Source organism: Thermosynechococcus vestitus BP-1 (assembly GCF_000011345.1).
Lineage (GTDB): Bacteria > Cyanobacteriota > Cyanobacteriia > Thermosynechococcales > Thermosynechococcaceae > Thermosynechococcus > Thermosynechococcus vestitus.
The window spans coordinates 1,368,885-1,484,227 of the sequence record NC_004113.1; the positions used below are offsets into that span (position 1 = coordinate 1,368,885).

Annotated in this window: 99 protein-coding genes, 1 tRNA gene, 3 pseudogenes and 1 riboswitch (2 of these 104 cut by a window edge); of the genes and pseudogenes, 49 read left to right on the plus strand and 54 right to left on the minus strand. The window is 53.9% G+C overall.

All coding sequences use genetic code 11. The annotated features are described in order from the left end of the window. Positions 1 to 232 carry the final stretch of a DNA primase gene (gene dnaG, locus TLL_RS06680; RefSeq protein WP_011057157.1) on the plus strand. The gene continues 1,853 nt to the left of window position 1, outside the view, so the window shows 232 of its 2,085 coding nt (coding positions 1,854-2,085); its start codon lies beyond the left edge, outside the window; the stop codon is at positions 230 to 232. A gap of 590 nt (positions 233 to 822) precedes the next feature. On the opposite strand, the gene TLL_RS06685 is transcribed toward dnaG, so the two are convergent. Together TLL_RS06685 and TLL_RS06690 are read right to left on the minus strand one after the other, a co-directional pair. Beyond that, positions 823 to 1,566, minus strand: a complete 744-nt coding sequence (locus tag TLL_RS06685; protein WP_011057158.1) for an ABC transporter ATP-binding protein — start codon at positions 1,564 to 1,566, stop codon at positions 823 to 825. A gap of 58 nt (positions 1,567 to 1,624) precedes the next feature. Further along, the gene (locus TLL_RS06690; protein WP_011057159.1) at positions 1,625 to 2,875 is read right to left on the minus strand and encodes a branched-chain amino acid ABC transporter permease; all 1,251 of its coding nucleotides are present in this window, start codon (positions 2,873 to 2,875) and stop codon (positions 1,625 to 1,627) included. A 174-nt stretch (positions 2,876 to 3,049) separates the two neighbouring features. On the opposite strand from TLL_RS06690, the gene TLL_RS06695 reads away from it, so the two are divergent. The 3 genes from TLL_RS06695 to TLL_RS06705 all read left to right on the plus strand — a co-directional run bounded on the left by TLL_RS06695 (position 3,050) and on the right by TLL_RS06705 (position 5,721). Next, positions 3,050 to 3,196, plus strand: a complete 147-nt coding sequence (locus tag TLL_RS06695) for a hypothetical protein (RefSeq protein WP_164920850.1) — start codon at positions 3,050 to 3,052, stop codon at positions 3,194 to 3,196. Between the two features lie 271 nt (positions 3,197 to 3,467). Beyond that, positions 3,468 to 3,746: a PhoU domain-containing protein gene (locus TLL_RS06700; RefSeq protein WP_164920851.1), complete on the plus strand. Its 279-nt coding sequence runs from the start codon at positions 3,468 to 3,470 to the stop codon at positions 3,744 to 3,746. Between the two features lie 97 nt (positions 3,747 to 3,843). Beyond that, positions 3,844 to 5,721, plus strand: a complete 1,878-nt coding sequence (locus tag TLL_RS06705; protein ID WP_011057163.1) for a caspase family protein — start codon at positions 3,844 to 3,846, stop codon at positions 5,719 to 5,721. Here TLL_RS06705 and TLL_RS06710 read toward each other — a convergent pair. Both TLL_RS06710 and yqeK read right to left on the minus strand, forming a co-directional pair. Then, a complete protein-coding gene (locus tag TLL_RS06710) occupies positions 5,718 to 6,563 on the minus strand; it encodes an ABC transporter permease (protein WP_011057164.1) in 846 nt (281 codons plus the stop codon). The genes TLL_RS06705 and TLL_RS06710 overlap by 4 nt on opposite strands. A 58-nt stretch (positions 6,564 to 6,621) precedes the next feature. Then, a complete protein-coding gene (yqeK, locus tag TLL_RS06715; protein WP_011057165.1) occupies positions 6,622 to 7,272 on the minus strand; it encodes a bis(5'-nucleosyl)-tetraphosphatase (symmetrical) YqeK in 651 nt (216 codons plus the stop codon). Between the two features lie 295 nt (positions 7,273 to 7,567). Here yqeK and TLL_RS06720 point away from each other — a divergent pair, with 295 nt between their 5' ends. Further along, positions 7,568 to 9,142 carry a serine/threonine-protein kinase gene (locus TLL_RS06720; protein ID WP_011057166.1) on the plus strand — a complete coding sequence of 525 codons (1,575 nt, stop codon included), beginning with the start codon at positions 7,568 to 7,570 and terminating at the stop codon, positions 9,140 to 9,142. Positions 9,143 to 9,166: 24 nt separating this feature from the next. Here the strand turns inward: TLL_RS06720 and nrdJ are convergent, their stop codons facing one another. Beyond that, a complete protein-coding gene (gene nrdJ / locus TLL_RS06725; protein WP_011057167.1) occupies positions 9,167 to 11,440 on the minus strand; it encodes a ribonucleoside-triphosphate reductase, adenosylcobalamin-dependent in 2,274 nt (757 codons plus the stop codon). Between the two features lie 156 nt (positions 11,441 to 11,596). On the opposite strand from nrdJ, the gene TLL_RS06730 reads away from it, so the two are divergent. Beyond that, positions 11,597 to 12,835: an aspartate aminotransferase family protein gene (locus TLL_RS06730; protein WP_011057168.1), complete on the plus strand. Its 1,239-nt coding sequence runs from the start codon at positions 11,597 to 11,599 to the stop codon at positions 12,833 to 12,835. Between the two features lie 233 nt (positions 12,836 to 13,068). On the opposite strand, the gene TLL_RS06735 is transcribed toward TLL_RS06730, so the two are convergent. Then, complete coding sequence (locus tag TLL_RS06735; RefSeq protein WP_164920852.1) at positions 13,069 to 16,050, minus strand: ABC transporter ATP-binding protein/permease; 2,982 nt, start codon at positions 16,048 to 16,050, stop codon at positions 13,069 to 13,071. A 249-nt stretch (positions 16,051 to 16,299) separates the two neighbouring features. On the opposite strand from TLL_RS06735, the gene TLL_RS06740 reads away from it, so the two are divergent. The 4 genes from TLL_RS06740 to TLL_RS06755 all read left to right on the plus strand — a co-directional run bounded on the left by TLL_RS06740 (position 16,300) and on the right by TLL_RS06755 (position 19,007). Then, positions 16,300 to 17,046, plus strand: a complete 747-nt coding sequence (locus tag TLL_RS06740; protein ID WP_011057170.1) for a response regulator transcription factor — start codon at positions 16,300 to 16,302, stop codon at positions 17,044 to 17,046. A 48-nt stretch (positions 17,047 to 17,094) separates the two neighbouring features. After that, positions 17,095 to 18,270 carry an 8-amino-7-oxononanoate synthase gene (gene bioF, locus TLL_RS06745; RefSeq protein WP_011057171.1) on the plus strand — a complete coding sequence of 392 codons (1,176 nt, stop codon included), beginning with the start codon at positions 17,095 to 17,097 and terminating at the stop codon, positions 18,268 to 18,270. 84 nt (positions 18,271 to 18,354) lie between these two features. Next, the gene (locus tag TLL_RS06750; RefSeq protein WP_164921159.1) at positions 18,355 to 18,561 is read left to right on the plus strand and encodes a glycogen debranching protein; all 207 of its coding nucleotides are present in this window, start codon (positions 18,355 to 18,357) and stop codon (positions 18,559 to 18,561) included. 131 nt (positions 18,562 to 18,692) lie between these two features. After that, entirely contained in the window at positions 18,693 to 19,007 is a 315-nt protein-coding gene (locus TLL_RS06755; protein ID WP_164920853.1) for a DUF5132 domain-containing protein, read from the plus strand. 57 nt (positions 19,008 to 19,064) lie between these two features. Here the strand turns inward: TLL_RS06755 and TLL_RS06760 are convergent, their stop codons facing one another. Next, on the minus strand, positions 19,065 to 19,946 hold the full coding sequence (locus TLL_RS06760) for a universal stress protein (protein ID WP_011057174.1): 882 nt from the start codon (positions 19,944 to 19,946) through the stop codon (positions 19,065 to 19,067). A gap of 525 nt (positions 19,947 to 20,471) precedes the next feature. On the opposite strand from TLL_RS06760, the gene TLL_RS06765 reads away from it, so the two are divergent. Together TLL_RS06765 and TLL_RS06770 are read left to right on the plus strand one after the other, a co-directional pair. After that, complete coding sequence (locus TLL_RS06765; RefSeq protein WP_011057175.1) at positions 20,472 to 20,759, plus strand: Mo-dependent nitrogenase C-terminal domain-containing protein; 288 nt, start codon at positions 20,472 to 20,474, stop codon at positions 20,757 to 20,759. An 18-nt stretch (positions 20,760 to 20,777) separates the two neighbouring features. After that, positions 20,778 to 21,491, plus strand: a complete 714-nt coding sequence (locus tag TLL_RS06770) for a ComF family protein (RefSeq protein ID WP_011057176.1) — start codon at positions 20,778 to 20,780, stop codon at positions 21,489 to 21,491. Here the strand turns inward: TLL_RS06770 and cobS are convergent. The 4 genes from cobS to TLL_RS06790 all read right to left on the minus strand — a co-directional run bounded on the left by cobS (position 21,422) and on the right by TLL_RS06790 (position 29,688). After that, positions 21,422 to 22,153, minus strand: a complete 732-nt coding sequence (cobS, locus tag TLL_RS06775; RefSeq protein ID WP_011057177.1) for an adenosylcobinamide-GDP ribazoletransferase — start codon at positions 22,151 to 22,153, stop codon at positions 21,422 to 21,424. The two genes, TLL_RS06770 and cobS, sit on opposite strands and share 70 nt — an antisense overlap. Further along, positions 22,150 to 23,661, minus strand: a complete 1,512-nt coding sequence (locus TLL_RS06780; RefSeq protein ID WP_164920854.1) for a M16 family metallopeptidase — start codon at positions 23,659 to 23,661, stop codon at positions 22,150 to 22,152. The genes cobS and TLL_RS06780 overlap by 4 nt, the downstream gene beginning before the upstream one ends. 8 nt (positions 23,662 to 23,669) lie before the next feature. Further along, positions 23,670 to 26,507 carry a DNA polymerase I gene (gene polA / locus TLL_RS06785; RefSeq protein ID WP_011057179.1) on the minus strand — a complete coding sequence of 946 codons (2,838 nt, stop codon included), beginning with the start codon at positions 26,505 to 26,507 and terminating at the stop codon, positions 23,670 to 23,672. Positions 26,508 to 26,598: 91 nt separating this feature from the next. Continuing rightward, the gene (locus TLL_RS06790) at positions 26,599 to 29,688 is read right to left on the minus strand and encodes an FHA domain-containing protein (RefSeq protein WP_011057180.1); all 3,090 of its coding nucleotides are present in this window, start codon (positions 29,686 to 29,688) and stop codon (positions 26,599 to 26,601) included. Between the two features lie 368 nt (positions 29,689 to 30,056). On the opposite strand from TLL_RS06790, the gene cysC reads away from it, so the two are divergent. The 19 genes and pseudogenes from cysC to TLL_RS06885 all read left to right on the plus strand — a co-directional run bounded on the left by cysC (position 30,057) and on the right by TLL_RS06885 (position 47,854). After that, positions 30,057 to 30,692, plus strand: a complete 636-nt coding sequence (gene cysC, locus TLL_RS06795; RefSeq protein WP_011057181.1) for an adenylyl-sulfate kinase — start codon at positions 30,057 to 30,059, stop codon at positions 30,690 to 30,692. A 59-nt stretch (positions 30,693 to 30,751) separates the two neighbouring features. Beyond that, a pseudogene (locus TLL_RS13530) lies at positions 30,752 to 31,247 on the plus strand (acyltransferase); the annotation flags it as partial. 31 nt (positions 31,248 to 31,278) lie between these two features. Beyond that, a complete protein-coding gene (locus TLL_RS06805) occupies positions 31,279 to 31,791 on the plus strand; it encodes a GNAT family N-acetyltransferase (RefSeq protein ID WP_172598043.1) in 513 nt (170 codons plus the stop codon). A 17-nt stretch (positions 31,792 to 31,808) separates the two neighbouring features. Then, a pseudogene (locus TLL_RS13535) lies at positions 31,809 to 31,919 on the plus strand (GNAT family N-acetyltransferase); the annotation flags it as partial. Beyond that, positions 31,916 to 32,329 (plus strand): sugar 3,4-ketoisomerase, encoded by a 414-nt coding sequence (locus TLL_RS06815; protein WP_011057183.1) that lies wholly within the window; start codon positions 31,916 to 31,918, stop codon positions 32,327 to 32,329. The pseudogene TLL_RS13535 and the gene TLL_RS06815, both read left to right, overlap by 4 nt. Next, entirely contained in the window at positions 32,326 to 33,423 is a 1,098-nt protein-coding gene (locus TLL_RS06820; RefSeq protein ID WP_011057184.1) for a DegT/DnrJ/EryC1/StrS family aminotransferase, read from the plus strand. The genes TLL_RS06815 and TLL_RS06820 overlap by 4 nt, the downstream gene beginning before the upstream one ends. Before the next feature lie 339 nt (positions 33,424 to 33,762). Then, positions 33,763 to 34,011 carry a DapH/DapD/GlmU-related protein gene (locus tag TLL_RS13540; protein WP_126986198.1) on the plus strand — a complete coding sequence of 83 codons (249 nt, stop codon included), beginning with the start codon at positions 33,763 to 33,765 and terminating at the stop codon, positions 34,009 to 34,011. Between the two features lie 6 nt (positions 34,012 to 34,017). Further along, a complete protein-coding gene (locus TLL_RS06830) occupies positions 34,018 to 35,058 on the plus strand; it encodes an oligosaccharide flippase family protein (protein ID WP_011057185.1) in 1,041 nt (346 codons plus the stop codon). Continuing rightward, positions 35,052 to 35,282, plus strand: coding sequence for a hypothetical protein (locus TLL_RS06835; RefSeq protein WP_164920856.1), 231 nt, complete (start codon positions 35,052 to 35,054; stop codon positions 35,280 to 35,282). The genes TLL_RS06830 and TLL_RS06835 overlap by 7 nt, the downstream gene beginning before the upstream one ends. Before the next feature lie 224 nt (positions 35,283 to 35,506). Beyond that, positions 35,507 to 36,508 carry a glycosyltransferase family A protein gene (locus tag TLL_RS06840; protein WP_164920857.1) on the plus strand — a complete coding sequence of 334 codons (1,002 nt, stop codon included), beginning with the start codon at positions 35,507 to 35,509 and terminating at the stop codon, positions 36,506 to 36,508. Between the two features lie 69 nt (positions 36,509 to 36,577). Continuing rightward, positions 36,578 to 37,170, plus strand: a pseudogene (locus TLL_RS06845) (integrase core domain-containing protein). A gap of 139 nt (positions 37,171 to 37,309) precedes the next feature. After that, positions 37,310 to 38,869, plus strand: coding sequence for a ferredoxin--nitrite reductase (locus tag TLL_RS06850; RefSeq protein ID WP_011057189.1), 1,560 nt, complete (start codon positions 37,310 to 37,312; stop codon positions 38,867 to 38,869). Positions 38,870 to 38,946: 77 nt separating this feature from the next. Then, positions 38,947 to 40,266, plus strand: coding sequence for a CmpA/NrtA family ABC transporter substrate-binding protein (locus TLL_RS06855; protein ID WP_011057190.1), 1,320 nt, complete (start codon positions 38,947 to 38,949; stop codon positions 40,264 to 40,266). Positions 40,267 to 40,277: 11 nt separating this feature from the next. Beyond that, entirely contained in the window at positions 40,278 to 41,123 is an 846-nt protein-coding gene (gene ntrB / locus TLL_RS06860) for a nitrate ABC transporter permease (RefSeq protein ID WP_011057191.1), read from the plus strand. Between the two features lie 47 nt (positions 41,124 to 41,170). Next, complete coding sequence (locus tag TLL_RS06865; RefSeq protein WP_011057192.1) at positions 41,171 to 43,135, plus strand: nitrate ABC transporter ATP-binding protein; 1,965 nt, start codon at positions 41,171 to 41,173, stop codon at positions 43,133 to 43,135. Positions 43,136 to 43,207: 72 nt separating this feature from the next. Beyond that, positions 43,208 to 44,272: an IS481-like element ISTel1 family transposase gene (locus TLL_RS06870; protein WP_407635179.1), complete on the plus strand. Its 1,065-nt coding sequence runs from the start codon at positions 43,208 to 43,210 to the stop codon at positions 44,270 to 44,272. A 19-nt stretch (positions 44,273 to 44,291) separates the two neighbouring features. After that, positions 44,292 to 45,107, plus strand: a complete 816-nt coding sequence (locus TLL_RS06875; protein ID WP_011057194.1) for an ABC transporter ATP-binding protein — start codon at positions 44,292 to 44,294, stop codon at positions 45,105 to 45,107. Between the two features lie 81 nt (positions 45,108 to 45,188). Then, the gene (locus tag TLL_RS06880) at positions 45,189 to 47,321 is read left to right on the plus strand and encodes a molybdopterin oxidoreductase family protein (protein WP_164921160.1); all 2,133 of its coding nucleotides are present in this window, start codon (positions 45,189 to 45,191) and stop codon (positions 47,319 to 47,321) included. A gap of 77 nt (positions 47,322 to 47,398) precedes the next feature. After that, positions 47,399 to 47,854, plus strand: coding sequence for a nitrate reductase associated protein (locus TLL_RS06885; protein WP_011057196.1), 456 nt, complete (start codon positions 47,399 to 47,401; stop codon positions 47,852 to 47,854). 4 nt (positions 47,855 to 47,858) lie between these two features. Here the strand turns inward: TLL_RS06885 and TLL_RS06890 are convergent, their stop codons facing one another. From TLL_RS06890 to TLL_RS06945, 12 genes are all read right to left on the minus strand, one after another. Next, positions 47,859 to 48,998 (minus strand): putative sulfate/molybdate transporter, encoded by a 1,140-nt coding sequence (locus TLL_RS06890; protein WP_011057197.1) that lies wholly within the window; start codon positions 48,996 to 48,998, stop codon positions 47,859 to 47,861. Then, positions 48,999 to 50,051, minus strand: a complete 1,053-nt coding sequence (locus TLL_RS06895) for an anthranilate phosphoribosyltransferase family protein (protein ID WP_011057198.1) — start codon at positions 50,049 to 50,051, stop codon at positions 48,999 to 49,001. It abuts the gene before it with no gap. Next, positions 50,032 to 50,940 (minus strand): LysR family transcriptional regulator, encoded by a 909-nt coding sequence (locus tag TLL_RS06900; RefSeq protein ID WP_011057199.1) that lies wholly within the window; start codon positions 50,938 to 50,940, stop codon positions 50,032 to 50,034. The genes TLL_RS06895 and TLL_RS06900 overlap by 20 nt, the downstream gene beginning before the upstream one ends. 529 nt (positions 50,941 to 51,469) lie before the next feature. Beyond that, a complete protein-coding gene (locus TLL_RS06905; protein ID WP_011057200.1) occupies positions 51,470 to 51,916 on the minus strand; it encodes a molybdenum cofactor biosynthesis protein MoaE in 447 nt (148 codons plus the stop codon). Positions 51,917 to 51,923: 7 nt separating this feature from the next. Beyond that, entirely contained in the window at positions 51,924 to 52,187 is a 264-nt protein-coding gene (locus tag TLL_RS06910; protein WP_011057201.1) for a MoaD/ThiS family protein, read from the minus strand. Beyond that, positions 52,171 to 53,229 carry a cyclic pyranopterin monophosphate synthase MoaC gene (gene moaC, locus TLL_RS06915; RefSeq protein WP_164920858.1) on the minus strand — a complete coding sequence of 353 codons (1,059 nt, stop codon included), beginning with the start codon at positions 53,227 to 53,229 and terminating at the stop codon, positions 52,171 to 52,173. Before moaC ends, TLL_RS06910 begins: the two co-directional genes overlap by 17 nt. Before the next feature lie 4 nt (positions 53,230 to 53,233). Beyond that, a complete protein-coding gene (gene moaA / locus TLL_RS06920; RefSeq protein ID WP_164920859.1) occupies positions 53,234 to 54,199 on the minus strand; it encodes a GTP 3',8-cyclase MoaA in 966 nt (321 codons plus the stop codon). Positions 54,200 to 54,204: 5 nt separating this feature from the next. Further along, positions 54,205 to 55,380, minus strand: coding sequence for a molybdopterin molybdotransferase MoeA (locus TLL_RS06925; protein ID WP_011057204.1), 1,176 nt, complete (start codon positions 55,378 to 55,380; stop codon positions 54,205 to 54,207). 4 nt (positions 55,381 to 55,384) lie between these two features. Further along, positions 55,385 to 56,062: an urease accessory protein UreF gene (locus TLL_RS06930; RefSeq protein ID WP_011057205.1), complete on the minus strand. Its 678-nt coding sequence runs from the start codon at positions 56,060 to 56,062 to the stop codon at positions 55,385 to 55,387. Then, positions 56,052 to 56,486: an urease accessory protein UreE gene (ureE, locus tag TLL_RS06935; RefSeq protein WP_011057206.1), complete on the minus strand. Its 435-nt coding sequence runs from the start codon at positions 56,484 to 56,486 to the stop codon at positions 56,052 to 56,054. Before ureE ends, TLL_RS06930 begins: the two co-directional genes overlap by 11 nt. Next, positions 56,486 to 59,668 carry an ATP-binding protein gene (locus TLL_RS06940; protein ID WP_011057207.1) on the minus strand — a complete coding sequence of 1,061 codons (3,183 nt, stop codon included), beginning with the start codon at positions 59,666 to 59,668 and terminating at the stop codon, positions 56,486 to 56,488. Before TLL_RS06940 ends, ureE begins: the two co-directional genes overlap by 1 nt. 54 nt (positions 59,669 to 59,722) lie before the next feature. After that, a complete protein-coding gene (locus tag TLL_RS06945) occupies positions 59,723 to 64,348 on the minus strand; it encodes a glutamate synthase-related protein (RefSeq protein WP_011057208.1) in 4,626 nt (1,541 codons plus the stop codon). 672 nt (positions 64,349 to 65,020) lie between these two features. Here TLL_RS06945 and gyrA point away from each other — a divergent pair. The 4 genes from gyrA (at position 65,021) to TLL_RS06965 (ending at position 70,271) form a co-directional block, all read left to right on the plus strand. After that, the gene (gene gyrA, locus TLL_RS06950) at positions 65,021 to 67,582 is read left to right on the plus strand and encodes a DNA gyrase subunit A (protein ID WP_011057209.1); all 2,562 of its coding nucleotides are present in this window, start codon (positions 65,021 to 65,023) and stop codon (positions 67,580 to 67,582) included. Continuing rightward, positions 67,579 to 68,568, plus strand: coding sequence for a hopanoid-associated sugar epimerase (hpnA, locus tag TLL_RS06955; protein WP_164920860.1), 990 nt, complete (start codon positions 67,579 to 67,581; stop codon positions 68,566 to 68,568). Before gyrA ends, hpnA begins: the two co-directional genes overlap by 4 nt. Before the next feature lie 49 nt (positions 68,569 to 68,617). After that, a complete protein-coding gene (locus TLL_RS06960) occupies positions 68,618 to 69,700 on the plus strand; it encodes a class I SAM-dependent methyltransferase (protein ID WP_011057211.1) in 1,083 nt (360 codons plus the stop codon). Positions 69,701 to 69,821: 121 nt separating this feature from the next. After that, entirely contained in the window at positions 69,822 to 70,271 is a 450-nt protein-coding gene (locus TLL_RS06965; RefSeq protein ID WP_011057212.1) for a hemerythrin family protein, read from the plus strand. Between the two features lie 9 nt (positions 70,272 to 70,280). Here TLL_RS06965 and TLL_RS06970 read toward each other — a convergent pair whose 3' ends face one another. From TLL_RS06970 to TLL_RS06985, 4 genes are all read right to left on the minus strand, one after another. Next, complete coding sequence (locus TLL_RS06970; RefSeq protein ID WP_011057213.1) at positions 70,281 to 72,017, minus strand: diflavin flavoprotein; 1,737 nt, start codon at positions 72,015 to 72,017, stop codon at positions 70,281 to 70,283. A 126-nt stretch (positions 72,018 to 72,143) separates the two neighbouring features. Next, a complete protein-coding gene (locus TLL_RS06975) occupies positions 72,144 to 73,316 on the minus strand; it encodes an RNA-guided endonuclease InsQ/TnpB family protein (RefSeq protein WP_011057214.1) in 1,173 nt (390 codons plus the stop codon). Positions 73,317 to 73,447: 131 nt separating this feature from the next. Beyond that, on the minus strand, positions 73,448 to 74,845 hold the full coding sequence (dacB, locus tag TLL_RS06980; protein ID WP_011057215.1) for a D-alanyl-D-alanine carboxypeptidase/D-alanyl-D-alanine endopeptidase: 1,398 nt from the start codon (positions 74,843 to 74,845) through the stop codon (positions 73,448 to 73,450). Continuing rightward, positions 74,811 to 75,338 (minus strand): GNAT family N-acetyltransferase, encoded by a 528-nt coding sequence (locus TLL_RS06985; RefSeq protein WP_164920861.1) that lies wholly within the window; start codon positions 75,336 to 75,338, stop codon positions 74,811 to 74,813. The genes dacB and TLL_RS06985 overlap by 35 nt, the downstream gene beginning before the upstream one ends. A gap of 267 nt (positions 75,339 to 75,605) precedes the next feature. Between TLL_RS06985 and TLL_RS06990 the strand changes: the two genes are divergently transcribed. Beyond that, complete coding sequence (locus TLL_RS06990; protein ID WP_164921162.1) at positions 75,606 to 77,333, plus strand: succinate dehydrogenase/fumarate reductase flavoprotein subunit; 1,728 nt, start codon at positions 75,606 to 75,608, stop codon at positions 77,331 to 77,333. A 3-nt stretch (positions 77,334 to 77,336) separates the two neighbouring features. Beyond that, a complete protein-coding gene (locus tag TLL_RS06995; protein WP_011057218.1) occupies positions 77,337 to 78,386 on the plus strand; it encodes a potassium channel family protein in 1,050 nt (349 codons plus the stop codon). A gap of 30 nt (positions 78,387 to 78,416) precedes the next feature. On the opposite strand, the gene tnpA is transcribed toward TLL_RS06995, so the two are convergent. Next, positions 78,417 to 78,815, minus strand: coding sequence for an IS200/IS605 family transposase (gene tnpA / locus TLL_RS07000; protein ID WP_011057219.1), 399 nt, complete (start codon positions 78,813 to 78,815; stop codon positions 78,417 to 78,419). A 51-nt stretch (positions 78,816 to 78,866) separates the two neighbouring features. Between tnpA and TLL_RS07005 the strand changes: the two genes are divergently transcribed. Continuing rightward, on the plus strand, positions 78,867 to 80,045 hold the full coding sequence (locus tag TLL_RS07005) for an RNA-guided endonuclease InsQ/TnpB family protein (protein ID WP_011057220.1): 1,179 nt from the start codon (positions 78,867 to 78,869) through the stop codon (positions 80,043 to 80,045). Positions 80,046 to 80,102: 57 nt separating this feature from the next. Further along, positions 80,103 to 80,825: a potassium channel family protein gene (locus TLL_RS07010; protein ID WP_269441377.1), complete on the plus strand. Its 723-nt coding sequence runs from the start codon at positions 80,103 to 80,105 to the stop codon at positions 80,823 to 80,825. On the opposite strand, the gene TLL_RS07015 is transcribed toward TLL_RS07010, so the two are convergent. The 5 genes from TLL_RS07015 to psbH all read right to left on the minus strand — a co-directional run bounded on the left by TLL_RS07015 (position 80,822) and on the right by psbH (position 84,122). Then, complete coding sequence (locus TLL_RS07015) at positions 80,822 to 81,640, minus strand: carbohydrate ABC transporter permease (RefSeq protein WP_011057222.1); 819 nt, start codon at positions 81,638 to 81,640, stop codon at positions 80,822 to 80,824. The two genes, TLL_RS07010 and TLL_RS07015, sit on opposite strands and share 4 nt — an antisense overlap. Before the next feature lie 130 nt (positions 81,641 to 81,770). After that, positions 81,771 to 82,988 (minus strand): ABC transporter permease, encoded by a 1,218-nt coding sequence (locus TLL_RS07020; protein ID WP_011057223.1) that lies wholly within the window; start codon positions 82,986 to 82,988, stop codon positions 81,771 to 81,773. A gap of 73 nt (positions 82,989 to 83,061) precedes the next feature. Beyond that, entirely contained in the window at positions 83,062 to 83,679 is a 618-nt protein-coding gene (pth, locus tag TLL_RS07025; RefSeq protein WP_011057224.1) for an aminoacyl-tRNA hydrolase, read from the minus strand. A gap of 5 nt (positions 83,680 to 83,684) precedes the next feature. Beyond that, the gene (locus TLL_RS07030; protein ID WP_011057225.1) at positions 83,685 to 83,918 is read right to left on the minus strand and encodes a TatA/E family twin arginine-targeting protein translocase; all 234 of its coding nucleotides are present in this window, start codon (positions 83,916 to 83,918) and stop codon (positions 83,685 to 83,687) included. Between the two features lie 3 nt (positions 83,919 to 83,921). Further along, positions 83,922 to 84,122, minus strand: coding sequence for a photosystem II reaction center phosphoprotein PsbH (psbH, locus tag TLL_RS07035; RefSeq protein ID WP_011057226.1), 201 nt, complete (start codon positions 84,120 to 84,122; stop codon positions 83,922 to 83,924). 86 nt (positions 84,123 to 84,208) lie between these two features. Here psbH and psbN point away from each other — a divergent pair, with 86 nt between their 5' ends. Next, positions 84,209 to 84,340 (plus strand): photosystem II reaction center protein PsbN, encoded by a 132-nt coding sequence (gene psbN / locus TLL_RS07040; RefSeq protein ID WP_011057227.1) that lies wholly within the window; start codon positions 84,209 to 84,211, stop codon positions 84,338 to 84,340. Between the two features lie 2 nt (positions 84,341 to 84,342). Here psbN and TLL_RS07045 read toward each other — a convergent pair whose 3' ends face one another. Then, positions 84,343 to 84,921, minus strand: coding sequence for a photosystem I assembly protein Ycf4 (locus TLL_RS07045; protein ID WP_011057228.1), 579 nt, complete (start codon positions 84,919 to 84,921; stop codon positions 84,343 to 84,345). A gap of 226 nt (positions 84,922 to 85,147) precedes the next feature. Between TLL_RS07045 and clpB the strand changes: the two genes are divergently transcribed. The 5 genes from clpB to TLL_RS07070 all read left to right on the plus strand — a co-directional run bounded on the left by clpB (position 85,148) and on the right by TLL_RS07070 (position 91,412). Further along, positions 85,148 to 87,763 (plus strand): ATP-dependent chaperone ClpB, encoded by a 2,616-nt coding sequence (gene clpB / locus TLL_RS07050; protein WP_011057229.1) that lies wholly within the window; start codon positions 85,148 to 85,150, stop codon positions 87,761 to 87,763. 642 nt (positions 87,764 to 88,405) lie between these two features. Further along, on the plus strand, positions 88,406 to 89,656 hold the full coding sequence (locus tag TLL_RS07055) for an MFS transporter (RefSeq protein WP_011057231.1): 1,251 nt from the start codon (positions 88,406 to 88,408) through the stop codon (positions 89,654 to 89,656). Positions 89,657 to 89,665: 9 nt separating this feature from the next. Further along, positions 89,666 to 90,415 carry a creatininase family protein gene (locus tag TLL_RS07060; protein ID WP_011057232.1) on the plus strand — a complete coding sequence of 250 codons (750 nt, stop codon included), beginning with the start codon at positions 89,666 to 89,668 and terminating at the stop codon, positions 90,413 to 90,415. After that, on the plus strand, positions 90,416 to 91,300 hold the full coding sequence (locus tag TLL_RS07065) for an alpha/beta fold hydrolase (RefSeq protein WP_011057233.1): 885 nt from the start codon (positions 90,416 to 90,418) through the stop codon (positions 91,298 to 91,300). 38 nt (positions 91,301 to 91,338) lie between these two features. After that, positions 91,339 to 91,412 (plus strand) — tRNA-Pro (locus TLL_RS07070). Between the two features lie 230 nt (positions 91,413 to 91,642). Here TLL_RS07070 and TLL_RS07075 read toward each other — a convergent pair. The 8 genes from TLL_RS07075 to egtC form a co-directional block, all read right to left on the minus strand. Beyond that, on the minus strand, positions 91,643 to 92,305 hold the full coding sequence (locus tag TLL_RS07075) for a hypothetical protein (RefSeq protein ID WP_164920862.1): 663 nt from the start codon (positions 92,303 to 92,305) through the stop codon (positions 91,643 to 91,645). Between the two features lie 118 nt (positions 92,306 to 92,423). Then, positions 92,424 to 93,743 (minus strand): ParA family protein, encoded by a 1,320-nt coding sequence (locus TLL_RS07080; RefSeq protein ID WP_164920863.1) that lies wholly within the window; start codon positions 93,741 to 93,743, stop codon positions 92,424 to 92,426. Positions 93,744 to 93,809: 66 nt separating this feature from the next. Beyond that, entirely contained in the window at positions 93,810 to 94,304 is a 495-nt protein-coding gene (locus TLL_RS07085; RefSeq protein WP_011057236.1) for a hypothetical protein, read from the minus strand. 3 nt (positions 94,305 to 94,307) lie between these two features. Next, a complete protein-coding gene (locus TLL_RS07090) occupies positions 94,308 to 95,915 on the minus strand; it encodes a 2-isopropylmalate synthase (protein ID WP_011057237.1) in 1,608 nt (535 codons plus the stop codon). A 127-nt stretch (positions 95,916 to 96,042) separates the two neighbouring features. Further along, positions 96,043 to 97,065: a sirohydrochlorin chelatase gene (locus TLL_RS07095; RefSeq protein ID WP_011057238.1), complete on the minus strand. Its 1,023-nt coding sequence runs from the start codon at positions 97,063 to 97,065 to the stop codon at positions 96,043 to 96,045. Between the two features lie 45 nt (positions 97,066 to 97,110). Continuing rightward, a riboswitch (adenosylcobalamin-variant (AdoCbl-variant) riboswitch) is annotated at positions 97,111 to 97,200 on the minus strand. A gap of 74 nt (positions 97,201 to 97,274) precedes the next feature. Beyond that, entirely contained in the window at positions 97,275 to 98,801 is a 1,527-nt protein-coding gene (locus tag TLL_RS07100) for a peptide ligase PGM1-related protein (protein ID WP_011057239.1), read from the minus strand. An 83-nt stretch (positions 98,802 to 98,884) separates the two neighbouring features. Further along, complete coding sequence (locus tag TLL_RS07105; RefSeq protein WP_011057240.1) at positions 98,885 to 100,009, minus strand: SUMF1/EgtB/PvdO family nonheme iron enzyme; 1,125 nt, start codon at positions 100,007 to 100,009, stop codon at positions 98,885 to 98,887. Further along, positions 99,984 to 100,766 carry an ergothioneine biosynthesis protein EgtC gene (egtC, locus tag TLL_RS07110; RefSeq protein WP_011057241.1) on the minus strand — a complete coding sequence of 261 codons (783 nt, stop codon included), beginning with the start codon at positions 100,764 to 100,766 and terminating at the stop codon, positions 99,984 to 99,986. The genes TLL_RS07105 and egtC overlap by 26 nt, the downstream gene beginning before the upstream one ends. A 138-nt stretch (positions 100,767 to 100,904) precedes the next feature. Between egtC and TLL_RS07115 the strand changes: the two genes are divergently transcribed. Then, the gene (locus tag TLL_RS07115) at positions 100,905 to 101,615 is read left to right on the plus strand and encodes a DUF2232 domain-containing protein (RefSeq protein ID WP_011057242.1); all 711 of its coding nucleotides are present in this window, start codon (positions 100,905 to 100,907) and stop codon (positions 101,613 to 101,615) included. Here TLL_RS07115 and fni read toward each other — a convergent pair. From fni to TLL_RS07160, 9 genes are all read right to left on the minus strand, one after another. After that, positions 101,612 to 102,640, minus strand: a complete 1,029-nt coding sequence (fni, locus tag TLL_RS07120) for a type 2 isopentenyl-diphosphate Delta-isomerase (protein WP_322785176.1) — start codon at positions 102,638 to 102,640, stop codon at positions 101,612 to 101,614. The genes TLL_RS07115 and fni overlap by 4 nt on opposite strands. A 91-nt stretch (positions 102,641 to 102,731) precedes the next feature. After that, positions 102,732 to 103,868 (minus strand): geranylgeranyl reductase family protein, encoded by a 1,137-nt coding sequence (locus tag TLL_RS07125; RefSeq protein ID WP_011057244.1) that lies wholly within the window; start codon positions 103,866 to 103,868, stop codon positions 102,732 to 102,734. 57 nt (positions 103,869 to 103,925) lie between these two features. Continuing rightward, entirely contained in the window at positions 103,926 to 104,822 is an 897-nt protein-coding gene (locus tag TLL_RS07130) for a cation diffusion facilitator family transporter (RefSeq protein WP_164920864.1), read from the minus strand. 16 nt (positions 104,823 to 104,838) lie between these two features. Then, complete coding sequence (ctpC, locus tag TLL_RS07135) at positions 104,839 to 106,140, minus strand: carboxyl-terminal processing protease CtpC (RefSeq protein WP_011057246.1); 1,302 nt, start codon at positions 106,138 to 106,140, stop codon at positions 104,839 to 104,841. A gap of 119 nt (positions 106,141 to 106,259) precedes the next feature. Then, positions 106,260 to 106,640, minus strand: a complete 381-nt coding sequence (locus TLL_RS07140; protein ID WP_011057247.1) for a hypothetical protein — start codon at positions 106,638 to 106,640, stop codon at positions 106,260 to 106,262. A gap of 41 nt (positions 106,641 to 106,681) precedes the next feature. Then, complete coding sequence (gene argB / locus TLL_RS07145; RefSeq protein ID WP_011057248.1) at positions 106,682 to 107,569, minus strand: acetylglutamate kinase; 888 nt, start codon at positions 107,567 to 107,569, stop codon at positions 106,682 to 106,684. Between the two features lie 17 nt (positions 107,570 to 107,586). After that, positions 107,587 to 108,057, minus strand: a complete 471-nt coding sequence (locus tag TLL_RS07150; protein ID WP_164920865.1) for an SRPBCC family protein — start codon at positions 108,055 to 108,057, stop codon at positions 107,587 to 107,589. A gap of 179 nt (positions 108,058 to 108,236) precedes the next feature. Beyond that, the gene (locus tag TLL_RS07155; protein ID WP_164920866.1) at positions 108,237 to 108,482 is read right to left on the minus strand and encodes a chlororespiratory reduction protein 7; all 246 of its coding nucleotides are present in this window, start codon (positions 108,480 to 108,482) and stop codon (positions 108,237 to 108,239) included. A gap of 217 nt (positions 108,483 to 108,699) precedes the next feature. Continuing rightward, on the minus strand, positions 108,700 to 109,299 hold the full coding sequence (locus TLL_RS07160) for a CAP domain-containing protein (RefSeq protein ID WP_011057251.1): 600 nt from the start codon (positions 109,297 to 109,299) through the stop codon (positions 108,700 to 108,702). Between the two features lie 179 nt (positions 109,300 to 109,478). On the opposite strand from TLL_RS07160, the gene groL reads away from it, so the two are divergent. Continuing rightward, a complete protein-coding gene (gene groL / locus TLL_RS07165; RefSeq protein WP_011057252.1) occupies positions 109,479 to 111,110 on the plus strand; it encodes a chaperonin GroEL in 1,632 nt (543 codons plus the stop codon). Between the two features lie 67 nt (positions 111,111 to 111,177). On the opposite strand, the gene bchD is transcribed toward groL, so the two are convergent. Next, positions 111,178 to 113,184 carry a magnesium chelatase ATPase subunit D gene (gene bchD / locus TLL_RS07170; RefSeq protein ID WP_011057253.1) on the minus strand — a complete coding sequence of 669 codons (2,007 nt, stop codon included), beginning with the start codon at positions 113,182 to 113,184 and terminating at the stop codon, positions 111,178 to 111,180. Between the two features lie 120 nt (positions 113,185 to 113,304). Here bchD and TLL_RS07175 point away from each other — a divergent pair, with 120 nt between their 5' ends. Together TLL_RS07175 and petM are read left to right on the plus strand one after the other, a co-directional pair. Continuing rightward, entirely contained in the window at positions 113,305 to 113,667 is a 363-nt protein-coding gene (locus tag TLL_RS07175) for a hypothetical protein (RefSeq protein WP_011057255.1), read from the plus strand. An 86-nt stretch (positions 113,668 to 113,753) separates the two neighbouring features. Then, the gene (gene petM, locus TLL_RS07180; protein ID WP_011057256.1) at positions 113,754 to 113,855 is read left to right on the plus strand and encodes a cytochrome b6-f complex subunit PetM; all 102 of its coding nucleotides are present in this window, start codon (positions 113,754 to 113,756) and stop codon (positions 113,853 to 113,855) included. Positions 113,856 to 113,866: 11 nt separating this feature from the next. Here petM and TLL_RS07185 read toward each other — a convergent pair whose 3' ends face one another. Beyond that, on the minus strand, positions 113,867 to 114,796 hold the full coding sequence (locus TLL_RS07185) for an AEC family transporter (protein ID WP_011057257.1): 930 nt from the start codon (positions 114,794 to 114,796) through the stop codon (positions 113,867 to 113,869). Next, a protein-coding gene (cbiM, locus tag TLL_RS07190) for a cobalt transporter CbiM (protein WP_164920867.1) crosses the window boundary here: on the minus strand, positions 114,759 to 115,343 show its 3' portion. 102 nt of this gene lie beyond the right edge of the window; the window shows 585 of its 687 coding nt (coding positions 103-687); its start codon lies off the right edge, out of view — the gene reads right to left on this strand; its stop codon occupies positions 114,759 to 114,761. Before cbiM ends, TLL_RS07185 begins: the two co-directional genes overlap by 38 nt.

A 115,343-nucleotide genomic window follows, 5' to 3' on the forward strand; every position in this document is an offset into this window, starting at 1 on the left:
GCAGGAAATTGTTGCCTTGATTTTAAGTGAATCTCCGGCCACTGAAGACCTGCGCCGCTATCTGCCACTCATCAATAGCAACACTGAGATTGACGATATTGCCGATGTCATACCAGAGCGGCTGCAAGTTCTTGCACGACTGCGCCGTAAGTACTACCAGAATCGCCAATATCTTCAGCAATTGGATCAGCAGCGCTGTCCTTCCTTGGCGCTGATCCGTGACTATTCCTGATTGGCCTTCAGGGTGTTGAGTGTGTGCCATTCCTGCAAAAAGGGCTGTCCCTAAAAGCGAAAAAAATGAGTTTCAAGTAACAATAGAGGCGAGAATCACGTATCAGGCACTTAGTAAGGTGGGTGTCATAAACAGTGTTGTCAAAAATTTTGCCCGTCGGGGACGGTTAGGACAGTAAAAAAGGCGATCGCCCCACCGCCTATCACTAAATTGATGGGAAATTGATCAGGAGCTGAAACAGCTTATATGGCTATTTCGAAAGATAGTGAAATATTCCAGAGAGAAATAGATAACCCTTGAAGAGTCCTGAATATCCTGAAAGAACACGAGCTATAGCCTCGATTTACAAGAGCGCCTTGTCTCCTATGTCAAGTAGGGTAGCAAATGATGAGGTGATTGGCAATTAATGATTGTGCCGCCTAATGTTTCATTCTTTGTTGGAGTTGCTATAAATACAGGTTGTTGAAAAGGTGATGGTATTGTCAATTCCAGAACATAGATCAGCGTGATGAACAATGAAAAAACAAAAAGAGCAAAAGTGCCTCCTAAGCCTGAAGACTTTTGCAGATGATTAATCTACCAAAAAAGAGTTATTGTCCGAGGTAAGCCCTCAAGACCTCAGGATTGGTTTGAATCTCACTTGGGGGACCGTCAACAAGATTTTTCCCCTCCGCTAGGACCCAAATATGCTGACACAGGGACATGACCACGTCCATATTATGTTCAATAATGAGAAATGTCACGCCCTCTTGATTCCAGCGCACAATATGCCCACAAATTTGGTTGATCAAGGTCGGATTAACGCCGGCGGCTGGCTCATCGAGGAGTACCATGCGGGGACGGTGCATCATGACTCGCGCCATTTCAAGGAGTTTTCGCTGCCCCCCCGATAATGCACCCGCATAGTCATTGGCTTTGGCTGCTAGCCCCACAGACTCTAAAATTGCCCACGCCCGTTGCCGCAGTTCCTGTTCCTCTTGGCGGACACGCCGGGGTTGAAGCCAGGTATTCCACAACTTCTCCCCAGTTTGCAGAGGGGCTGCCAAGAGCATATTTTCGAGAACTGATAGGCGTGAGAGTACCCGCGGCACTTGGAAGGTGCGCAGGAGTCCCTGAAGGGCAACTTGGTAGGTTGGCAGATGGCTAATGGGGACACCATCAAAAATCACACGGCCTTGGTCGGGTGTAAGGAAGTTGCACAAGAGGTTGAATAGGGTGGTTTTGCCGGCACCGTTGGGACCAATGAGACCGGTAATGCTGCCACGGCTAACCCGAATTTCCACATGGTCTACGGCCCGAATGCCATCAAAACTTTTGCATAGTCCTGTGGCCACGAGGAGGTCTGAGGGTAAGACTGGACTGACACCGCTAGAGATGGGCGCGAGAGAAGGTTCATCGACCAAGGCTGAGTTCCTCCTTTTTGCCCAAAATACCTTGGGGTCGCCACATCATCAAGAGAATGAGGACAAGGCCAATGAGCATCATCCGCAGGGCCTCTAAGCGACCGCCATCCAGGGGAATAAAGCGGGTCAGTGCAGTGTAGGCCCAAAAGAGGGCAGCACCGAGGAGAGGTCCCATGTTGTTGCCTGCCCCCCCCAAAACCACAATTGTCCACGCCTGAAATGTAATCAGAGAGACAAAGCCATCGGGGTTAATGAATGTGAGCTGCCAGGCATAAAACGACCCTGCCACTGCCGCGATCGCTCCCCCCAACAGCAGCGATTGCATTTTGTAGGCAAAGACATTCTTGCCGAGCGCTTTGGCCACCTCCTCATCTTCGCGGATTGCTTTGAGTACCCGTCCCCAGGGGGAATGAATCCAACGCTCTAACTGCCACACCACCAAGGCTAAAACCAAGACCAACAGCCACAATAGCCCAGCCCGGTAACTGAACTCCCACAGACCAAGGGTAAGGGCTTTGACCACAAGACCAACCAAGGCAGCAGCCAAGGTATTCAGGGCAATGGGAAACACCGCTCGTCTTTCTGGAGGGCAATAGTTGCTCAGGAGAGCGATCGCCCCACCCAGGGTCACCAGTGTCAACACAAGAGGCAAAATGGCAATTCCCCCTCCCAAGCTCAAAGGCAGTAACGTTGCCCAAAGGCTAAGGCTACCGGCAATCAACAAAGTTGCATAGCTAGGGAGTAACCAGCGGGGGTGCGATCGCCCATACTGCCGCTGTAACCATTGCCACCACTGCCATCCAGCCCCCGCCACCACCGCCCAAAAGAGAGCAATCATCCCCAGCTTGGTCGGTATATTGGGATTAAACTGAGCAAGGGGCAGTGGAAACCCATACACCCCCCGACCCCCTCGGGTTAGCCAATCCTCATTGAGGGCAATCAAGCGGACAATTTCCGCCATGCCGATGGTCACAATTGCCAGGTAATCTTCCCGCAGTCGTAGCGTAGCCATCCCCATTAAAAAGCCCAGTCCCATGGCCAGCACCACCCCAGCAAGGACGGCAAAGAACATCGGCACGCCAGCAATCCCCAACAAAATCGTGGTGTAGGAACCAATGGCCAAAAAGCCGACATGGCCAAAGTTAATTAGCCCCGTATAACCCCAGTGCAAATTCAGCCCCAAGCTAAAGAGGGCAAAGGTGGCAGTGAAAATACCAAGGGAAATGAGATAGCCAACCATTGAGATCGTGGAAGTTAAGGGCAATACAGCTGCGCGGTGCTGTTGCGATCGCGCCAGTGGATGCAAGAATCAAAATGCCTATATTTTATACATCATTGATTACCGCTTCGCCCAAGGCACAACTCACTCCATTTTTTGGCACACTAGGGAGCACAATTATTTGAGCAAGGGTGGATGCCTGAAACTGTGGCCACCCATTTTCAAGGGCAACTACAACGTTTGCGCAGTGACTTGCGGCGATTAGGGGCACGGGTGGAAAGTCTCTATCAACTGGCCTATGGTGGCCTGATGGAGCGAAATCTCCTCGTGTTGAGCAGTTGATCCAAAGGGAACAAGACATTAACCGCGGTGCTCAAGAACTCAATCGCCCGGCGATCGCCCTGCTGACGTTGTAAATCCCCGTGGCGGAGGATCTGCGATTCTTGATCATGCTTTCCCACTTCTGTTGCGATCTAGAGCTCATCGGCGATGATGCCCTTGAAATTGGCTGTGCTGCTCAAACGCTGCTACGGTACCCCCGCACCATACCTTGAGGACATCCGCTTGATGTTCGAGAGAGTACCACTGTTGCTATCGGCAGCCCGCTCCGCCATTGCCGATTTTGATTGCCAATTTTGATCCTGAGGCGGGACTAACCTTAGCCAACGGTGATGATGCCGTCGATGCTGACTACCCACGTCTTTATGGGCGACTTTGCGCCCCTTTGAATCCCCAAGAGCCGGTGAAACTGCGCTTGATCCTACTGCCGCTGATTCGCAATTTGGAGCCCATGGCTGATCATGGGACAACGATTAGCCAGCGCGTCTGCTTCATTGTGGGGGGGGGAAGACCCTTAGGAAAAATTGATGTTTTATGCTCGCTGTGGGCCTAATTGAGTCCACAACCTTTGAGAATAGAACTAGTCCTAATTCATCAGTGTTGTCGTGCCTGTGCTCTAACCTGAGGATGGGCCTGTTGGGAGGTAAGGCATGAGGTTAAGCCGTCGTTCTTTTTTGTATGGTGCTGCGGCACTGACACTGATGCCGTGGGTTTGGCAAACGGCAGGCGGCTCCTTAGCAGACTCTCCTCGTCCGTGGCGAGTACTCCTGATTGGCATTAACCACTATCCCCAGTTGGCGGGTGTGCCCCCCTTAGCGGGTTGTCTGACGGATGTTCAGCTAGTGAAAAACCTGTTGTTAGACGGATGGGGGCTGGCGGACAGTGACATTACACTACTGACAGAACAGGCGGCAACCCTGGATGCTGTCCAAGAAACCCTAGGGGTGCTGGAGCACTCTGGTCAGCCCCTTTTGGTTTACTTTAGTGGCTATGGCACCGTCTGGCAGCAACAACCAGCGCTGGTTTTCGCCGATGCCACAAGATCCGGTGAGGGCATCTTACCTCTTGCTGAATTACTGCGTACCAAAGGGGCACAGGTATGGCTTGACACCCGCTTTAGCCCGCCCCCCATTGAAGGGGAGATGTTGCGTTGGCGATTTGTCCCGTTGCCCTCTGGAGAGACCCGTGGTGCAGGCCAAGTTCCCAAAGATCATCTCCTCTGGGCTGATTTGGGGGTAGAAACCCACCTGAATGGTGTCCCTATGGGACTCTTTACGGCTAGTTTTAGCCATTATTTAGCGGCTTTGGGGGGCGATCGCCCCTTGGCAACGAGCCTGATGTACACCGCCGATGAGCTGCGCTGGCAAACGGGGGCAGAAATGCGTCTGGTGAGTGACGGGTTAGCGGCGCACTTCACCCTCTCCCCTGGATTTGATGGTGTAGTGCAAGGAACAGGGCGCGATCGCTCCCTGCAAATCTGGTGTGGCGGCCTCAGTCCTTGGCTGTTGGCCTACTGTCATCCCCACAGTCGCTGGAGCACGGCCGATGGGGGCACCGTGGTTGACATAGCGAGTTTTAATGGCCTGATGGCCCAAGGAGTCAGCAGTCAGCCTCTGCAAGTGGGCGATCGCCTCTACGAACAACAGCGGCGTTTAGGGAAAAATCTCCATCTGCAGGTGGCCCTCGACACCAACCTCAGCAAAATTGAGCGCGTGGATGCCATCAATGCCCTGGCCAATGAAGAAAAAGTTGCCGTCCTCAACAGCAGTGACTCCCTGCCGGATGTGGTTCTCACCAAGAGCGAGACAGCGGGCAGTTATGGGCTGGAGTGGCCAGTAGGGACGTTGTTGGAACATAGTTGCAGTGGTAGCAATGAAGCCGCCAAAGCCGGTATCCGTCGCTTGAACCCCCTACTGAATGCCCTCCTGGCGCAAAAATGGCTGACACTAACGCTCAATCCCACCTCCAGTCAGGTGGCTGTGTGTACAACTCTTGAACAACTATCGCCAACAGCAAAACTCTTGAGCCGCCAATCTCCCCCCCGCAGTCCCAAGCCCCTTGCAGATGTCCTGAGCACCAAGCTGCCCGCCATGAATTTACACAGCCCCCTCACCTTGGCCAAGGGAGATACTTGCCGCTGGAGCCTCTACAACTATGGCGATCGCCCCCTCAACATTGTCGCCTTTGCCTGGGATAGCAGTCAGGGGATTCTCCTGCTTCCGCTACAAGCGCAGTCGTGGCAGCTGACGGTTGCCCCCGGCTTGAATATTCCCCTCTATACTTGGACGCTGAATCGCCCTTGCCAATGGCTGAAGGTCTTTATCATCAGCAGCCCCCGTCCTCTGAACCGTTTTAGTCAACTGAGTGGCCATCCCAGCCATTCAGAGCCCCTCCGAATTTCTGGTGAGGAGAGTCTTGCCTTGGTTCTTGGTCTGTTAGGGGATCTCAGCGGTGAACCGGAAGGGAATGAATTTTGCTTGGATGTGCGGGAGTGGTGTACCCAAGGCTTCACATTGCGGGTAGTCTAGGCCAAGCGGCGCCGTAATAGCGGTTGGATCAGTAGACTCATTCCGAGGGCGACAGCCAAAAGGATGAGCAGTGCCGCTCCCAAGCTCAGGGACCCCCAAGGAGCCACCATCACCACATCGCTCAACCGCCAATCGGGATGCAGATAGACATAGCGAATGGGTTCAATGGCCAAACTGAGGGGGTTGAGGCTGGCAATCCACTGCAACCAGCGGGGCATAAACGACAGGGGCACCAAGGCAGTACTGGCAAAGAGTAACGGTAGGTTGATGACAAAAATAACGGCCAACAATTCGATGTGTCCCGGCAAGGCAAAGGTCAGACCGAGGCTCAGAGCCGTTACACCAAAAACCAAAATCAGCACCGTCGCCAAGACAACCCCAATACCTGCTAAATTCGGCAGCCCCGTTCCTAGGAGTACCCCTAAGCTGGCGATCGCCCCCACCTGAATCAGACTGAGGGTGGTAATAAATAACGCCGAAGCAAGAACAATTGAAAACCGCGAGGCCAAGGGTGCCACCAACAGCCGATTCAAAAACCCAAATTCACGGTCAAACATCACCGGCAACCCCGCATTAAGGGCACCACTAAAGGCGGTAAAGACAATAATGCCGGCGCAGAGAAACTGACCATAATTCGTACTCTCGCCAAAGAGACCCTGCGGCACATTCTGGAAGAGGGCACCAAAGAGGACTAGCCAAATCAAGGGCTGTACTACCCCCGCCACCAGTGTTGAAGGGCGCCGTTGCAGTTGGATAAACAGGCGACGGGTTAAAGCAAGTGTTTCCTGAACAAATTCAGCTGAGAGAATACCAGGAACAGCCGTTGCTGCAGCGGTGCTCATAGGGCAACTCCAAGATCAAACCTACTTTCTAGGTTAGCAATCTAAGTTAGCAATGCCTCTAAACCTTGGTGGTACCTTTCTTTTCGCTCTTTTTCGGCTTCGCTGGTGCCACCTGCATTGCCCAATTGCGGGTGAGGATCATCCGTGGATGAATGAGGCGATGCTGATCAATCAGCCACAACAGCGTGCGATCGCACACTCGCCAAACCGCCTCCTGTAAATTTTGGTGAGCCACCTTGCGCAATTCCTCAAGCTCCACTGTCTGACCCCGCCCCGGCTCCAAGCTATCCGCGAGAAACACGACACAACTCAAGGCATCCATTCCGGCTTGACCCAAGGTGTGATTGGCGATGGCTGCTAAGACCTGCTCATCAGTCACACCAAATTGTTGCCGTGCCACCAAAGCACTGACATCAGCATGGAGCAAGTGGGGATCGGCTGCATCCACCTCTGTAATGGGTAGCCCCGCCTCCCGGGCCATACTTAACAACCGCTCTGGGGGAAAGTACTTTGCCAAATCATGCAGTAACCCAGCCCAAGCCGCGCGATCCACATCTAAGCCGTGGTGTAGGGCGAGCTCCGCTGCCATCGTTTCTACCCGCAGGATATGTTGTAGTCGGGGTGCTGGCACATTCTCCGTCAGCCATGCCAAAACCTGCTGGCGATCGCACAGGGAGTCCTTAGGACGAGTTGTCACAAGCGGGGTCATAGTCAAAGCCACACCAGGGAGGATAAAGTGCTACTCTTGTATCATCATAACAAGTGCTCTTTTCACAAGGTTGGGAGATCCTCAGGACAGTTAAACTCTGCTTGTCAAACTTCCGTAATTTCACCGATACGGTGAGGCAAAAAAAAACAGTATCTTAAAACTAGGGAGTCATCCTGTGGAAACTACTGAGTCATGCTAGCGGTGAGGGCACATTCCTGTAAGCTTTCACTTGAAACAGATTACCTTATCTCCGTTCCCTCCTTATTGAACGTGCCGTTCATCCCCTTGCCTGCTTATGAGTTACTGCCTAAATCCGAACTGTCCCAAGCCAGATAATCCAGACGGTTTAGATATTTGCCAAGCCTGTGGCAGCAAACTTTTGCTGAATGATCAATACAGGGCAATCAAAGTGCTAGGGCGAGGAGGGTTTGGTACCACCTTTTTAGCTGTTGATACAAAACTCCCCGGCAATCCCACTTGTGTGATTAAACAGTTGCGACCCGCCGCCACCGCTCCCCATATCTTGACCATGGCACGGGAACTCTTTTTGCGGGAAGCCACAACCTTGGGTAAAGTTGGCAATCACCCACAATTGCCTCGGCTGCTCGGCTACCTTGAAAATGAAAATGAATTTTACCTGATCCAAGAATACGTGGGTGGCCTTACCCTGCAACAGGAGGTCAAGCGCTTTGGCCCCAAAAGCGAAGAAGAGGTAAAGCAGGTTTTGCAGGAAGTGCTGCCTATCCTTGATTACCTACACAAAAATGGTGTCATTCACCGCGACATTAAGCCCGCCAACTTGATCCGTCGTGATATTGACAAGAAGCTGGTGCTCATTGACTTTGGTGCAGTCAAAGACAAAGTTACCCAAGCAATGGTGGAAAACGCACCGGAACTCTCTACATTCACGAGCTTTGCAGTGGGAACGCCAATGTATGCGCCACCAGAACAAATGGCCATGCGTCCCATCTATGCCAGCGATATTTACGCCCTTGGTGTCACCTGTGTTTATCTCCTCACGGGCAAATCCCCTAAGGAGATTGAACGAGATCCACGCACGGGCGAATGGCATTGGCAGCGGCACGTCAAAAATATTTCCCCTCAGTTTGCTGCTCTCCTCAACAAAATGCTCCAGGATGCGGTTAAGGATCGCTACCAAACCGCCATGGATGTCCTTGCGGATCTGCAACTACTTGAGTCCAATCAAGGAGCTGCTGTGGCTGTCCCTACGACTTCGACAGAGGATGATGACCTCAGCAGTGCCCTTTCAACTCCGCCGAGCCAAGGCCGCCCCCGGGTTCCCGGAGCACCTAAGCGCTCCAGTTATGCCTCATCGGTGAGCCAAAATGCCCAAGCGGCGCGAGTGCGTCAATCACGGATGACAGGGACCCAATTGGGAGGCCCACCAGTTGTCGGAACTGGCCCCGGTCAACACCTCCGCCCTAAAGTCACACCACGGATGACAGCGGCACAACTTCTCACAGCCTATAAACGGGGAGAGCGAGATTTTATCGATGTCGATCTCTCCAACGTTGTCCTGCGCAATGCGGATCTGTCGGGGGCTAACTTTGCCAATGCTAATTTTACCAATGCAGATTTGAAAGGCTGCATTCTCGCCAATGCTGTATTGCGGGAAGCCAATTTTCAGGGAGCAAACCTGCATGATGCCAATCTCTGCGGTGCCTATCTGGTGCAAGCCAACTTTGAGAGGGCAAATTTGAAGGGGGCAAAACTACACGATGCCTCGATCTCAGGCGCAAACTTTACTAGTGCCGACATTTCTGGGGCAGACTTTAGTATGGTCTCGGGGTTTGTTCAAGGTCAACTCGATCGCGCCAAGAAGAACTGGTTTACAAAGTTGCCTAAATAGAGGGGCGAGGTTGCCCCCATTCCCCTAGGACATCAGACACTGATCGGAGTCACAGCCGGCTGGCCCTGCCTCCCACAGGGGTTGCCTATAGCGGGAGAGGGCTTCATGGAAATCATTGACCCGCTTGCGCCGAGCAACGGCAGCAATTTCCTGCTCATAGCGTTCTTTGCTAATGGGTTCAAAGGGCAGACGGGGAAAGGTTTCATGGGCATCAAAGCGTGCCAAGAGTGCTGCAGAAATATACCCTTGATCCTGCTGAATCGCTGTGTAAATTGCTGTGGCAAGGGGTTCCACTTCAGCTTCCCGTAGCTCAATGGTGGCACTGGTGTTGTGAGTGGTGTAGTGTTGCTGCACCTGCATATAGAAGTCAAACTGCGCCAGGGCAGAAAACTGGCTAACATCAATTGTGTCTGCCCCCGCCAGATCTGCCCAAGAGACAGCAACGGGAATTTCCACCAGCCACTCGGTACAGCGCGGATCAAAGGGATCATCCAGAAGCTTACCCGTCTCATCCTTGTCGGACTGGGAGGGGATGACATTGTAGCCATAGTCATAGCAAGCCATCGCCACTGGGTCGCCTTTGCGGAAGGTAATCCGCCGAATAAAGCGTTGGGCCTTTGGGGGATGCCAACCGGGGGAGGCACCCGTTAGCAGGGATTTGGTACCGGAGGGTTGGACAGTGGTACAGCGATTGGGGCGCTTGAGGCCATGGCGATCGCAATACTGCCAAACGGTCTCATGAACAATCTGCCGCCAGCGTTGGAGGAAGGCTGCTTCCTGGTTTTTGAATTGACGCCCTTGGGGTGTATCGGGGCGTCCTGCGGCCCACCATTCCAGCCAGGGCACACCAAAGGCATGGACAAAGAAATCGAAGAGTCCCGTAAAGCTGACGCCAACAATGGGATCAATGGCACGGGAGTATTGATAGCGCTCAACAACAAACCGATGGTTTAACAGGGCAGCAACGGAGAGAGCACCGGCTTTGAAGGCTTTTTCTTGGGTGGCTGTATCCGCCGGATCAATCTGGTTAAGGTGAATTTCCGCAAGGTTACAGTGAAAATCTGCACCAATAATTTCTCCACAGGGATTAAGGCCATAGCGCCCCAGGCGATGGGCAAGCTCCCGCTGATCCATGGCAGGCAACAGTTGCCGCAAAAAGGCCTCCCCCTGTTGATTTTCATAGGCACGGAGAAAGGCCTGCTTCAGATGGGGTGTGGTTAGAAGATCGGCGTTGGCGCGGGCGATCGCCTCCCCTGCCCATTGAATAGCGCCTTCTCCAGAATAGAACTGACTGCGCACCGCATTGATACATTCTTCCAGACTAGGCTTCCTGTGGAAGACGCGGGTATGGTTGGCCATTCGCAGAGCATCCCGCTTGGGATCAATGCGCCAATTGCCCTGCGCATCCTGCTGCCAGAGGTTTTGCTTGGCCTGGGCAAAGGCTTCATCCTCACTAGCGCCCTGACGCATGCCCGCCGATCGCCTCACATTACCCGCAACGACGACAACGGCTGCCTCATCAATCAGCAGACAGCACTCCACAGAGGTCAACTGCCGACCCACTGCGGCATTTAACAGGGCAGCACAGCGATGGTAGAGGTGTGGCAGCTTTACTGGATTGGCCACTCCCCCAAACCCCTTGAGTCGCTCACCCGTCGGACGCACATCACGGATGTCAATCGTGACCTGAACTAAACCACCGAGGTGCGGGTTGCTGGCTAGTTCAAGAAGGGTTTGGTAAGACTTTACCCAGCCTTGGCGGCTATCCCCCACTTTGATCTGGCAGGTCTGGCCTGTGAGTGTGACGGTGGTGTGCTCTTGACGCGCTTCCCTGGGGGTTTGGCCAATTTCGCCGACAACGGTGACCTCTAGGCGATTGCAAATGGCGGGTAACTGGGAGATGTATTTGGGCTCCAGAATCGCTCCCGTGCCGCAGCCCTGCATGGCCAAGTCCATCATTAGGCCAAAGGAATCCCAATCCACGACATTGGTGCTGGTGCAGTTGTAGGCACCGGAAAAGTTCTCCGGCTGGCGTACCCAATCAGTGCCGCCGACCCACAGCCAACGGCCAGAGGGCAGTGCCTTCAGCGCCTCCTGCATTTCTCTGAGGAGTGCCACCTCTGCTTCGGTGAGGTGTCCCACTTCCTGTAGGCCTTTGAGGGTGCGATCGCACACCTGTTGCCAGCTCTCCCGCTCGCCTGCTTCATTTTGGCGGCTGTAGGTACGGTAAAACACGGGGTAGGCTGTGGGGGCTGTGGTGGGGAAACTGCTTTGAGGACGGGGAGGATTTTGCACCATAGGGCCAGGACTCAATGGCTGAATACTAGGTGTAGTGTACCGAACCCATCCTTAAGGGTCAATAAGCACTAATCCTAGGGAGAGCCCCAATTGCCCTGACCCAGTGAGGGGGAGATGCTAAGATAGCAGAAAGTTTTTGCGTTGGGTCCAGAGTCAATGCTTGCTGCTCCCCTGCCATCCTTCAGTACCGATGCCTTTGACCAAGTGGTGATGAGCACCTATGGCCGCTTTCCAATTACTCTGGTGCGCGGTGAAGGCTGTCGGGTTTGGGATGATCAAGGCCGCAGCTATCTGGACTTTGTGGCGGGAATTGCCACCTGTACCCTCGGTCATGCCCATCCAGCCTTAGTGGAGACGGTCAGCCGGCAAATGCAAACGCTGCACCATGTCTCGAATCTGTATTACATTCCCCAACAGGGGGCATTGGCCCAGTGGTTGGTGGCTCACTCCTGTGGCGATCGCGTCTTTTTCTGCAATTCTGGTGCTGAAGCCAATGAAGCTGCCATTAAACTGGCCCGTAAATATGCCCATACCGTTCGCCACATTGCTAACCCAATCATCATTACGGCACAGGCCAGCTTCCACGGACGCACCCTGGCCACGATTACTGCTACGGGGCAACCGAAATACCAGAAATACTTTGACCCCTTGGTGCCCGGCTTTGCCTATGTGCCCTACAACGACTTAGGTGCCCTAGAAGCCCTCGTGGCCTCCTTGGATCAACCACAACCCCAGGTGGCAGCCATTCTTTTGGAGCCTTTGCAGGGGGAAGGGGGAGTCCGGCCCGGCGATCGCGCCTACTTTGAGCAGGTACGCCAACTCTGCACAGAAAAAGGGATTCTCCTAATTTTTGATGAAGTGCAAGTGGGCATGGGTCGCACGGGGTCACTGTGGGGCTATGAAACCCTCGGTGTCGAACCGGATATTTTTACCTCCGCCAAAGGCCTTGCCGGGGGCGTTCCCATTGGTGCCATGATTGCCAAGGAGTTTTGTGCCGTCTTTCAGCCGGGGGATCATGCCAGTACCTTTGGCGGTAACCCCTTAGCCACAGCAGCCGCCCTCACCGTTTGTGAAACCCTTGAAAAAGAGAATCTTCTCGAAAATGTGCGCGATCGCGGGCAGCAACTGCGCACAGGACTACAGGAGCTGGCAGCGGCCTATCCCCAAGTCATTGCCGAGGTGCGCGGCTGGGGGCTGATCAACGGTCTTGAACTCCAACCCGACACCCCTCTCACCGCTGCTGAAGTCGTCAAAGCTGCCCTTGCGGAGGGACTATTGCTGGTGCCGGCGGGCCCGAAGGTGGTGCGCTTTGTCCCTCCTCTCATTGTCAGTGCTACCGAGATTGATATGGCCTTAGGGGCAATGAGCCGAGCCCTTGCCCACTTAGCAGCCTAATACTTGAGCCTCAGGAGATGAGGAGCCAGAAGGCGGCCAAACTGTTTAGCACAGTCAGCGGGTTGTTTGGTAAGTGCTATTTTTTGTGCCCTGTTGGGGCCTTTGCGGTTGGCTTTGCCCTCGGTATCAGCTCTGCCTTGCCTCAGGGATGCTCAGGGTTGGAAAAATGGTTCAAAGAGCCGTGCTGGCCTCGGGACCCATCCGCTGCTGAAACGGTAACCCTATTGTCGAGACTAAAGCACATCCTTACGCTTTTGAAAGACCCCCACTAGTCCCAGCATCAGGGCAATAATGCCCCCTAAGCGCAGCTGATTGGCAGTAACATTGGCGTTGAAGGTCTGCCCCTGAAGACTCCAAAAGCGATCAATGAGGGCTTCACCGCTAGCGATCGCCCGCCCCCGCTGCTCTTTCCAGAGGGCAAATTGGTCTTGCCAGCGATCCATGGCTCTCTGATAGTCTTTGACCTGTTGATTGTACGCCTCGACGCGATCGCGATAGGCCTGATTAAACTCTAAAACGGACTTGGGTAGTGCTGGGGGATCACCCGGTTCCGCAGGTTGGGGGGGTTCTGGTTCATCCACAGCGGGGTGGTACTCCTTGCGCACCCCCGGAAAGCGGCAACGCCGGAAGAGGTTCTCGCCAAAGCAGGGACACTGGGCCAACGCTTCAGGACTGAGCTTCTCCCGTAGTGACTTTGGTTGCTGCCAGCAGGGATCTTGGGCCACATCCTGACCAAAGCCCAAGAGGGAAACGACATTGGCATAGCTCCAGCGGGTCAAGGTGACATCGCTGATCCAATTGCCCACTGGCCCTAGATCCTTGAGGGGAATAATGGCACCGGCAAAGGTAATCTGCGGCACCAAAAAAAGAATTGTCAGTAGAGGAGCCACCGTCTGAGTGGGGGAGAGGGCAGAAACCAGCAACCCCATGACCATGCCACCAAAGGTCACGAGAAATAGTGTCAAGTAAAGGCCAGCGATCGCCCCAATACCGAGGCTAAGATGGATTGCCAAAAACTTCATCCCCAAAAAAATGGCGGCTTGGTATAGTGCCAGAACCACTGCTGGGCCAAGCTTTGAAAAAATATAGGGCCACAGCCCCAACCCCACCATCCGCTCACGGCGATAGATCTCCAGTTCCTTAACAATTTCGCGCATCGTGGCTAGGCTGCCCACCATCACGGCGATGAGCACCGTGACAAAGGCCATCGTAAATGCCTGCCCGGCATCCCCCTGATCTGGATCAAGAATCGTTGGCTTCCAGAGGACAAAATCCAAGGCTGCCAAAATCGGCGCCAAAGAGAGCATGAGAATGAGGGCCGCCCGATCCTGGCGCAAAATGGCCAAGTTTCGCTGGATGAGAATCCACCACTGCCGCCATGGTGCCACTCGGGGAATCGTTGCTTTTTGACGTTGGGGTTGGACCTGTCGCGTGGCCTCTGTATCCACATTGAGGGGACGCTGTCGCTCCACCACATAGGTTTGATACAGATGAGACTGGCAATAGCGTTGCTGCCATAGGGCTGGATTCGGTTCGCTCTCAATCTTGAGGTAAATTTCATCAAAATCTTGAACATCAAAATAGCTGAGGGCTTGATCCGGCGGCCCAAAATAGGCAAGGTGGCCGCCCCGCGCCAAAAACACGACCAAATCGCAGAGCATCACATTCTTAGTGGCATGGGTAATGAGTAAAATCGTTCGCCCCTGATCCGCCAACTGGCGCAACAGCCGCATCATTTGGGTTTCCGTGCCCGGATCCAAGCCAGACGTGGCCTCATCCAAGAAAAACAAACTGGGGCGGGTGAGCAATTCCACACCAATCGACACCCGCTTGCGCTGACCACCACTCAGTTCCTTGACAAGGACATGCCGCTGCGCTGTCAACTCCAACTCCGCCAGCACCTGGTTCACCTGTTCCTGTCGCTCTTGATCAGTAAAATCAGCGGGTAGGCGCAGTCGTGCTGCATAATCTAGGGCTTGAGCCACCGTTAACTCTCGGTGGATAATGTCATCCTGAGGCACATAGCCAATCTGGGTGCGGTATGTTCCAAAGGAGCGGTACAGATCGTAGCCATTGACCAGTACCGTGCCCCTCGTGGCAGGACGGAAACCACTGAGGGCATCGAGCAGCGTTGATTTACCGGCACCACTGCCACCAACAATTGCCACAAACTCGCGGGGCAAAATTGACAGAGAAATATCTTGAAGGAGCTTCGCCCCCTTAGCAGTGGTTTTGCTGAGGTGGATAGCATCGAGGCGCAGGTTACCACTGTCATTGTGGGGAACAATGGTTTCGTCGGGGGTAAAAACAGAACTGTAGGGACCAATGCGCACCAGGGCGCCCGTTGGCAAGACTACAGGTTTGCGGGGTTCAAGGCGCCGATTGTTGACAAAGGTGCCATTGGCGGACTCAAGATCGACGAGGTACCACTGTCCTTCTTGCAGATAGAGGCGAGCGTGGAACCGTGAGACAACGGGATGATCCAGCACCATATCATTGCTGGGATCGCGGCCAATCCGAACCTGCTGGCGATCGCGCAGTTGGAGGGGGCGAGTTTGCTCAACAACCTGGGTGGCCGGCATCAACAGATATGTGAGGCGCAGAGATTCCCCCACATGAATGACATCTCCCGGTGCCAAGATATGTTCGCTAATCGTTGTGCCGCGCCAGTGAAGGCCATTCTTGCTGCCCAAGTCAATGATTTTGTAGTGATCTCCCGATCGCACCAGCTTGGCATGGTGAAAGGACACAAAGGGATGGTCAAGGATAATGTCCGCCTTCGGATCCCGACCGAGAATCAGTTCCTCCTTGAGCAGCGGAAACTCCTGCAACCAGTGAGGCGTCGCCACCTGTAAAATTGGCGTACTTGCAGCCCCCATCACCACTGTACCCGGCAGTGCCGTTGTTGCCCTGCCATCTGGATCGAAAATGGCTTCAAAGTCACCAATTTTTAGGCGATCGCCCGCCTTGAGAACCACAGGGGTACGTGGCTGCAGCTTCGTGCCATTCAAAAAAGTGCCGCTGGCGCTCCCGAGATCCACCACTTGGTAGCCCGTTTCGGTGGCAAGAATCAAGGCATGGTGGCGGGAAATCCCCTCGCCGACGAGAATCACTTGGCTTTGGGGGTCAGTACCAATGATCAGGCGATCGCGCCCCAGTTGAATTTGCTGTCGTGAACCATCAGCCCCTAGGAGGCTGAGAATGGGCACAGCCATATCCCTTGTTGAGAAACCCCACTTCCATTTTGTCACTAGAATTGTCACTAGAATTTTGTCACCAGAGGAGGGGTAAGAATTTTCTATGGCGGGAACAAGAAAAAACCCTAAAGTATTATTCGTTACGAAATGATAGGTATTAGATTTGCTAGATTAGCATCCAATTGATTCAGATACTGCCATTCTGTTCCACCTTCTGCCAAACTCTCCCAAAAATGTAGAACGACATCCCGTTGTGCGGATCTATTCATGTTGATGCACATTGAAATTATTGAAAGTAACCCCCACCTGCGTTCCCTCCTTGGTTGGCACCTGCAACAAGTGGGGCACATTGTTCATCTTGCCAGTGGCTGTCAACAGGGACAGGAGGTGTTTCAACTGCGGCATCCCGATTTGGTCGTTCTCGATCTAGACTCAAATGAGGGGAATGGCTTGGAATTATGCCGCTGGCTCCACCATCAAAGCCCCGTTCTGATCTTAGTCCTTTCCGCCCGTGAGGATGAAGCGGATGTGGTGACGGCGCTGCGGGCAGGGGCCGATGATTATTTGGCCAAGCCCTTTGGAATGCAGGAGTTTCTTGCCCGCGTCGAGGCCTTGGCACGGCGAGCACGCGCCTGTTTACCCAGTATCTTGAACCTAGGTGAGTTACAAATAGATTTGGTGCAGCGGCGAGTGGTAGTACGCAATGTCCCAGTGGACTTAACACCGCAGGAATTTAGCTTGCTCTATGTCCTCACCCAAATGGGGGGCACCCCTTTGAGTCGTCAGGAGTTGCTGCGACGGGCTTGGCCAGAGAACATTGATAACCCGCGCACCGTCGATACACATATTTTATCTTTGCGTAAGAAAATCGAAGTGGATCCGCAGCAGCCGCGTTTGATTCAAACCGTGCGCAACGTTGGTTATCGGCTGCACCTTGAGCCATTGAATGGACGCTACCAACAGAATGGTAATAAACTCCGTCCCCCGCGATCGCCCCGCCACGTATTGGTTTAGACCACCGCTTGGTTTAGACTTTGTCAACTCTCCCTCAAATATTCTCGAATGCGTGATCCCTTTGACTGGCTAGACCCTGCCCTAGATGCCCTGCACCGTGCCCATTGGTATCGCCAGCCCCTTCTCAGTGGCACACCGGCGGCAGTAGTGAGTGTGGGAGAGCCGCCCCGTCCATTGATTAACTTTTGCAGCAATGACTATCTAGGTCTGGCCAACCACCCGCAGGTGAAAGCCGCCGCCATTGCAGCCATTCAACAGTGGGGAACCGGAGCCACAGGCTCTCGCCTGCTCAGTGGTCAGCGTCACCTCCATGCACAACTCGAGCGGGCGATCGCCCAGTGGAAAGGTACAGAAGCTGCCTTGGTCTTCAGTTCCGGTACGGCGGCCAATCTTGGCACCATTGCTGCCCTTGTGGATCAACGGGACTTGGTGCTTGGGGATGCCTACAACCATGCCTGTCTCAAAAAAGGCGCCCGCCTCAGTCACGCTACCTTCTATGAATACCCCCATAACAATGTCGCCGCCCTTGCTCAACTCCTAGAGACCCATCGCTCCCAATACCGCCGTTGTCTCATCCTCACCGATGGTGTCTTCAGTATGGATGGGGATGTTGCCCCCCTAGCGAAGATACTAGCGCTAGCCGAGGCCTATACAGCAATGGTGCTAGTGGACGATGCCCACGGCACAGGGGTGTTGGGAACCAATGGTGCTGGTACCTTAGCCGCCTTGGGGCAATCTAGCCCGACCATCATTCAAATGGGTACCCTCAGCAAAGCCCTTGGCAGTTTAGGGGGATACATTGCCGGCTGCCAAGCCCTGATCACCTATCTGCAACACCGTGCCAGCACATGGATCTATAGCACTGGCCTTTCACCGGCGGACGCTGCTGCTGCCCTTGCTGCCCTTGAGCAACTCCAAACAGATCCTTCCCTGCGCCAAGCCCTAGGGGACCGCATTCAACAACTAGAAAAAGGACTGCAAGCATTGGGCTGCCCGGTTTTGCCCCGTCCCCTACCGACCCCCATCTTTTGCCTCCCTGCTCCCGATCCAGCCACCGTCCTCCAATGGGGTCAGGAATTACAAGAGGCGGGATGTTGGGTGGCGGCGGTACGGCCACCGACTGTGCCCTTTAGTCGCCTGCGCATCACCCTAAGAGCCGATCACACCCCTGGGCACATTGAGCAACTACTGGCAGCATTGGCAGCTTTATTAAAGTGCTGTTAAGAAAGGCTGACGATCTCGCTGTATTTCGCCTAGGCTGTAGATAGTTCTGTGAAATCGGCAAAGTGCACCAAGGAGTGAGCGATGATGACGATTTGGGTGAGCGAGCAAATTGATCCTTCTGGCTTGCTTTATGCCTGTATTGCCTGTTGTAATGAAGCACAGGCGAAAGAGTGTGTGCAGTCCTTTGAGAAAAACTTGACAACAGAACAAAAAGCTGCCGGTTGGCAAGTGCGCTTGCGTACGGTGGCCTCTTGGGACGATGTTCCCAGTACTGCCCTCAAGCTCTCCTAATCTTTTGGCTCAGCCCTGCATAGGATTTTTAGTGGAGCGATTAAGCGAGTAGGAACATGGCCCTGCCTGCACCTTTGCTATCATAGGTGCGATGTACTCATCATTGCTTTTCCTTTGGAGGATGCCGCAGAATGGAGTTTGAAGCCCTGTTACTTGGTTTAGAACCCCTCGCCGTGCTTGCCCTTGGGGTTGGTGCTGTTGCTGTTGCTCCTGTTGTGGGTGCTGTGGACTCAATGACGGGTCACAACTTGGCAGAGCAAGCTCGCAATGCGGCAAAATCAGGTTTGATGTGGGCGTTTGAAGCCTATGAAAAAGCCCAGACGGCGATCGCCGAAGCCAGTGAGTCTTTCCAGGACTTGGTTGCCGAAGCCCGCTCAGAAATGATGGAGCAAAAAGCAGCAAAGGCTGCCGCTCCTGAGGAACCCCGTGAAGTGACAATTAGCTAGGTCTTGGCTCCCGATTCAACCCCTTGGGGTAGTTTTGCTGCCCCATTCTTTAATCAGTTAGCGACCAGCGGGGGGAAAGTAGATCACAGGAAAGACGCAACGGCGAATGATTTCCCCGGCAAAGCTGGGGATTGATAATTCCCAAATCTTACCAACGGAACTAGAGGAAACCGCAATTCCATAGATGTCGCGATAGTTAGCTGCCAACTGGGCTTCCACAACCGGATTGCCAAAGCGAATCTCTGTTTCAACCCTCAGGCCGTAGCCAGTGAATTCCTGCTTCAGCTGGGCCAGGATTTTTTCCGCTTTGGGGCGTTCCTCAGCAATCCCCAGCTCCCTTTGACCCGCATCACTAATAATCCAGCAAAACGTTAGGGAAGCAATGCTCGTTTGATCTGGCTGTTGGGCACCCTGCCGCAGTTGTTGGACGAGGTGCTGAGCTGAGGGGCTGTGGTCGTAGGGAACAAGGAGATGACGAAACAGATTTTGACAGCGCAGATTCAGTTCTGCAGTGGTCATCACCCACAACAGGTGCGGGCGCATAATCATGACCGGGACTTTAATCCGTTGCAATACTTCAATGGTGGTACTGCCAAAGAGTTTCTCATCCAATAGATTGCGGAGGGGACGGCTAGCCAGTACCAAGTCAATTTGATGTTTTTCAACGGTGTCCAGAATGGCATCGGCAGGGCGGCGGTTTTCAATGATCACCTCTGCTTTAAGATCCGCTGGCACAGTGGTCGGGTCAATTTTGAGTCGCTCCCGCGCCTGTTGCAGCTTTTCCTCCCGCAGTCGAGGCTTATCCCCATCCTCGTTGATGGGGCGGGCATGCAGAAAGATTAATTTGCGGGCACCTGCGGTTCGCAGTGCCTCAAGGTAGTGGGTGAGTTTGGGGAGGCCATCATGGAGATCCGTTGGAATCAATATGTTCTTAAACATACCAGTGCTCCCCAATGCCAGACTCTAATTGCAGATTAGCTTAGGAGGGGGGACCTGTGCTACTGAGCTTTGATTATTCTCCAAGAAAACATTCATCGGCGTTGGGATCATGCCCCCTCCTTCCTTGGATGCCAAGGGTGTATTTCTGAAGTGACCGCTAAGGACTTCAGTAGCTGTAGGAGCAACTTTTCGGGAAACCCCATCGTCGACTTTACTAGGAATCACTAAAATAGGGATGGATACAGGCTCATCATTAAAGTCAACAATGTATCCACGACTACTAAATCTCTCTGAAGGAAGGAGATTATCTATCGTGATGCCATTTTCATTGAGATTTTTCTAGGATGTCGCGCCTCGCTAAGGGCGATCCTAAGGGAATCAGAATAACCTTTGTGCGATAGAATGCGGCGATAAATTTACCCTTCGGAAGACAGGGTTTTAAGTGATTGCCATTGCCTTCTTAGGAGGGTAAGGAAGGGGATGTTTCGCTGCTAACTTCAATGATTGAGTTGAGGTGTTCAGTTGATGATGATTTTTAGGTTGGGGCAACGTCTGCTCCGCAGCATCCTGTGGCCGGTACGGCAGTGGCTAGAGCATCTGGAAGTGCGCGATCGCCAGCTTGCCCATCGTCTGTGCCGCTTGATCCCGGCCCAGTGTCCCTTTGAACGCGATATTGTGGTTGCCCAATGGCACATTCACATCCCACCCTTGTGCCACCTCAATCCCCTCTATGAGGAACTAATGCTCTTGCGCTACCGTGCCCTTTGCTACTTGGCGGATGAGTGCCATGAGGATATTAGTGCTTACTGTTAGTCCCTAGGGGGTGCGCTGGTGTGGCGATCCCTCAGCCGCTTTCTGTTTCAGCAGCCCTGTCCCTGCTGTGGTCGCCTCAGTTCTCAAGTCCTTTGTCAGGGGTGTCAGCAGCGCCTGAGGGCGTGGGAAGTGCGCCAACGGCAACGCTACTGGCGGGGCAGTCTTCCCCTCTTTCCTTGGGGTTACTATCAGCAAGACCTAAAGCGGGCGATCGCCACCATGAAATACAACAACCAGCCGGAACTGGGGGACTTCTTTGGCCAATGGTTGGCCCTAAGCTGGTTTGAGGCCAAGGTAGCTGAACATCTGCCCTTGCAGATTGTACCCATTCCCCTCCATCGCGATAAATTGAAAAGCCGCGGCTTTAACCAAGCAGCGCTCATTGCCAAGGGCTTTTGCCGTACCCTAGAACTCCCCCTGGCGGCGGCGGGGCTCATCCGCCAACGGCCAACGGAGGCCCTGTTTCAGCTATCCCTTAAAGAACGTCAGGCCAATCTAGCCAATGCCTTTTGCCTTGGGCACGGTCTGGAGCGACAACGCTGGCTACTGCTGTGCGATGACATCTATACAACGGGGACAACGGCCCGCAGTGCCGCCACCGTCTTACGCAATGCGGGATACAAGGTTTTGGGCATCATCACCGTAGCTGTGGCACTCCCCGATCAACTGGCTGATCCAACCGTAAAGGCAACCAGCAGCAAAGCCTCTGTCCACTCCACAACTGCACCGTAGCTATCCCCCGTGTGACCCCCCAACTGCGACTGAAACCATGCAGGGATCAAGAGAATTAAAAGCAGGCCAAAAAGCAATTGCCCAAGGGGGAGCGGCAGCAGGAAGCTGAGTAGGAGCACCAGTAAACCACTCGGCCAAAAATCGCGGGGAAAGACACCACTGGTTTTATGGATCTGACCCGTGCCCTGGGGTTTCAAATAGGGATAGCGGGCGATCGCCCACACTTGAGCGAGGCGCCCCAGCACCAATACCCAAACCAAAACGCTGCCCTTTTCCAGACTGCTTAAGCTTGTGACTTTTAAAAGCAGGATCACCATTGCGGCCATGACGCCAAAGGCCCCTGCTCGACTATCTGCCATCACCTCAAGACGCCGTTGTTGATCCCTGACAGCTAGACCATCGGCAGTGTCCATTGCACCATCCAAGTGCAATCCGCCCGTCAGTGCCAACCAAAGGGCAACCAGCACCGCACTCGCCACTGGGGAGGGAACCTGCAAAAAATCCAGTAGCCACTGCACTCCCCAGAGCATTCCCCCCAGCACCAGCCCCACCCAAGGACACCACTTAGCTGCCCCCGCCAATTGAATTGGCCAGCGAGGGGAGATGGGCAAACAGGTGTAGAAGGCGATCGCCCCCAGCCATTCCTGCCAAAGGGATTTCATGGGCGGGTTTGAATCTGCGCCACAGTTCGCTGCTCGGGTTTCAGGGATTGAGCCAGCCGCTGAATATCGGCGGGGGTAATGTCATTAATCGCCTCTAGGCGAGCAAAGAGTTGTTGCCAGCCGCCCCCCTTTACGGCATACTCCGCCAAGAGTTTGGCCATGCCCTCATTGGACATCAGGTTTTGCAGCAGCTCCATCCGCAGTTGGGTTTTCACCCGCTCCAATTCTGCTGGGGTCACTGGAGTCGTTTGCAGTGCCTTGAGTTCCTGGGCAATGCCTGCGGCAAGGGCAGCGGTTGTTTGCCCCGGAGCTGGTGCCCCATAGATGAGAAAGCGATTGGGGTATTTATTACCCGGAAACCCCACGTAGGCTTGCACATTGAGGGCAAGTTTTTGCTCAAGAACCAGGGAACGGTAGAGACGGGAGGTACGACCGCCAGTGAGGAGGCGAGCCAAAATTTCATAGGTCAGATAGGCAGGTTCCCGCAGGGGCGGACAGGGATAGGCTTCGATGTAGAGGGGCTGGCTTGCCAATTCGAGGGTGATTTGGCGAGGGGCGGTTGGCGGGGGTTCGGGGGGGATGGTTGTGGTCTTGCCCCTGCCCCTGGGATAGCGACCAAAATAAACCGTGGCTAATTCCTTAACCTGTTGAGGATCTACGTCTCCCACCAGCACCATTGTCATTTTCTCGGGCGTGTAGTACTGGCGAAAGAACTCCTCCACATCGGCGCGGCGCAGGTTCTGAATGTCCTCACGGTAGCCAATGACGGGTCGGCGGTAGGGATGCTCGCGAAAGGTCGTGGCCAAAAAAGCCTCAAAAAGTTGCCCTGAGGGGGAATTTTCTGTGCGCAGTCGCCGCTCCTCAAGGATGACTGCTTTTTCCTGATAGAAGTCGCGAAAGACGGGCTCCAAAAAGCGTTCTGACTCTAGGGACATCCACAGTTCTAATTTGTTGGCGGGAAAACTGTAAAAGTAACGGGTGGCATCGGCGGAGGTGGTGGCATTGAGACCGACTCCCCCAGCCTGTTGAACAATTTGGCCATATTGATTGCGAATGACATAGCGATCGGCCGCCTGCTGCACAGCCGCAAATTCTGTGATCAATGCCTGACGTTGCCCCTCATCGGTTGCCGCTTGCAGTTGCTCAAAGAGGCGATCCAGTTGGGCAAGTTTCTCTTTTTCGGCAGCATAATCCGTTGTGCCGATCCGGCGGGTCCCCTTAAAGGCCAAGTGTTCGAGATAGTGGGCGACACCCGTTTGGCCTTCGGGTTCATCGACGCCCCCCACATCCACATAGGTGAGAAATGACACAATCGGGGCTTGGTGCTGCTCCATGACAATGAAGTGCATTCCATTGTCAAGATAGAATTCACTCATTTGATCCATGGCACGGTCAATGTAGGGGCGAAGGGTTTGGGCATCGGCAGGCCAACAGAGGGCGATCGCCCCCACAAGAAGCCAGAGAAGAATTGGCCAACAGGACACTTGCCAGGAGTGTTGCTGCCGCATCAACAAACCTAATTGGCCTCCAGCCAGTTGGCCGCCGCGTAAATATCCACCGCAAGGGGCACACTCAGGGGCACCGCTGTACTCATCACTTCGGGAATGGTGGTTTGCAGGTGTTCCCACGCCTCAGGGGTCATCTCCAACACCAATTCATCGTGAACTTGCAGCAGCAGGCGAGCCTTTTCTGGCGGCAACAGGGGTGCCAGCTTCACCATTGCACACTTGATAATATCGGCACTGGAACCTTGAATCGGGGCATTGGCTGCCGCCCGCAGGAGTCCCCGCTCGTAATTGCTCATCTTTAGTTTACTGGGATCGACATCGGCTAAGACGTCCAGGGGCTTACCCCGCAGGGATTGTAATTCGCGACTCTCAAATGCAAAGTAGCGCCGCCGTCCCAAAATAGTTTCCACATAGCCTTGGCTGAGGGCAAGCCGTTCCATTTGCCGCAGGTAGTCAAAGACCCGTGGATAGCGATTGTAAAACCGCTGAATAAACACCTTAGCCTCAGCTACACTCACGCCCGCCTCGCGGGCAAACCGCTGGGGGCCCATCCCGTAAATGACGCCAAAGTTAATCATTTTGCCCAGGCGACGCTCACTGGAACTAATATCGGTTTTTTCTAAGAGAAACTGCGCCGTGAGGCGATGGACGTCCGCCCCCTCTTGGTAGGCCGCCAGCAGGGCAGGCTCTTGACTCAGGTGGGCGAGGATACGCAACTCAATTTGGGAATAGTCCGCTGCCACCAGCAGCCAGCCCGCCTCTGGAATAAAGGCGCGCCGAATTTGCCGACTAAACTCGGTGCGAATGGGGATATTTTGCAGATTGGGGCTCGAGGACGAGAGGCGACCGGTGGCAGTCACCGCTTGGTTAAATTCAGTATGAACGCGGCCTGTGTCTGGACGCACCAGGGTGGGCAACACGTCAACATAGGTGGATTTGAGCTTCGCGAGGGTGCGATGGCTCAAAATGAGGTCAATCACGGGATGATCTCCCCGCAGTTTTTCAAGGGTTGCGGCATCGGTGGAATAGCCCAATTTCGTTTTATGGGTCTTTTTCGTATCCAGCCCCAAGGTGCCAAAGAGCAGTTCACTCAGTTGCTTGGGGGAGGCCAAGTTAAAGGGTTGTCCCACGGCATCCCAAGCCTGTTGTTGCAGGGCCGCCAGTTGCTGTTCGAGTTCTTGGGAGAGTTGCCGCAAATAGTCACTGTCAATGCGAATGCCCGTAGCTTCCATTTCCGCCAGAATGGGTTCGAGGGGTAATTCCACCTCTAGGAGCAGTTGCCGCAAGCGGGGGGTCAGGTCTGCCTCTAGTTTCTCCTTGAGAAGATAGGTGGTATGAACATCGAGGCCACAGTACTGGGCCACCGTGGCCGGTGACAGATCCGCAAGGGTTTGGTCTTTGCCGACAAGAGTGCGGTAGCTTTGGGCTTGCAGGGGCAGATAGCGTTGACACAGATCCTTAAGGTTGTGGCTGGCTTCCGGGTTAATCACATAGCTAGCCAGCATTGTGTCAAATACTACCCCCCGTAATTGAATCCCCTGAAAGCGCAACACCAAGCGGTCAAATTTGGCATTTTGCAAGACTTTGGGGTAGCGATCGCCCTCAAGAATTGGTCGCAAAGCAGCGAGGGTCTCCTCCAGGGGGAGGTTCTGGCCCTCTTTGTGTCCCAAGGGCAGATAGGCCACCTGATCAGGAGCGGCTCCCCAACAGCAACCCAGGCCCACCAAAGCAGCATCGCGGGGGTTCAAGGCCGTTGTTTCCGTGTCCCAAGCCACGGGATGGTTTGCATCTGTACAGGTTTCTAGCTGGCTCATCAGCCATTGCAGTTGCTCTGGCGTTTCAATGAGTTGCACATTCAAGGGAGGGGGGGTATCCGTGGGGGCAAAAAACCACGTTTCCTCTGAGTCAGTCTCTAGATCGGGGAGGATGCCCCCTAAGCGGAGGTGCCAGTCCTGAAGTTGCAGCCGCAGGGCACGAAACTCCAACTGATCTAATAGGTGATCCAGCGTTGGCCAGTCAAAGGGACTGAGATGTAGTTCCTCTAGGGGGAGTTCCAAGGGGACATCGTGGACAATTTGGGCCAACGTACGGGAATGGCGGGCATCGGCCTCCCCATTGATCAGCTTGGTTCTCAGGCTTGGCGGCCTGATCTCATGGATGTGGGCGTAAATGTCCTCCAGGGTAGGGTATTGACTCAGTAATTGCACAGCGGTTTTTGGGCCAATCCCCTTAATACCGGGAATGCGATCGCTGGCATCGCCACAGAGGGCTTTGTAGTCCACAATTTGCTCTGGCCAAACCCCCATTGTTTCCTTAACCTTGAGGGCATCAAAGGCCTCCAGACCCTGTTTGCGCTGGCCAAGGGTACTCCCTAGATACAAAACCTGGACTTGACCCTCGCGATCAATTAATTGAAAGAGGTCGCGATCGCCACTGACAATGGACACCGGCCACCCCTGGGATCGCCAGCAGTGCGCCACCGTACCAATCACATCATCCGCTTCATAGCCCGGCTGACTCAATAGGGGCAAACGCAGGGCCCGCAGCAGCGCTTGCAAATTGGCAATATCGGTAATAAAGTCCTGCGGAGTTTCAGCCCGACCTGCTTTGTAGTTTTCATCGGCGGCGTGGCGAAATGTCGGTTCTCCCAAGTCAAAGGCAATGGCTACATGGTCGGATTGCTGCTGCTCCAGAATCTCTAGGAGGCTCTTGAGAAAGCCAAAGCACACACTGGTCGGAATCCCCGTAGAGGTGCGCAAGCCCCCGTCTCGCCCCTTGCTAAAGGCGTAGTAGGCACGAAAGGCCAAGGAATGACCATCAATCAGCAGCAGATGGGGGGCAGACATAGGATTGTCAAGACACAACGGCGGCGGGTGACTTTATCCATTATTGATTAAAAAATCACTAAAAAAATTTGGCCTAAAAGCTCGCAGGATCTCAGCGGCCAAAGTCGCGGCGTTTTTGACAGAAGGGTAAAGCCACTAGCATTGCCAAGATGAGAAGGCTTTGATTGCGCCAATGGCGTTGCACATCCACGGTAAACATATACCCTTGATCCCGCTGGAAGCGACTGATAGTGCCCTGCGCTTCATTGATGGCACGACTGCGCTGGCGATTCCACTCGGAGTATTTTACTTCCCACTGGTCCATTGCCGCCTGATAGGCTTGCAGCCGTCGCAGGTAGTCCTGGAGCGCCGCCGGATCAGTGGGGGGATCCCCGGGAGGCTCTGGCTGCGGCGGTGCGGGTTCATCCACTGCGGGTACGTATTTGGAGCGAATTCCGGGGAAGTTGCAGGTTTGAAAGAGGCCCGGGCCATAGCAAAGACAAAAGTCCCGCTGCATTTGTTCGGTCATGTTTTGCCGCTCTTCCTCTGGCTCCCGCCAACAGGGGTCATTGGCAATGTCATCCCCCATACCCGTGAGCTTTACCATCGCCTCAAAGGGCCATTTAATCACCGTCAGATGGCTCATCATCTGCCCCGGCAACCCAAAGGAAGAAACGGGCTGAATACCGCCACTAAAGATAATTTGTGGCACTAAAAACATCAGCACCAGCAGGGGCACGATGTTCTGGCTAGGGGCAAGGGCAGAGACCAAAAGGCCCATCGCCATACCGCCAAAAATGGCAAGGGCGAGGGTGATGTACATGGCAAAGGTGACCCCCCAATCTCCCGGTAAATCCACCGCTAGTTTTGTTACCGCCAGGTAGGTGGCCGCTTGATAAAGGGCAAGACCAAGGGCGATCGCCCCCTTGGAACCAAGGTAGGGCAACAGCCGCAGGCCAATCATCCGTTCCCGCTGATAAACCTCCACTTCCTTGACCAATTCTCGCATTGTCGTCATCGCACCAATCATCACTGCAATTAGACTGGTGACAAAAATCATCGTCAGGGCTTGACCCCCATTCCCCGTTTCGGGATTAAAGACATCCCGCCGCCAAGAGACAAAACTCAGACTACCGAGCAAAGGAGCAATTAAGAGGGTCAGCAGCAGGTGGATGCGATCTTGACTGAGGAGGGTGAGGTTGCGCTGAGTGAGAATGAGAAATTGTTGCCAAGGGGAGATTTTAGATTTCGGTTCACTGCTGCGACGGGACTTGCCCTTGGTGCCCTGTTGACTTTCATCGGGCAGGTGAACGAGCATCTGCTGTCGGCCAACGACGTATTCCTGATAGAGGCGCGATCGCCGGTAGGCCTGCTCTAGCTCTTCTGAGGTGGGGGCATGGGGGTTTTTCTCCTTGTCTAAGGCACGGTAGATGCCAGAGAAATCCTCGAGCTTGATGCCACTCAGGCGATCGCCAAAGGTAGCGCGGAAATAGGGCAGCAGTTGATTAGGGGGGCCAAAGTAGGCGAGCCGTCCGCCCTCCGCCAAATAGATCACCAGATCACACTCCCGGATGTTTTGGGTGGCATGGGTAATGATGAGGATCGTTCGCCCCTGATCCGCCAACTGCCGCAGCAAAAACATCAGGTCCGCCTCAGTGCCCGGATCCAAACCAGAGGTCGCCTCATCGAGGAAGAACAGACTGGGCTGCGTGAGCAGTTCTGCACCAATACACACCCGCCGCTGCTGACCGCCACTCAGACGCGCAATGGGCACATCGCGACGGTGGTTCAGTCCCAATTCCGTTAACACCTCTGTTACCCGCTGTTGGCGTTCCGCTGCAGTGGTATCGGGGGGCATCCGTAGCTTTGCTGCATATTCCAAGGCTTGGGCGATCGTCAGTTCCTCGTGAATGATATTTTTCTGCGGTACATAGCCCAATTGTGCTTGAAAGGCCTGATAGTTGCGGTAGAAATTTGTGCCATTGACCAGTACGGTCCCCGTTGTTGCTGGCCGCAGTCCATTGAGGGCATCCAGGAGCGTTGACTTACCACTACCACTAGGCCCCAAGATGGCCACAAACTCCTTAGGCATGATGGATAGGGAAATATCGTGGAGAATTTGCGTTCCCTTGCCCACCAGCTTCCTGAGGTTGATGGCATCGAGGCGCATGTGACCCGATTCGGCATATTGGGTCAGGGTTTCATCGACATTGAGAACGAGGCGATCGCTACCAATGCGAATACTGTCCCCCACCCGCAGCAGTGTCGGTTCCTCGACCTCACGGCCATTGACAAACGTGCCATTGCTAGACCCCAAATCCGTGAGTAGGAAATCTCCATTGCGGCGCTCAATTTTGGCATGGTGACGGGACACCGTTGGATGCCCAATCACCAGATCATTGTTTGGATCGCGGCCAATCGTGAACGTGTTGTATCCCACCAGCGAAATCGTCTTCACAGGGACACTGGGTGGGGCATCTGCCTCAGGAACGGCGAGTACCGTTGCCGTGCCGGTCAAACCCAACTCCGTCGCTGGGCTAAAAACAAGGGCATGGCGCTCCTTGTCAATGCGATCAGGCAACTGCTGCCCCACATAGGTCAGCCTGACAAATTCCGTCAGGGCATAACTCTCCCCTATCCCCAAATGCACATTCATTGCTGGTTGCGGGTCACTGAGATCCACCACCTGCAAATGCTGCTCCGCAAACCGTAATTTCAAGTGGCAGGGTAACAGTTCAGGAGTATCCACCACCACATCGCAGGCGGGGTGAGTTCCCAAAAGTGCTGTTTGCTCCTGTAGCCCCCAACGTTGTCGCCATGTTTTGGTGCACACTTCAATCACAGGGACTGCAGCATCTTTGCTGACCTCGGTAGCACCGGGTTGATAGTTGTGGTACTGCCAGATGAGGCGAAAGCGCACGGCAGAGTTGCCCAGCGTAATCAAGTCACCATCCTCGAGGGGAATGGGGGTATTGGGCACAACTGCTTGGCCATTGAGATGGGTACCCGCCTTACTGCCGAGATCGACTAGGTGCACTTGCCCTTCCCGCCACTCAAAGAAAGCGTGGTGGCGAGACACGGAAATATCATTGAGGACAATATCATTATCGGGGGCACGGCCAACTTTCAGTCCGCTGACGGGCAACCGGACGCCTTGCTCACTCACTGATTTGACCAGTTCTAACCACGCTGCTTGAGTCATGACCTTGGTACAAAAGGAGCTTGATGCCAGTCAGTGTACTGGATTCTAAATGCATTGACCAAAAGATGAGAACTTTGGCCAACTTCTCTGGCTTGCAGGCGATTCCCTTGAGTCCTGCAACTTGTCCCTTACTCCTCTGGTAGACATTAGCACCAGCCCCGACTTGTCATCCGGGAACTTGCTGAATTGATAAGCCAGGGGATATGATAAAAAACTGAGATCTTGGTTGAGTCCACAAAACCAGATGCATCCCCAGGGAAGGTAGTCGATATTTCGTGCCTTGCGGCAGGGGGCGAGCAAGCAAGTGAGAATTTGGGAGCCGCTCTTGTTAAGGCTCATAGGCATCCCTAGTCATCGAAGCCCGTTCCATGAGCGCCAACTTTTTGATCCAGACCGTGAGCAACACCCCTGAAAACATCCTCTGGCACCAGTCCACAGTGACCCGCGCCCGCCGCGAACAGCTGAACGGGCACAAATCCTATGTGCTCTGGTTTACCGGTTTGTCTGGCGCGGGCAAATCGAGGCTCGCCCACACGGTCGAGGAACGATTACATCGGCTCGGCTGCCGCACCTTCGTTCTGGATGGAGACAACGTCCGACACGGCCTCTGCTCCGACCTGGATTTCAGCGAAGTTGGCCGAAAGGAAAATATCCGCCGTATCGGTGAAGTCGCCAAGTTAATGATGGAAGTGGGGTTGATTGTCATGACTGCCTTCATCAGCCCCTTCCGGGCCGATCGCGAGGCTGTCCGCAACCGGATGCCGTACGGTGATTTTCTGGAAATCTATTGCCAGGTCAGCTTGGAAGCTTGCGAAGCGCGTGATGTCAAAGGCCTCTACAAAAAGGCCCGAGCTGGACAAATCAAGAACTACACCGGCATCGACTCGGCCTATGAAGCGCCGCTGAAACCCGAGCTGGTGGTCAATACAGAATGTCTGACGCTAGAAGAGTCTGTAAGTGCTGTTCTACGCATGCTTCACGAGCGAGGGATGGTGGTGCAATGACCAGCGAATTGCACATGAGTCTTGGCAGCGCATACTAGTCAATCTATCAGCTAGAGCCTATGAGTCCGAGAATTCATCCCACCGCAGAGGTCCTGTCAACACAGATTGGTGAAAGTACCACAATCTGGCAATTCGTTGTGGTCTTGGCGAAAGCTAGGATTGGGTGCGACTGTAATATTTGCTCCCATGTTTTTATTGAGGATGATGTGGTTATTGGTGACCGCGTCACCATCAAAAACGGTGTTCAGCTTTGGAACGGCCTGCGCGTGGAGGATGATGTGTTCATTGGTCCAAACGTGACGTTTACCAATGACAAATTTCCTCGCTCCAAAGTGTATCCAAGTGCCTTTCTCCAAACGATTATTCAAGAGGGAGCTTCAATCGGGGGGGGCGGTGATTTTGCCGGGTGTTACCATTGGCAGGAAGGCGATGGTAGGGGCAGGATCTGTGGTCACCCGATCCGTTCCTGCAGGGGCCATCGTTGTAGGCAACCCGGCACAGATTGTTGGCTATGTGGAGCAGGAGTATGAAACCCGCTCCAGCACCGACGATCCGAAAGGCGAGTCAGATTCTCGGGAAGACTCTCATGTTCCGTGATGTCTCCCTAAATGATGCGGGTTTCATTTTGGGCTTGCGTACGGATGAACAAAAGTCGCGCTATCTATCAGTGACAACGCCCGATTTGAAGCAGCAGCAAGAATGGATCCAACGATATTTGATCTCTCAGGATCAAGCTTATTTTATAATTGCCACAAAAGATGGCGAACCGCTCGGTACGGTACGCTTGTACGATGCACAAGGAGACAGTTTTTGCTGGGGAAGTTGGATTATCAAGTCAGGGGCGCCGGTACACGCTGCAATCGAATCTGCGCTCATGGTCTACGCGTATGCACTCGATTTTCTGGAGTTTTCCCGTGCGCATTTTGATGTGCGCAAAGCTAATGAACATGTTTGGCGTTTTCATGAACGCTTTGGTGCCACTCGCGTCGGAGAAAGCGCCCTTGATTACTATTACCGAATAGAACCTGATGCAATTGCAGCTTCACGGCAACGCTATCGAAAATATTTGCCAGAACCCATCATTGTTGAATGGCTGTGAACCAATTCTCCTCTAGAATTTCCACTGAGCAGGAGGGGCGCTACCTCAACGAAGGACTGATCTTCCAGAAGGAAGGCTTCGGAGGCCGCGCGATCGTGCACGATTTTTATGAACTGGAGTTATCATGAGCCGAATTAGCCACTGCCGCATCATTGAGCTGCCCAAGATTAGTGACCCCCGTGGTAACTTGACTTTCATCGAGGCAAACCGGCACATCCCGTTTGAAATTCGCCGGGTATATTATCTCTACGATGTCCCTGGCGGTGCGGCGCGTGGCGGGCATGCGCACAAAGCACTCCATCAGTTTATTGTTGCCATGTCGGGCAGTTTTGATGTAATTCTCGATGATGGCAGTCAGAAAAAACGCTTCCATCTCAATCGATCATATTATGGGCTCTACATCTGCCCCATGATCTGGCGAGAGCTAGACAACTTCTCCTCAGGTGCAGTCTGTACGGTTCTGGCGTCGGATTTTTATGACGAGAGCGATTATTACCGTGACTATGGCGCTTATCTTACCGCTCTGGGGCTGAAATGAGCGTAGTTCCTTTTCTTGATTTGCGTGCTGCTTATCTTGAGCTCAAAGCGGAGATCGATGCTGCTGTGGCCCGCGTGCTGGATAGCGGCTGGTATATCCTCGGGCAAGAGCTCGAAGCGTTTGAGGCTGAATATGCAGCCTATTGTGGCGCGCAGCATTGCGTCGGGGTTGCCAATGGTTTGGATGCACTTCACCTGGCTTTGCTGGCGATGGAGGTCGGGCCTGGAGATGAAGTCATCGTTCCCTCCAACACCTACATCGCCACATGGCTGGCGGTGAGTCAGTGTGGTGCAGTGCCAGTGCCGGTGGAGCCAGATCTGGCTACCTACAATATCGACCCGCAGCGGATCGAAGCCGCGATTACTCCGCGTACCAAGGTCATTTTGCCGGTGCATTTATACGGGCAGCCGGTAGACCTCGACCCCATTCTTGCGATCGCGCAACGCCACGGGTTGCGTGTGCTGGAGGATGCTGCACAGGCGCATGGGGCGCGCTACAAGGGCCAGCGTATTGGTGCGCATGGCGATGCAGTAGCCTGGAGTTTCTACCCTGGCAAGAATCTCGGTGCTATGGGCGATGCGGGTGCGGTCACGACGAACGACCCAGAGCTTGCGGATCGCATACGTGTGCTGCGTAACTACGGCTCCCGCGTGAAATACGTCAACGAACTACAAGGCTGGAACAGCCGGTTGGACCCACTTCAAGCCGCTATTCTGCGCGTTAAGCTCACCCATCTGGACGAATGGAACGAGCGGCGTAGAAAACTCGCTGCGTTATACCTGCGGGAGTTGAGCAATTCCGGCTTGGGGTTACCCCACGTGCCAGATTGGGCGGAGCCCGTTTGGCACTTGTTCGTGGTGCGGCATCCGCGCCGCGATGACTTCCAGCAGCGGCTTGCGCAGGCGGGTATCCAGACGTTGATCCACTATCCTATCCCGCCGCACGGGCAGGCAGCCTATGCCGGTCTTGGGATTGCGCCGGGGACGCTTCCCATCGCCGAGCGCCTGGCTGCTGAAGTGTTGAGCTTGCCAATCGGGCCGCATTTGTCAGATTCGGATGCGCTGACTATCGTCGGGGCTGTCAAGAAATGTTGATTTTTAAAATTCGGCGTAAGCTCGCGCTAATCGCGATTCTGATAGTACAGAAGATTAGAGTTGTCTGGTATTTATTCTTATCGACAAATCGATTTTTGGGTCGTCCGATTTTGAATCAGCCTTTGCAGGTGGCTGGTGCGGGCATCATCAGCTTTGAGCCGAATGTTCGGATTGGCTTTTTTCCTTCGCCTGGGTTCCTGGATGGCTATTCTTATATCGAAGCGCGTAATCCCAGTGCTAGGGTCACTTTTGGGTCTGGAACCTGGATCAATAATGATTTCCGCTGCATTGCGGAGCACTCTTCGATCTGTATTGGCAGGAATTGTTTGATAGGCCCGAATGTCGAAATATTTGGATAGTGATTTCCATGGTCTCGCGATTGCAGAGCGTTCTATATCCAGACCGGAATGGGCTGCGCCAGTTGTAGTTGGAGACAATGTTTTCATTGGGGCAAATGTCCGTATTCTCAAAGGGGTACGGATTGGCGCGGGTGCTGTCATTGGTAATTCTTCAGTGGTAGTTTCTGATATTCCGCCTGCGGTCGTTGCCGCTGGTGTTCCTGCGAAAATCATACGGTCCATTACCTAAATTATTATGGGCAACTCTTATCGCCACATCCTGCATTCCTCGTCGATCGTTGGCGGGGGCAGCGTCATCAATATTGCGGTGGGGTTACTGCGGATGAAGATCGCGGCGGTGCTGCTGGGGCCGTCAGGCATTGGCTTGATTGGACTTCTGCAGAACATCCTGGGAACGGCATCCGGCATCGCTGGTTTGGGCGTGGCCAATGTCCGCACCCGTCAGATCGCCGAGGCTGCCGCCAGCGGAGAGGAGCAGGCGGTCGCCGCCACCTGGCGTGCCTTGTTTTGGCTGACGCTGGCACTGGCCGTGCTCGGTGTACTGCTGGTGTGGCTGCTGCGCGAGGAGTTGGCCTGGCGTGTGCTGGGCGATCGTGCGCACGGACTCGAAGTGGGTTGGCTGGCGCTCGGTGTTGGCTTGACGGTGGCCGCTGCTTCGCAAACCGCGTTACTGAACGGCATGCGCCGAATCGGCGATTTGGGGCGTATCAGGATTGGCTCGGCGCTGCTTTCCACACTGGTAGCAGTAGCTGCCATTGGGCAATGGGGCGAGCAGGGCATTTTGGTTTTTGTGCTGGCGGCCCCTGCAGCCAGCTTCCTACTTGGGTATTGGTACGCTTCGAAACTCGGGCGCTTACCTGTGTTACCCAGTCCGCTGTCACACTTAGCGGCGCAGTGGCGGACGATGCTGCGGCTCGGCGTTGCTTTCATGCTGAGTGGGGTGGTCCTCAACCTGGGGCAGCTCTTGGCCCGCACGTTGGTCCAGCGCGAGGCAAGCCCGGAGATGTTGGGGAATTTTCAGGCTGTGTGGTTGATCAGCATGACCTATCTGGGGTTCGTGCTGGGCGCGATGGGGACGGACTACTACCCGCGGCTCATAGCGGCGATTCACGACCCGCAGGCCGTGAACCGGCTGGTGAACCAGCAGACCAAGGTTGCGCTGCTGCTGGCCAGGCCGGCCTTTCTGACGGTGTTTACGTTGTCGCGCTGCTGTATTCGCAGGAGTTTGCAGAGGCGGCCGCCATCCTGCGCTGGCAGGTGCTGGGTGGTGTGCTGAAGGTGGCGGCATGGCCGCTGGGTTTTGTAATTCTGGCGGCGGGGGACGGGCGTACGTTCCTTCTGACGAAGTCGCTGGCCATCGGTGTGTTCGCGACTCTGGTGGCCTTACTGCTGCCAACAGTTGCTATCATGATTACCGGTATTGCATTTTTGTGCATGTATTCGGTCTACCTGCCATTGGCGCATTGGCTGGCACTCAGGCGTACTGGGTTTCTTTGGTAGACGTGTACGCGGCGCAAGCTCGCATTGCTGCTACTGGAATGTATCCCAGTGGCAGGGTTAAGCGTGCATTCCCAGGCTGCTGCCGCGGGTATTGGGGTGATGCTGGCGGCAGTGTTCGGGCTGGATGGATTAGCGCAGCTTGGCCATATGGCAGGTTTGACCGGTCCGGTCGGCCGGTTGGCGGCGCTCAGCCGCAAGTTATTTGGTGCGAAGTGGGGTGTGGCATGGGTGAGCATGAGTTAATGATTTTTGGCAACAAGGATTTGCCACAGAGGACACCAGAGCGTCCCTTGGTGACGTTTGCGGTATTCGCTTATAACCAGGAGAGCTTTATTCGTGATGCGATTGAAGGTGCCTTCGCGCAAACCTATGAACCACTGGAGATCATTCTCTCCGACGACTGTTCTGATGATGAAACATTCCTAATTATGCAGCAGATGGCGGCCGCTTATCGAGGCCCTCATAAAGTGGTGGTTAGAAAAAATCATGAGAATTTAGGGGTATTGGGGCATGTTCTGACCGTAGCGAAGATGGCTGCGGGCAAATATATGGTAGTCGCAGCGGGGGATGATATCTCTTTCCCAGACCGAACTGAAAGACAAGTGTCTTTTTTAGAGCGCGAAAGCGATCGTGTTGTGGTGGTGTCTAGCCATGATGTGATATTTGATGAAAACTGTGACCTTCCAAATCAAAAACAGGATTCCAACTTGCGGTTGCGAAAGCAATGGTACAAAAACAATAATTCCTGGTTTCATGGAGGTACAGCTTGCTATCGGTTGGGTGTGTTGCGTGAGCTTCCATTGCCTACGAGTCGTTTGCTTTACGAAGATATGGCGCTAATAAACATTTTCAAAGCAATGGGTTACTCATCGGGTTTTATGGAGATACCTACGATCCGGCGGCGTTTCCACCAACTTAATCTCGGTATGCAGAGGCCGGAGAGAAACCCATGGGATGAAGAAAGACGTATCCTTCGGCGTATCGAGCATGCGGCGGACGTAATGGATTATGCTGCGGATGTTATTGAGGGGGAGGGAGGCAAGGCTGCTAAATTGCGTGTGCAAGCAGCTATTATGCGTAAATATGCTAAGTGGCCGGATCTTAATTTTGTTGATAGGTTTTTGCTGTTTTTTGAAAGTTTGAAGGCCGGTTACATGAGAAAAGCTTCCGCTAAGGTGTTGTTGGGAAAAGATGTTGTTTTGGATATAAGATCGCTGTGGTGCTAGTTGTCAGGTCCCGCACCACTATATTCCCAGAAGTCGTGCTAAACTCTTCGAAGCGTACCGGCTCCTTGAGTGCTTGTTCCTAGGCCGGAAAGCATTCAACGATGGAGCGTCGCCATGCTGCGTATTGATGCCAATATCCGAACGACACCCCGAATTCGCCGTGAGATCCAACAAGCACCAGCTTCGGTCAGTCACCGCGAGCTTGCCAGACGCTACGGTATCCACCGGCATGCGATCGCGAAATGATCAAAGCACGGGGGTGTCGAGGACAAAAGCACCTGTCCTAATCCCTTGAATACCACGCTTACTGAAACGACTTCTGCCCTACCGGCGAGCGTCAACCCACGGGATGCCATCCATTCGATCAGCTTTGTGCTGAGAAGAGAATCGAGCATCGGCTCATCCAAACTCGCCACCCGCAAACCAATGGCATGGCCGAGCGCTGCAACGGTCGCATTGCCAAGATTCTGCGTGCTGAGCGCTTTGTCTCCGCTGCTGATCTGCAAGAGACGCTCACGCGATACCTCTGGGCGTGCAATCACCGCATTCCCCAACGCGCTTTGGGCCACATGACCCCCATCGAGAGACTCCGAACGTGGCAAATGGAGGGACCAGAGTTGTTCAGTTCACAGGTAGATAATGTCGCGGGTCTTGATAGTTAGCAATAAATACAGTTTCAGAATATCTGTAATACAAAAACTGTATCGAGACAAGAAAAAAGTAGCAAAATTTACAAATGTTCATGATTCATCTGGCTAAATTGGATGTTCAACTGACCCATTGAAGACAAGGGCAACAACCGTGAGCAACAAAATTGAAGCCATTAAAAAAGAGAAAGATGGCTTGGCGGTCAAGCAAGAACTGGAGAAATTTGCAGCCATGGGCTGGGAAAACATCCCAGAAGCTGATCGCGATGTCCGTCTCAAGTGGCTAGGGATTTTCTTTCGACCAGTCACCCCCGGCCGGTTCATGATGCGGCTGCGAGTACCCAATGGAATTCTCACCAGCCAGCAACTGCGAACCCTCGGAGCAATTGTGGATCGCTATGGCGAGAACGGCAATGGAGACATTACGACCCGTCAAAACATCCAGATCCGTGGCTTACCCATTGAAGACATTCCTGAAATCATAGAGCAGCTCCAAGCCTGCGGCATCACCTCTGTTCAATCGGGAATGGACAATGTGCGCAACCTCACTGGTTCTCCTGTGGCCGGCATTGATGCAGCTGAACTCATTGATACTCGTCCCCTGATCATGAAATTGCAGGCCATGATTACCAATAATGGTCAGGGGAATCCGGAGTTTAGCAATCTGCCCCGCAAATTCAACATTGCCATTGAGGGAGGGCGAGATAACTCTGTCCATGCCGAAATTAACGATGTTGCGTTTGTGCCTGCCTATCGCCAAGGGCGTTTGGGCTTCAATGTTTTAGTCGGTGGTTTTTTCTCTGCTCGGCGTTGTGCTGCTGCTATTCCCCTTGATGCGTGGGTGCCCCCCGATGATGCTGTGGTGCAGCTCTCACGGGCGATCCTTGAAATTTTCCGTGACCATGGTCCGCGGGGCAATCGACAAAAAGCGCGGCTCAGGTGGCTCATTGATGAATGGGGAATTGAGAAATTCCGGGCAGCGGTGGTGGCTAAGCTTCCCTTTGAACTCCTCAGTGCTGCCGCCAAGGACGAAATTGACTGGGACAAGCGAGATCATTTGGGGGTGCACCGTCAAAAACAACGGCGCCTCAACTACGTGGGACTCCATGTACCTGTGGGGCGACTCTATGCCACCGATTTCTATGAGTTGGCGCGGCTTGCCCAAGTCTATGGCCAGTCAGAAGTGCGGCTCACTGTAGAGCAAAACGTGATTATTCCCCATGTGCCGGATGCCGTTTTACCGAGTCTGCTGCGGGAACCTCTCCTGAGCAAGTTTCGGCCTGAACCCCCCCCTCTAGAACGCGCCCTTGTTTCCTGTACAGGGGCAGAATTTTGCAACTTTGCCCTCATTGAAACAAAGAACCGCGCCCTTGCCCTTGCCCGCTGGCTCGATCAACAATTGGTGCTGCCTCAACCAGTGCGCATTCATTGGACGGGCTGTCCCAACTCCTGTGGTCAACCGCAAGTGGCCGATATTGGCCTCATGGGCACAAAAACTCGCCGCAATGGTGAAACGGTAGATGCGGTGGACTTGTACATGGGCGGCAAAGTGGGCAAGGATGCCAAGTTGGGCACCTGTGTGAAAAAAGCGATTCCCTGTGATGAACTGCCTGAGGTACTGCGGCAAGTGCTCATTGAGCAGTTTGGGGCACAACCAAGAGGGTCGGAAAGGCCCCCCGTAGCCACGCCGGCGGTGGCCATGATGGTCTCCTAACGTAACGCTGTCTGCATTTCCCGGTATTGACTGTATCGACTCTATTGATTGTCTAAGAACTGAAGGATTTGTAATCTATGGCGAATTTTTCCCGGCGGCGCTTTCTCATGACCGCTGCTGCCACAACGGCTGTGACATTGATCTCCCACGGCTGTGGCAATAGCCAGCAAAGTACTGACGTTGTCCAACCGACCACCGTAGCAGAAACCCCGGAAGTGACGGGCGCAAAACTCGGCTTTATTGCCCTCACGGATGCGGCCCCCCTGATTATTGCCAAGGAAAAAGGGCTATTTGCCAAGTATGGGATGCCTGATGTGGAAGTGTTGAAGCAGGCGTCTTGGGGCACAACCCGCGACAACTTGGTATTGGGTTCCGCTAACGGTGGCATTGACGGTGCCCACATCCTCACACCGATGCCCTATCTAATGACTGTGGGAAAAATTACCGGTGGCAAACCTGTACCCATGTATATCTTGGCGCGGTTAAACACCAATGGTCAGGGGATTCTCTTGGCGAATGCCTATAAAGATCTGAATATCAGCACCGACAGTCGTCCGCTAAAGGAGGCTTTTGCGAAAACCCGTGCTGAACGGCGTGCCCGCAATCAGAACGAGGAGATTAAAGTTGCGGTGACCTTTCCAGGGGGCACCCACGACCTCTGGATGCGCTACTGGTTGGCTGCCGGTGGCATTGATCCCGAAAAAGACGTATCTATGATTGTGGTCCCCCCACCGCAAATGGTGGCCAATCTCAAAACAGGGACAATGGAGGCGTTCTGTGTCGGTGAGCCGTGGCCCTTGCAGACGGTGAATCAGAAGGTGGGTTATGGGGCCATTACTACCGGTGAACTCTGGCAAGACCACCCTGAAAAATCCTTTGCCCTACGGGCGGACTGGGTGGATCAACATCCAAAAGCGACCAAAGCCCTGCTCATGGCGGTTATAGAAGCTCAGCAGTGGTGCGATCAGGATGCAAACAAGCCGGAGATGGCGAAAATCCTCTCAAAGCGGGAGTGGTTTAAGGTGCCCGTGGAAGACATTTTGGATCGATCCCTTGGCAAGTTTGATTTTGGCAATGGTCGCATCCTAGAGGATAAGAACCTGATGCAAAAATACTGGCGGGATAACGCCTCCTATCCCTACCAGAGTCACGATCTATGGTTCTTGACGGAGGATATGCGCTGGGGATATTTGCCACCTGATACTGATGCTAAGGCACTGATTCAAAAAGTTAATCGTGAGGATATCTGGCGTGAAGCAGCCAAGACGATAGGGGTGTCAGCGGCAGAAATTCCAACAACAACCTCACGGGGGGTAGAAACCTTTTTTGACGGTGTTGCCTTTGATCCACAAAATCCCCAGGCCTACCTCAACAGTTTGAACCTACGGAAAGTTTAAGGGAGAAACTCATGGCAAGTCGTTCTATGGGCTTAGCGTCTTTGCGGCGACGGCACTGGCTAAAACATCTCAAAAAATCAGAGGCCTTTCGCAAGGTGATATTAGGAAGCCTAGGCATATTTAGCTTCTTATTGGTTTGGCAGTTTCTATCCATGGCAGGAGTGTTTCGGTTACCGACGCCTCTTACAGTCCTCACAGAAACTTGGGATTTGATCATTGCCCCCTTTTACCAAGGAAGCGGCACCGATGTGGGGCTAGGATGGCAAATCCTGACTAGCCTGCGGCGGGTAGCTATTGGTTTTTCCTTGGCGGCAATGATTGGCGTTGGGCTAGGAATGCTCATTGGCTCTAGCCGAGCGCTCTACGATGCGGTAGATCCGATTTTGCAGGTGTTGCGTCCGGTACCGCCCCTTGCGTGGCTGCCCATTGCCTTGGCGGCCTTGCGGGACAATGAACCAGCAGCAATTTTCGTGATTTTCATTACCGCTATTTGGCCAATTATCATCAACACGATTGTCGGTGTGCAGCAAATTCCCAAGGACTACAAGAATGTGGCGCGGGTGTTGCGGCTTTCTCGCAAGGATTATTTCCTAAATATTCTCGTGCCAGCAACGGTGCCCTATGTGTTTACGGGGCTGCGCATTGGCATTGGTCTGTCCTGGTTGGCCATTGTGGCAGCAGAGATGCTCATTGGCGGTGTGGGTATCGGCTTCTTTATTTGGGATGCTTGGAACAGTTCACTGATTAGTGAAATTATCGTTGCCGTGATCTATGTGGGCATTGTCGGCTTGGTGCTGGATCGCTCGGTGGCCTTTGTGGGGCGCTTGCTCAGTCACGGTGAAGAGGTGCATTCCTAAGCTATTCCACACATTCCTCAGATAATCTCATCAGTTTTTTTAACCCTATGGCTAAGTCTTTACCATTGATTGAAATTGATCATGTGGATCAGGTCTTTGATCTGCCAGGGGGCGATCGCTACATTGCTCTTAAGAATATCCACCTCGAAATCCAAAAAGGGGAGTTTATTTCCTTGGTCGGTCACTCGGGATGCGGCAAGTCGACTCTCCTGAATATCATTGCTGGGTTTCAGCGGCCTACCAGTGGTGGCGTGGTGATGGCAGGACGGCAGGTGACTCAGCCGGGGCCCGATCGTATGGTCGTGTTTCAAAACTATTCCCTGCTGCCTTGGAAAACGGTGTATCAGAATGTGGCCTTGGCGGTGGCAGCAGTGCTGAAGCATTTAAGCAAGGCAGAGCAACAGCAGCGGGTAGAAGCAGCGCTGCAACAGGTGCACCTTAGTAAGGCTCGCGATAAATTTCCTGCCCAACTGTCGGGAGGCATGAAGCAACGGGTGGCGATCGCCCGTGCCTTGGCAATTCAACCGCAGGTACTGTTGCTAGACGAACCCTTTGGTGCCCTTGATGCTTTGACGCGAGGCTCTTTGCAGGATGAGTTAATGCAAGTGTGCCAAGGCAGTGAAACCACCTGCGTGATGGTTACTCACGATGTGGATGAGGCACTGCTGCTCTCGGATCGCGTCGTGCTCCTCACCAATGGCCCTGAAGCCCACATCGGCCAAATTCTAAAAATTCCCTTTGCTCGGCCCCGCAATCGCCATGATGTGCTGAATCATCCCAGCTACTATGGCCTGCGGAATGAGATGATTGCCTTTCTCAATCAGCAGAAGCGCCGCCGTCCCTTTTTGACGGTACCGGCTATTGGGCCCACTACCCCTGCGGAACTAACCCTTGGCTTTATCCCCCTCATGGACAGTGCCCCCCTCATTGTTGCCAAGGAAATGGGCTTCTTTGCCAAGTACGGCCTTGACCATGTGACGCTCCATCGCGAAGAAAGCTGGCAAGACTTGGTAATGGGGGTGATCACGGGTCGCTTGACGGGGGGGCAACTGCTGGCGGCAATGCCCTTAGCCATGACCTTGGGGTTCAACGGTCAGCCTTCACAACCGCTGATGACCTCCTTGGTACTGAGTCGTAACGGCAATGCCATCACCTTTAGTCGAGAGCTTTGGTCACAGGGGGTAAAAACCGCTGAGGATTTGCGGGTCTACATTGATCGCACGGGCGATCGCCCTCGCTTGGGTGTGGTGCATCCTGCCTCAATGCACAATCTACTGTTGCGGTATTGGCTGGCAGCCGCAAATATTGACCCTGATTATGATGTCGAGTTGCTGGTGATACCGCCACCGCAAATGGCCTATCACCTCAAGGCTGGAAACATCAGTGGTTTTTGTGTCGGTCAGCCCTGGAACTCCCATGCGGTGCGTGAGAGCATTGGCGTTATTGTCGCTACGGATTTGGACATTTGGCCGGGACACCCCGAAAAAGTCTTGGGTATGCGTCCCGACTGGGTACAGGCTCACCCACAGGAACACCAAGCGCTGATCAAGGCCCTGATAGAAGCCTGTGAATACTGTGACACGATCAAACATCGTCCCGAAATTGCCCAACTGCTTTGTCGGCCAGAGTATGTGGGCTGTAATCCAGCGGATGCCTATGCGGGCTTTGTGGAGCCCCTTGAGCGGGGGGATGGTATTGCCAGGACTTTTCAACCTCGATTTCACCAGTTCTATGTGGATCGCTCCCCCTGCCCCGGACGGGTAGAGGGACTATGGATCATCACCCAATTGGCTCGCTGGCAACTGACCCCCTTCCCGAAGAACTGGCTAGAAATTGTTGAGCAGGTGCGGCGGGTAGATCTCTTTGGGGCGGCAGCGCGCGAACTGAACGTTATGGATAATGAGCCCGATCGCTCTCCCTTTGCGCTCTTCGATGGTTTGACCTTTGACCCAGATAATCCCCTTGGCTACATGTCAGGTCCCGCATCATTATATTCCCAGAAGTCGTGCTAAACTCTTCGAAGCGTACCGGCTCCTTGAGTGCTTGTTCCAAGGTCGGAAAGCGTTCAACGATGGAGTATCACCATGCCACGTATTCATGCCAACGCCCGAACGACACCCCGAATTCGCCGTGAAATCCAACAAGCACCGGCTTCGATCAGTCATCGCGAGCTTGCCAGACGTTACGGGATCCACCGGCACACGGTAGCGAAATGGCGTAAGCGCGCAACCGTTGAAGACAAAAGCACCCGCCCGCACCGCCTGCAAACGACGCTTACGGAAGCGCAAGAGCTTGTGATCGTTGAGGTGCGTAAGCTCCTTTTGCTGCCTCTTGATGACCTTCTCGTTCTTGCCCGGACGTTCCTCAACCCCAATCTGAGCCGCTCAGCGCTGGATCGCTGCCTGCGTCGCCACGGAGTCTCGAACCTCAGGATACTGCAAAAGGAACGCGAAAGCCTCGAAGGCAGTCCCAAAAGCACCACGCGGCAGTTCAAAGCGTACGCACCTGGGTTCATCCACATCGACGTCAAATACCTGCCACAAATGCCGGATGAGGAGCAGCGCCGCTACCTCTTTGTCGCGATTGATCGGGCAACGCGCTGGGTCTATTTGGCAATCCACGAGGAGAAGAGCGCAGAATCGGCAACGCGCTTTCTTGCAAATGTCCTTGCCAACGCTCCTTTCGTGGTGCGTACGGTGCTGACTGATAACGGCAAGGAGTTTACCGACCGTTTCTCCTCCGCAGGCGAACGCCAACCCACGGGACACCATCCGTTTGATCAGCTCTGTCGTGAAAAGCGCATCACCCATCGGCTCATCCAACCCCGCCATCCGCAAACCAACGGGATGGTGGAACGCTTCAACGGCCGCATTGCGGAGATTCTGCGCGCTGAACGCTTTGTCTCGGCAGCCGACTTGCAAGAGACGCTCACGCGATACCTTTGGGCGTACAATCACCGCATTCCCCAACGCGTTTTGGGCCACATGACTCCCATTGAGAAACTGCGATGGTGGCAAACTGAGCGACCAGACCTCTTCGTTTCAAGGGTAGATAATGTCACGGGTCTTGACAGCTACATTGAGGCGGCTGCGATTCGTCGTGGCCTTGATATTCGCACTGTTGATCCCCAAGCGGTTGTCGCTATCTAGGTGTTGTTGAGAGAAGTCTATGGAAACCCTCTATCGTCTTGACCCCCGTTTCACGGCCACCCAGCATCTGCGGATTGATGGGGTGAGCAAAGTCTACCCTACGGCCAATGGTGACCATGTGGTACTTGAGGACATTCACCTTGAGGTGAGCAGTGGTGAGTTTATTTGCTTCATTGGCCATTCCGGCTGCGGCAAAACAACTCTGTTAAATATGGTTGCGGGTTTTACAAGGCCAACACGAGGAGAAATCACCCTTAATGGGGTGCCCGTGCGTCATCCGGGTCCTGATCGGATGATGGTGTTTCAAAACTATGCACTGCTGCCTTGGTTAACGGCCTACCAAAATATCGAGTTGGCTGTGAAGTCGGTCTATCCCCAGAAAACTCGCCAACGCCGGCGCGAAATTGTCGAGGAGCACTTGGAATTGGTGGGGCTAACAGCGGCTGCCCACAAACGCCCTGCCCAACTGTCGGGAGGAATGAAGCAACGGGTGGCGATCGCCCGCGCCCTCGCCATTCGCCCAGAGGTATTAATTTTGGATGAACCCTTTGGTGCTCTCGATGCCATCACCAAAGAGGAGTTACAGGATGAACTCCTTAAAATTTGGCACACGCACCGGCTGACGGTACTGATGATTACCCACGACATTGACGAGGCGCTTTATCTTGCTGATCGGGTGGTGATGATGACCAATGGCCCCGCTGCCCATATTGGCGAGATCCTGGAAATTCCCTTTCCGCGCCCCCGGCGGCGATCGCAACTCCTCGAAAATCCTCAGTACTATGATCTGCGCAACCAAGTAGTTGACTTTTTGTACACCCGCTTTGGCCACTAGGGTATGGGCACACCACAGATTAGCGCATTGGCGGTTCAGTCTGGTCCTTACCTCCACCACAACCACAATACGAGTGAGCGGATGCAGCCAACAGAGACTGTGTCGTCCCTGTGTCCTTACTGTGGGGTGGGCTGTGGCCTAGAGGCAGTGCCCCAAGGCAAGGGAACCTATAAAATTCGTGGCGATCGCCAACATCCCTCGTCCCAAGGCATGGTCTGTGTCAAAGGGGCAACGATTTTGGAAGCCATTGATCGCGATCGCTTGGCCTATCCCCTTTGGCGAGAACGGTTAGATCATCCCTTTACGGTGATTTCTTGGGATGAAGCTCTAACTCGTCTTGTGGAACGCATCCAATGGGTGCGCCATGAGCAGGGGGCCGATGCCATTTGTATGTACGGTTCGGGGCAATTTCACACCGAGGACTACTACGTCGCACAAAAGCTCATGAAGGGGTGCCTCGGTACGAACAATTTTGATGCTAATTCTCGGTTGTGCATGTCCTCGGCAGTCTCTGCCTATATGGCTAGCTTCGGTGCTGACGGCCCCCCCTGCTGCTATGACGATTTGGAGGCTACCGACTGTGCTTTTCTCATTGGTACGAATACCGCTGAGTGCCATCCCATTGTCTTTAACCGCTTACGCAATCACCACAAGCGGGATCGCCGTGTCAAGCTAATTGTCGTCGATCCTCGGCGCACACCGACCGCAGAAGTGGCGGATCTGCACCTTGCCATCCGCCCCGGCACGGATATTGATCTGCTCCACGGCATTGGCTATCTGCTCTTGCAGTGGGGACACATTGATGTGGACTTCATTGAGAAGTGTACTGAGGGCTTTGCCGATTATGTAAAGCTGCTGGCGGCCTATACCCCAGAATGGGTGGCGCAACGGTGTGGCATTCCTGAAAGTGATCTAGAGCAGGCGGCTCGCTACTGGGGGCATGCTCAAGCAGTACTCTCTCTTTGGTCAATGGGCATCAATCAGTCCGCTGAAGGTACTGCCAAAGCTCGCTGTCTCATTAATTTGCATCTGCTCACGGGGCAGATTGGCCGTCCGGGGAGTGGTCCTTTTTCCCTTACAGGACAACCCAACGCGATGGGAGGTCGCGAAGCCGGGGGGTTAAGCCATCTGTTGCCGGGCTATCGCCAAGTCACCAATCCCCAGCACCGCCAAGAAGTGGAGGACTTTTGGGGACTTCCTCGCGGTCAAATCAGCGATCGCCCCGGTCGCACGGCATGGCAAATTATCGAGGGCTTAGAACAGGGAGAAGTGGGTTTGCTGTGGATTGCAGCCACCAATCCCGCGGTTAGTTTTCCCCATTTAGAACGTACCAAGGCGGCCTTTCTCAAATCCCCCTTTACCGTCTATCAGGATGCCTACTTTCCCACTGAAACAGCAGCCTATGCCCATCTGATTTTGCCTGCAGCTCAATGGAGCGAGAAAACAGGTGTGATGACCAACTCTGAACGCCGCGTCACCCTTGCCCCTGCTTTTCGAGTGCCCCCCGGTCTTGCCCGCTCCGATTGGGAAATTTTTGCTGAGGTGGGGCGCCGCTTGGGATATGGGCATCTCTTCTCCTTTGCCGATGCCGCTGCTGTCTATGCCGAATTTGTGCAGCTCACTGCCGGTCGCCCCTGCGATCAATCGGGACTGAGCCACGAACGTCTTGCCCGTTTAGGTGCCCTGCAGTGGCCCTGTCCTGCCAGCATGGATGACGAAGAAGCCCGTAAGCCCAAACGCCTCTATACTGACTGGCGATTTCACACCCCCAATCAACGGGCATATTTTTGCCTTGCCCACAGTCAAGGGGTGGCTGAACCCACCGATCACATCTATAACTTTACCCTGACAACAGGTCGTCTCTACGGCCACTGGCACACCCAAACCCGTACCGGTCGCATTGCCAAAATTCAAAAAATGCACCCCAATCCCTTTGTGGAAATGCATCCCGAGGATGCCGCAAACTTGCATCTCCAAGATGGGGATTGGGTGGAGGTGCGATCGCGCCGCGGTCAAGTGTGCCTACCTGTCACGCTCACCAAGGCCATTCGCCCAGGAACACTCTTTGTACCCATGCACTGGGGCTTTCTCTTTGCCGATAGCGGTGAGGTGAACCAGCTGACACATCCTATTGCCTGTCCAGTCTCAAAGCAGCCAGAACTCAAGGCCTGTGCTGTACAGGTGTTGCCCCTGAAGCTGCAGCAGACGTCCTAGACCCGCACCCTGCAGGAGAGCGGCATTGCCCTCAGACAATAATAGCGTCAACGCCTTGGAGAGCGTTTTTCCGATCTATGTCCTACTTCTTTGAGTTTGAAGCTGAGTTTACGGCTTCCTTGCGCTGTATCCCAATGATTGTCCGCTACAAGCTGGATCTGTGTGGAGTGAAACTGAAGCTGCTCCACTGGCATCAACTTTCCCAACAACAGCGACAATGGCTTGTTGTTGCCCCCTGTAACACTCCGGAAGATCAGGCCACCTATCGCCAGCAACTGCGGGATTGGGTGACCCACAACCATGGAACCCCACCAAGTGATTTAGAGATTCCCCAGACCTTCCCTTGGGATATCCTCACAGAGCTCCCAGAAACTGTGCAGCAACAACTGACCAAGGTACCCCACCACAGCCTGACGGTGGAAAAATGGGCAACCCTGACCCCCCTACAACGCTTTGCCCTTGTGAAGCTCAGTCAGCCCGGCCACGAGAATCGCAATTTTTGGCCAGCATTGCAGGAATTTGGTTTGGCCTAAAGGGCTAGGACAGTTGGAGTGGCATCTTTTTGCTCAGGTAGTGCAGGGTTGTACCAACGAGGGTGCCCACTAAGAAACCTTGGGGTACACTAAGGGCGATCGCCCCGACCAAGAGGGTAATCATCCAATTTTCGGGCATGGGGGCTTGATCTTTAATAAAACTCATCAGTACCCACGCTTCAAACAAAAGAATGACCCCCAAAATCGAGAGGGGAAAAACTTCCAGCAGTGTATCCACACTGGAACCAAAGAGGAGACCCAAGACAAGATAGAAACTGCCATAGATCACCACTGCTCCACCCGTGCGAGCACCTAGGGCATAGTGTCCTGCTAAACCGCTACAGCCATGGCAGAGGGGAACACCACCAAAAAAGGGCAGGATCAAGTTAGTGAGGCTATAGGTGAGGCCAATTTGGCCAATCGAGAGGGGGCGATCGGGAAAAAGATCTTGGGCAGTTTGCTGGGTTGCAATCACTGCATTAGCGATCGACAGCGGCAACTGCGGCAGTGCCAATATCAAGAGTCCAGGCATTAAGGCCTGAGGCTCTAAAGGTTGTAGGTGAGGAAATCGCCAAGCAATGGTTATGTGCCATTCTGGATCAGCCAGCACTCGACTCATCGCCACGCCCCCGCCCAGCAGCACTACCAGTAGCCCTGCGGGTATCCCCCGTTCCTTTGGGAGTAGCAGCAAGATTAAAAAGCCGATGGCACCTAGGAGATAGCCAAAGGCATCACCGGTGGGTAAATAGGTTTTAAGGGCAATGGAGGCCAAGGACAGCCCCAAGCCCAATTGACAGCCCCGCACCACCGGTTGCGGAATCCAGCGAGCTAGTTGGGTCAGTATCCCTGTGAGCGTCAACACTAGCATCATCGCCCCCACCATCCATCCCCCTGCCCAAAGGATAGGGCCGCTGAGTTTTTCCGTCATCACAATAACCGCCATAGCCTTGAGAGGTTGCATCGGCATAGGGAGGCCATAGACTATCCCCGTGAGAATTTGTGCCACTCCAAACAAAGTGAAGACACTAGCACTATCCAACTGGGCGGCGATGATCACTCCGATCAATAGGGGCAAGTCGGTGCCCAAATCACCAAAACTGCCACTCAGTTCTTGCCAACTGAAGCGCAGTCGCTCCCGTAACATCTAGACCTTCTCCAGTGTGGTTTGCAATTTCTGTAGGTGTTGAGTCACCCGACCACTGCGAAGGAGTTCGCTGCTCAGTGCGAATCCGGAATCGAGACTATGGGCTTTGCCCCCCTGCCACAGGTAAAATCCGCTATTCCAGATCACAGAGGTGGTGAGGGGGTGTTCCTCTGCGGCTAAAACGGCAGCCATCATTTTTGTGGCGGTCGTTGTTTCCCCCGGCCAAGGCACATTACTGCTGGCCATACCATAGTTTTGGGGATGGAGATGCAGGCGTTGCCAAGAAGGATCTTGATTACGGGCGAGGCCAATGATAGCCGTGCGTTCACGGGGTAAATCACAACTGCCTTCCAGGCCTTTGACGGTCGTAAATTCGTGAACACCGTGGAGATAGAGAGCATCCCGCATGATCCCTTCCGTGGGCGGATGAACAAACCCCGCTACGAGATGGCTGGGCCCTTGGTAAGGGTTCCAGATTAATTCCAAGGTGGCAATGGGAGGGCGTTTACCAATTTGCTCACGGTAGGGGACTAACCCGTGGGCTGCGGGAAAATGACGTGGGAGATAGACAAAGCCTAAACCCGTTTGCTCTAGACAGTGGGTGATTTGTTCTAGGGTCAAAATTGACCAGTCCACCCCTAAGCACCGCCATAGATCAATCAGGGGGATGCCTTCTTTGGTGGGCATGCGATCGCCCCCGTGTTGTAGGACTGGAATCCCAGCAGTTGCCAAAACCAATGCTGTTAGAGGACTCAGGGGAAACGTGCGATCGCGACCATCATAGGGCTGACTAAGGATCATCACTGGGCTACTGGTCTCAAGCGCTGGAATTTTCGGTCCCATCGCGTTGTAGGTATCGAGCATACCCGCCATCTCTTCCGAGGTGGGTCGCTTAATCCGATGGGCAATGAGAAACGCACCAATTTGGGCGGGGGTTGCCACTTGCTCCAACATCAGCTTCAACGCTAAGGCCGCCTCAGCGCGGGTCAAATCTTTATGGGTGTGGGCACCACTGCCGACTTTTTTGAGGAGATCACGAAAGAGAGGACTCATGGGCGGCCTGCTGGCGGATCAACGTGAGCAATTGGGTAACGGGTGGTAAGTGGAGGCGATCGCGGGTGGTAATGGCCAATACTTGACGCGGGGGCGGTGGCGTCACCAGATCGCGGATCGCTAGGGTAGGATCGTGGCAGGCCTGTTTCAGTGCTGAGTGGGGCAGTAAGGCCACCATTTCACTTTCGCGAATGACGGCGATAAAGGCATCTGGGGTGTTGAGTTCAAGAGCAGGTTGCCAAGATAAGCCTCGACGGCTAAATTCTTCAGCTACCAAGCGGCGCATGCCATAGCCATCCTTAAACACCACATGGGGAAAGCGAGCTAGTTCTTCCCATGTCAACCTCTCATTAACAGCGAGGGGATGTTCAGCGGCCATCAGCACTTGCACCGGTTCAGTGTACAGCGGTTCAATCACCCATTCCGGCTGTTTTAGGAAATGGCGATCGCCCATGACAATTGCTAGATCGACTAAGCCATCCTGCAACACTTTGAGGGCGCGATCGCTCCCTAGGGCAGTCAGCCGCAACTGCATCTGGGGAAAAGCCTGACGAAACCTGGGCAACAGTGTAGGCAAAAAGTAGCGGCAGATGGAGTGAATCGCAGCAATGCAGAGTTCTTGCTGCTGGCCATTTCCCATGGCTTTGAGTTCAGCACTAGCGGCCTGCCACTCCTGACAAATGCGATGGGCACGGCGAAAAAACAAGTCCCCGGCCACAGTTAACTTGGCACGATTCGAGCGATGGAGCAGTTGAATTCCCAAACTGTTTTCTAGGGCTTGGATTTGCCGAGTAATTGTGGGTTGTGTCACGCCACACCGTCGCGCTGCTGCTTGGAAACTCCCTGTCTCAACAACAGCCAAAAAAGATTGCAACTGATCAAGTCGCATAATGCCTGCTGTGTTCTTCCTCTACGTCTAGGTTTGTTGATATTATGTTTATCGATAGAATTATCGCCTTGTTACCTTCAATCTATGCAACTTTCCCATGGTAAAGTGTGTTGATTGATACAGTTTCTTGAAAATTTCCCACAGTATACCTTCGTGATTCCAGCATTGATCCAATGGTTAAACATCCTTACCAAAGATACAAAAATCCAGTTTATTTTTTCTATAGGCTGAGGAAGGTTCCTTTGGGAATGTGGTATAGCTATTTCGAAAGGGAGTGACATATTGGAGAGAGACGTAAATTACACTTGAAGCGTCCTGAATATCCTTTAAAGAACACGATCTATAGCCTGAACTATAGCGACGCCCATCGTTGCTCAAGAGCGTAAATTCTGCATCGGGCTAAACCTTTTTATTGGTTTTAACTCGACTGCTGTAGACATAGATTCCCTCCTTCCAATTTTCTGAGTGGATTGAGCATAATCAACGGAGTGGATGATCGCCACCCTAGGCACAGAAGTCACCTTGCTTCCTAAAACGGACTGTCACAGTGGTGCTCACGGCAATACACCCAGCTGGCTGGTTCATCTAGGTAGTATTCCTTTTTCCAAATGGGCAGGCGGTGTTTGATTTCATCAATGATGTAGGCCGCACCAGCAAAGGCTTGTTTGCGATGAGGTGCCGTTACCCCTACCCAGACAGCAATCTCGCCAAGAGTGAGTCTTCCATAGCGATGGCTGGCGATCGCCCCCAGCAAGTCAAATTTCTCAATGGCTTCTGCCACAATCTGCTCCCCTTCTTTGAGAGCCAAGGCGGGATAGACCTCATATTCTAGGGCAGTGACGATCTTGCCGTGATTATGATTGCGTACCCAGCCCTCAAAGCTAACAAAGGCGCCGGCACTGAAGCTGGCAAGGGGCTGGCACAACTGGGCTGGCTCTAGGGGAGTATGAGTGAGAGAAAACTGTTTAATCAGCATCGGTTAGTTAACCCCCAGCAACAGGGGGAATAAAGACGACCTCATCTCCAGCTCGTAGGGGTTGATCCAGGGCCACAAACCTATCATTAGCCGCAACCTTAATCTGAGCCAGATCAAGGGTAAACCCGTACTGGATCTTGAGTTCTTGGTATAGCTCACCATAAGTTTGGGCAGTGGTGACCCGCTCCTCCTGTTCCCGTTCACTTTGCTCCCGCAGCTGGGCAAAGTAGCGCAAGTAAATTGTTTTAGGTGTTTTAGGGGCGTCGGACATGGTGTAGAGCTTCATGATACTCCTCAGGGGTGTTGATGTTGGCAGTAATGGTCGGCTGAGGTGGGGCAATTCGCTGGCAGGGCGATCGCTGGAGAATTTTCACGGGGCAGTAGATCCCCTCTGCATAGGCTGCCTCAAACACCGGCAGAGCTTGGGGGGTATAAATCGCACACAGGGGCTCTGGGAAGCCCTCTTGGGGATGGTGATAGCAAGTGGCCACCACATCTTCGCGGTAGTGGTGCAGTAGGGGCGCAAGAGTTTCTGTGGTCAGATAAGGTAAATCACAAGCCACTACCAGCCAGTTCACTTGGGGATAGGCTCGCAGGGCGGTTAAGATGCCCGCAATGGGTCCAATCTGGGGAAGGATATCGGGGAGTGTTGGCAAATCGGCCAGGGGAGTCCCCTGCCATTGGTTGGGTTGTGCGGAGAGAAAGACCTGTTCGCAGGACTGAGCCAACAAATTGTAGAGATACTGGGCATGGGGTTCACCGTAGTAGTCTAGCAGGGCTTTGGCCTGACCCATGCGCTGACTTTGGCCGCCGGTGAGTACAAGGCCGTAGAGGGGATATTGGCCGAGGGTTTTCTTGCCACCACTTTTTGCCAGTAGGCGCACCTCGCGAATCACAATGTGGGGGCTAAGGGCTTTGGCCATGTCGTAGATCGTGAGGGCTGCGATCGCTACCCCATGCAGGCTTTCCATTTCCACCCCGGTGCGATCGCAGGTTTTGACTTCACAGCGCAGGCGAATTCGTAGGCCACTCTCTTGGGACTCAATGTCGGTTTCAAAGCGACAACTGGTAATGGGCAAGGGATGACAAAAGGGAATCACCTCGGCGGTACGTTTCACCGCCATTGTGCCAGCAATAATCGCCGTTTGCACCACCGGCCCTTTTTTGAGAAAGAGGTCCCCCCCTTGCACATAGGCCTGAAAGACTGGCGGCAATTCAATGAGAGCTTCTGCCACCGCTCGGCGATCGCTCACGGCCTTCTCGCTAATATCAACCATCTGGGGTTGTTGATTCTCATTGATGTGGGAGAGCATCCTCCTAGCCTCCAATCTGGTGCATCGCATGGTGAACCTCTGCTCCGCGCAGGCTGGGTTTCATGCCCAAGACTTGCTCATAGGCGGCATACCGTTCCCTTTGACTTAAGCCCCGCAGGGACACCCCCGCCTCCTTAAACAGGCACGCCCGCAAGACACCATCGGCGGACAAGCGCCAGCGCGAGCAGTGGCCACAAAAGGGTTGCGATTCTGAAGCGATAAAGCCAATCTGGCCGCCACAGGCCGTCTCAAAGTTAAACGAGGTGGAATCCAAAGGACGCATGACAGGGCGCAGATCATAGTGTTGGCGTAAGCGCTCAATCATCGTAGCAGCACTGACAAAGCGATCGCTCCCCAAGTGGCAAGCATAGCCAATGCGCATCAATTCCAAAAAGCGCACCTCAATCCCTAAGCCCTTGGCGTACTCCACCATTGACACCAGTTCGTGATCATTGACACCCGCCATCACAACCATGTTCAGCTTGACTTGAAACCCTTGGTCAACAGCAGTGGCGATCGCCGCCTTCACCGTTTCCAGGTGATGGCCATGACTAATGGCAGCAAAGGTTTGGGGGTCTAGGCTATCCAGACTGATATTCAAACGCCGCACCCCATAGTGTGCCAAGAGGGGCAAAAAGGGCACCAAGCGAATCCCATTCGTAGTTAAGCTCAGTTGCGGCACCCCCGCTGCCACCAAGGCCGCAACAATCTCAGCAAACTCGGCTCGCAGGAGCGGTTCCCCTCCCGTTAGGCGCACCGACTCAATCCCCAGTTCCACCAGCTCAGCCACAATCGTGGCATACTCTGTGGGGGTTAAATAGGTCTGGGGGGGCATAAAGGCGGCATCCACGGGCATACAGTACATGCAGCGCAAATTGCAGCGATCAGTGATCGAGAGGCGCAACTTGCGAATTTGTCGCCCTTGGCTATCCAGCAAACCTTGGGTACGAATCACTGTGGTGGCAACCATACGTGCTAACTCCAGGGAAAATAGCGATAGCACTCTCCGGCCGCAAACACTCCTTGCAAAGCGGGTAGCTCCAGGAAGCCATCACTGTCAGCCAAGGCCAAAAAGTCACCAGAGTTTTGCATCGGACGAGGATGGGCAATCAGTTCAGCGTTTTTTGTGATTTCTAGTTTAACAGGTAAAAAATAGGTTAAGGGCTTCTCAAAAGAGAAGGGACTGCTCAAACGCGCATAGAGGGGCACAATGTCCAAGACATAGCGGTGTAGGCAAACCAAACTGGAGACAGGATTCCCCGGCAAGCCAAACACTGCCGTTTGCTGAGTGTGATCCACGCCAAACCAGAGGGGTTTTCCGGGGCGCTGGGCAACACCATGGATATATTGCTGCACACCATGATCCCGCCACAGTTGGGGTAAGTAGTCAAACTTGCCCTTGGAAACGCCACCACAATAAATCAGGAGATCGTACTCTTGGCTTGCTTGGCGATAGTGGGTTGCGAGTTGGACTGGATCATCGGGCAAATGGCTGATGCTGACATGGGTGTACCCTTGGCGCCTCAGGGCAGCCATTAGGGCGTAGGCATTGGAGAGCCGTAGTTGATAGGGTTGGGGCACTTCATTGGGAGGAATCAGTTCATTGCCTGTGGCAATAATTTGAGTGCGCGGGGGGCGCCGAACAGGAACTTTGATCTGCCCTACAGAGGCAAGAATGCCCCAAGCCGGACTGTGTAGAGGGGTACCTGCCGCAAGCACCTGTTGACCGGCTAGGGCATCACTCCCACAGCGGTGGACAAATTGATAGGGCGACCACGGTTCGGGGTGGCGGATATGGGCAATGCTGTCCCGAATCTCTAGGGCTTCGTAGGGAATGACCAGATCGCAGCCTTGGGGCAAGGCGGCACCCGTCATCACTTCAAAGCAGGCCTGTGGATCCGTTAACGTGGGGGGTACCTCACCAGCGGGGACAACCCCCAGAATCGGGAAGCTACGCTGACCAGACCCATAGGCTGCCCATCGCAGCGCAATGCCATCCACCATGATCCGGTCAATGGGCGGGTAGGGGCGATCGCTGCTAATCGCTACCGCTAGTCTCCTGTACCAAGGCTCACTCAAGGAGATAATCTCTGTGCCCCAATTGGGCAAATGCTGCTGAATAAGGTCAACGGCTGTTTCAACGGAAATCATGTGCTTAACTCCGAAATAGGCGGCAGTAGAGCGTTTCGTGCTGCATACTGGCAAGGGCTAAGCCCAAGGTACAGCTTTCTAAGTTATCGTCAGTCACATTTAAGCTCTGCTGTACCGTTTGCTGAATTTGCGGCTGAAGTTGGCGCAGGAGTAGTTGACCTGCCGTCTGACCAAGGGGAATCAGTTTCACCGCCGCATTGATCAGGGTGGTGGCCCAACTGTGGAGATAGCCTAAAAGTGCGGTTTCGAGGGGAATGTCTGCAAGGTTAGCGGCAATGCAAAAGGCAACACTGACATTCCAAGGGTAGGGCTGGCCCGTCTGAAGTGCGGGGGGTAGGCGATCGAGGGCAGCGACGAGGTTGATCAATGCTGTTCCCATTTGCCAATTTTGGGCGCGCAGTTCAGCACTTTCGCGGGCAGCAGAGAGCCACGCATTCCACTGGTGAACGGCCTCAAAATCACCCTTGGCGATCGCCCGATAGACCCGCGCCATAACTGCTGTTTCCCACTGGGCACTGCCAAAGGCCAGTTCAAAGCCTAGCCAGTCCTGTAGGGCTGCTGCTGAGGTGATCTGGCCTTGAGCAATTAGAGTCTCCAAGCCCTCGGAGTAGTTAAAGCCGCCAATCGGCAGAGCCGGACTCACCCACTGAAGCAAGGTTAAAAGCGCTGAATCAGTGAGCATGGTAGGCCCCGCGTTCAGGACAAAAGGGGGCAACTTCAAAGGTTACCGTCAAGCCCCGCTGTTCAAGCATGGTTTGCACCACAGAATCTGCGCCCAAGCGAAGGTAATCGGTGTGAATTTCCAAGGGGACGTGGCGATTTCCGAGATGGTAAGCGGCCCGTAGAAGGTCAAGGGGAGTGCTAGCCATCACCTTTAGCGTGGGTTCGGGTTTGGCGTGAACCGTGACTATCACCGTGGCGTCCTCGTCCCGAAGGCGATCGCCTGGCTGTAGGGTGATTCCACGGGGTAGCTTCAGATACAGTGACTCCCCCTCATCACTGTGGCAATGGAGACGACGGCGACACCGTTCCTCTGCGGTCAGTGAGAGGTGCAACTGACGGGCATTTTCCAATGGTGTAGGGCAAAGTTGCGTCAGTGTGAACATTAAACCAGCGTTAACTCGACAATTTTATCAAAGCGGAATGTTTTCACTAGCTGCTGAAGGCCTGCAATCAAGGCGGCTTCTTCAGGTGGGATTTCAGCAATCAGTTCACGAATGCGCTTGGCATTCAGCTTTTTGGCGGCTGCTTGCAGTTCAGCAATCCAGGAAGGCGGCATCACCGTCAAGGCTGTGGGGTCGAGGGTAGGGGGCGGGGGGGCGGCTGGCGGCGTACTATCGTAGGCGTACTCTAGGTGCAACTGGGCCGCCAATCGCTCAAAGAGGATTTGCGGACGAAAGGGCTTGGCAATGTAATCATCACAACCAAGCCCCAGAAGCTCCTGCTTATCTTGCTCAAAGCTACTGGCGGTAACCGCAAGAATTTTCGGTGGGCAGATGGTTTCCCCCCGTTGCAGGCGATCGCCCACTTCTTTTTTGATCTGTCGCGTGGCCGTTTTACCGTCCATGACCGGCATCCGAATATCCATGAGAATGGCATGGGGCTGCCATGCTCGCCAGATCTCCACTGCCTCTTGACCGTTGCTGGCTTCGCGACAACGAAATCCGACCGGTTCTAGGAGTTGAGTGAGGAGTTGGCGATTTTCCGGGAGATCATCCACCACGAGAATGCGCACTTCCGATGTGGGCGATCGCAGGCCAACAATAGTTTGTGCCTTTTCCTCCTCTAGCGATCGCGGATCTCCAAGGTCAATTGGCACCTCGAAGTAGAAGTGGCTGCCTTTGCCCTTGGTGCTACGCACCTGAATATCGCCCCCCATCAATTGCACGAACTGGCGACTAATAGCCAACCCCAGGCCGGTACCTTCGCTGACTTTTTTACTGCTATCGGTTTGGACAAAGGGCTGAAAGAGCATCTTCAACTCCTGCGGGGTCATGCCAATACCCGTATCACTGACTTCAAAGGCCAGGCGAGGGGGCTCTTGGGCTCGATAGCTGACCTTAAGGCAGACGCTCCCCTCCTTGGTGAATTTAATGCCATTCCCCAAGAGGTTGACCAACACTTGGCGGAGCTTCATTTCATCAGTTGTCACCGCCACAGGCAAATTGGCAGCCAAATCAAAGACTAGGCGTAACCCCTTGGCTTCAGCTCGCACCTTCAGCATCTCTTCGAGATCCCGCAGCATCCGCCGCAGATCAAAGGTGGTTTGCTGAAGTATCATCCGTCCGGCCTCAATTTTGGCCATGTCTAGGACATCGTTAATCAAACCTAGTAGGTGTTCGCCACTGCGATTAATCTTTTCCAGGGTTTGGCGATGCTGGGGTGCAAGGGTGCGATCGCTCAGCAAAATTTGGCTAAAGCCGAGAATGGCATTGAGGGGGGTGCGCAGTTCATGGCTCATATTGGCAAGGAAAATACTTTTGGCTTTATTGGCGGCCTCTGCCGCTTCCTTGGCCTTGAGCAACTCTCGCTCCGCTTGATGGCGTTGATGAGCAGCAAGGGCGATGGTTACAATATCAGCCACATTGGCAACAAACCGACGTTCCTCCAGCAGCCAAACCCGCTGTTTGCCAATACTCTCAACACAGATCACTCCCAATAGTTGACCATTGAAGATGATCGGGGTGTCAATGCGGGAATACACCCGTTGCACTCTGGCATACTCCCGCAGTTCATGGGTGCGCGGATCCGTGAGTAAATCATTGATCACGAGGGGTTCACCGCTGCGCAGCAGTTTTAGGTACTCCGGATAGGGGGAATGGGTGAGGTAGGTGGGTTGAGTATGGTTATTGGCGGCAGGGTCGTACTGCACCACACATTTGAGGCGATCGCCCTGGAGTTCCCATGCCGAAGCCCGCTGAACGCGCAGCGTGATCGCAGTTACCTGAATAATCTCCTGCAAAGCCATGCGAAAGTGCCCCTGTTGCACATGGGGAGATTGACTGAGCTGAACAAGGGCAACATTGTGGTCATGGAGCACCCGTTCTTTTTCGCTCAGTTGTTGGTTGGCGGCCTCAAGGGCAGCAGTACGCTGTTTCACCTTCTCTTCAAGCCGCTGATTAAAGTGGTGGAGTTCAGCAAAACTCTCCTGGAGTTGTGCCGCCATATCCACAAAGGTGCGACCGAGGTTCCCTAACTCGTCTTGGCTGTGGGTATCTACCTCCCCTGCAATGTCCAGATTGCCGAGGGCAATTTTGTGAGCGGCGATAGCCAATCTCTGGATTGGACGCACCATATAGCTAGTGACCCCCAAGGTCACCAGACTAATCAAACCAAAGGAAACGACGAGTATCAGCAGACCTGCCCATGTTTCTTGATGAATAAAATCCAGCAGCGCCTCTTCCCTCACCCGGATGGCCAGGCTCCAACCCACTTCAGGAATTGGGGTATAAAAAAACCATTGCCGCTCATTGGAGACCCAATCGGTCATCCAAAGATGACCACTGTGGCCACTGATCATCGCTTCGGCCAAAGCCGCTAAATCACTGCGGTTGTACTCCTTGGCAATGTAAAAGATGGACTGGCCAATGAGCTGAGGATCGCCGTGGAAGATGATCCGTCCCTTGCGATCCAGAACAAAAAACTGCGCCTGCTGTAGCCCTTGGATATCGATTTCCTGTTGCAGTGTTGGCAGTGCCACATCCACCGTGGCAACACCGCGAATTTGCCCCTGGCGGTAAAAGGGAACGGCATAGGTCACCATCCAGACATTACCCGCCCCTTCTTCGAAGTAGGGATCACTCCATTGCGGTTGGCCAGTGCGAACAGCTTCACTGTACCAGTCCCATCTGACCTGGGTGTAGTCGTAAATGTGCCCAATGTCCTTTGGTACCAGTCTGTTGCGATGGATGTCTCTGTAGACGTAGGGGGCAAACAAGCGTTTGCGAGGGGAGAAACTGTAGGGGGTGAAAGTGATCGCTGCCCCATAGGCTAAACGGCTGATTTTGAGATTGCGACGCAGAAATGAATACAGCTCCTCCTCACGGATAGTGGGAAACGCTTCTAAGGCATTGGCACTGGTGGTTGCCAGGCCCGTAATTTCCTGTAGAGCATTGCTAAACTGCTGCGCATAGAGTGACGCCACGTCCTGCTGCCACGCCTCATAGTCAGCGGTACTGCGGCGGATGACCTGCGAGCGAATGTAGAAAAAGAGGCCAGTGTAGATGACCACAATGGGGAATAGCGTTCCCAGCAAGAGCTTATGGCGAAAGGATAGCTTGCTGAGCATGGCGATCGCCCCCCTATCTTTTTTTATTTAGGCTAGCTACAAAAGAGCAAGTCTTTAGGAAAGGGGACTCAGGACTTTACTATCCGTCTGGGGTGCTGCCTCACCTACTACCTCCGGTGTATTGGCTTCCGAGGGCGGCACCACCTGCCAAAAGAGAGGCAAATACTGCTCCCATCGCTCGAGAATCGTGGCCGCCTTTGCACTGCCCGTACGCTCGTGGTGGGCAATAATGAGTTGCTTGAGTTGAGCGGCGCCAATGGCAGAGGTGACCCGCTGCAGCTTGACAATTTCAGGGTTGACCTTGGCAGGGAAGTTACCGGCTTCATCCAAAATGTAGGCCAAGCCCCCCGTCATGCCAGCAGCCACATTGCGACCCGTGGTACCCAAGACCACCACCACCCCACCGGTCATATATTCACAGCAGTGATCCCCTGTGCCCTCCACAACGGCATAGGCCTTGGAGTTGCGAACAGCAAAGCGCTCACCCGCCCGGCCATTGGCAAAGAGGAACCCACCGGTGGCGCCATAGAGGCAGGTATTGCCAATAATGACGTTGTCTGCAGCCGCGTAGGGGGCATTGGCAGGGGGCTGGATAATGATTTCACCCCCATGCATTCCCTTGCCCACATAATCGTTGGCCTCACCGGTGAGCTTCAGAATCATCCCCGGCAAGTTGAAGGCGCCAAAGCTCTGGCCAGCACTGCCTCGGAAGTTGAGGGTAATCTGACCTTCAAAACCAGTGTTGCCGTACTTTTTGGCGATGACACCGGCAATACGTGCCCCCACGGTGCGATCGGTGTTGGCAATGGGCAGCTCTAGTTCAACGGTTTGCTGCTTTTCAATGGCGGCTTGCACCTCTGGGCGTGCCAAAATGGCATCATCGAGAACGGTGCCGTTACTGTGCACTGGTTCGTGCTGTAACCAGCGGCGATCGCTCCGTGTATCGGGCAGCTTCGTCAGGCAAGCCAAATTCAGCGGACCCGTCTTGGTCAGGGTGACATTCTGCCGCGGCACCAGTAAATCGGCGCGGCCAATGATCTCATTGAGGGTGCGGTAGCCCAGCTTGGCCAGAATGGAGCGCACCTCTTCCGCAATAAAGAGGAAGAAGTTCACCACATGCTCCGGGAGGCCGGGGAAACGTTTGCGCAGGTCCTCTTTTTGGGTGGCCACGCCCACGGGGCAGTTATTGGTGTGGCAAATCCGGGCCATGATACAGCCCTCAGCAATCATGGCCACTGAGCCAAAGCCAAATTCCTCGGCACCCATTAGGGCTCCCATGACCACGTCCCAGCCACACTTGAGGCCACCATCCACCCGCAGAATGACGCGATCGCGCAGTTGGTTCTCCAGGAGAACACGGTGCACCTCCGTTAGGCCTAGTTCCCAGGGACTGCCGGCATGCTTAATCGAACTCAGGGGTGAGGCGCCAGTGCCACCATCGTGGCCGGAAATTTGAATCACATCGGCATTGGCTTTTGCTACCCCAGCAGCGATCGTACCGATACCAATTTCGGCCACCAGCTTCACGGAGACTTGCGCTTGGGGGTTGATCTGGTGGAGATCGAAGATGAGTTGTGCCAAATCTTCAATCGAGTAGATATCGTGGTGAGGGGGCGGTGAAATCAGGGAGACCCCCGGCTTAGAGCGCCGCAGCATGGCAATGTAGGGGCTTACTTTGCTGCCCGGCAGTTGCCCCCCTTCCCCCGGTTTTGCCCCCTGGGCAATCTTAATTTCAATTTGCTGGGCATTGATCAAATACTCGGGAGTGACACCAAAGCGACCGGAAGCGACCTGTTTAATGGCTGAGCTAGCGGTATCGCCATTGCGCAGGCCCCGCAGATGGGGAAATTGGGGAGAGTGCCCCTCGGCATCGACATCCGTGAGCACTTGAAAACGAATGGGATCTTCACCGCCCTCGCCGGAGTTGGATTTGGCACCGAGGCGGTTCATGGCGATCGCGAGCACCTCATGGGCTTCCCGCGAGAGGGCCCCCAAGGACATCCCCCCCGTACAGAAGCGTTTGACAATTTCACTGGCGGGTTCAACCGCCTCTAGGGGAATACTGGGGCGATCGCTTTGGAAGTCTAGGAGATCCCGCAGTGCCGTGGGTACCCGACCGGTGAGTTGGCGACGATAGATCTCGTAATGGTCATAGCTATTACTGCTCACGGCCTTGTGGAGTGCCTTGGCCATCTCCGGATTGTTCATGTGGTACTCGCCACCCGGACGGAATTGAACAAAGCCAAAGTTCTCCAGTTTTTTGGCGGTGAGTTCGGGGAAGGCCTTGTGGTGAAAGGCAATGGTTTCTTGAGCCAAGTCTTGGAGGGTGAGACCTCCCACCCGCGACGTGGTGCCAATGAAAGCCTTGTTGAGCAGGTCATCGCCAATGCCAATGGCCTCAAAAATTTGGGCACCGCGGTAACTTGCAATCAAAGAGATGCCCATCTTGGAGAGGATTTTCAGGAGTCCCTCCTCGACCGCTTTGCGATAGTTGGCCTGCACCTGTTGCAGCGTCAGTTGCGGTAGTTTGCCTTTAGCCATCAAGCTTTGGGTGCGATCGCTATGCCACCACTGGCGAATGGTTTCCCAGGTCAGGTAGGGACACACTGCCCCAGCCCCATAGCCAATCAGACAGGCAAAGTGATGGGTACTCCAGCATTGGGCTGTTTCCACCACAAGGGAGGCACGACGGCGAATGCCCTGGGCAATCAAGTGGTGGTGCACTGCACCGACGGCCAATAGGGGCGGAATGTAGGAGGTCTCCGCATCCAAAAGATGGGGTTCACCAGCAAGGTTGTGGCGATCGCTCAGCACCAGGATTTCGGCGCCTCCTTTAACTGCGGCGGCAGCCTGTTCGCAGAGGCGATCCACAGCGGCCTCAAGACCTGCAGGCCCTTGGGCGATCGCAAATTGGGTTGAAAGGCGTGTGGCGCCAAAGGGGGCCTTGAGAATTTCCTCTAGCTCCGCCTCGTTAATCAGGGGTGAATTGAGTTGCAGCAGGCGAGCATGTTCCGGGCTTTCAACGAGCAGATTCCCCCGCTTGCCAAGGCGAGTCACCAGCGACATCACCAATTTTTCCCGCAGCGGATCAATGGCGGGATTCGTCACTTGGGCAAAGCGCTGCTTGAAGTAGTCGTAGAGCAAGTGGGGTTGCTGAGACAGCACCGCCAAGGGAATGTCGTCCCCCATGCAGAAGGTGGGTTCCTTGCCCTCCTTCGCCATGGCCTCAATGATCATTTCCACATCTTCGGCACTGAAGCCAAAGGCCATTTGCTGTTGCAGGCAGGTTTGCGGATCAAGGGTGGGGGCTTCACCGTAGGGTTGGGGGGCAAGTTCTTGGCGATAGGCTTTCAGCCATTCACCGTAGGGCTGCTGCTGTGCCACCCGCTGTTTGATTTCCCAGTTGGTGAGCAGTTCTTGGTGCTCCAAGTCAACGGCAATCATCTGCCCGGGGCCGAGGCGGCCCTTTGCAATCACCCTTGCCTCGTCAATTTGGATCGTGCCCGCCTCCGAAGCCACAATCACTAGGTCATCACTGGTGAGGATGTAGCGGGCGGGTCGTAGGCCATTGCGATCGAGGGTGGCGCCGACAATTTTGCCATCGGAAAAGGCCACCAGAGCAGGACCATCCCAAGCTTCTTGAAGGCCGCTGTAGTATTCATAAAAGTCCACCACCTCTGGGTGATCTGCCAAATCGGGCTGATTTTGATAGGCCTCGGGAACCAACATCATCATTGCCTGCAAGGGCTGCCGTCCCGATTGCACCAGCAGTTCAAGGACGTTGTCGAGGTTTGCCGAGTCGCTGTTTTCGGCGTTAACAATGGGCAGCAGGTCGGTAAAGGCCTCTCCCCAGTAGGGATGGCTCAATTGAGCAGAGCGCGCCCGCATCCAGTTAATATTTCCTAGGAGGGTATTGATTTCGCCATTGTGCCCCAGCATCCGCATCGGTTGAGCCAAGGGCCACTTGGGCATTGTGTTGGTACTAAAGCGACGGTGATACAGAGCAAAGGGGGTAATGTACTTCGGGTTGCGTAGATCGTCGTAAAACTGAGCCAGCACCACCGATCGCACCATGCCTTTATAGACAATCGTGCGGGTCGAGAAGGAGCAAATATAAAAGTCCCGTTGCCAGTCGGCTTTCGTGTGGGCGATCGCCCGCTCAATACGCTTGCGCGTCAAATAGAGTTGCCGCTCCAGTTCATCGCCACTGGCTTTGCTCGAAGCCACAAAAAGCTGCTCAATCTGAGGCTGATTTTGTTTTGCTTGTACCCCCAACACACTGGGGTTCACGGGCACAGGTCGCCAGCCCAACAGGCGCAGCTCATTTTCACTGAGGACTTTTTCAACAATGGCTTTGGCTGCTGCGGTGGCCGCCCCTTGGGGTAAAAAGATCATCCCTACCCCAATCCGTTGCCGCGGAATGCCAAACTCTGGCAACAATTCCCACGGAATCGCCGTCATGATGCCTGCACCATCCCCCGAGTCGCGATCCGCACTACAGCCCCCGCGATGTTCAAGGCAGGTCAATCCCTCAAGGGCTTGGGTCAAGATGCGGTGACTGGCCACCCCCTTGCGATGGGCAACAAAACCCACACCACAGGCATCTCGCTCGGCCACAAGCCAAGGCTGTCCATGGTAACCAACTGGATGCACGGGGGAAGAAACGGTGGATTGTTGCATGGGTCTGAAAGCGTTCAATCGACTGAGGGATTCCAAACGTTGTCTCGGCAACAGCAACCTGCTCTAGGGACTCAAAAAGGCCACGACTCCAACGGGTGAGCCAAGGCGACAGTTGGGGATGAGAGAGTGCTGGCAGTGGAGCAACGCATAGGGTCTTTCGCTATTATAGGGGTTTCTTTTGGATCCAGAAACGCCAAAGCAAGAGATTGTTAAGGTTTGGCCATCGGGACAGCAAAACCCGCGATCGCCGAGGCGGCCTTGAGGGCTAGAATGCCACTGCCGAGAGGGGTTGAGGTTGGCGGCAGGCTAGCGTGATATGGTTAAATGTTCCACCTGAACAACAAGGCTGCCCGATTCATCCTATTCCGCGCTGGAGACCTCTACCTTCAGGCAGGGGAGGAAAGCCCGGCCTCCATTGAGTTATTGCATGTGACAAACTCCTTTAGTAAAATGTAAGGGATAAAGTTGCGATGACTGTGACTTTAACACGGCTATCAACAATTTTGGCGGCCGGGCAGGCCGTGACCGCACGTGGAGACGGTGCTAGACCTGTTCAAGTTTCGGCTTGTTCGGGCGACTGTCTGTGAAGCGTGGACGATCCTGATGCCTCTGGTGTCAGAAATCCCCTGTCTTCAGGCGGGGGAAGATATCAATGCTTGGTAGAACACGCCCATGAGCTTTGCTGCTGATTCTTCTCGGATCATTCCCACTGAGTTGCGGGAGGAAATTTCGCGCTCTTACCTTGAATATGCCATGAGCGTCATTGTTGGGCGTGCCCTTCCCGATGCCCGCGATGGTCTCAAACCCGTACACCGCCGTATTCTCTATGCAATGTACGAGTTGGGGCTGACCAGCGATCGCCCCTTCCGCAAATGTGCCCGTGTGGTGGGGGAAGTACTAGGGAAATATCACCCCCACGGCGATTCGGCGGTCTATGATGCCCTGGTGCGGATGGCCCAGGACTTCTCCATGCGTCACCCCCTGATTGAGGGCCATGGCAACTTTGGCTCCATTGACAACGATCCACCGGCGGCGATGCGGTACACCGAGTGTCGGCTGCAAGCCCTGGCCACGGAAGCCCTGTTGCAGGACATTGAGCAGGAAACCGTTGACTTTGTGGATAACTTTGATGGCTCACAGCAGGAGCCCCTGGTGTTACCGGCACGAATTCCCCAGTTGCTGCTCAATGGGGCCTCCGGCATTGCCGTGGGTATGGCCACCAATATCCCGCCCCATAACTTGGGAGAACTGGTGGATGGGCTGGTGGCCCTCATCCATCATCCTCAGATGAGCGATCGCGAGCTAATGCGCTACATTCCGGGGCCTGATTTCCCGACCGGCGGGCATATCCTCGGCCAAGGGGGGATTGAAGAGGCCTACACCACCGGTCGCGGTTCGATGACGCTGCGGGCAGTGGCCACCATTGAAACCCTTGAAGCGCCGGGGCGCCAACCCCGCGAGGCTATTATCATTACGGAGTTACCCTACCAAACCAACAAGGCAGCACTCATGGAAAAAATTGCCGAGTTGGTCAACGAGAAAAAAATTGAGGGCATTGCCGATCTGCGTGACGAGAGCGATCGCGATGGGATTCGGGTGGTGATTGAGCTAAAGCGGGATGCCCACCCCCGCGTGGTGCTGAACAATCTTTACAAGCAAACGCCGCTACAGGTGAATTTTGGCGCCAATATGCTGGCGATCGTCAACGGCGAGCCGCAACTGCTGACCCTCAAGCGCAGTTTAGAGGTGTTCCTGCGTTTCCGCGAAGAGGCGATCGCCCGCCGTACCCGCTATGCCCTGCGCAAGGCCGAAGAACGGGATCACCTGCTCCAAGGATTGCTGGTGGCGCTGGCTAATCTCGATGCCGTGATTCAACTCATTCGCAGCGCCAGTGACACTGCCCTTGCTCGCCAGCAATTGATGCAAACCTATGCCCTCAGTGAGGCCCAAGCCGATGCCATTTTACAGATGCAACTGCGGCGCCTCACCGCCCTAGAGGCGGAAAAAATTGAGCGAGAGCATGCCGAGCTGCAGCGGCAAATTGCCGATTACCGCGATATTTTGGCCCATCGGCAGCGGGTACTGGAGATCATTGAAAAAGAAGTCACCGAACTCAAGGCCAAGTTTGCCACGCCGCGGCGATCGCGAATTGTGCAAGCGGATGGGGAGATTAGCGACATCGATTTAATTGCCAACGATAAATCCGTCATTCTCGTTACCCAGCAGGGCTACATCAAGCGGATGCCGGTGGATACCTTTGAAGCCCAAAGTCGCGATGGCCGGGGACGCAAAGGGGCAGAGATTAAGGAAGATGATGCCGTTGAGCACTTCTTTAGCTGTAATGATCACGATCGCATTCTTTTCTTTAGCGATCGCGGTTTAGTCTATGCCTTGGCTGCCTACCAAATTCCCAGTGGCTCCCGCCAAGCCCGCGGCACCCCCATTGTCCAACTACTGCCCATTCCCCGCGAGGAAAAAATTACCTCCGTCATTGCTGTTCAAGAGTTTAGTGAAGATGAGTATCTCGTGATGCTCACCCGTAAGGGCTTCATTAAGAAAACACCACTGGCGGCCTTTAGTCATATCCGCAGCAATGGCCTAATTGCTATTTCCCTTGAGGAGGGAGATCAACTGCGGTGGGTGCGGCGTACCCGCGAACAGGACACCATTATCATCGGCTCGCGGCAGGGTATGGCGATTCATTTTCGCGCCAGTCACGATCAACTGCGCCCCCTTGGCCGTGCCACCCGCGGGGTCAAATCCATGAACCTGCGGCCGGGGGATGAACTGGTGGGGATGGATATTCTACCGGCGGCGATCGCCAACCGTTTTGCCACCCCCTCTGAGGATGACAGTGGCGAGATTGAAGATTCTGAGGAAACAGTCGCCCACAGTGAGGGCCCTTGGGTACTAGTGATCACCACCAATGGTTACGGCAAGCGGGTACCGGTGCAACAGTTCCGGCTGCAAAACCGCGCTGGCATGGGCATTACCGCCACCAAGTTCAAAGCCAAAAGTAATGAGGATCAACTGGCGGCATTGCGGATTGTCAATGCTGGGGATGAACTAATGATTGTCACCAGTCGCGGCATCATTATTCGCCAAAAGGTGATGGACATTTCCTCCCAGTCGCGATCGGCCACGGGTGTCCGTCTGCAACGGCTAGATGAGGATGATGCAATTGTCACAGCAGCCGTCTTGCCCCCCGGTAGCATGGAGGCAGCGGCAGATTGAGTACCACCGCCTTTCTCACGGGTGCCAGTGGCTTTGTCGGTACCCATGTGGCTCAGGTGCTCACAGAGAGGGGGTATTGCGTCCGTGCCCTGGTGCGGCAACCGCAGCGGGCGGATCATCTCAAGGCATGGGATGTGGAGCTGGTGCAAGGGGATTTAAGGACGAGTGACCTCGTCACCTTGATGCGGGGGTGCCAAGTGCTCTTCCATGCTGCAGCCCACTACAGTCTGTGGCGGCGCGATCGCTCCCTTCTCTATGCCGTTAATGTGGCCGGCACCCGTCGCATCTTGGCCGCTGCCCGTGAGGCTGGTATTGAGCGCACGGTTTACACCAGTTCTGTCGCCGCCATTGGGGTTGATCCCAGGGGCCAACCCACCACCGAAGCCTACCAAAGCCCCCCCGAAAAACTGATCAGCGAGTACAAGCGCTCCAAGTACTGGGCAGAGCAAGTGGCTCACGAGGCAATCTCCCAGGGCCAAGATATTGTGATTGTCAACCCCAGTACCCCCATTGGTGCCTGGGATGCAAAGCCCACCCCTACGGGTGAAATCATCCTGCGCTTTTTACGGCGACAGATGCCCTTTTACGTCAACACGGGACTGAACCTGATCCATGTGCGGGACGTGGCGATCGGTCATCTTTTGGCCTTAGAAAAAGGCAAAACCGGTGAACGCTACATCCTCGGTCACCAAAACCTAACGCTGGCGGACATTCTAGGACGATTAGCTGCGATGACTGGGCTGCCCCGCCCCCTTGGCGAAATTCCCATTGTGATTCCCTTAGGGGTGGCTTGGTTGGATGAAGTAGTGTTGGGGGCTTTGGGCAAACCACCCGCGATTCCCTTGGATGGGGTGCGGATGGCACAGCAAAAAATGTTTTACGATGCCCGCAAAGCTGTGGCTGAATTGGGCTTGCCCCAGACGCCGATTGATCAGGCACTGCGGGACGCCGTGACTTGGTACCGCGAACGGGGCTACTGCCCCTAGGGTTTACGATATAGTGAGGAGTGGAAATTATGAAGTTTAGTTAAGAGCTATGTTGGTTGCGCCCTTTGCCTCTCAGTTGCCCTTTGTGGAAGAGACGCTGCACAGTAGCTATCAAGCCCTGCAATGGGGTAAAAACATTTTTGCGATCGCCCACAAAACCCTGAGTGCGCGGCTGTTGAATACGGTCTTTCCCACGGAAGAACGGACGCAACCCCTCAGCCCCGAGTTGCAAGCCTGGCTCAAGGAACGCTACGAAGCTCTCCTGCAGCAAGATTGGCAGGACGCCGCCGCCGGTTTCTATCCTGCTACTTTGCTCTTTGATGCCCCTTGGGAAGAGTTCCTCCGCTTTTATCCCCTGCTGTTGCTAGACTTGCCGCAGATGTGGCAGCGGGCGCGATCGCGCCAATTTCAGGAGTTTGCTCACAACGTGCGCCTTGAGGACTATCCGCAGTACTATCGGCAGAACTTCCACTACCAAACCGATGGCTACCTCAGTGACACGTCCGCCAACCTCTACGATATCCAAGTGGAACTGCTCTTTGGGGGCACGGCAGATGCCATGCGGCGGCGCGTGATTGCCCCCATTGCCCAACAAGTTGTTGCTCATCCTCCCACGCCACCCCTGCGCATTCTCGATGTTGCCTGTGGCACCGGTCGCACCCTCAAACAATTGCGCTACGCTTTCCCAGGGGCAGTGCTATTTGGCCTTGATTTGTCCCCCGCCTACCTGCGCAAAGCCAACGCCCTACTAGCGACCCAGACGGGTGCGCTGCCGCAACTGATTCAGGGCAATGCTGAAAGCCTCCCCTACGTAGATAGCTATTTCAGTGCCATCACCTGTGTGTTTCTCTTCCATGAACTGCCCGCCCCCGTGCGCCAAAACGTCATCCATGAATGCGCCCGCGTTCTCCAGCCGGGGGGCATCTTTGTCATCTGTGACTCGATTCAATCCTTGGATTCCCCAGAGCAGCGGCCGATGATGGAAAACTTTGCCAACCTTTTCCACGAGCCCTTTTACCGCAACTATATCGAGGATGATCTCAACCTCCGCTTAGAAAAGGCGGGTCTAGTGGTTAAAGAGGTGCAGCACCACTTTATGAGTAAGTATTGGGTAGCGGTTAAGCCTTCTTAGCCAAAAAGACCTAGTCCGCTACGCTTTGTAACAGTGCCTACCGGCTGCGATGGGGTACGGGCTAGGCTGAAGGTAGGAGGTCAACAGACCTTTTCCCCGTTGCAGTCTGGAGGATTCACTCATGGATGGGCTGGCATGGCAGGCGGCGTTTGTCTCTGGCTTGGCGGAAGTCGATGAGGAGCATCAGGCACTCTTGGAGATGTTACAGCAGCTACGCTCAGCGATCGCCGCCGGGGCAACCTTTTCCCAGGTAAAACCGCAGTTACTAGCGTGTGCCAGGGAAACGGAACGCCACTTGCAGCACGAAGAAACCCTGATGGCTACTGCCAACCATCCCCTCTATCTCTCCCACCGTGCCGCTCACCAAAATCTGCTGCGAGATTTGAGTGGCCTGCTTGAGGAGGTGCACGGGCATCCTGAAAACCTAACGCCGGAAACAATAGAGGCCATTGGTACGCTGGTGGTGCGCCATATTTGCGAAGAAGATTTACCGATGCTTTACCTGCTCACCCATCCCGAGGCGCTAGCGCAGCACCAAGGGGCTGAATTAACGGCTGAAAATGCCTTCTAAATGCCTGGGCTAACTGCTGGTTTTGCGATGTTGGATGGCCGTTAAGCCACTGGTTTGCAGCAACTCGCCACTCTCGACCACGGCATAGATGAGCCAGTGGTTGCCACAGTTCATGCGGGACTCTACGGTGCACTCCAAATAGGCAAGGGCATCGAGCAAAATGGGGGCACCACTCTCAGCGCTTTTGAGGCCAAGGGTAGCTAGCTGTTGCTCACCCAAGCGTTGTGCCTGCTGAAATTGACGTACGAGGGGACTGCCTTCCTTGAGGATATTCAAGACAAAGCGATCGCCCACTAGGCAGAGGCTTTCTGCCCATTCCTGAGGCAAGGAGACGGTGATGCCGGGGGGATTAAAGGAGGCTTGGGAGACCGACGACACCAAAATAGCCGCCGCTTGGGTAAGGTGAAAACACCCTTCGGGTAGGGTGGTCAGAACACACAGGGAACCGACCACCCGATTCACCGCCTGTTCGGTGCGATCCACTTGTGCCTCCGCTAGGCTGGAAGGGCGGACAGTGCGGCTCTTGCGCAGTTTCTTCAGGGCTTGGGCAAACTCGTTGGCGGCAATTTGACATTTTTCCAAGTCCGTGGCTGTGGGGGTAAATTTCACCCGCAGGGTTTCAAAGCCAAGGGTATAGCCAGCATCGAGGAGCTTTTGCTCAATGTCATCAATGGCCTCACCACTCCAGCCGTAGGAGCCAAAGACTCCCGCCAGCTTTGTTTGGCTGCCCTCCGCCAAGATAAACCCCAAGGCGGTCTGGACTTGGGTGGGCATGTGTCCCCCTAGGGTGGGGGAGCCAATGATAAAGCCGTCGCTACTGTGGATCAAGGCTTGCATTTCCGCAGGGGGTGTGGTTTCACAGTTAACGGCTTCCACTTGCACACCGGCGGCGGTTAGGCCTTGGGCGATCGCATTGGCCAGAATTGCCGTATTGCCATAGGCAGAGGCATAGAACAATGCCACTTTGGTTTCCTGTTCCGCTTGGGCTTGGCACCAGTCGCGATAGTCCTGGAAGAGGCGGCTACGGCTAAACTTGACAATCGGGCCGTGGGCCGGGGCATAGAGGCGCGGTGGCGGTGTCAGTTCTGCCAAGCGATCCAAAATACTTTCCACTTGGCGGGTTTGTGCCGCATGCAAACATTCAAAATAGTAGGCACGATCCTCATCCAGTTTTTTCCACTGCTCATCGTAGAGACTGTCGCCACAGACATGGGCGCCAAAGAGCTTGTCGCTGAAGACAATTTGATTTTGGGGATCAACGGTAATGAGACCATCGGGCCAGCGGGGCGTAGCAGCGGCAATAAACATGAGTTGGCGATCGCCCCCCAACTCCAAGGGGGTGTCCGCCCGCGCAATCCAGAGATGCAACTGCTCGCCAATAGCAGAGCGCAATGTCACTGCCCCGGCCTTAGAGCAGACAAGAGTGATCTGGGGTGCTTTTTCCAGCAGGACCTTGACGGTGGCAAGGCGATTGGAGTTGACATGACTGAGGATCAGGTACCGCAGTTGATTGAGATCAATGTGGCGCTGCAGTTCCTGTAAATAAATCTGGGTAAAGGATTCACCCGGTGGATCCAGGAGCGCCGGCTGAGGAGCTTGAATGAGGTAGGAGTTGGAGGTGGTTCCCTGCTGGCGGCCGTACTCCACTTCAAACTTCAGCCGATCCCAAGTGCGCGATCGCAAGACCAAAACCCCCGGTGCAATTTCCGCCACTTGGACGTCCCGCGGACGCGTTTCCGTTAGCATTGGATACCTCCTAACAATCTACGCCGCCGATTGCCGACAGCCTGAGCGCTGCTCGCCAAAATTCGGCACCCCTTTTTGACAACACTTTGACATCCTCCCCCCGCTAAAGCAGGGGGATTCCCAAAATCACTTTTGAGACTTTCTGCTTCTTCGCAGTTGCCCTCCAGACGTATGTCTATCAGGTCTTACACCCGCTCCACAGACTGTAACCGTGTGTCCCACGGCCAAAATATTCCCAGCGGCATTTATATCCCGGTCATGGTGCGCCCCACACTTAGGACAGTCCCATTCTCGGACGCTCAATGGCAACCGCTCAACAATGTGACCACACTGTCCACAGCGTTTAGAACTGGGAAACCATCGGTCAATCTTCACCAGTGTCCGACCATACCACTGGGCCTTGTATTCCAATTGCCGTACCAGTTCACCCCATCCAGCATCACTGATGGATCGGGCAAGCTGACGGTTCTTGACCATATTCTTCACAGCCAACGACTCGATTATGATCGTTTGGTTTTCACGTATCAATCGAGTCGTCAACTGGTGCAAATGGTCTTTTCTGGAATCAGAGATTTTCTGGTGAATCTTGGCAACTTTCAACCGCGCCTTATCCCAATTGCGAGAGCCTTTTTGTTTGCGACTCAAAGACCGCTGCGCCTTACGGAGTCGTTTGTAGTAGCGGTTAAAGTGCTTGGGGTTGGCAATCTTTTCCCCTGTACTCAGGGTAATGAGACTGCTCATCCCTACGTCCAAACCAACCGACGGGTCGACGGGCTGCAGTGTCAACTCTCTGGGGTCATCAAACCTCAGACTGATGTACCACTGTCCAGCAGGGTTAAGCCTGATGGTCACCGTGGATGGTTCAACACCATCTGGAAGCCGTCTCGACCAGAGAATATTCGGCGGTTCGTTGCACTTTGCCAAGAATACTTTTCCGTCTTTCCACCTAAAAGCAGACTTGGTGAATTCTGCGCTACCGCCATTGCGTTTCTTTTTGAAGTTGGGATATTTCGCCCGACCTGCAAAGAAGTTACTGAAAGCAGATTGCAGATGTCTCAATGCCTGCTGCAAGGGAACACAGCTAACCTCATTCAAAAACTGAAGGTCATCTTGCTTCTTCCACTGAGTAAGCAAGGCAGAGGTTTGAATGTAGTCAAGTCTCTCTTTTCGTTCATACCAGGCTTCTGTTCTCGCTGCCAGTGCTCGATTATAAACCAACCGAACACAGCCCAATGTTCTCCGAAGCAGGGATTCCTGCTCGGTCGTTGGGTAGAAGCGGTAACTGAAAGCCTTTTGCATACTTTAAATTATACTCGTTATTCTGTAAATAGCGCAACTGTACTTAGAAGTTACATACTGCCGCTCCTATCCCTCCCCTCCCTAAAGGAAGGGGTCTCTCGGAGGTAAAGATGACGGTGGACTCCTAGCCCTCAGCGATCGCCCGCCGCCTCTGACCTGCGATCGCAAGCCTGCAATTGTGCAAGCAGAACGCCGATCCGATCCAACCCCGCCCGCAGGTGGGCCGTTGTTTCCCCTGCTTGATTGACAACCATGCTAAAGACCAGGGGGCGATCCTCAAGGGGCTCCACATAGCCTGCTAGGGCAGCCACCCCTCGCAAAGTCCCTGTTTTGGCCCAGAGGCGATCCTGAGCTGCCGTATCCCGCAAACGCTGGCGCAGGGTTCCGGATCGCCCCGCAAGGGGGAGCGATCGCCGCCACAACGAGGCATGATCCGAGCGCGCCATTTGTTGCAACAGCGTCACTAAACCCTTGGGGGTCAGCCAATTCTGCCGCGACAGTCCGGAACCATCCACTAACACCGCCCCTGGCACTCCCATCTGCTCCAAGTAACGTTGGCGATAACCGGGTTGCGCCGCCTCCAGAGCTGCAAAGAGCATTTCCGCATAGAAATTGTCACTCTCCTGGAGAATTGGCAAGATTAACCTGCTCAGGGGGGGCGAAGCATGGCGCACCAATACATCCGGTAACGGCTCTGCTGTTTCCATCGGGCGAATCTGCTGTACCTGAATGCCCGCTTGGGCAAAGGCACGCTGCACCTGCTGCTGAAGATAGGGGATTGGCTCCCTCAGGGGAATGGGCATTTCTGCTGGCTCACTGCCCCTATGGAGTTGACCGCGGACAATGATCTGCTGGCCGCGCACCTCACTTTCTAGGAATTCTGGTGCATCGGTTGGCACAGTACGGGTTTCATTCACCACTGGCCAAGGAAGATCGCCCTCTGGCGGCTGGAGAATCAAGGGTTGAGCCAACCCTTGGGGCGTTGCTATGAGCTTGAGGGCATTTTGATTGATACTTAAGCGAGTCACGACCGCTACATTGCCCATCGTCAGGTCTTCGATTGCCCATGTGGGTTCAATCCTCACGGGTGTGACGCCGCCCAGCTCCAGGACTTGAATCTGGCGAATCCCCTGCTGAACAAGGCGAGTGGCCATTTGTTGCAGGTCTTGGCTGCTGAAACTGGGATCAAAACTGCCCTGAAGACGCAGGGTTGTTCGGTCGGGCGATCGCGCACTCAAGGTGGTGACAAACCGATGACTCGCTCCCCAGTAGTCAAGGGCGGCAGCGACCGTGGTGAGCTTCACATTCGAAGCCACCAAAAAGAGCTTTTCCCCTTGGTGGTTGTAGAGCACCTCGCCACTCCTCAAATCCTCGACCACAATGCCCCACTGTCCCCGTTGCCATTGGGGGTTTTGGATTTCCTGGGCAATCGCGCGGGCCAAGTCTTGGCGGCACAGACCAAAGGCGGCAGGTGAAACCAGCAGGAGAAGAAGACTAGCAGGGGGCAGAAGCCATCGAAGCCATACCATGAGGCACGACGTCCTTGACATAGACGCGATCGCAGCGCTGCGTTTCCACACCCGTGGCTGGGCGATAGCCCGCCTTCTCGTACAAATGCACAGCCGCCCTCATCACTGAGGCGGTTTCAATCCAGATTTTGCGGTAGCCCGCCCCTTGAATGGCTGCCTCGAGATGGTGCAGGAGAAATGTCCCTAGGCCTTGGCCACGCACCCGCGGATGAAGGTACATTTTGCGAATTTCCACAGCCGCTTCACCCCGCTGAATGGGATAGAAAGCAATTGTGCCAACGACTTCCGCCCCTTGCTCCACCACCCAAAATTGTCCACCCCGGCGATGGTAGTACTCTTCCACGTGAACCACATCGGCATCGGCACCCTCGGGTTGCCAAGCAAGGCCAAACTCACTGAGGACATTGGCAATGAGGTGTATGACCGCTAGCCGATCGCGATCGCACCAATGGCGCACCCCACAATCCCCATAGTGAAGAAAAAACGCACTCAAGGACGGCTGCCTCCAGTAGAATGACAGTCCTTTTCCCAGAAAGAGAACCCAGGCAAAAGCATCAAAACCGGTGTGTCTCAACCGTCGTCGTGAAGACCGGCCTTTGTGCCGCCCACTGCAAAAAGAACTGTACTGCCACTCTAACGATTCAGGGAGAGGCTCGCAAGATCATTTGGCTACTGTTTTTATCTTGGTTTTACCTTTGCTGCCGCCGTCACTCCCCTAATCGCCAATCTAGTATAGGAAAAGATGCTGAACAAACGGACGATGCAAGACTTTGGCGTTGTGATTGTCGGCGGTGGTCTAGCAGGCTGTCGGGCTGCTTTGGAAATTTGCCGCCTGGCCCCGGAAACCCCCATTGCCCTTGTGAGCAAAACCCATCCCATTCGTTCCCACTCCGTTGCCGCCCAAGGGGGCATTGCCGCTACCCTCAAAAATGTGGACACCGAAGACTCTTGGGAAAGCCATGCCTTTGATACAGTCAAGGGGTCAGACTTTCTGGCAGATCAGGATGCTGTAGCCATTCTTGCCCAAGAAGCCCCCAGTGTGGTGATTGACCTTGAGCACTTGGGGGTACTCTTTTCGCGTCTGCCCGATGGCCGCATTGCCCAACGTCCCTTTGGCGGTCACACTCACCCGCGCACCTGCTATGCAGCCGACAAAACGGGGCATGCCATTCTCCACGAACTCTACTGCAATCTCCTGAAGTACAATGTCACCTTTTTCAGCGAGTGGTATGTGCTGCGGCTGATTGTCGAGGACCAGCAGGCCAAGGGGGTCGTTGCCTACCACATTGAAACAGGTCAACTGGACATTCTACGGGCACCCGCCATTCTTTTTGCCACAGGGGGCTATGGTCGGGTCTTTAATACCACGTCGAATGATTTTGCCTCCACTGGGGATGGCCTAGGGATGACGGCCCGGGCAGGCTTACCCCTTGAGGATATGGAGTTTGTTCAATTTCACCCGACGGGGTTGTATCCAGCGGGGGTCTTGATTTCTGAGGCGGTGCGCGGCGAAGGGGCTTATCTACTCAATGCCGAGGGGGAACGCTTTATGGCACGCTATGCTCCCAGTCGTATGGAACTGGCTCCCCGTGACATTACCTCGCGGGCGATCGCCATCGAAATTCGCGAAGGGCGGGGCATTCACAGTGACGGTTCTGCGGGTGGGCCCTTTGTCTATCTCGATGTCCGCCACTTGGGTCGGGAAAAAATCATGAATCGCATTCCCTTCTGTTGGGAGGAAGCCCATCGCTTGGCGGGGGTGGATGCGGTGGTAGAGCCGATTCCTGTCCGTCCGACGGTGCACTACTCAATGGGGGGTATTCCTGTCAATCTCAATGGGCAGGTGCGGGCCAATGCCACGGAGATGGTGACCGGCTTCTATGCTGCTGGCGAATGTGCCTGTGTCTCGGTGCATGGTGCCAATCGCTTGGGCAGTAATTCTCTCTTAGAATGTGTCGTCTATGGCCGGCGCACCGGTGCCGCGATCGCTAAGGATTTACCGAGCCTGCCCCGCCCCCAATTGGACCCCCAGTTCTACCTGCAGGCGGCGGCGCGGGAGATACAACACCTCTTTGACCAAGGAGGGGACTTGCGCATTGCCCAACTGCGGCGGCAGGTACAGGATTGTATGACCCAATACTGTGGCGTCTTTCGCACGGCTGACTTCATGGAGAGGGGCTTAGCGGAATTGCAGCGGCTCAAGGCTGCCTATGGCCGAGTTCGCCTTGACGATCGCCAGCGCTATTGGAATACCGAACTGATTGAAGCCTTTGAACTAGCCAACCTACTGATTGTTGCTGAGGTAATCCTCAGGAGTGCCCTTAGCCGCCAAGAAAGTCGTGGTGCCCACTTCCGTGAGGACTATCCCCAGCGGGATGATGTCAACTACCTACGCCATACCCTAGCCACCTATGACAGCGACGGCATCAGAATTGACTATCTGCCCGTCACCATTACCCTGTTTCCCCCCCAAGAGCGCAACTATTAAGCCATGCGACGGTTCCCTGCGACCCCTGCCCTCAACCGTTTTATTATTGGCATCACCCTCTTTGTGCTCATCATGTTGGTGGCGGTGGTGGGCTACACCAGCTTTGGCTGGAACTGGCTCGATGCCCTCTATATGTACGTGATCACGGTCTTTGGCATTGGCTACAGTGAAGTGCGACCCCTGATGACGCCGGCGCAGCGCTTCTTCAACATGATGATCATTGTCGCTGGCAGTGCCGCAACCGTTTATACCATCGGTGCGGTGGTGCAACTGTTTACCGAAGGGGAGATTAAACAGCTCCTAGAGATGCAGCGGGCCAGCCGCGACATTAACAAACTCAACCGCCACGTGATTGTCTGTGGTTTTGGCCGCATTGGCCAGGTGGTGGCTCAGGAATTAACCGCCAGCAAAACCCCCTTTGTGATTTTGGATGTCAATGAACAGCGCATTGATTTAGCCCTACAGTTGGGCTATTTGGCCTATTTGGGAAGTGCGGTGGAGCAGGAAACGCTACAAGTGGTGGGCATTGATCGGGCGATCGCCCTCGCCACGGTGCTGCCCAATGACACGATGAATGTCTTTATTACCCTGACGGCCCGCTCCATGAATCCGAGTTTGCTAATTGTGGCCCGGGCGAATTTAGCCACCACAGAATCGAAGCTACGTATGGCAGGGGCAGATCACATTGTCTTGCCGACAAAAATTGGCGCCAGTCAAATGACAAACCTCATTCGGCGGCCGCGCATTGATTTCCTCGAACAAACGGGCGATCGCGAGACCCTCAACGACCTCTTGAGCCATATTGATGCCCGCCTTGAGGAACTGGAAATTACCCCCGATTACCCTTATGTGGGCACCCGCTTGACGGGACTGGAGGTACGCGGCGAAGGGGCCTTTATCATTGTTGGTTTACGCAAGAGTGATGGCCAATTATTCCCGGCCCGCGCCAATCCCCTTGTGGAAGTGGGGGATACATTGATTTTATTGGGTCATGCCCAAGATGCCCCCAAGGTAATTCGTAAATATACCTACCGCGCCCGCCACCCCCAATGACCAATGAAATGGGATACAAGCTCCATCCTTTTAGGACGGCTTTTTTTGATTTCTAATATATTCCTTAAGCACCTCTAACGGTGCTCCTCCAACAGATGCCGCAAAATAACTAGGGCTCCAAAGTGATTCTTCATGGGGTTTTGGTAGTGCAGCTTTTCCATATCGACGACTAGATACACCTTTAAGCGCATTTACAATCTGCGAAACAGAAAGTTTAGGAGGGTACTCAATTAGCGCATGGACATGGTCTTCTTCGCCGTTAAATTCAAGAATCTGGAAATCCATCTTCTTAGCGACTTCTCGAAACGATTTCTCGATCAGCTCTAATCCCTCAGCGCTAAGGACTGGCCGGCGATACTTAGTCACGCATACCAAATGAATCTTTAGGTCCGTAACACTGTGTCTCCCTTTACGAAGATGACTTGACATTGCCTGTAGACCAACCTATAATCTAGCTACAGACCAATTATAGCACAACCAATGAAAGCTAGATATAGATATCGTTTCTATCCCACAGACCAACAACGACAACGCCTAGCTCAGTTGTTTGGCTGTGTCCGTGTGGTATGGAACGACGCACTGGCAATTTGTAAACAATCTGATTCATTGCCAAAAACTAGTGAATTGCAAAAGCTAGTAATTACCCAAGGGAAGAAAACACCAGAGCGGCAATGGTTGTCTGATGTTTCTAATGTCCCGTTACAGCAGTCCGTTGCCGATTTAGGAGTTGCCTATAAAAACTTCTTCGATTCAATTAAAGGTCGGCGAAAAGGCAAGAAGATCAACCCTCCTAGATTTAAAAAGAAGACAGAAAGACAATCCGCCAGATTTACTACCTATGGTTTTTCAATTAAAGGCGAAGAAGTTTATCTAGCGAAGATTGGTAATGTCAGACCAATTTGGTCAAGAAAGCTTCCTTCTAAACCAAGCTCAGTTACGGTGATTAAAGATGCTGCAAATCGATATTTTCTCAGTTTTGTCGTCGAGATCGACCCAGTTCATCAACCTGCAAGTAATCCTTCTATCGGCATTGATTTGGGAATTAAAGCGTTTGCTACTTTAAGTACGGGCGAAAAGATTGATGGCCCTGATTATTCCAAGTTAGACAAAAAGATCAGGCGAAAACAACGCAAACTGGCCCGTCAAGTTAAAGGAAGCCAACGGCGGGAGAAAACAAGACTGCAAATCGCTAAGCTTCATAGTCGGATTTCAGACATTCGCAGGGATTTCTTGCATAAAGTGTCTACCCGCGTGGTTATCGAGAACCAAGTGATCACACTGGAAGACTTGAATGTCTCTGGAATGGTGAAGAACCGCAAACTCGCTAGAGCAATTAGCTTGCAAGGTTGGCGAGAATTCAGGGTTTTAGTTGAGGCTAAGTGCACGAAACTAAACCGTGAGTTCATTGTTATCGACCGATGGGAGCCAACCAGTCGGACTTGCTCAACATGCGGTTTTAAATGGGGCAAAATCGATCTATCTGTCCGCTCTGTTGTATGTCTAAATTGTGGTACAGAGCACGATAGAGACGAAAATGCCGCAAGAAACATAGAGAAAGTCGGGATAGGGCATTGCCACGACTATAAATGGACGCAGAGGGGGAGTAAGACTACTTCGGTAGCATCACCCAGTGAAGCGTCAAGAATCATCGCACTTTAGGGCGGTGAGTATGTCAAACCCCCCTCTTATCTTGCTGACCTCAAGGATCACGTCATCATTTGCGGCTATGGTTCGCTGGGGCGCACCTTAGCGAGGAACTTGGCCGCCGCCCAAATTCCCTTTGTGGTGATTGACAACCAGCGGCAGCGACGACGGCTTGCCCAGCAGTCAGGGCACCCTTTTTATCGCGGTGACGATCTGATGGATGAAAATGAGCTCTTGGCCGTGGGGGCCGATCGCGCTCGCACCCTGGTGGCCGTTTTGGACGATGATGCCAGCAACGTCTTTATTACGCTGATTGCCCGTCGCCTCAATCCCAAATTGCAAATCTTGGCCTATGGTGAATTGCCCACCACAGAGTCGAAGCTGCGTTTTGCCGGAGCAGATCATGTGGTCTTGCCCTCCAGTATCAGCGCCCAGCGCATGGTGCAGCTCATTACGCGCCCCACAGTATTGGATTTTCTGGAGGAAAAAGAGGAGCGCAGTCACCTCATTGAGCTCCTCAGCCAACTTGATCTCCAGATTGAGGAGTTTACGCTGCCCCTAGAGTCGCCCCTAGCAGGGCTAGCGATCGCCGATGTGGAAGCAAAAGGCCGCGGGCGCTTTATTATTGTCGCTGTTCGCCATCAGAACGGTGCCCTGGTGACCCATCCCCCCTTAACCCTGCCCCTAGCGGCGGGGGATACCCTGATTGCCCTTGGCCAAGCAGCGGAAATTCAAACCTTCTTCCGCCAATATGCCCACCGCCAAAGGATTCGCTATCGCGGCCTAAGACGTTAGCCCTTCAGGCCAGCACCAGTTTCTGAGGGAATAATGTATCGCTGCAAGCAAATAAACACAATGAACACGGGCACAATTGAAATCACTGAACCAGCGGCAATCAGTCGCCAATCTAAGGAAAACGTCCCCGCCAAGGTTACCACACCAATGGGGAGGGTATACAGTTCTGGCTGATCCAAGACCAGCAATGGCCAGAGAAAATCACTCCAAGCGCCAATAAAAACAAAAATCCCAAGGGTAACGAGGGCAGGGCGAATGGCAGGCAGCATCACAAACCACCACAACCCCACTTCTGAGCAACCATCGAGACGAGCCGCCTCCTCTAGTTCTTTGGGCACCGCCATAAAGGCCTGTCGCAATAGAAAGATGCCAAAGGCAGAAGCCAAACTCGGCAGAATCATTCCCAGATAGGTATTGCGCAGACCCAAGTGCACCGCCAAAATAAAGAGGGGAATCATGATGATTTGAAAGGGGATCATGATCGTGGCCAAAATGGCGGTAAAAATCACCTCACGCCCGCGAAAGGAAAGACGAGCCAAGGGATAGGCGGCCAAAGCCGAAGTTAGAAGATTACAGCCCACCGTTAAAACCGCCACCAGCGTACTGTTGAACAGGTACTGGCCAAAGGGATTCGTTTGCCACACCGTTACAAAATTTGCCAATGTGGGTTCGGCGGGAAACCAGCGGGGCGGAAAGGCAAAAATATCTTCATTGGCAGACTTAAAGGCGGTACTGGTGAGCCATACCAAGGGCAGGAGCATAGCAATCGCGATCGCCCCCAACAGGAGGTAGGTCAAGGCTCGCCGCAGGGTCATCGCCGTGTCCAGAGATTGGTAAACATCATCAACAGACCACCAATGACAATGGCGATCGCCAGACCACCCGTTATCCAGTCGAGGGTTGTCGTTTCCATCTGCAATTTCCCAAGGGTACGCTTAAACACTGCTAAACACTGCGCAGGGCAACAATCGGATCCAGCCGCGCTGCCCGCTGAGCCGGAACCACTCCAAAGAAAAGGCCAATACTGCCCGAAACACCGACAGCGAGAGCCACAGCAACGGGGGCAACGCCAGCCTCTAGGGGGGTCAGGATCGCCACCAGCATGACACCGCCTACCCCCAGCCCGGTACCAATTAGGCCACCGAGGGCAGAGAGGATCATTGCCTCAATCATAAACTGTGCCAGTATATCCCGCTGAGTCGCACCAATGGCCTTGCGCAGGCCAATTTCTTGGGTACGCTCTGTCACGGACACCAGCATAATGTTCATAATGCCAATACCCCCCACCAGCAGTGAAATGCCGGCGATCGCCGCCAACATCAAGGTCAGGGCATTGCTGATATTGCCGATAATTTGCAGGGCTTCCTTTTGGGTTTGAATCGTAAAATCATCCTCATCCACAATTTGATGCCGTAGCCGCAGTAGGTTGGTTATTTGAAACTTAGCGGCATCAATGCTTTGCTCATCGCGGGCAGACACCGAGATAAAGGTTAAGGAAATCCCATAGGGCGATCGCTGCCCAACAATGCGGGAAGACATGGTCGTAATGGGAATATAGGCCGCCTCATCCTGATTATTGCCAAGGAAGGCACCCTTTTCAGCCATGACGCCAATCACCTCAAAGGAAAGATTCTTAATCCGCACCTGCTGACCCACAGGATTTTCGTTGATAAAGAGCTTCTTGGCCAAATCCGAGCCTAAAATCACAACGCGGCGATGCCGTTGCACATCCTCATCGGAGATAAAGCGCCCCTGCGCCACTGTAAAACTGCGCACTGAGGGAAATGTCGGGGTGGTACCCACAATCAGCACATTGGTGTTGCGTCCTCGATAGGTTACCCGTTGTTGCAGTTGGATTTGCGGGGCGACTTCCTGAACCGTGGGCACTTGGGTGGCGATCGCCTTGGCATCCTCAAGCACAAGGGTTTGGGGCACATTAGACGTGCGGTTACGGGCTTGGGGGGTCCCCGGCACAATAAAAAGCGTATTGGGTCCCAAGGATTCAAACTGGCTGGCGGCATAACGCTGTGCCCCCTGACCGACGCCGACCATGGCAATCACTGCTGCATTGCCAATGATAATGCCCAACATCGTTAGGCCACTGCGGAGCCGATTGGCCTTGAGGGTGGCGATCGCCATGCGCACGCTTTCGCCAATATCCATAACTTGGCACCGAAAACACCTATTTTTAATCTAACTTGAGATTTTCTTTGCCCTCAGACCGCCCGTCGTGGGGTCAGGCTTGCGGTAGGGGAATACTTTTGCCGTTGTAGCGATTCATGGCCACCTCAACCCCAGACTGAATACTCAACTCAATGGCATCCACAGCCAGGTCAAGCACAGCGGGTAAAATGGCCAGTTCAGTGGCTGAAAAATGCCCCAAAACAAAGGGCACCGCGTTGCGAGGTCCCGTCTGCTGCTGCAGGCGATCGCCAAAGGCAATGCCCACCTTAAGGCGAGGAAACTGTTGGGAATGACAATGCTGAATAATGGATTTAATCCCGTTGTGTCCCCCCGTTGAGCCACTCAGGCGCAAGCGCAGTCGCCCCAGGGGCAAATCGGCATCATCATGGACCACAAGGGTTCGCTCGAGGGGCAGCTTATAAAAATTCAACAGGGCATGGAGAGATTGCCCCGAGCTATTCATGTAGGTGGTGGGCTTGAGGAGCCGCACCTTTTGACCCTGAATCAGTACCTCTGCCACCTCTCCCAAGAAGCGCCGCTGCTGAGTCAGCTGCACCCTATACCGCTGCGCAAGAGTGTCGAGGACACGAAAACCAACATTGTGGCGAGTTGTGGCGTACTCTATTCCCGGATTTCCAAGACCAACAATGACACAGGGCTGGAGTGCCATGCCACCTAAGGGGAGATTTCCCGAGGCGATTCAGCCTCTGCCTTGGCCTGTTGTTCCTCCTCAAGGGCAGCGGTCTGCCGCTTGATTTCATCTTGGAATTCGCGGGAGGCTTCCTCAAAGGCGCGCTTCGTTTTGCCAAGACTGCGGCCAATTTCCGGTAGCTTCTTTGGACCAAAGATGAGCAGTGCCACCACCAAAATGACGATGAGTTCCGGCAGACCGATCCCAAAAACGTTCATGGATTATCCCAGTGCCTTCCAACTCACGTTAACACCATCGAGGATCAGTGTCGAGTTGTAGATCTCCAGAATGATGAGCAAAAAGACCAAAAATAGCCCCATAAAGACCGCCATCAAGGGAGTGGTCCCCCAACCGGGGGCGACTTTACCGTATTCAGAGTTCAAGGGGCGCAGAATATCCCCAAGCCAAGTCCGTCGTGCCATAAATTCCTTTTTTGAACGAAATGAACAGCGTTTTAATGTTTCGTAATATTATAGAAGCATATCTTGCTCCCATTTAGTAGGCTTCTATGGAACCTGCAACAGTTCTTAGCATTGCTCTTGCTGCCGTCTGCATTGGTGTGACTGGCTACTCGATTTACCTTTCCTTTGGCCCCCCCTCGAAGGAGCTAGCGGATCCCTTCGATGATCACGAGGACTAAAATTACAATCCTTCAACGGGAACCCCCAAAAAGCTGGCGATCGTTGCTCCCTGGGTTTCCAATTCGGCCAAGGGTAGCGGCGCCCCCACACGAGTCAAGGGGACTTCACCCCGGCCTTTAATCTTCAGGTAGAGAGACCGCTTTGGGTTGAGTCCCTCTTTAATGACAATTTTCACAGCTTGGACATCGCTAATGGGGCAGCTGACCTCAATTTGGCGGTTTTTACCGGGGAAGCCCCAGCGAAAAATGCGCACAAAGCCCGTTTCTTTGTTGAACTCATTAAAGCCACCGCCCACATCCCAGGCGATCGCTAGCCACAAATAGGTTGCCAACAGGAGCGCCGCCACGCCATAAAAGCCAATGGCAATCCCTTGGGGAATAAAGACCAAATCAATTGGGTTGCCGATGGGCAAGAGGTTGCGGTGCAAGTAGCTAGAGAGGCCAGCGAGAAAGAAACCGAGGCCCCCAATGGAGACCGCCGTTGCCCAAAAGTAGTTACTAGGGCGACGGGATCCCAGCACCGGATAGCGCAGAACCGACTCTTGACGGGGGGATGGCTCAGTGATAGGAGAATTCGTCATAGCTCGCGTTGCCAAAGTTAAAGCACCTTACATATTAAGAGAAATTGGGGGTATTCCCAAAGGAAGCATCCCTGTGCTCCACAATGCTCTACATAAAAGCTAGGCTAGAACTACTCCTGGGTGGCTAATTCTACCTGTGGAGTAGGGAAGTCCGAAAAAGGGTTTTTCTTGCAATCCATACAATACAAATAGTTAGAAACTATAAACAGGGGTCAAAGGGTCAGCTATGCAACCATCTAATCCAAATCAATTTACCGAAAAAGCATGGGCAGCGATCGCCCGCACGCCGGATCTGGCCAAGCAGGCACAGCATCAGAATCTGGAAAGTGAACACCTGATGAAATCGCTGCTAGAGCAAGAGGGACTGGCGACACAAATTTTCCAAAAGGCTGGCTGTTCGGTGCAGCGAATTCGGGATCTGACCGACGAGTTTATTAGCCGTCAGCCCAAAATCAGTCATCCCAGCGGCGTTTACCTTGGACAGAGCCTCGACAAACTTCTCGATCGCGCCGAAGAGGCCCGCAAACAGTTTGGCGATGAGTTTATCTCAATTGAGCACTTGGTGTTGGCCTTTGCCCAAGACGATCGCTTTGGCAAGAAACTCTTTCAGGACATTGGCCTTAGCGAAAAAGTGCTGCGGGAAGCAATTCAGCAAATTCGTGGCTCCCAAAAAGTGACGGATCAAAACCCAGAGGGTAAATACGCGGCACTGGAAAAATATGGCCGTGATCTGACACTCTTGGCTCGCCAGGGGAAACTGGATCCGGTGATTGGCCGCGATGATGAAATCCGCCGCGTGATTCAGATTCTCTCCCGCCGCACCAAAAATAACCCAGTACTGATTGGGGAGCCGGGGGTGGGGAAAACCGCGATTGCTGAAGGCCTGGCACAGCGGATTGTGGCCAGGGATGTGCCCGATTCCCTGCGCGATCGCCAGTTGATTGCCCTGGACATGGGCGCCTTAATTGCCGGTGCCAAGTATCGTGGTGAATTTGAAGAGCGCCTGAAAGCTGTTCTTAAGGAAGTCACAGATTCCAACGGTCAAATCATTCTCTTTATTGATGAGATTCACACCGTTGTTGGCGCAGGGGCAACCCAAGGAGCGATGGATGCCGGCAATCTCCTCAAACCCATGCTGGCACGGGGGGAACTGCGCTGCATTGGCGCCACCACCCTAGATGAGTACCGCAAATACATTGAGAAGGATGCGGCCCTTGAACGGCGCTTCCAGCAGGTCTATGTGGATCAACCCAGTGTGGAGGACACCATCTCCATTTTGCGGGGCCTCAAGGAACGCTATGAGATCCACCATGGTGTCAAAATTTCCGATACGGCCTTGGTGGCAGCAGCGACACTCTCGGCCCGCTACATTAGCGATCGCTTCTTACCCGACAAAGCCATTGACTTGGTGGATGAAGCGGCGGCCAAATTAAAAATGGAAATCACCTCGAAACCTGAGGAACTCGATGAAATTGACCGCAAAATCCTGCAATTGGAGATGGAGCGGCTCTCGCTGCAAAAAGAAACCTCGGCGGCTTCCCGCGATCGCCTTGAGAAACTCGAAAGAGAGCTAGCCGACCTCAAGGAGGAGCAAAGCCGCCTCAATGCCCAGTGGCAAGCGGAAAAAGAAGTGATTGACCGTCTCCAATCCATCAAAGAGGAGATCGAAAAAGTCAACATCGAGATCCAACAAGCGGAACGCAACTACGACCTTAACCGTGCCGCCGAACTCAAATACGGTAAACTCACAGAACTCCACAAAAAACTGGCGGAAGCCGAAGCCAAACTGCGGGAGATTCAAGTGGGGGGTCGCTCCCTATTGCGGGATGAGGTGACCGAGGCCGACATTGCTGAAATCATCTCCAAATGGACCGGCATCCCCGTGAGCAAACTGGTGGAGTCGGAAGCCCAAAAACTGCTGCACCTTGAAGAAGAGCTGCACAAACGGGTGGTTGGTCAGGATGAGGCGGTCTCCGCCGTCGCCGAGGCCATTCAGCGCTCCCGTGCTGGGCTAGCGGATCCCAATCGTCCCATTGCCAGCTTCATCTTCCTGGGGCCAACGGGGGTCGGTAAAACGGAATTGGCTAAAGCCTTGGCCGCCTTTATGTTTGATACTGAAGAGGCGCTGGTGCGCATTGATATGTCCGAGTACATGGAAAAACATGCCGTGTCTCGGTTGATTGGGGCACCCCCTGGTTATGTGGGCTATGACGAAGGCGGTCAACTCACGGAAGCGATTCGCCGCCGTCCCTATGCCGTCGTTCTCTTCGACGAGATCGAAAAAGCCCATCCTGATGTCTTCAACGTGTTCCTGCAAATTCTTGATGATGGCCGCGTCACTGATTCCCAAGGGCGCACCGTGGACTTTAAGAACACGATCATCATCATGACCAGCAATATTGGTTCCCAGTACATTCTCGATGTGGCCGGCGATGACAGTCGCTACTCAGAAATGTACAACCGCGTTATGGAGGCGATGCGGGCCCACTTCCGACCCGAATTCCTTAACCGCGTGGATGAATTTATCATCTTCCACAGCCTGCGCAAGGATCAATTGCGGCAAATTGTTCAATTGCAGGTGCAGCGGTTGCAGCAACGCCTGAGCGATCGCCACATTACCTTGTCCCTCACTGAGAAGGCGATCGACTTCTTGGCCGAAGTGGGTTACGACCCTGTCTATGGTGCCCGTCCGCTGAAACGGGCCATCCAGAAACAACTGGAAACCCCCATTGCCAAAGCCATCCTGCGGGGCGACTTCTTCGATGGCGATACGATTCTGGTGGATGTGGGCGAGGACGAACGCCTCAGCTTCCGGCGCCAAGTGGAACTCGCCACCGTCTAGGCGCAACTGAAGCTCAGACGGGAGGACTGAGTGGGGCTATCCCTTCAGTCCTCTGTTGATCCTCTTTTGATGGGTGGTACTGTCCAGTTCCTTCGCCGGCCTAGCCGATGCCGCCGGTGTTCAGCATAGCTATGCCAATAACGAGAGATTAGGCGGCACAGGAATCGCCTCATCAATAAAACCCTTTGACCCTGCATAGATCCGGGCTCGCTTCGGTGCACTGATTAAAGGAGCATGGGAATGGGCAGCAACGTCTTTCCAATCCAGTGTCCAAGGACGACGGGGGACCACCGTGGGCGCTCAGTTATCTTGCTTTAGCCAGCAATGGATGGGGGCGCGACTCACCTGAAAGACTGGAGTAGTCTGGTCGCTCCCTTTCGAAATAGTTATAGTTGCCACTCCCAATCGTCAGAGCACTGCCAGATCAAAGAAACCGGCTGCTAGACAGTCTGGGGGTTATCCATACCAGCAAGGATGGCACCTATCCCATGGCGTGTGACTCCCCTTGTGGGTGTTAGAAGGCCAACAAGGAGGGAGAAAAAGAGCGTAGATCCTAGGCTGTGACGGTATATTGGATTCAGGCTGCCCGCCCCAATCTTTGGTGATGAGGAAACTTGTGTTCATAGTCGGTGAGCAACAGCAATGGTAAGTTCTGGTCCCCAGCCCCGTCCAGAAGGGTTTGCTGCTCTGATGCGGAACAGGAATTTCCTCAAGTTATGGGGCGGTCAAATTATCTCCCAAGTGGCGGACAAAATTTTTCTGGTCCTCCTAATTACACTGGCGGTTTCCTACGATGCCAGCTATGAGCTGCCGGGCTCTAAGGCCTCAGCCGTCATGATTGCCAATACGCTACCAGCAGTTTTCTTTGGTTCAACGGCGGGCACCTTTGTGGATCGCTACCCAAAGCGGGAGCTAATGAGCATTACCAATATTTTGCGGGGGCTACTGGTCTTTGCCCTGATCTTGATTCCAAAGCGGTTTACACTGCTACTCCTGATTGCCTTTTCTGAGTCCATCCTGACGCAATTCTTTGCCCCAGCAGAACAGGCGGCAATTCCCCTGCTGGTGAAGGAGGAAAATCTCCTCTCGGCAAATGCCCTCTTTATCACAACAATGATGGGGTCACTGGTGGTGGGATTTGCCATTGGCGAGCCATTGCTCAGTGGTGCTGTGTCCATTGGCGGTGTCTATGCCCGTGAAGTTGTTGTCGGTACGCTGTATGTCATGGCGGGGTTGGTTTTAGCCTCGATTCGCTACCGAGAAGCAGTTGATGAGCGCGATCGCCCCCTGAATGTTTGGCAGGACTTGCGGGAGGGGTTTGACTACGTGCGCAAAAATCGCCTCTTGGGCAATGCGATGCTCCAGTTAACCATCCTCTATTGTGTCTTTGCCGCCTTGACAGTGTTGGCAGTCAGTATCGCCCAAGAAATTGGCTTGCGGCCCAACCAGTTTGGCTTTCTCTTGGCTGCCGCAGGGTTGGGGTTGATTTTAGGGGCGGGGGTTTTGGGTCAATGGGGGGAGAAATTACATCATCGGCCCCTGCCCTTGATTGGCTTTCTGGTGATGGCAGCCGTCTTGCTGGTCTTTGCCTTTGTGCATCATCTGTGGGTGGGTCTGGCCTTGAGTATTTTGCTGGGAATGGGAGCCTCTTTAATTGGTATTCCCATGCAGACACTGATCCAGATTCGGACGCCTGCGACGATGCGGGGTAAGGTCTTTGGCTTCCAAAATAACATTGTCAATATCGCCCTCAGTGTGCCCTTGGCGATCGCCGGCATTCTTTCCGACTTCCTTGGCCTCACGGTGGTCATGGTGGGGCTGGCGGCTATCGTGGCGATCGCTGGGATTTGGGCGTGGCAGAATACACGAGTGGTTCTTGAGGATGCGATTTAGGAGAGAGGGATGCCCCTACTACATTTGAGCACTTGGCCAGAGGTGGAAGCCTATCTCAACACTTCCAAGGGGATGATTATTCCCATAGGCTCTACGGAGCAGCACGGCCCTATGGGGCTAATGGGTACTGATGCCCTCTGTGCTGAGGCGATCGCCAAAGGGGTCGGAGAAATCACCCAAGCTCTTGTTGGCCCCACCATTTCCGTGGGCATGGCTCTACACCATACGGCTTTCCCCGGCACCATTAGTTTGCGCCCTAGTACCTTGATGCTGGTGATTCGCGACTATTTAGTGAGTTTGGTACGCGCAGGCTTTCAACGCTTCTTTTTCATCAATGGTCATGGTGGCAATATTGCTACACTAAAGGCAGCCTTTGCTGAAACCTATGCCATCTTGACAGATTTACAAATTCCAGAGGCCGATCAAGTGCGCTGTGAATTGGCCAACTGGTTTATGTGTCCTTCCGTGGTGCAGCTGGCGCGAGAATTGTATGGCGATCGCGAGGGTTCCCATGCCACCCCCAGTGAAGTTGCCGTGACCCAATTTCTCTATCCAGAGGCTATTAAGCGGGTTCCCCTCAATCCCGAAGTCAATAGCAGTCATGCTATCTACAGTGCGGCAGATTTTCGCCGCCGCTATCCGGATGGTCGGATGGGATCAGATTCCAGTTTGGCCACCCCTGAGCATGGACAGCAATTTTATCAGCGGGCTGTTCAGGAGTTGAGCGATCGCTACCGTCAATTTCTTCAGGCCGACTAAATGACTGTCTCTCTCCCATCGCAAACATGGCAGTGGCAAGGATACCCAATTCTCTATCGCCATCAAGGTAGCCAAGGTCCCCCCCTGCTTCTGATTCACGGCTTTGGTGCCTCTAGTTTGCATTGGCGCAAAAATATTCCTGCCCTTGCCGCTGACCATCGAGTCTACGCCATTGATTTGTTGGGCTTTGGGGGCTCCGCTAAACCCGCTCCCTCCGCGATTCCCTACACCTTTGAGACGTGGGCAACCTTGGTTTTGGCCTTTTGCCGTGAGGTGATTGGCCAGCCTACCGTTTTTATTGGTAACTCTATTGGCTGCGTGGTCGCTTTACAGGCAGCTGTTTTCCAGCCAGCGTGGGTCAGTCAATTGATCCTGCTCAACTGCTCTCTGCGGCAGCTTCACGATCGCAAACAACAGCAACTCCCTTGGTACCGCCGCTGGGGAACCCGCCTACTCCAGCGACTTTTAGCCAATCGCACCCTTGGCACCTACTTTTTCCGCCAAATTGCTCAACCCCGTGTTGTGCGCCGCATTCTCCACCAAGCCTATGCCAACGCTGCTGCGGTCACCGATGAACTAGTGGAGATATTACTCACCCCTGCCCAAGACGCTGGGGCTGCCGATGTCTTCCTAGCCTTTGTTCGTTATTCCCAGGGCCCCTTACCCGAAGACCTGCTACCGCAGATCACCTGCCCCACCTATTTCCTTTGGGGCGCTGCCGATCCTTGGGAACCGATGGATGAAGGTCAAAAGTTAGCTGAGTTTCCCTGTGTGCGGGAGTTTGTTGCCTTACCAGAGATTGGCCATTGCCCCCAAGATGAAGCACCTGAGCAGGTGAATGCCCACATTCTGAAATGGTTGGGCAAAATTTCCGTCAGCACCTAGGATGTGCGCTGAACTCATGGTATACTAGTGAAGCTTGACGGGGCGTAGCGCAGCTTGGTAGCGCACCACTTTGGGGTAGTGGGGGTCGTGGGTTCAAATCCCGCCGCTCCGATCTTGAAAGTAACTGAAAACTTGGTTAGGGCGATCGCTCTGTTTCTGCACTTTGACGGTGCACTGTATTATTCCTATCGAGCGATCGCTCCTCTAGGGTGAACCCGTTGACCCCGCAGCTGATCAAGACCGTCTCGCCACTTGGGCGCAGGGGGTTGTCATGGATAAGCAGCAATAATCAGCAAATCGTCATCGCTCCCACTTTAGAGGAGAGTCTTGAGGGCAACCCGCTTAATTAAAGCAGATGCTGAGAGAATCCCAGTGGCCTGAGGGGGCGATTTCTTTCAACTCATCAACGGAACAAAATTTTCTACCCCCTTGGTGCTTTCTATACCTTTCGAGGCGCCCAATAACAACCTGAGCCTCGTCAATGGTCAATCCCGGAACACGCTTCTTAAGACTCTCCGCATCTCTATAGCTGTTGATGCGAATAGTGCGCCGGTTTTGTGATCCGGTTGGGGAGGACCCTAGGATGTTGCTAAGGGTTTTAACCTGTGCTGAGAGATGCATCACCTGCTGAGATTGCTTCGCCATTTCTTGATGGATGCTTTCTATCTGTTTTTTGAGCGGTTGCAGATGGCGATCGAGGATGTTTGTGAATCCTGAGACTGACAAAGGTGACTGTAAGTAGGACCCTTCCTGTTGAGAGGGATGCCCTTGGGCATGGATTTGCATCAGCCTTTTGATCCGCTCTTGGAAATCTGAGACTTCTTGGTCATCCGCCAGTTCAACTCTGGTGGCCCACAACTGCTTAATCCCCAATTCCCGAGCAAAGTCGACAACTTCCTTGCCAAAGACAACTTCGTACTCTACATCTCTTGCCGGCGTGGTGACTGAGCGAATAATTAGGGGAATCAGGTTGGTTTGGTACTTTTCTAGATCTTCACGGATCAAGGTTGGTGAAACATACAGTAGCTCTTGGGGATAGTCATCGGGAACTTTCAGGAGATCAATGTGCACCTGACCCTGATGCACATCGGATAGACCAAGGTACCTTGAGAGTCTGTTGGATTTACTCATGCTGTGCGAAGGTCTCAGTGGAAAGATGGCGCGCTAAATTTTCAAATGTTGTGGCTAGCTCATCAATTGATTCTTGATCTGCTCTTGGCAATTCCCTATAAAGATTTCTACTAAATATGGGCTGCTGTAGATCTGTTGCTCTTTCTATAGCAGCACGCTTAGGAATCCACGTGTTCTCAGGCAAGAGATGACAAACGACAGCATACTCGCGAGCGACCTTCTCAAGGATACCCTGGAGCCTCTGTTGCATCTGCGCATTGACAGCGGAGTTCCTCTGATCGTACATATTAACGGCAATACCCAGAAGCCGCGGCGGGTTATCCATGACAGGCCTGAAGGCTTCTAGGCGCGCCAAGACATACTCAATCGCCCGTATGGGGTAAGGGGCGAATTGTATCGGAACCAGAACGCCATGGGAAGCCATCAAAGCAATGGCGTTGACTTTACCGAAGGCGGGGGGTGGATCAATTAGAATGACATCGTAGGGGTGGTTTTTTAGCTTTCTTTGCAGGACGCGATCGATATCTATTGTCCTGATCAGGTCCGCTTCTTGGTCTGCGAGGCGAATGTGGGAGGGAACAACGTCTAAGCAGAGATTGTCCCAACGCTTTTGATAGACGACTTCTTCGAGGGTGACCTTTGGTTCTAGGAGGAGGTGAGCGATGTCTTTCCTGCCTTGATCCTCAATATCCTTCAAGGGATCAATGCCTAAACCAATGGTCAGATTCGACTGCGGATCAATATCAATGAGTAGCACACGCTTGCCCGTAGCAGCAAAGGCAGCACCTAGGTTCAGGGTAAGGGTTGTTTTTCCCACTCCCCCTTTATGATTAAAGACAGTAATAATCATGGAAGTCCGCTGCGGATGTGTTAAGGGAAAAGCATAATTTTTTTGCAGTACTTTTTCAAGGTGATGATAAATCTTGAGTTGCCCTTGGGTTAAGCGGCTCACGAGCATTTCAGCGGCATTGCGGTGCAATACCTTGGTCAGTGTTTGAATGCTTTTTCGATCCAACTGGCCGGCGGCACACTTGAGTTGGCACAGGGGCTTTTTTAGGGGATTTTGATAAAAGAGTTGGTAATCTTTACCATTGATGAGGAGGCCAAAAACCGCCTGAGCTGCTCTCATGTATCCCCGCAGTTGCTGCTGACCCCTGAGCCTTGACTCATTTGAGGATTTCACCTCAATCACAAGGTAGTTGAAGGAGCGATCGCCCGCCAGCGGCAAGCAAATTAGAAAATCGGGATAGCCATTCCCTAGCTTTGGCTTGCTCCAATAGTCTGAAGAGGCATAGCCCCATACCTTTAACAAAGGTAGGATGATCTTCTGTTCAATCTCGGCTTCGTTACCCCTAGGCATCCCTCAGTGTCCTTGCCCTTACCTTCTGAGTAAGTACCAGTGGCTAAAATTAAAGGGAACGCTGGGCCACCAAAAAGGTGTGGGCAACAGCCCAGCAAAGACGCGCAGAACAATGAGTGTGTGGGCAAAAAAGGTCAGAGCCACCCAAAAGAGGGGAAACCAATAGGCACGTGGGTCGCTACTCAGGGGGGGAAACAGTTGATAGCCCAACCAAATTAAGGCGGGAGGCAAGGTTACCAATAAAATTGCCAGGATAATCGCCGTATAGGTGAGGCGAAGGGGGGGAGTGTTGAGCGATCGCCAGTTGGTACCCGTCCACTGCCAGCGAAATACCATGGCGCTGTCTTCGATCCGTGCTGTTTGATGGACAAAATCCAAGCTGAGAATATGGCGGCAAAAGTTACAGGCATAGGTATCCATCAGTACCATCGGCGCAATTTGCCCGTGACGGCAGACGGGGCATAAATAGACGCCATTGGCTTCCAAGGGCTTAGCAGTGGTGGACTCTGGCATAAGCTACGCTTGGGGATGTAGCGCCCGTTGTTCAAGACCGCGGTAGAGGCGGTTCAGGGCATTCATATAGGCTTGGGCAGAGGCGACAATAATATCCGTGTTGGCGGCATGGCCAGAGTAGATGCGATCCTGGTGCTGTAGCCGAATCGTCACCTCACCGATAGCATCAATGCCGGCGGTAACCGATTGTACTGAGTATTCAATGAGGCGATTGGGAATTTGCACCACACGGTTAATGGCGCGATAGACTGCGTCCACAGGGCCAGTGCCGATGGCGGCATCGGTCAACTCTTCCCCACTGGGGGTACGTACGGTAACCGTTGCGGTTGGGCGGGCATGATCACCACAGGAAACTTGGACAAATTCCAGTTGATAGCCCTGTAGATCAATCCCTTGGGTTTCATCCTTGGCGATCGCCTCCAGATCCCAGTCAGTGATTTCTTTTTTCTTGTCGGCGAGATCCTTAAAGCGCAAAAAGGCCTTATTGAGTTCCGTTTCACTGAGTTCAAAGCCCAATTCCCGCAGGCGAGTGGCAAAGGCATTACGGCCAGAGAGCTTGCCCAAGACAATTTGGTTATCGGCAAGGCCAATGAGTTGGGCATCCATGATTTCATAGGTTTGCTTGTGCTTGAGGACGCCATCTTGGTGAATCCCCGATTGATGGGCAAAGGCATTGGCACCCACGATCGCCTTGTTGGGTTGAATCAGCATCCCCGTTAGATTTGAGACCAAGCGGGAGGTTTTATAAATTTCACGGGTGTTGATATTTGTTAGGGGTGCCTCTGATTCGGGTGGGCGACCTAGGAAGGGATTGAAGTACTGCCGCCGCACATAGAGTGCCATCACCAATTCCTCAAGGGCGGCATTTCCCGCACGCTCACCAATGCCATTAATCGTACACTCCAGTTGCCGGGCGCCATTTTTCACCGCTTCCAGGAAGTTAGCAACTGCCAAACCCAAGTCATTGTGACCATGAACCGAGATGACGGCGCGATCGATATTGGGCACATTTTCCTTAATGCCTTTGATCAGGGCACCAAATTCGGCGGGGGTGGTGTACCCCACAGTGTCAGGAATGTTGACCGTCGTTGCACCGGCGTCAATGACCCGCTCTAGGACTTCATAGAGAAACTCAGGATCTGATCGCCCAGCATCCTCTGGGGAAAACTCGACATCATCCACAAAAGACTTGGCATAGGCCACCATTTCTTGGGCAATTTCCAGTACTTCAGCGCGGGTTTTCCTGAGCTTGTACTCTAGGTGAATATCGGAGGTGGCAATAAACGTGTGAATGCGAGGATAGTAGGCGGGTTTGAGGGCTTTGGCAGCGGCTTCAATATCTTGGCGGGTGGCACGAGCCAAACCACAAATGACAGGCCCGGTTTCGGTGCCGACAGTTTCGGCAATCCGCTGTACGGCTTCAAAATCGCCGGGGCTGGCAAAGGGAAAACCCGCCTCAATAATATCCACCCCCAGTCGAGCCAGTTGACGGGCGATCGTCAGTTTTTCATCCACATTCAGTGAGGCACCTGGAGACTGCTCACCGTCCCGCAATGTGGTATCGAAAATTAACACCCGATCAACGGTCTGGGGAGGATATTTAATGCGCATAGACAAGCCCCATCCAAGCTTGAGAAAGAGTATCAATTATTTTAACTCTAACATTTTCGCTGGCGAGCAATCATTAGCTTTTTCGGCGGGAAGCTGTGGGTCTTATTGGATGGATGGCGGGAGTCGGTCACGGCACCTGCCAAATGCGTTGGTGATAACTGGGTAAGTGATCTAAATCCACGCTTGATCCATGGGGATGGTGGTGAGCCCCGTGATCATGGCTGTGGGAGTGGTGCTCATGATCATGGGGATGGTGGTGATGATGACCATGGCCTGCCACCAAGCGGAATTTGCAGGTTTCACAGTTCATGGCCACCTGTCCCGTATGGGTTTCAATTTCCCGCTGCCGCGTTAGATAAAACAGCTGCGGATGCAAGCCAATTTCCGGCAAGTTCACAAATTCAACATCGGGATAGGCCGCCTGCGCTGCCGCCGTGAGCCGATAGATTTTCTTGACGAGTGCCCCGGTAAACATGAAATGGGGCAAGACAATGATGCGGCGGGGTTGGTAAAAGTTAGCGCGTGTAAAGCCTACTGGTAAGCGCGGATGGGTAATGCCAATGAAGCACACCTCAACCGTTTTGTAGCCACTGCCCTCCCAGAGCATGCGGGCCAGCTTAAAGACATCGCCATTGGCATCTGGATCACTGGAGCCTCGACCGACCACTAGAAGTACGGTGTCTTCCCGGCCGATGCCCTGGGGATTAAATTCCGGTGCATCCAATTGTTCGAGGCGCGATCGCCAGAGGGTTAAAATTTCTGGGGCAATGCCATAGTGGCGACCATAGTGATAGCGCAATTGCGGAAAAGCCCGCCGTGCTCGATCCAACTCATTTGTGACATCAAACTTATTGTGGCGAGCGGCAAAGAGCAACACCGGCAGCACGGACAACTCCCTGTAGCCTGCGGCAGCACATTGGCTGAGAACCTCAAAAATTGAGGGTTCGGTTAACTCCAGAAAACAGGGAAAAATAGGCCGACAGGCATCCAGTTGATAATAGGCTTGGGCAAAGTCTAAAAATGCTTGGCGACCTTCCGGATCGCGCGTACCATGACCCACCAGTAAGAGGGGTCGCGGCTGGGGAAGAGGGGGTAAATCGAGACTAAAACCAAGGGGATTGAGAATTGAATCGTTGAGGGTAACCACCACGTTGAAGCTCCATGCCCGTGCGACGCAGGCAAATAGAGTGAACCACAGCAAGTAGGCATTCTGGCTGAGGGAAGATTCCCATCACAGCTGCGGCACAGCACCAGACTTGCACTGGATTTTCCCTACAGGCTGCTTCTCACAGTGAACGTCGCCAATTCTAACGAGATTCTCAGACCCCTGTCTATGCTGGGGGTGGGCACATGAGGTACTTATAGCGCCGCCGCATCGAGAACGCCAATCGTCTGGTTGTAGATGGCTTGGGCTTCTTCGGGGGTGTTCCCAATACTGACGAGTCCGAGCTTACCAAACTCCGAAAGGGCCCCCATGAGGTGAAAGACGGTGCCCGTTTCGGTACTGGAGTCAAAGTGGAGATGGTAGCGAGCAATCATATCCAGGAGATCATTGGGCAGGAGGCCGCGATAGTGGGGCTGGCAAAGGTTATCGGAGGCAATGTAATACTTCGGCCGGCGGTGCTTGCTGTAAAAGCGTCCAGATGCTAGCTCATAGTGGCCATCGGTGAGGAATTTTAGGGTCATAAAGGGGTGCGTGGTACCGCCCTTGCGCAGATTAATTTCAATGGCGTAAAGCTCCCACCCTTCTGTTGTCTGGGTTGCAACAACGTCCACACTAAAACAGCCGATCACTCCCTGCTGTGCCAAGTATGTCCCTACTTTTTGCCCCAGTTCTTGCAGTTGCTGGCGATAGTCGGCATGGGCGGGAAATTCACAGCCAATAAAAATTTGACCTGTGGGGGCGTTGAGTAACTGTTCATGGGTCGAAACAATTTCAACACTGCCTTTGGGGGTAATACACCCTTGGACACTGGGCGATCGCTTGACTGTCCCTTCAACAAAGGCTTCGACAATTCCCCCCAGATCGGTAAACCGCTGCCGATAGGAGGCCCAAGTTTCATTGGGAGCTTGAAAGACCATGTCCTCTAGGCTATTTTCAATCCGCTGGAGATGATCGGGGGTATGGGGGCTGCCCAAGGGACGCAGTGGCCGGAGGTCGAGAAGCGCATTCCCTTCTCCAGAAAAGGCTTCATTGAGTTTCACCACCAGCTGTTGCAATTCAGGGCATTTTTCCTGTAGATGAGCGATCGCCCGCACCAGTTCTGGCACCCCCTGCAAAAAGCCACTGCCAATCGGGTGGCGGATTCCCGCTGCTGCAAACAGTTCTCGGCTGCCAGCCTTGGTTCCCCAGTAAAGAAGATCAGGATCCGTAGAGTAGAGGGGAACGCCTAAGCGTACCGCCAGTTCCCGCTCCAAAGGGGTGGAGTTAAAACACACCATGTAGGCTTGGTTGGGACGCAGGGCTTGACGAATACGCTCCAAGAGGCGAGGTCGCTCTAAAATTTTTGCGGTGAGAGGTTTATCGGAGCGATCGTAGGTGGCCAGCAAGAGCAGGCGATCGCGGGCATGGCAACTGGGCACCCCCGGCAGTAAGTCTAAGTAGTAATCGACAATACTGGGATGCAGGGGCTGTGATGTGACATAGATCATGCGGGTACGCGGATTGCGCAACTGGATCAGCGTATAAAGCTGCCGCTCCTCATAATGGGTGTAGCCTGTGATCTTGCCTAACTCCGGTTGGGGAAAACTTAGGGAAGGGACTACCAGAATATCGCGCTCAATGCCGCCGGGGCCTCTGGGCAGTTCCGGAATAAAGGTTTCTGTCCCCTCCCAGCACTCCAAGAGCCGCGTTTGCAGTTGGCGGAACTCGTCGGCGATCGCCATCTTTACCTTCCCAGCCTATGTTTTCTAGTGTAGAAAGTTGGGGGTATCTCCCGGATCATTTGACCCGCCTGTTCAAACTTTCTTTACTGAGAAATCAAATTTTCTTGGTGAACATAGCGTGCTCCGGCAAACACCTCACGGGTGCTGCGGCTATACCAATTGCGAAATGAGGGCCGCTTGAGAAGGGGGCGCGTCCAGTGGCTACCCCCCTTGAGGACAAAATGCTCACCATCAAAGTAGGGGGCAGAATAACCACGGTAGGGATAGCTCTGGAAGCCCGGATAGGGGGCAAAGGGACTTTGGGTCCACTCCCAAACGTAGCCCCTATTCAAGAGTCCCTGCTGGGCAGCAATTTCCCATTCCCGTTCACTGGGTAACCGTTTGCCTTGGGAATGGCCGTAGGCTTCTGCTTCGTAGAAACTGAGTCCCCACATGGGGAGATCCAAGTTCTCAGGGATGGGGTAAAACGGTGAGGTAATTTCCTCGGCTTCTCGCCATTCCCAGCCGCTGCTGGACCACCATTCCCGCCGCTGATAACCGCCCGCTTCAACAAAGGCAAGAAATTCCCGCCACGTCACCGGTGCTGCATCAATCCTAAAGGGGAGTGTGTCGACACACTGGCTGGGCTGTTCGTTATCCAGCGCCAAAAGGTCTTCACTGCCAATGGCATACCTGCCAGCGGGAATCCGTTGGTGGTCCTGGGGCAGCGATAGGCTAGGGGGTAATGTGGTGAAGATCCCCTGCATCGCCAGGACCATTTGCATTGTTTCACTGTGCTGGGCTTCATGCTGCAAAATCCACCACCAGAGACGGGCTTCCTGTTGCCATTGCCTGTCGCTCAGGCCGTGGAGGCGATCGCCCGTGCGTTGGCGAATCTCTGCAAGGTACTCCAGTAATTGGTGCCGTGGTGGCAAGTGCTGTCGCTCCACCTTAGGCCGGCCATCGGCGGCATACCAATAGCGATCGCGCTCCCTAAAAGCGGCATCCTCAGGTAATAGCCAAAAGGCCTCAGTATAACCAATGTGTCCCAAATGCCACCCCACAGGACTATAGAGGGGATGGGGCTGAGCACAAAGAATGACCTCGCTCAAGGGGGCAACGAGTTGAAGCGTAAATTGCCGCTGCTGCTGAAAGGCTTGCCACAGGGCTTCGCGGTCAAAGGGCTTCCAGGAGGTTGAAGTCTCAGAAGGCGTAAATTTCTGGTTCACTCTGCAAACTCATCAACAGCAATTTATTTTCCGGTAAAGGATACCACTCTGTTTCAGAATCTATGGGTTCCGAGGTGAGTTGAATTTTTTCGGCATCCTGACTCCAGTAGAGGGTGGGGGGTGGCGTGCCCCGGGAACAGCGGGTGGCGAGAATATACAGACCATCGGTGAGAATCATAGCCACACTGACCCTGGTCCGCGCTGCCTGCGCTAGGGAAAAAACGATTTGCAGTGTTTGCCGCAGCACCATTACCGGTGACAATTGTGGATTTAACACCAGTTCATTGCAAAAGAGGGCAAAGAGATGTTCAGAATCCGTCGAACCTTCAACAATGTTGTAACAAATATCCGACAGGCGATCGCGCATCGGGCGGTAGAGGGTTTGGCGAAAGTTGTCGATAAAGCCATTGTGCATCCCCAGCCAGCGTCCCCAGCGAAAGGGTTGGGTATTCGTCATCTGCACCGCTTGCCCTGGTGTGGCACTGCGGACATTGGCCAAAAAACAGGCAGATTCAATGTAGCGGCTTAAATGCTCAGTAAAGTTGATATCCTGCCACATGGGGATCGTTTGCCGATACAGAAAGGGAAGCACATCTTGGCGGGCAGCATACCAGCCCACCCCAAAGCCATCCGCATTCAAGAGTCCCGCCGTCATTTCGCGGGGTTGATAACTTTGCACCAACAGGGAATGGGGAGCGTCCACTAGGGCATGGGCAAGGGACGTTTTGCGCCCCATATAGGCGTAAAGACGACACATCGGAACATGCAAATTGGATAAAAATACCCTACCCACGATTCTAACTTTCAGCAAAGGATTTTTCGGGGAGCGATATCCAGTTTGAGGGCTAGCAGTAAAGCTTGCTAAAGTGTAGAGAAAAAAGGTTATCTGCCATCAATGAACCCGACCGATTCCCTAGAGGATGATTTTCCTGACGTTGAAGCCCTTGTGCCCCCCGAGGAGAGCCAAAGCTGGGGGCGATCGCAAATTCAGCGCACCCTCGTCATTACGGAAACGGCCTTCCTGGCCAGTACCGCTGCCCTGCTCTGGGTGGTTAACTTTTATTTACCCGTTGGCCCAGTCCTGCGCCTGTTTTTTCCGATTCCCATTGCCTTGGTTTACTTACGCTGGAACCGCCGCGCCGCTTGGATGGCCGCCATTGTGAGTGCGTTGCTCCTTTCCGTTTTGATGGGGCCACCCCGCAGTCTGCAATTTCTCTTGCCCCACGGCATTATGGGGGTCATTTTTGGCGGCTGCTGGGCAAAAAAAGAGAGCTGGGGACGCTCCATCCTCAGTGGGGCAGTGATTGGCACCGCAGGATTTTTCTTTCAGATTAGTCTTGTGTCTATTCTCCTGGGGGAAAACCTCTGGATTTACTTCAATCAACAGGTCACAAATTTTATTGATTGGGTACTGGTCAATCTAAATTTGCTGCTGGAGCCAACGGTGACCTTAATCCAAGTCGTGGCACTACTGCTCGTCTTTTTCCAGTCCACGGTTTATGCCTTAGTCGTGCATATTTTAGCATGGACACTGTTGGAGCGATTGGGCAATCCAATTCCGGATCCGCCGCCGTGGCTGCGCACCATCCTTGAAGAGCCTCGCTAGATCCTTTCGAGACAGCGGCGCTGATAGAGAGCTTGGGGAGTGGCACTGCCGGTACAAAATAGCACGGTTTTCAATTCCTCAAGGAGCAAGTCAATGCGTTGAGCCAGGGCTTCCTCTGATTGATGGGCAGCCTGCAAAAAAGGTCGAGCCAAGCCGGCAAGACCTGCCCCAAGGGCCAGGGCTTTGGCCACATCAATCCCATCTTTAAGACCGCCGGAGGCAATGAGGGGCGTATCTGGTAGGGCAGTATGAACTTGCTCAAGGCAGTGAGCCGTAGGAATCCCCCATTCGGCAAAGGCGTCTCCGAGGTATCGTTGACTGGCATCTTGGGCACGGGCTGCTTCCACTTTTGCCCAAGAGGTGCCCCCTGCCCCCGCTACATCAATGGCTGCCACACCCACATCCACCAATTGTTTGGCTACCTCGGCACTGATACCATTGCCCACTTCCTTGACAATTACAGGTACCGGTAGGGCGCGGCAAAGTACACCAATTTTCGTCAAGAGTCCCTTGAAGTTGCGATCGCCCCCCGTTTGCACGGCCTCTTGCAGCGGATTCAAGTGCAAAATCAGGGCATTTGCCTCTAAGAGGTCAACAATTTTTTGGCATTCACTAACGCCACAGCCATAGTTCAACTGCACCGCGCCAAGATTAGCCAACAGAGGAATGGTGGGGGCCTCCCTGCGAATGGCAAACGTGGTTGCCACCTCTGGATGCTCCAGCAGCACCCGTTGGGAGCCCACACCCATGACAATTCCCTTTTGCTGCGCCACCCGTGCTAAACGGCGGTTAATTTCTCCTGCTTGGGGTGTGCCACCGGTCATGGAGGAAATCAGCAGGGGCGCTGCCAGCCGCCAGCCAAGAAACTCAACCCTTAGATCAATCTCGGCAAAGTCCAGTTCGGGCAAAGCACAATGGCGAAAGCGATACTTCTCGAAACCCGTGGTGATTTCTTGATGATTGACATCACCTTGAAGACAAAGCTTGAGGTGCTCCGCCTTGCGCTGCTCAATGGGACTGTTCACCAGTAATGTTCCTAAGTTGGACTGCACCAAACATTATAGGGGTCAAGGTCTCCAATGCTTTTTGAGCAGCGACTCACCGACATGACCAACCTTAGCGCCGAACCCCAGGCAGCCTGAAGCCCGATGCCAACAATTTTAGGCCATTGGCTGCCACATCGCGGTAGCGTAATTGGCCACAGAAAATTTGCCCCATCCGCTGTCGAGCACTTAAACGCTTGACGGCGAGTTCATAGGCAGTGCGGGGCATGCGATAAAAAAGGGTGGAGAGCCGCTTTGCCCAGATCATATCGGCACCCCATTCCTGCTGTACTTGCTGTGAGTAATTGGTCAGGGCTTCTGGATCGCCACTGAGGGCGCGATCAATGGCCTGGGCAGCCAACATCCCGGTCAACAGGGAGGGGCGAATGCCCTCGGCAGTAAACGGATCAACAACACAGGCAGCTTCGCCAGCCAGAAGGGCATTTTGGGTATGCAGGCGTTGGTGCTGCTGCCAACAGTAGAGAGGGTGGCCATAGACCTTGACTTGATTGAAATCAACTCCAAAAGTTTTGGCATACTCTGCCCCGATCGCCCGCAGGTTTTGCTTGCGCCCCAAGGCCACTGTGCCCACCCCAATGGAGTAGCCATCACGTTTGGGAAAGTTCCAAATGTAGCCATTGTGGAGGCGACCAAAGTCAAAATGCGCGGCAGTGAGGGAATGATCAGGCATCGCTGCTTCAATCTCGATCGCTGCCCCCACCCGCTGCTGACGATCCTTAAATCCCAGCCACTTGGCCATCGAACCTTTGGCACCGTCACAGCCAATCAGGTACTGGGCTGTAAAATCCCCTGAGGGGGTGTGTACCTGCCAGCGATCGCCCCCCCATGTCAGACCCGTTACGGGGGTTTGAGGGCGCAACTCTGCTCCCTGTCGCTGGGCCTGTTGAATTAAGAAGTAGTCAAAAACATCGCGACGCACCATCCACATTGGCTGCTCTGGGGGAAACTCCAGAAGTTGAGCCTCTTCCCCCTGCCACGTACAGACCATTTGCGTCACCTTCAAAGAGATGGCCGGACTAAAGTCAAAGTCAAACCAGGATTGCACTTGGGGTGACACACCACCCCCACAGGGCTTATAGCGCGGCAGCGCCTCCTTTTCCAGCACCAAAACCCGCCGCCCCCGCTTTGCCAAGTGATAGGCAGCCGCACCCCCTGCCGGCCCTGAACCAACAACAATGCAATCGTACACCTGCGATAGCTTCCTCTAGTGATCCTGGTTTCAAGCCGATTTTAATCGAAAAAGTTCTTAGGAAACGCTGATCTGACTGGATTGGTAGCCCGGGGGTTCAACGTGGATGACGATGCGAGCAGGCCCGTAGCGCTCCTGTAGCAGGGCTTCAACTTGCTCAGTAATGTCATGGGCCGTGGGAATATCTTCTGCCTCCACGATTAAGTGCATCTCGATAAATACTTGCCGCCCCACCATCCCCCGTGAGCTAATGTCGTGGCAATTAACGACACCGGGCACGCTCATCACCAGTTCATGAATGGCTTCTGGGGCGATCGCCACCGCATCCACCAGCCAAGGAATGTTACTTTTGAGGACTTCCCAGGCACTCCAAAAGACAAGAGCAGCCACGGGAAATGCCAGCACCACATCCAACCAAGCCCAGTTGAAACTCCACACTCCAATCAGCCCTAAAAGGACAATGATGGTTGTCCAAACATCGCTGAGGGTATGCTTGGCGTCGGCAATTAGAACAGAATTTTTAAGCCTGTGCCCCATATGGTGCTCATAGAGGGTAAGGCCAATATTGAGGCCGAGAACCAAGATTAGAATCCAGAGTTCTGCCCCTGTAATTGTTACAGCATGGGTTTGATGTAAAAGGCGTTCAACGGCACTTTGTAAAATCTCAAAGCAGACCATGCCCAAAAAGGCGGCAATGCCCAATGCACCAAGGGCTTCAAACTTTTGGTGACCGTAGGGGTGCTCGCGATCGGGGTAGGGGTTAGCCCACTGCATAGCTACTAAGCCCAAGATGCTGCTACCGGCATCGGTCAGACTATGGAGGGCATCGGCTTGTAAACTCAGGGACTGACTGAGAACACCGACAATTGCTTTAATTGCCGTTAGGGCCACATTTACCCCCAGCGCTAAGAACAATACCCGCTGGGCTTGCTGGCGGTAGTCGGCCACAGCCATAGAGCATCACTGAACTTTAGGGATTAGGGCCCTGGGTCGGTCGCGCGGATTGAGGATTCCGTCGCTGGGCTAGGATGCGTTCATTGAGAACCGCTAGCGCCCGCATAAATTGGGGATCGCGATCGGTAGCAATGTCATCGCGAGTCAGTTGCTCCCGCTGCTGCTCCGTGAGCGTGACTTCAACATCGGGTTCAATGCCCTTCTTATTAATATCGCGACCACTGGGGGTAAAGTATTTTGCGATCGTCACCGCAATCCCTGCCCCCTCTCCCACCGGTTGTACGGATTGGACTAAGCCTTTGCCAAAGCTCTTTGTACCCACCAAGATCGCTCGGTTATTGTCCTGCAAGGCACCGGCTAGAATCTCACTGGCACTGGCGGAACCGCCATCAATCAGCACCACAAGGGGTTTATCGGTCAGAAAACCGCGACCTGCTCGCAGCCGTTCTGCTTCCCCTTGGCGATTGACCGTAGAGACAATATCCCCCTGCTTTAGAAACATGCGGGCAATTTCAGCACTGGCAAAGAGGAGGCCACCCGGATTCGAGCGTAAATCTAGAACATAGCCTTCAACCCCTTGCTTCTCTAACTCACGAATGGCTGCCCGCATTTCCCCTGCTGCATTGGAGCTAAAAGTGACAAGGCGAATATAGCCCACCGGTCCTTGGGGAGTTTGGCGCAGGCTGTAGCGCACAGGATGAATTTCAATACGGGCACGAGTAATCTCATAGTTCAAGATTTGATTGCCCCGCCGGATCGTCAGGCGCACTTTTGTATTCACCGGGCCACGGATCATGCTGACTGCTTGGTTGAGATCCATGCCCTTGGTGGATTTGCCGTCAATTTTTAGGATCACATCCTTAGCCATTAAGCCCATCTCGGCGGCTGGGCTCCCTTCAATGGGAGAAACAACCGTGATCTCTTTTGTCTTTTCGTCCTGTGTAATCGTGATACCTACCCCCGTGAGTTCACCAGAGGTTTCAATTTGCATGGATCGAAATTGCTCGGGATCCATAAAGCGGGTATAGGGATCATTGAGCTTTTCTAGCATTTCCCGCGCCGCTTTGTAGGCCTCTTCGGGCTTGGTATAGTTGCGGGAGAGAAATTCTCGCCGCACCGCACGCCAATCATTGCCATTAAAGGTGGCATCAACGTATTCACGGTCAATGACCTGCCACACTTCATCCACCAGTTCCTTCGGACTTTGGCGAAAACCCGCTAGGCTGCGGGACCAGTGAAGACCCGCACCCGTGACAGCAACCAATGCCGTCATGACCACTGTTGTACTGACAACGAGCGTGCGGTGTGTGATTCCCATATGATTTCGTCCTAAATTTTCAACCCTTGAGCCTACGCCCAATCTAGCACAAAGCCTGTCCTTGGCTGTGGGCGATCGCTCGCTGAATTGGAAGGACGTTACTTCCTGTCAAAAAGTGCCTAGCCGCCAAATTGCCGCCGCACACAATGGTTCACACTGTCATCTAAGACACGTTGTGCCCGCTGCTGGCGACGGGACTGGGGTTGACCACCATTGGGATCAAGGGCTTGAAAATCGGCGTAGTCCAACCGCTCCTGAATATAGTTGATGGAGCACCGACAAATATTACTCATCACTGCGCGAGGTACAATGGGCGCCGATCGCCGGCCACGCTCAATGCAGGCATCCATAAAACTATCCACAGCCACTTGGGGGTAGGGTTGGGGAATAGCGCGTGCTAGCAGTGTCAGGCTAGGAGCCAAGCCGCTACTCATTAAAATTAAAGACAATACTTTTAAAGACAATACTTTCATCAGTAATAGACGCTTAGCCTCAAACATCCTCGGTATACCTTAGGACGCCCTTTTTCATGCAAAAAGTTTCAACCACTGAAGGCGCTATCATAGGCTGCATTCGAGCCCACTAGCATCGAGCCAATCCCTGAATCGGTAAAAATTTCCAGCAGCAGGGCGTGGGGCACTCGGCCATCAATAATGTGGGCTGCTTTCACGCCTTGGGCGAGCGATCGCACGCAACAGGTGACTTTAGGAATCATCCCCCCCGAGACAACCCCATCTTTAATCAGTTGCCGTGCTTCAGCAATGTCAAGGCGATAAATAAGGGTACTGGGGTCACGATAATCCCGTAAAATACCGGCGGTGTCCGTCAGTAAAATCAGCTTTTCAGCCCCCAAGGCCGCTGCAATCTCGCCAGCAACCGTATCGGCATTAATATTGTAGGCTTGCCCAGTATCATCGGCAGCCACACTGGAGATGACAGGAATATACCCTTTTTCCACCAGCGCTGTAATCACACGGGTATCCACCCCCTGCACTTCCCCCACAAAGCCAATGCTCTCTTCCCCTTTGGCACGGGCACGAATCAGGTTGCCATCTTTGCCACACAGCCCCACCGCTTGCCCGCCCGCCTGATTGATCAGGGTGACAATTTCTTTGTTGACACGGCCCACCAAGACCATCTCCACCACATCCATCGTCGCGGCATCGGTGACGCGCAGCCCATTTTTGAATTGCGGTTCAATGTTGAGCTTGGCGAGCCAAGTATTGATCTCTGGGCCACCCCCATGAACCACCACAGGGCGAATCCCCACATAGGAGAGAAAAACAATATCGCGAATCACGGAATCTTTGAGCTGCTCTTCCTTCATAGCGGCGCCGCCGTATTTGACAACAAAGGTGCGCCCGGCAAAGGCTTGGAGGTAAGGAAGGGCTTCACTGAGAACACGAACGCGATCGCTATCGCTGAGCATAAAATTCTCTCATCATTCTAAAAATCTAAACAGGGACCAATGGGGGGCTTGGCAGAGGGGGAATCCTTCTCAGCGGCAATCGCCAAACGGGCGGCCAACACTGCCGCATAGTCGCGAATCAGCGACCAAATCAGGGGAGCCAGCCAGCCGCGCAACATCACTGAGCAGGAAATCTGACTGCCACAGACTGTCGATTCCAAACGATAGGTCACCCGTTCCTCTACTCCCGGTAAGACCAAAATGCGAATACTCAAGAGTTTCCCTGGTGAGACCCGTTCGACAAAAATCTGAATCGGCCAGGGAATCCAACGGGTCATTGCTTGGAAAATAAACCCCGGCTTGGGTACAAGTCCGTAGGGCACATTCGTGCGCAAAATCAAGGGATGCCATGACACATCGGCCAAATTCATCACTTTGCGCCAGATCAAATCCACCGATGCAGAGCTAAGGGCCTGATAGGTGCCTGCTAATGGCCAACTATAGGTCATTGGTTGTTTTTTCTTTGGTTGACGACAGCGATCGGCCACAGTCTTGTTACCCTGATATTCCTGAGGACTTGGACACCAAGAAAGAATAAATAATCGTCTGAACCCTTGATTGAGCTAAGAACCTTACCTATATTAGAACAGAATTTTCCGAGCAGGAGTTTCGTAACCCTGTGTAACAATTATTTTTCTAAACGCACGGCATACCACTGCAGGTAGCCACCATTGGCCAATTGCAGTTCACAAGCCGTTGTCATCAGGTACTGGGCACGACTTTCCACATCGGGCAAGGCCAGCAGATCTGGTGAGAGGGAAACCTCTGTTCCTGTTAAGTACTCCATCAGTTTGGCCTGTAGCTCCATGGGCGTGAGAAAGGTCTCAGCGCGGGTAGTGGATTCAAGGACAACGTACATCTCTTCCGTGAACATCGCTCCTGTGACCAATGAAATGGGATACAAGCCCCGTCCTTGTAGGACGGCTTTTGTGATATTTGTGCTAGAATGTGGGAAGTCGCCATAGGACATTGGGAGACTTTAAATGGACGTGGAGAGGCCGTAAGACTACCTCGGTAGCAGGTTTCTGTGAAGCGTCAAGGAATCCTCGCTCCTTTGGGACGAGGAGGTATGTCAACAAGTTTTGCCCCTCTTACTGGGGTTGCAGCGCAAACATTTGTACAGCATAAACCTCCCTCCGTGCTGAATTCAAAGCAATACCAAAACCAAAACGGGTAAATTCAGGCCGAAGGATATTTTGGCGGTGCCCTTCACTATCCATCCAGCCTTTTTGGCAACGCTCAATCAGCTGATAGTTGAGCACCAATCCGAGGGTGCCCTTCTGTTGCATGATATTTTCACCGACGCCACCGCGACCCCCTAGGGCGATAAAGCGATCCATTGGCGATTGTCCCTCGAGATTGATATGGCTAAAGTATTGGCGTTTGAGCATATCTTCGGCATGGCGCTGGGCTGCCTCGCTAAGTACCTCATCGGCGACAAGGGGCGGCAGTCCATTGAGCTGGCGATCGCGATTCACCAATTGTAGGGCAAAGGCTCGCACTTCCCCAAGGGAACGCTGCCACTGAGCAGTCATCACATCTACCTGGGGCGCACCAATTTGCCAGTCTTGTCCCCCTTGGCCGTTGCTGAGGTGAAAATACTCCTTGGCCGCTGCAAGGGCAATGCCAAGGGTTAAGGTGATGTACAAAAAGACCTGCAGCCGTTTTTGATTGAGCCGACGGTTACTCATGGCTAAGAAGTCTGCTGATGTGTTGCCAGGATGGGCGAGCAAGTGCGGAATCCTCTACATCTTCTCGTATTGCCCTAAGACACTGCTCCAGAGTATTGTGAACACTGGCTTGCAGTCTGCGAAGTTTGCAGTTCCTCAATCCCGATCTCCAAGTTACTATTACTAAAGGATAGCCACCGATGGCAAAGTTAGTTGCATTTCATGAAGAGTCCCGGCGATCGCTCGAACGCGGAATTAATGCCCTTGCCGATGCCGTGAAAATTACCCTTGGCCCCAAAGGGCGCAATGTGGTGCTCGAGAAAAAGTATGGTGCACCGCAAATTGTTAACGATGGCGTGACGATCGCCAAGGAAATCGAACTGGAAGATGCCTACGAAAATACTGGTGCTCAACTCATGCGGGAAGTGGCCGCCAAAACCAATGATGTGGTTGGGGATGGCACCACCACCGCAACCGTCCTTGCCCAAGCCCTGATCCGCGAAGGTCTCAAAAACGTGGCTGCCGGCACCAACCCCATTGCTCTTAAGCGGGGCATGGAAAAAGCCATCAAAACAATTGTGGATGGCATTGCCGAAGTAGCCAAACCCGTTGAGGGGGATATGATTGCCCAAGTGGCAACTGTTTCTGCCGGCAACGACCCCGAAGTGGGGGCAATGATTAGTGAAGCCATGGCCAAGGTGGGCAAAGATGGCGTGATCACCATTGAAGAATCGAAATCCCTGCAGACAGAAATGGAAATTGTTGAGGGGATGCAATTTGATCGCGGTTACATCTCCCCCTACTTTGTGACCGATCCAGAGCGGATGATTGTCCAACTCAACAATGCTTATCTACTCCTAACGGACAAAAAAATTACGAGCATCCAAGACCTGATTCCCACCCTAGAAAGAGTGGCTCGCAGTGGTCGTCCCCTCGTGATTATTGCTGAAGACGTGGAAGGAGAAGCCCTGGCCACCCTGGTGGTCAATAAACTGCGGGGCGTCCTCAATGTCGTCGCTGTCAAGGCTCCAGCCTTTGGCGAACGCCGTAAAGCCATGCTCCAAGACATTGCCATTCTCACGGGTGGTCAAGTCATTTCTGAAGAAGTCGGTCTGACCCTAGAGGATGTGGAACTGACAATGCTAGGGGAAGCCTCCTCGGTCACCGTCACCAAAGACACGACAATCCTTGTGTCGGAGAAGGGCAATAAAGCCGATATTCAAAAGCGGGTCGAACAGCTCAAGCAGCAGTTAGCCGAGACCGACTCCGAATACGACAAAGAAAAGCTACAAGAGCGGATTGCCAAGCTCGTGGGGGGTGTGGCTGTGATCAAAGTGGGTGCCGCCACTGAAACGGAATTGAAGGATCGCAAACTCCGCCTGGAGGATGCCCTCAATGCCACAAAAGCAGCAGTGGCTGAAGGGATTGTCCCTGGCGGTGGCGTGACGTTGCTCCACTTGGCCAGTCGCATTGACGCACTCCTGCCTAGCCTTAGTCCTGAGGAGCAAACAGGGGCGCGCATCGTCGCCAGTGCCTTGGCAGCGCCAGTGGCTCAAATTGCTGACAATGCGGGTGCCGAAGGAGCCGTTGTCGTCGAAAATGTCCGTGCTGGCGACTTTAACTATGGCTTTAATGCTGCAACCGGCGCCTATGAGGATTTGGTCAGTGCAGGTATTATTGACCCTGCCAAAGTGGTACGCTCTGCCCTGCAAAATGCAGGTTCGATCGCTGGCATGGTACTGACCACAGAAGCCCTTGTGGTCGAAAAACCGGAACCTAAACCTGCAGCCCCCGCTAATGGCGGTATGGGGGGCATGGGCGGCATGATGTAGGCTGGTTGCCCTAGTACGTTGCTATTTTCTCTCCTCTCTAACTGGGGGGAGAGTTTTTTATTCATAGCTAAAATTGCAGGGCGTTCTGGGTGACTTGGGCGATCGCCTGATCGGTGGCCTTAGGTAGATGGTAATACTTACCCCCCGCTTGCTGTGCCAATTCCTTGCCCATCCCTGTGGAGACAAACTTATTCTCAGTATCAATGACCAAGAGCTTTAGACCCAGGGCTTGAATCTTGGCGGCAATTTCCAGTACCTCGGCTTTGACATCCGGCTTCGTCTGCGGCGGTAGGGTTTCCCCAAGGGAACGGCTCAAGGGGACGTTGCCCCGACCATCGGTGATGGCCACAATCATCACTTGACCAATTTCACCGCTTTGGCGGGCATTCAAGCCCACCCGTACCGCTTGGGTGAGGCCGTGGGCAAGGGGGGAGCCACCCCCACAGGGGAGCGTTTCCAGGCGCCGCCGCGCTGCCTCAATGGAGCGGGTGGGGGGTAGGAGCACCTCTGCCTGTTCACCGCGAAAGGGAATGAGAGCCACCATATCACGGTTTTGATAGGCTTGGGTCAAAAGGCGTAGGACAGCTCCTTTGGCGGAGTTCATCCGGTTCAGCGCCATCGACCCAGAGGCATCCACAACAAAGATAATCAAGGCACCCGCTTTGCGCACTAGGCGTTTGATCCGCAGATCACTGTTTTCAACAATAACGCGGCGTTGGGGTTGACGTAGGCGACGGGATTTTTGGTAGGGAGCCGCGCTGCGCAGGGTGGCATCCACGGCAATTCGCCCCCCTCGACCACGGGGCAAAATGGGGCGGATGTAGCGACCGCGATCTTGGGAGTAAATGAGGCTGCGACTCCCCGATTTCCCTTGGCGTTGGGTCAGTTGGGCAAAGTAGAGCACTGACTCATCCAAGACCGTGCCATCGGCTTCAAAGACAAATTCTTCAGGAATGGGTGGGGTCTGCTGCTGCTCTTCCGGTGGCGTCTCTGGTTCATCGGGTTCTGCGTTGGGGTCAGACTGCTGGTTCTCTGGGGGGGGCGGCGGGGGTGGCGGTGGCTGCTCCGGGGGCGGTTCCAGTTGAGTGGCTCGCGGCACAATCACCAGTTCAACAGCGCGGCGGAGGTCCTCGGCATTGACTTCACTACGACCATTAAGGGCAGCGTGGGCTTTGGCTACCCGCACCGCAAAGAGTTCTGCCCGATGACCCTGCACGCCGGCTCGTAGGGCTTCGGTGACGAGATAGGCAATTTGCTGCCGTTGAATTTTCACCTCCTTGAGCCATTCCCGCGCCAGGATAATTTGGGTGCGCAGATCCTCTAGCTCAGCTTCGTACTGCTGCAAAAAGGCCTGGGGCGAATCCGCAAATTGGGTGGCATGATCCACCGCTGCGACCCGCTCATCCAAGCCCAGCACCTGATCCGCTGATAGGGCGATCGCAAATCGATCGAGCAGATGGGGTGGGACTTCCCCTTCTTCGGGGTTAAACGTGGCAATTAAAAGGGGACGACAGGGATGATCTAGACTAATCCCCTCCCGCTCGATTTGGTTGCGCCCAGCACTAAGCACCGCCATCAGGACATTGGCCAGTTGCTCGTCCAAGAGATTCATTTCATCCACATAGAGCACCCCCCGGTGGGCTGCCGCCAATAGGCCGGGCTGAAAAACCGCTTCGCCCCGCTGCACTGATTGACTCACATCCACGGCCCCCAAGAGGCGATCCTCCGTTACCCCTAGGGGAATTTGCACAAAGGGGGCTGGAATGACTTTGGTTTTCAACTCCCCATGGGGATGGCTTTGGCGCCAAGCCTGCAAGCGGCTATCCCACTCTTGAGGGCATTCAGGGTCGGGGTTGGCAATGATCGGTACTGGAATCTCCCCCTGATCAATGACTTCAATAGGGGGCAATAGGGCATGAATTCCCCGCGCCAGCACGGATTTGGCAGTACCGCGCCGCCCCGCAATGATCACTCCCCCCAAACCGGGATCAACGGCGGCCAACAGCAGTGCCAGCTTAATAGCCTCTTGACCAACGATAGCAGTGATGGGAAAGGGGGCGATCGCGAGCGTCATTGCATCCTTTTGGGTAAACAGCAGTGATCATTCCTATCTTACCGAGGGCGGCAGCGCTTTCCCGCCTCCTTGGCTAGAGTGGAGTGAGAAACCCATAAAAACCCATAAGGAATCCCACTCATGAAATCCTTTGGGCAGACCACTGCTGCCGTGACCCTCTTGATCCTGACACCTCTGGCGGCGCTGGCACGTCCCCTCTCCTGTCGCTCCTACGAGAGGACGTTTGTAGCCACGCAGACCCGTAGCTATTGGGTGACTATCTGTGGGGGCGATCGCCCTGCCTACTATATGGCACGACACAAGCAGGATCCGCGCCTATCGATTCGGCTGCCGCTGCGGGATTGGAGTCCTCAAGGGTACTATTTTGAAGCAGTTAATGGTGAGTACACGTATCTATTGACTAAAACACCCCAGGGAATCTTCTTGACCGTCAATCGCGGTACCTATGAATTGCTGCGCGAACCTGTTTTGGAGCCATGGTAAGCAAAGGCACCCCCTTCGCTGAACTACCCAGATGGGGAATTTCACGGGAAATGTTAGAATCAGCTCTTGTTAACTGAGGTCGCTCTATGGCAGAAGAGATTTTCAACACTGCGGTAATTACCTTTACACTGGTTCTGGTGGGTTTAGGTGCAGGCTACCTGCTGTTGCGCTTGACCCCAGACGATTAAGCAAAACGCCCCTAGCCGGCAAAGAGCACGAGCCACAGGGGCAACAAAAGAATTAAGACAAACAGACTAGTCAAAATTAAGCTAGCGGCAAAGGCGCGGTCTAAGTGATAAACATCTGCTAAGATCAGCGTCATAAAGGCGGGGGGCATCCCTGCTTGGAGTACCATCCCTAGGCGTGGCGGACCTGTGACCCCAAACAGGGTTAACCCTATTCCCAGCAGCAGTGGCACCAACAACATCTTGATGGTCAAACAGGGAAGAATGCGCTGCCATTGCAGCTTGAGGGGGGCTTCCCCAAGGCAGATGCCCATATAGATGAGTCCAGCAATCACCATTAACCACGCCAAGGTCAAGAGGCCCTGTTGAGCGATCGCCGGTAGGGGATGTTGTCGCAGCAGCAGTCCGACGCCGACACACCAGAGGGTTGGATTACGGCCAATGTGCCACAGCAGTTTTGAGATGGAAATTGCGCGATCGCCAAAACTTGCCGCCACCCCAATGCCCGCACTATAGGAAATGAGGAGGGTTCCCATCAGATCAAAAAACAACGCCCAGCTAAAGTGTTCCTGGCCCAACAGTCGCCAAGTAATCGGAAAGCCAATAAAACCGGTATTGCCCACCATGGTCGCCAAGAGAAAACTGCCCTGCTCCTGCCGAGTGTGAGCAGGATATTGCTGCAACCACAGCCACGCCAAACCAACGCCGATCCCCATCCCTAGCCACGCCAACAGGGGAGCCAAGGTACTGTGACCTGCAATTTTGGTTGTGACAATAAAGCTCAATGCCGTTAGGGGCGTCCCCACCCAGAATAGCCCTTGTGCTAGCCAACCCCCCGTCCTTGGGGGTAAAAAGCGACTACTGCCATAGCCAATGCCCATGCATAGAAAGACCCATCCATACAGTTCAGCGAGGGTTGGCAGTAGGGTAAGGAGAATTTTCACCGGAAAACGATAGGCCTTGGGAGAGGAATTCTGGCTTGACTTTGGCCAAAAAGACCAGCAGTGAAGCCGTAACCACTCCCTCCAAGATAGCAAGGGGCAGATGGGCAATCACGATGGCAGTAATCGCTAACCACTCCCGCTGTTGATCTAAGGTGGCTGGCAAGCTTAGGATAACAACTGCGCTAAAGAGGAAAACCGCCAACAACACTGCCCCGCTGCCTAGAAGCAACCCCAGGAGCGATCGCCCCCTGGGTGGCCAGCGATGCCACACCCCCCGAAACACAGCCGCCGCCACCAGTGCTGGTATGCCCATGATCAGAGCATTGAGGCCAAGGGTGGTCAGGCCCCCATGCCCAAACATGACTGCCTGTAGAAATAACCCAACCACCACGGCGATCATCGCCCCTTCCCCCAAAAGCACCCCCAAGCTGCCCAGGAATAGGAGATGGACACTGGCGGGGGGCACCGGAATATAGACAGCGGAAGCAGTGAAAAAAGCACCTGTTAACAAGGCTAAACGGGGGACGATCGCCAGCGTATCCACCGT

Bases quoted from the DNA above. Each gene is read 5' to 3' on its own strand.
- TLL_RS06690 (WP_011057159.1), bottom strand. From the start codon at position 2,875: ATGGTTGGCTATCTCATTTCCCTTGGTATTTTCACTGCCACCTTTGCC.
- TLL_RS06695 (WP_164920850.1), top strand. From the start codon at position 3,050: ATGCCTGAAACTGTGGCCACCCATTTTCAAGGGCAACTACAACGTTTG.
- TLL_RS06705 (WP_011057163.1), top strand. From the start codon at position 3,844: ATGAGGTTAAGCCGTCGTTCTTTTTTGTATGGTGCTGCGGCACTGACA.
- TLL_RS06710 (WP_011057164.1), bottom strand. From the start codon at position 6,563: ATGAGCACCGCTGCAGCAACGGCTGTTCCTGGTATTCTCTCAGCTGAA.
- yqeK (WP_011057165.1), bottom strand. From the start codon at position 7,272: ATGACCCCGCTTGTGACAACTCGTCCTAAGGACTCCCTGTGCGATCGC.
- TLL_RS06720 (WP_011057166.1), top strand. From the start codon at position 7,568: ATGAGTTACTGCCTAAATCCGAACTGTCCCAAGCCAGATAATCCAGAC.
- nrdJ (WP_011057167.1), bottom strand. From the start codon at position 11,440: ATGGTGCAAAATCCTCCCCGTCCTCAAAGCAGTTTCCCCACCACAGCC.
- TLL_RS06730 (WP_011057168.1), top strand. From the start codon at position 11,597: ATGCTTGCTGCTCCCCTGCCATCCTTCAGTACCGATGCCTTTGACCAA.
- TLL_RS06735 (WP_164920852.1), bottom strand. From the start codon at position 16,050: ATGGCTGTGCCCATTCTCAGCCTCCTAGGGGCTGATGGTTCACGACAG.
- TLL_RS06740 (WP_011057170.1), top strand. From the start codon at position 16,300: ATGTTGATGCACATTGAAATTATTGAAAGTAACCCCCACCTGCGTTCC.
- bioF (WP_011057171.1), top strand. From the start codon at position 17,095: ATGCGTGATCCCTTTGACTGGCTAGACCCTGCCCTAGATGCCCTGCAC.
- TLL_RS06750 (WP_164921159.1), top strand. From the start codon at position 18,355: ATGACGATTTGGGTGAGCGAGCAAATTGATCCTTCTGGCTTGCTTTAT.
- TLL_RS06755 (WP_164920853.1), top strand. From the start codon at position 18,693: ATGGAGTTTGAAGCCCTGTTACTTGGTTTAGAACCCCTCGCCGTGCTT.
- TLL_RS06760 (WP_011057174.1), bottom strand. From the start codon at position 19,946: ATGTTTAAGAACATATTGATTCCAACGGATCTCCATGATGGCCTCCCC.
- TLL_RS06765 (WP_011057175.1), top strand. From the start codon at position 20,472: ATGATGATTTTTAGGTTGGGGCAACGTCTGCTCCGCAGCATCCTGTGG.
- cobS (WP_011057177.1), bottom strand. From the start codon at position 22,153: ATGAAATCCCTTTGGCAGGAATGGCTGGGGGCGATCGCCTTCTACACC.
- TLL_RS06780 (WP_164920854.1), bottom strand. From the start codon at position 23,661: ATGCGGCAGCAACACTCCTGGCAAGTGTCCTGTTGGCCAATTCTTCTC.
- polA (WP_011057179.1), bottom strand. From the start codon at position 26,507: ATGTCTGCCCCCCATCTGCTGCTGATTGATGGTCATTCCTTGGCCTTT.
- TLL_RS06790 (WP_011057180.1), bottom strand. From the start codon at position 29,688: ATGACTCAAGCAGCGTGGTTAGAACTGGTCAAATCAGTGAGTGAGCAA.
- cysC (WP_011057181.1), top strand. From the start codon at position 30,057: ATGAGCGCCAACTTTTTGATCCAGACCGTGAGCAACACCCCTGAAAAC.
- TLL_RS06805 (WP_172598043.1), top strand. From the start codon at position 31,279: ATGTTCCGTGATGTCTCCCTAAATGATGCGGGTTTCATTTTGGGCTTG.
- TLL_RS06815 (WP_011057183.1), top strand. From the start codon at position 31,916: ATGAGCCGAATTAGCCACTGCCGCATCATTGAGCTGCCCAAGATTAGT.
- TLL_RS06820 (WP_011057184.1), top strand. From the start codon at position 32,326: ATGAGCGTAGTTCCTTTTCTTGATTTGCGTGCTGCTTATCTTGAGCTC.
- TLL_RS13540 (WP_126986198.1), top strand. From the start codon at position 33,763: ATGTCGAAATATTTGGATAGTGATTTCCATGGTCTCGCGATTGCAGAG.
- TLL_RS06830 (WP_011057185.1), top strand. From the start codon at position 34,018: ATGGGCAACTCTTATCGCCACATCCTGCATTCCTCGTCGATCGTTGGC.
- TLL_RS06840 (WP_164920857.1), top strand. From the start codon at position 35,507: ATGGGTGAGCATGAGTTAATGATTTTTGGCAACAAGGATTTGCCACAG.
- TLL_RS06855 (WP_011057190.1), top strand. From the start codon at position 38,947: ATGGCGAATTTTTCCCGGCGGCGCTTTCTCATGACCGCTGCTGCCACA.
- ntrB (WP_011057191.1), top strand. From the start codon at position 40,278: ATGGCAAGTCGTTCTATGGGCTTAGCGTCTTTGCGGCGACGGCACTGG.
- TLL_RS06865 (WP_011057192.1), top strand. From the start codon at position 41,171: ATGGCTAAGTCTTTACCATTGATTGAAATTGATCATGTGGATCAGGTC.
- TLL_RS06870 (WP_407635179.1), top strand. From the start codon at position 43,208: ATGCCACGTATTCATGCCAACGCCCGAACGACACCCCGAATTCGCCGT.
- TLL_RS06875 (WP_011057194.1), top strand. From the start codon at position 44,292: ATGGAAACCCTCTATCGTCTTGACCCCCGTTTCACGGCCACCCAGCAT.
- TLL_RS06880 (WP_164921160.1), top strand. From the start codon at position 45,189: ATGCAGCCAACAGAGACTGTGTCGTCCCTGTGTCCTTACTGTGGGGTG.
- TLL_RS06885 (WP_011057196.1), top strand. From the start codon at position 47,399: ATGTCCTACTTCTTTGAGTTTGAAGCTGAGTTTACGGCTTCCTTGCGC.
- TLL_RS06890 (WP_011057197.1), bottom strand. From the start codon at position 48,998: ATGTTACGGGAGCGACTGCGCTTCAGTTGGCAAGAACTGAGTGGCAGT.
- TLL_RS06895 (WP_011057198.1), bottom strand. From the start codon at position 50,051: ATGAGTCCTCTCTTTCGTGATCTCCTCAAAAAAGTCGGCAGTGGTGCC.
- TLL_RS06900 (WP_011057199.1), bottom strand. From the start codon at position 50,940: ATGCGACTTGATCAGTTGCAATCTTTTTTGGCTGTTGTTGAGACAGGG.
- TLL_RS06905 (WP_011057200.1), bottom strand. From the start codon at position 51,916: ATGCTGATTAAACAGTTTTCTCTCACTCATACTCCCCTAGAGCCAGCC.
- TLL_RS06910 (WP_011057201.1), bottom strand. From the start codon at position 52,187: ATGTCCGACGCCCCTAAAACACCTAAAACAATTTACTTGCGCTACTTT.
- moaC (WP_164920858.1), bottom strand. From the start codon at position 53,229: ATGCTCTCCCACATCAATGAGAATCAACAACCCCAGATGGTTGATATT.
- moaA (WP_164920859.1), bottom strand. From the start codon at position 54,199: ATGGTTGCCACCACAGTGATTCGTACCCAAGGTTTGCTGGATAGCCAA.
- TLL_RS06925 (WP_011057204.1), bottom strand. From the start codon at position 55,380: ATGATTTCCGTTGAAACAGCCGTTGACCTTATTCAGCAGCATTTGCCC.
- TLL_RS06930 (WP_011057205.1), bottom strand. From the start codon at position 56,062: ATGCTCACTGATTCAGCGCTTTTAACCTTGCTTCAGTGGGTGAGTCCG.
- ureE (WP_011057206.1), bottom strand. From the start codon at position 56,486: ATGTTCACACTGACGCAACTTTGCCCTACACCATTGGAAAATGCCCGT.
- TLL_RS06940 (WP_011057207.1), bottom strand. From the start codon at position 59,668: ATGCTCAGCAAGCTATCCTTTCGCCATAAGCTCTTGCTGGGAACGCTA.
- TLL_RS06945 (WP_011057208.1), bottom strand. From the start codon at position 64,348: ATGCAACAATCCACCGTTTCTTCCCCCGTGCATCCAGTTGGTTACCAT.
- gyrA (WP_011057209.1), top strand. From the start codon at position 65,021: ATGAGCTTTGCTGCTGATTCTTCTCGGATCATTCCCACTGAGTTGCGG.
- TLL_RS06960 (WP_011057211.1), top strand. From the start codon at position 68,618: ATGTTGGTTGCGCCCTTTGCCTCTCAGTTGCCCTTTGTGGAAGAGACG.
- TLL_RS06965 (WP_011057212.1), top strand. From the start codon at position 69,822: ATGGATGGGCTGGCATGGCAGGCGGCGTTTGTCTCTGGCTTGGCGGAA.
- TLL_RS06970 (WP_011057213.1), bottom strand. From the start codon at position 72,017: ATGCTAACGGAAACGCGTCCGCGGGACGTCCAAGTGGCGGAAATTGCA.
- TLL_RS06975 (WP_011057214.1), bottom strand. From the start codon at position 73,316: ATGCAAAAGGCTTTCAGTTACCGCTTCTACCCAACGACCGAGCAGGAA.
- dacB (WP_011057215.1), bottom strand. From the start codon at position 74,845: ATGGTATGGCTTCGATGGCTTCTGCCCCCTGCTAGTCTTCTTCTCCTG.
- TLL_RS06990 (WP_164921162.1), top strand. From the start codon at position 75,606: ATGCAAGACTTTGGCGTTGTGATTGTCGGCGGTGGTCTAGCAGGCTGT.
- TLL_RS06995 (WP_011057218.1), top strand. From the start codon at position 77,337: ATGCGACGGTTCCCTGCGACCCCTGCCCTCAACCGTTTTATTATTGGC.
- tnpA (WP_011057219.1), bottom strand. From the start codon at position 78,815: ATGTCAAGTCATCTTCGTAAAGGGAGACACAGTGTTACGGACCTAAAG.
- TLL_RS07005 (WP_011057220.1), top strand. From the start codon at position 78,867: ATGAAAGCTAGATATAGATATCGTTTCTATCCCACAGACCAACAACGA.
- TLL_RS07015 (WP_011057222.1), bottom strand. From the start codon at position 81,640: ATGACCCTGCGGCGAGCCTTGACCTACCTCCTGTTGGGGGCGATCGCG.
- TLL_RS07020 (WP_011057223.1), bottom strand. From the start codon at position 82,988: ATGGATATTGGCGAAAGCGTGCGCATGGCGATCGCCACCCTCAAGGCC.
- pth (WP_011057224.1), bottom strand. From the start codon at position 83,679: ATGGCACTCCAGCCCTGTGTCATTGTTGGTCTTGGAAATCCGGGAATA.
- TLL_RS07030 (WP_011057225.1), bottom strand. From the start codon at position 83,918: ATGAACGTTTTTGGGATCGGTCTGCCGGAACTCATCGTCATTTTGGTG.
- psbH (WP_011057226.1), bottom strand. From the start codon at position 84,122: ATGGCACGACGGACTTGGCTTGGGGATATTCTGCGCCCCTTGAACTCT.
- psbN (WP_011057227.1), top strand. From the start codon at position 84,209: ATGGAACCTGCAACAGTTCTTAGCATTGCTCTTGCTGCCGTCTGCATT.
- TLL_RS07045 (WP_011057228.1), bottom strand. From the start codon at position 84,921: ATGACGAATTCTCCTATCACTGAGCCATCCCCCCGTCAAGAGTCGGTT.
- clpB (WP_011057229.1), top strand. From the start codon at position 85,148: ATGCAACCATCTAATCCAAATCAATTTACCGAAAAAGCATGGGCAGCG.
- TLL_RS07055 (WP_011057231.1), top strand. From the start codon at position 88,406: ATGGTAAGTTCTGGTCCCCAGCCCCGTCCAGAAGGGTTTGCTGCTCTG.
- TLL_RS07060 (WP_011057232.1), top strand. From the start codon at position 89,666: ATGCCCCTACTACATTTGAGCACTTGGCCAGAGGTGGAAGCCTATCTC.
- TLL_RS07065 (WP_011057233.1), top strand. From the start codon at position 90,416: ATGACTGTCTCTCTCCCATCGCAAACATGGCAGTGGCAAGGATACCCA.
- TLL_RS07085 (WP_011057236.1), bottom strand. From the start codon at position 94,304: ATGCCAGAGTCCACCACTGCTAAGCCCTTGGAAGCCAATGGCGTCTAT.
- TLL_RS07090 (WP_011057237.1), bottom strand. From the start codon at position 95,915: ATGCGCATTAAATATCCTCCCCAGACCGTTGATCGGGTGTTAATTTTC.
- TLL_RS07100 (WP_011057239.1), bottom strand. From the start codon at position 98,801: ATGGCGATCGCCGACGAGTTCCGCCAACTGCAAACGCGGCTCTTGGAG.
- egtC (WP_011057241.1), bottom strand. From the start codon at position 100,766: ATGTGTCGTCTTTACGCCTATATGGGGCGCAAAACGTCCCTTGCCCAT.
- TLL_RS07115 (WP_011057242.1), top strand. From the start codon at position 100,905: ATGAACCCGACCGATTCCCTAGAGGATGATTTTCCTGACGTTGAAGCC.
- TLL_RS07130 (WP_164920864.1), bottom strand. From the start codon at position 104,822: ATGGCTGTGGCCGACTACCGCCAGCAAGCCCAGCGGGTATTGTTCTTA.
- ctpC (WP_011057246.1), bottom strand. From the start codon at position 106,140: ATGGGAATCACACACCGCACGCTCGTTGTCAGTACAACAGTGGTCATG.
- TLL_RS07140 (WP_011057247.1), bottom strand. From the start codon at position 106,640: ATGTTTGAGGCTAAGCGTCTATTACTGATGAAAGTATTGTCTTTAAAA.
- argB (WP_011057248.1), bottom strand. From the start codon at position 107,569: ATGCTCAGCGATAGCGATCGCGTTCGTGTTCTCAGTGAAGCCCTTCCT.
- TLL_RS07150 (WP_164920865.1), bottom strand. From the start codon at position 108,057: ATGACCTATAGTTGGCCATTAGCAGGCACCTATCAGGCCCTTAGCTCT.
- TLL_RS07155 (WP_164920866.1), bottom strand. From the start codon at position 108,482: ATGTTCACGGAAGAGATGTACGTTGTCCTTGAATCCACTACCCGCGCT.
- TLL_RS07160 (WP_011057251.1), bottom strand. From the start codon at position 109,299: ATGAGTAACCGTCGGCTCAATCAAAAACGGCTGCAGGTCTTTTTGTAC.
- groL (WP_011057252.1), top strand. From the start codon at position 109,479: ATGGCAAAGTTAGTTGCATTTCATGAAGAGTCCCGGCGATCGCTCGAA.
- bchD (WP_011057253.1), bottom strand. From the start codon at position 113,184: ATGACGCTCGCGATCGCCCCCTTTCCCATCACTGCTATCGTTGGTCAA.
- TLL_RS07175 (WP_011057255.1), top strand. From the start codon at position 113,305: ATGAAATCCTTTGGGCAGACCACTGCTGCCGTGACCCTCTTGATCCTG.
- petM (WP_011057256.1), top strand. From the start codon at position 113,754: ATGGCAGAAGAGATTTTCAACACTGCGGTAATTACCTTTACACTGGTT.